This window comes from Paraliomyxa miuraensis, assembly GCF_026337845.1.
Lineage (GTDB): Bacteria > Myxococcota_A > Polyangia > Nannocystales > Nannocystaceae > Paraliomyxa > Paraliomyxa miuraensis.
Map to the genome: position 1 here is coordinate 115020 of NZ_JAOVZF010000162.1, position 113938 is coordinate 228957.

The window sequence follows — 113938 nt, forward strand, 5'->3', positions numbered from 1 at the left end:
GCAGCACGTAGTCCACCCGCAGGTTGCCCGGCCCACCATCGACATCGGGGAAGTCCGCCGTGTCGTGCGACGCGGGCCCCGAGTGCGACGCGTTGGCTCCGCCGTCGCGTCGCGACGCCTCGATGCTCCCCGTCGACGCGGGCACCGGCTCGGCTGCGATCCGCGGATGGCCCAGCAGCCAGCGTCCCACTGGATCTCCGGTGGTGTCTCCGTCGTGGGGATCGGCGTTGAGATCCCCCGCCAGCACGAACCGCGCCCGCGAAGGCAGCAGCACGGGAAGCCCCGGCGCCCCGTCGAGGAGCTGAGCCCACAGCCGGATCTCGTCGTGGTTGCGTAGCCCGTTGCGGTCCTCGGGTCCGTCGAACACGGGCGGCACGGGATGCGAGAGGAGCAGGTGCAGCGGCCCTGGCTGCCCCTCGATCGAGATTGGCACGATGCAGTGGTTCTTCGACGACAGCGGCAGCACGTCGAGCGCCGGCTCGGAGTACCAGTCGGCAGGCGCTGGCGTGACGGGATCATCGGGCAAGCGCGCACCATCCACATCGCGCCAGCGCAGATCGCCGAAGCAGCGGATTCCATCGATGTCGATCGGATGCCGCGACAACACCACCATCCCGTACTGCCCCGGGAAGGCGCCGTAGCCCAGCGCGTCGCCGGGCCCGTCGGTACGTCCGTCGTGGTCGAGGTCGAGCCCGGAAGCCAGCCCGGTGTTGGTGGCCGGCACGAAGCGGTGGGCGAACGTCAGCCCGTCGCCACCGTCGGGCTGGGGCACCGCGAGATAGTCGCGCTCGAGGATCGCCAGCGCCTCGGGATCTCGATCCACCTCCAGCAGCAGGAGCACGTCGGGACGCACGCGCTGCACGATCGCGGCCGCTTGCCGCGCCTGCACGCTCGCTCCACCCGCGAGCTCGCGCCGCAGCCCGCCGGCGTGCGCACGCGTGAGCGAGGCGTTGAACGAGGCCACCCGCACGGGGGCCTGCGCTCGCTCGGCGGTCTCGAGCGCCTGCACACGCTGAGCTCGGGGGTCCCGCTCGCAGCCAACGAGGACGAGCGCCAGCACCCACCGCCGTGCGGTCCCCCGCTTCCACGCTTGCCCACGAACCGCGTGGCTGCCCCGGCTGGTCATCGGCGCGGCAGCCTATCATCACCGGGGTGGCTCTTCGTCGTCACCGCAGGCCCTCGGGCTCGTGGGGCGCTGCCCGCGAGCGGTGATCGAGATGCTACCCTTGCCTCCGATGCGCCTGGTCCCGCCGCCGCTGCGTCTGGTCCTCGTGCTGCTGCCGACCTTGCTCGTGGGCAGCGGCGGCGATCCTCCGCGGCTGCCCAACATGCCGCGCGGGTGGACCTGGCCGCCCTCGGAGACGATGCGGGCCGCCAGCGAGCACTGCAAGGCGACCCTTGAGCAGTTCGGGGTCGCCTACGAGGCCGTGCCCGAGGAGGTGCTCAAGATCTCCACCCCGATCGTGCTGCCCCGGCTCGAGGTGGGGGCGCTGCGGCTGCACCCGCTGCGCGGCCCGGGCCGCTACCCGATGGACTGTGCGCTCGCGCTGGCGTTCCATCAGGTCGAGCCCGCCTTGCGCGAGCAGGGGGTCCGGTCGCTGCGCTTTCGGGCGATGCACGACTACCGCAACGTTCGCAAGCGCGGTCGGACCACCTCGATGCTCAGCCGCCATGCGATCGGCCTGGCCGTCGACGTGTTCGAGGTGGAGTTCGACGACGGCACGATCGCAGTGGTGAAGCGGGACTTCGCTCGCGAGCCGAGGCTGAAGGCCATGGTCGACGTGTTCGCGGCCTCGGCGGCGTTCCGCGACCCGCTGTCTCCGGCCAACGACCCCAAGGACCACGATGATCACGTGCACCTCGAGGCGCGCTTGCCCCTCGAGCGCCCACCTTCGGGCTGAGCCGCCCCTTCGGGCCGAGCCGCCCGGAGGGCTTCCCCATTGGTTGGCTTTGGCGTCATCATTACCGCGATGGAGCGCCGCAAAGCCCCGGCCTCGGCCAAGGATTCGAACCGCCCGCGTCGCCGACCGGTCGGCGCCGATGCCCGTGCGGGCTCGCGCGCCAAGGACGCTGGCTCGCGCTCGCGCCCCGAGGACACGAGCAGGCGCGCTCGTCCCAAGGACGTCCGACGGGCGCCGAGCGTGCCCCCGATGGCCGACCTGCCGCCGAGCGGCGACGACGATCGGTTCGCTCCGCATCCCGGTCAGTCGATCGACACCGTCTACGTGATCGCGCGGGCCGTCGACCTGATCGGCGCCCGCCCGCGCGAGGTGCTGGGCGTGATGCTCCTCGGCCTCGTGGTCTCCACGGTGCTGTTGTTCCCGATGGTGTTGCTCGACGTGTTCGGCTCGGCCGGAATCGAGGGTCCCACGCACCCCGCTCGTCTCACCGCGCTCTCGGTGCTGGCCTGGGTGTGTGGGCTGCTGCTGCAGGCCCCGCTGGTCGGCTCGGCGATCGAGGTCCACACCACCCGGCGCGGGCTGTTCCTCGAGTTCTTCCGCCGCGGCTCGGCCCGGCTGTCCAGCCTGCTGGTGGCCAGCCTGGGGGCGCTGGTGGTGACGATCGTGACCTTCGCGCTGGTCGGGGCCCTGATCGCCGTCGTGGTCATGGTCACCGCTCCGATACCGTGGGACTTCGTGGCGCTGATCCTGCGCGTCATCGGGATCGTGGCGCTCTCGGTCGTGGCGTTTCGCGTCATCACCTCGTTCAGCCTGGTGGTCCCGGTGGTGGTGGTGGAGCGGCTGGGGCCCGGCGAGGCGCTACGCCGGGCCTGGACGCTGGGCTGGCCCAACAGCTTTCCGATGCTGATGGCGCTGATCTTGCCGCTGCTGCTGGCGCAGGCGCTGCTGTTCATCACCGGCTTCATGCCCCCCATCGTGATGACGGTGACGGGGCTCGTGCTCGGCCTCTCGCTGTCGGTCTACCAGAGCGTGCTGGCACCGGTGGCCTATGTGGCGATCCGCGAGTACGTGGACGGTCTCGATCCCGCGAGCCTGCTGGCTCGTCACCGCTGAGGGCGACCGTGCGCATGATGGGCTTGGTCGTGAGTCGTGGGCGCTCGTTGGGGCGCTTGGCCGGGTTGGTCGGGCCTCTGGTGGGGTTGGTCGGATGCGCCGACGATCCCGCGCCGCCCGCCGAGATCCCCGAAGCCGTGCAGCGTGCATTCGAGAACAGCTGCACGGTCGAGGGCTGCCACGATGCGGTCACGCGCGCCGCCGGGCTCTCGCTCGATGCGGCCGACAGCCCGCACGTCGTAGGCGGCGCCTCGACCCAGAGCCCGCTGCCGCTGGTCACGGTGGGACAGCTCGATCGCAGCTACATGGCGGTCAAGCTGCTCCCCGATGATCAGCTTCCGGCCGGGACCGAGCGCTTCGAGGAACGCATGCCCCGCGATGGGATCGAGGCCGAGGACGTCGAGGCCGTCAACACGATCCTGGCGTGGATCGCCGGCTTTGGCCCCTCGGGTCCCGACGATGGCAGCTCGACTGCGGATGGCGAGGGCACCGCGGGCACGGGAACCGGCTCGGGCGACGGGACCTCGACGGGCACCACCGGCGATTCCACCACCGATCCCGGACCCACCACCAACACGGGCGGCGGTCCCACCAGCCCCGCATGCAGCGTGGAGGAGGTGACCGAGGGCGTGGTGGTCGACCCGCTCGACAAGGGCAGTGGCGCCGGCCAGATCCCGCTGTCGGTGGGCGTGGTGCTCGAGGAGCGCTGCGGCTGTCACACGCTGGCCGACCGCACGCTCAACACCAAGTTCCCCGCGCTGCTTGCCCCGGCGGGGACGCTGCTGCTCGACCATGGCGATCTGTCGAGCCCCCTGGGGGGCTCCACCCTCGGCGCGGTGATGGAGTCGGAGATCTTCACCGTGATGAGCATGCCGCCCGGGAGCTGCCCTGCGATCCCCACCGACGATCGAACACTGCTGCAGCAGTGGTTCGACGCCGGCATGCCCGACGGCGCGACGTTCATGCCGTGAGGGCCCGCCGAAGCTCGGCGGTGTGGGTCACGGCAGCGGGTTCGGGACGTCGAAGAAGTCGACCTGGCCCGAGGCCAGATCGTACTCGGCGCCCACGACCGCAACCTGCCCCGACGACACCAGCTGCTCGAGCAGGCGGCTGCCATTGCGCAGGTGAGCGACCGACCCGCGCACGTTGGCACGGACCGCGTGCGCGAGCACCTCGGCTGGATCTCGGTCGCCCGCTGCCTCCACCACCGACTTGGCGCTGGGAACGATGCGCTCGACGATGTCGCGGATGTTGTCGCTGGGGATGCCGCCCCCGCTGCGGATGAACTCGAGCGTGGCCTTGACGGCACCGCACGAGGTGTGGCCCATCACCACCACCAGGCGAGTCCCGAAGGTTGCGGCGGCGAACTCCACGCTGCCCACCAGCGATGGCGCGATGACGTTGCCCGCCACGCGGATCACGAACAGATCGCCGATGCCCTGGTCGAAGATCATCTCGACGGGCACGCGGGAGTCCGAGCAGGTCAGCACGACCGCGAATGGTCGCTGACCCTGTGCCTGCTCGGCCCGTCGCAGCTGGCTCACGAGTGTCTCGATGCTGCGGGTGTCGCTGGTGAAGCGAGCGTTGCCCTGCTGCAGCCGTTGTAGCGCGTCCGAGGGAGGAACACTGGTGGTCATGTGAGCCGAACCCTAGCACTCGGCTCGGTCCGCCAACAACGCGAGCAGGTCGATTTCGATGGTCTCGCAGATCGCATCGAGCGGGAGGTGGCTTGCACGCCGCTGGCTGAAGGGGTTCTCGAGCTCGTGCCCGATCTGGTCGATGGCCAGCAGAGGATATGCCACGAGCATGGTCGCGACGGGCGAGACCCACGGCGAGGAGCTCGCCAGGGCCAGCGGCAACCCCAGGAGGTACAGCAGGATGAAGCGGCGCAGCTTGATCGAGTGCACCCGTGGCGTGGGCGTGCGTAGGATCCGCTCGCAACCGCCGATGTGATCGATGAGCATGGCGAGCTCGCGGTCCACGGCCAGCAGCGTGAAGCCGTCGATGCTGGCATCGGCGCGGGCCTGGCGAAGCAGGCGGGTCAGCCGACGCGCGACGGCGGTGGGCATGTGGCGGGCTCCCACGATGCGCTCGGCCAGCTCCCGGTCGGCGAGCACCCGCTCGAGTGCCTCGATGGCTCGCTCGCCCCGCAGGCTCATGCGCGAGGCGTGGCAGAAGGCCGCGGCCGTCCGCACGAAGGCCTCCGCCCAGCGCGGGTCTTGGGGGCCGTGCTCCAGGCCCTTGACCGCGAGGTTGCGCGACTGGTTGACGATGCCTCCCCACAGCTTGCGCGCCTCCCACCAGCGGTCGTAGGTGGCGTTGGTCCGAAACACGAGCAGCACGGCGAGCAGCCCGCCCGTATAGCCGAGGTGGATCGGGTCCACGCCCTGCCACTCCGCCGCGCCGTGCACATACGCGATGAGCAGCGCGTAGACCCCGAACAGCGCGATGCGTGGCAGGAGCCGCGGGGTGATCGCGCCCCGCCACGCGAGCGCGTCGCGCCAGAACGTTGCTCCCTCGACGGGGTTGGGCTGTGCATGAGTCGACATCGGGCTCACCGCTTCCGGGCGACGGCGGAAGGGTAGCAAGTCCGAGGGCGGCTCGGCCTCACGGTCGGCGGGGGCGGCCGATCAGAACCGCATCGTCATCGCCACGTGACCACCACCATGCGTGGGCAGGGCTGCCAGCGACAGTTCGCGCTTGAGCCGGCGGTGTCGGTTCATCCCCACCAGCGCCATGGTCAAGCCCGCGGCCTGGGTGATCCCGAGCGTCGTGGTCAGCAGGGCCCCGGTCGCGGTGCGGGTGTTGAACGCGGCGGCGAAGGGTCCCGCGACCGGCACCGTCATCCACGAGCCGTAGGACCGCATGCGACGGCTGCCGGCGGTGTCGATCGCGATCGTGCCGACCAGGGCGGTGAAGCCGTAGCTGGTGATCAGGGTGGACAAGCCTCCGATCATCAGGCCCCTGGCGCGCGACAGCTCGCTCATCTTGCGGGCGCGCGCTTGCTCGGCCGGGCTCGGCGGGGCCACCGGATGCGGGTGGACGTCGACCGAGATGTGGCTGGGGATGTTGATGGAGGGCGCGGGGGCGGGCTCCACCGGGACGATCCAGGTCGGGTTGGGCGCGGGCGCCGGGGCGGGGGCGGCCACCGGGGCCGGCGCGGCCGCGGGCACGGTCGTGTTGACCACCACCACCGACGGCGTGGGCGCGGTGACCTCGGTGGTCGTCGTGGCCGGGGCGGGCGCGGGGGCGGCCGGCTCGGCCGCGAGTGCGGTGCTCGCGCAAACGGTGACCACGCAGGCCGCGGCCACGGCGGTGAGGCGGGACGACAGCGGGGCGAGGATCGGGCTGAAACGGCGCATTGGAGCTTCCTGGGTCGAGGTCGAAGTCAAGCGAAGGGTTCGAGCAGGGCCTGCTCGTCCTCGTTTGTGCCCGCCGACCCTCGATCGATCACCCGGCCGCCGGCCGAATCGACACCGCCCCCAAAACCTGCCGCAGCGTGAGCCAGGACCCCGTTTGCGCCCATGCGACCGCCGGGGGGATAGTGCCCGCATGCTCGCCTGCACCCCGGTGCTCGCCCTCCCGGTGCTCGGAATGGCCGACAGGGTCCCCAACGAGGAGGCGCTGGCCCTGGCCCCCTCCGTGGGCTGGCTGATGTTCGCGTGCGCGGTCTTCACCGCGATCATCTTCGTCAGCTATCGCGAGGGGTGGCGTCGCCTTTGGCTGCGCATGGACGACCCCCGCTCCATGGGAGCGTTCCGCATCGTCTTCGCCCTGTGCGCCGTGTGCAACGTCAACGGCCTGTGGGAGCTGTTTCCGTACCTGTTCACCGACGAGGGTCTGTTCGTCACCGACGTGGCGCGGCAGGTCTACGCGGGCGAGCAGTTCGAGGGCTTCGGCAACGGCCTGGGCGACGACCCCTACGGCTTCTTCGGCTGGGATGGTTTTTGGCAGTGGGCCAAGGGCCCCAAGTACTCGCTCTTGTTCTTCGACAGCACGCCCACGTTCTTCTGGGTGCACCTTTGGGCGTTCGAGCTGGCGATGGCCATGCTCATCGTGGGGTGGAAGACCCGCTACACCAAGTGGATCGCGTGGTTTCTGTTCCACAGCATCACCCTGCGCAACACCGTCTACTGGGAGGGCACCGAGAACGTCTACCGCTGCTTCTTCTTCTACGTGTGCGTGTCGCGGTGCGGGCATGCGTACAGCGTGGACAACTGGCTGCGTTGCCGAAGGCTGCGCAAGCAGGGGCGGCTGTCGGAGCCCGGCGGGCCGGGCAATGGGGCCGGGGTGGCCCCCAGCGACGAGCATCCTTCCGGTCTCGAGGCGATCTACCGCTTGATCCCCGCGTGGCCGCGGCTGCTCGTGATCCTCCAGTGCGCGGCGCTCTACTGCTACACCGGCGTGGTCAAGAACGGGCGCGTGTGGTGGAACGGCGACGCGTTCTACTACGCGTTCAACCTCGATCACTTCTACCGCATCCCTCCGCAGTGGCTGTCTTCGGTGCTCGGCACCAACCTGTTCCGCGTCAACACCCACGTGGTGCACGCGTGGGAGAGCTTGTTCCCGGTGGCGGTCTTTGGGCTCATCGTGCGCTGGGTGCTGCACGAGGACCTGCCGCGCCTGTCACGGCGGGCCCGCGCCGTCGCCAACCTGGGCTGGGTGGGGCTGGGCCTGTCGGCCCTGGCGGTGGTCTGGGTCGCCTACCCGGTGCACTTCGTGCAGCCGCGGGGGAGCTGGTGGACGCTCGAGCGCGTGCAGTGGGTGTATGCCGCGGGCTGGATCCTGCTGCTCACCCTGTTCGGCGTGGGCTGGTGGAAGCTGCGCTATCGGCCGTGGCGGCCCACGATCCGCGGCCGCACCCACGTCCTCGATCTCGACTGGTTCTGCCGTTGGTTCTTGGGTCGCCGCGTATGGGTGACGCTCGGCGTCATCTTCCACCTGCACCTGATGCTGCTGATGAACATCGGGTGGTTCCAGCCCGGGGCGCTGTCCGGCTTCATCTGCTTCTTGAACGGGGCCGAGATCGCCATGCTGCTGCTGGTGATCCAGCGTCGCCTCGCGCGGCGCCTGCGTTGGCTTCCGCCGCAGTGGCAGGACGCCGCCGTGCCCGTGCCGGCCGAGGATCCCACGCTGCCCCATCACCATCGCGACGCCGCGCGGCTGCCCACCTCGGCCATCGTGATCGCGACCGCGGTGGCGGCCGTGGGCGTGCCGCTGCAGGCCTACGACGTGCTCGCCTACGGCTGGACCCTGGTGGGCATCGCGGCGTTCCTGGGTGGAGCCATGTGGCGCGAGGCCAGGGCCACGCACGGCGAGCAGCTTGCCGTGGTGCCGCGCTTTGGGCCCATTCGCCGCCACGAGACGGCACGGGAGGGAACGGACGAAGCCTCGGGTGACCCGAGCGACGACCGCTCGGGCGAGGGCGCCTTGCGCATGCCCTGGGCCTACGGGCCGCTCGGTCGCTACCTCGTCGGCTGCCTCACCCTCTACCACGTGGTCGGGGTGGCCTGCTGGCTGTTGCCCGACAAGGACTGCTTCGACTGGCGCACCGCCACCCACGAGCCCTTCCGCAAGTGGCTGGAGATGACCCACACCACCCAGGGCTGGAAGATGTTCGCTCCCAACCCGCCGCGCTCCAACATGTTCTTGCGGGTCGAGGTCAAGCGTGTCGATGGCGAGGTGATCGACATGAACACCGACGTCTATCACCCGTCGCAGCGGCCCAACCCGTGGATCTGGTACACGCGGCAGCGCAAGATCAACCGCCGCATCGCGGGCGGCGAGGGTGGTCATGGCAACTGGTATCAGAAGTGGCACGCGCGCTGGTTCTGCCGCCAGTGGACGCTCGAGCACGGCGGCGAGATCCTCGACTCGGTCGAGCTGTCGAAGATCACCTACAACATCCCCAGCCCCGAGCAGGTCGCCGAGAAGGGGCCCTACGACCCGTGGGATCTGCTCGAGAGGACCGGCAAGGACGAGGTGCTCCTGACGGTGGACTGCACCGAGGAGGTGGAGGCGCAGCCGCCCAACGTGGTGCGGGCGCGCTACGGCCTGCCACCGGCCAACAACGTGCGGCGCTGGAACTCGCTGCGCAACAAGAAGCGCCGCTGGGATGCCCGCTCCGAGCGCGAGGAGGCCGCCAAGCGGGCTGCCGAGGAGGCCGAGGCGGCCGAGCAGCAGGAGGAGCGGGCCGAGGAGGACGACCCGGAGGACTGAGGTCGTGCTCGAGCGGGACGCGCTTGTCGAGACGGACTTGCCTGGATGCTCGTCGTCGATGACCGACCTCACCAAGATCGAGGCCTGGGTTCACGCGCAAATACAGGCGTGCGCTCCCCGGCAGGACCAGGACCTCGGGGCGTTGGAGCAGCTCGTTCGTGCTTGCGTCGTGCTCAAGGGCCGCTCGGGCACGCTGTTTGGATGGTCGGCTCCGGCTGGGTTCACGCGGCACGAGGCGCTGTATCGAGAGGCGTGCACGGTCGTCGCGCAATGGTTGGCCGGGCTCGATGAGGGCGGCATCGCCGAGGTGGTCCGCTTCGTCGAGAAGCATGGGCTCGCGGTGCCCGTTCCGAGGGACACGGATGCGCCGGCGTCACCTCCGGAGGAGGCGCTCGACCCGACGGCCGTTGCAGAGGCGGAGCGACGGCTCGACTATTCGAGCCCCTTGTGGTCCGTGCAGGAGTGGGAACGTCTCACCCACCGCTGGGCCGAATTGACGGATCGCCAGCGCTCGGGGCTGAAGGCCGCGCCCCGCTTCTCGTTGGGCGAACCGGCGACGGCCGAGACCGTGGCGAAGATCGAACGAGCGCTCGGGGAGCGTCTGCCAGAGGAGCTGCTCAGAGCCTTCAAGCACGCCGACTGGGTCGGTTCGGGTGGGAGATCTCGGTCTTTCGCAGTCCTCCGCAGGAGTTCGCGCATCTGAGTCGCGGCGGCTACGCCGAAGGGCTCTGGCAGCTCGACTCCGTGCACCAGCTGACGGAGGAGGCTCGCGGTTGGGCACACGGCGACTCGGATACCCAGTGGCTGGAGGCGATTCCGTTCGCGGGCGCCGATGGCAACTATCTCGCGCTGCACGATGGACGGGTGGTCTTCCTCCACCACGAGGGCGACCGCGAGCTCGGACACGGACGGGTTCTCGCACCCGACCTTCGCACCTTCGTCGAGCGCTGGACCGCGCTCGGATGTCCAGACGCATCGTCGTGGGACTGCTTGTCGTACTTCGTCACCGACGACGGACTCACCGTGGACGACGAACCCGCGCGCCGATGGATCGCATGGTTGCAAGACGTCGCCGCTCGAGACGATGCCGGGCTTCCGGTAGACGATGAGTCATGATGCGGTTGCTCCGTAGGGAGATTCGTGAGGAACCATCGCCGAACCCTCGAATTCGTCATGTTCGGGCCACTATGGCCAACGGGTCGGACGAAGCCCGGCCAACGGGTGGGCCACTCTCGGATCATCGACGCGCCAAGTGATTGAGATCCCTCGACCCACCTGCCGGTATCCAAATCGCAGGGCAAGTCGGCCATGAACGGTCGCCAGCCTCCGCGGAACATCCAGGACGGCTTCGTTCGGCGTGTGTTTGCTCGCGACGACGCAGTGGCCGTGTTGCTGCGACACGTGCTGCCCAAGTCGAGCCTCAAGTTTCTCGATCTTAGGTCGATCGAGCGTGGGGCAACTGGGTTCACCAACCAGGAATTCCGCTCCCGTCATGCGGATCTGATGCTCACGGTTCGCCTACGCCGGGTCCGTCGTCTAACCGGCGTGCCATTGCCCGTTCGACCGTTTCTCTGGCCGGAGGCCGACCAGGCAGTGCCAAGACAAGACCCATGCACAACGTGACACCATTGGGCAACCATCGGATTTGGAAGCCTCGTTGTTTCTTGTTGCCGAGCAAGCCTCAGCGATGCAATATCTCTCAGTAAGTCGAAGACGAGAGGTGTCACGGACCGCGCCGGATTGCTGATTTGCAACGAGACACAGTCGCTTGACGTAATGCTTGGCCCTGATATCGAGCGACATATCGTCGCGCCATGCGCCATACGAAACAAGTAATTCTGGACTCGCTTGTCTTCCCTCTGGGAGATCGGAGGTCGCTGTTTCATGCCAGCAGCCGCACGCATCGATGATATACACGTTTGTCCGGGGCTCACAGGCATCATGCTTCACGTTGGAGGTCTGATCACTAGTGGCTCACCGACGGTCATATTTGGAACCAAGCCAGCAGCAAGAGTATCAGACAGAGCATCATGCATAGGCCCAATGGATGTGATCGCGCAGGGATCAAGCAGTGTGCTCTTCGATGGATTACCTGCCGCACGCGTTGGCGACCGTACGATTCATGGTGGCGTCATCGTTACTGGTCACCCAGCGATAGTAATAGGCGGCAGCACGAGTGGGGTAGGAACCGCGAGTCTTGGCGCAGGTATCCTCCTGGATGGTACAGCCCTGGAGCAGGATCTACTTGCCGCTCTCCTGGATCAAATTCGAAAGGGTGGACCCCTTGGTGCGAGCTTCATCAACGATCTCGAAACGAATGCGGTGCCCACGCACTTCATTATCGCCGATTCTGCGACCAGAAACGATGGTACCGTTGTCTCACTGGCCAATACCGGTGGCGGCCTCACACTTCGTCCTACGGAAAGCATTAGCGGGGACAATGAGGTGTACATGGATCCAACAAATCTGATAGACTACACGGCAACCGACGGAACGACGGTGACTGAAACCCCGAGTGGCCTATTACTGCACGAAGCCGGTCACGCAGCACTTCTCAATGCGGGAGATCCGGCGCAGACTGCTGGAGGCGGCCCAGCGGAAGCGAACGTGCGCTCGCTGACCAATCCCATCCGGTCTGAGATTGGAATGAAACCCGAGCAATGAAGAGACAAGGCGCAATCGCGAGGCCCCTCCTTCGCCGGGCAGTCCTGCTTTGCTTCGTTTTATCATTGGTCGCTTGTCGAAGAGCCGATGAGTCAGTGCATATGGAACAAAAGGAAGAACAAGGTCGAAGCACTCTCGATGTCTCTCTGAAATGTGTCTATTTGATTGGAAGGGGGGGGGCGCCGGGATTCGAGTGTTCATTCGAGAACAATAGCGATGCTACGGTCTGGATCCCTCAGGAAGCACATCCGTCGTACCGGATGGATCCGGAGACCAACGATATTACCGTGAGCTATGGGTATTTTGAGGATGTCTATGGCTCGCATCGTGGACATTATATAGTGCCTCCAATGAAGGCGGTGGCCCCAGGTTCGAAGCATCGCTGGATGATTGCAGGTGAAGCCTTGCTAGAGAAGATACTCGAGACGACCGGGAGGGTCATAGTTCGGGCGCGTGTGGCGTCACGAAGATTTGATATCACCTCAGTTCGTGGAAGCCAGCCAGTGGATGCATACCTCGAGCATTCGTTCGAGGTCATTTCAAGCGCAACGATTCGCCCTGTTCCCGGGTAGATGACCCAGAATGTCGGCTCCCCCGATCTTCCCCAACCGGTCAACGTTCCCAGACCCATTCTCTCTCGGCGCCCGAGTTTCCCAGGACCATTCCCCTATTTCTCACGAGCATTCCCTCTCGGCCCTGAGTTTCTCAGTACCATTCTCCCTCGGGCAACCCTCGCGTGACCACAGCGTGCGCCCCCACGTCCCGGCCTCAACCGGACGACAGAGGTCCCATGGTGTACCGGAGGTCACGATGATCGAGATCAAGGAAGTGCTCCGGTAGTGGCTTGCCGGGATCCCCAAGAAGCGGGTCACCGCCCAACTCGGTATCGATCCCAAGCCGGTGGGCCGCTACGTGGCGCAGGCCGAGGAGTGCGGGCTCCCTCTCGATGCTGGCGTCGAGGCACTGACCGACGAGCGCGTCCGTGCCCTGCGTGCGCCGACGCCGTCGGCATCGATGCACGCGACTTGGTCGGTCAGCTCGGCGCTGCTTCCAGACATCGACCCGCACGTCGTTGATGATGTGCATCAGCTTCTACACGTCGTCTGCGCTGAACCGACGGCAGAAGTCCCCCTCCGTCGTTGGGTCCGGAATCATTCGGGCCCCCACCGCATCGAGGAACACCCGGTCGTTGCGACGCAACTCGATGTCGTCGAGCGTTCGCCCGTTGCACATCACGTTGTACGCGATGTTGAGCACGTGATCGGACTCGTGGTACGGCCGGTAGCGCTTGAGCAACGGGAGCCCCTCGTCGATGCGCTTGGCCAGGCCGATGTCGGCGACCACCTCGAGGATGGCTCCCAGCCCGCCCGCGTCGATGGCCCGCGTGCGCTCCGAGAACTCGAAGCACACGCTCCGCGTCGAGAGCTCGGGCCCGTCCGAGAGCGGCTTCATGCCGCCCTTCGCTCGCGCGAGCCGCCGCTCGATCATTCGTTTCTCTTGCCGTAGCTTTACTTGGAACTCTCGGGATACCATCTCATCTTCACCTGAATGGGTTGGGTGGGGTCGCGTTTTCCTACGCAAAACCCCTCAACAACCGGCCCTTCAGGTGAAATCCCGCCTATTGTGCTTTTCGAGCGCTTCTTTCAGACCTAGGTGCGCACCAGATGCCCTGAACGGGCCGATGCCGAGCCTCGGATCATCTCGGTGGCATGAGAGTGCCATTTGGTTAAAGAGATCTAGTCATGCTTGGTGAAGGAACCTATGCTCGAGCAATGGTGGGAATTTCAAGTGCGAAGAGGATCTCTATTCAGTTCCTGGCCAATGGCGAGGGAACGCTGCGCTGCGGAGAGGCCGTCTATCCCTGCCTGGGGCGCCCGGGGCTGCAGTATCCAACGGACCTGACCGTGACGACCAGCGACAAGTACAGGCTCAAGTTGAGCGGCGAGTACGTGGTCGAGCAGAATGATGGGACTCGAACCCCCGCCAGGATGCCGTACGCCATCTTGATATGGGGGCAGCGTGGGGTCTACATTCACGCTTGGCCTGGTCGTCCAACCATCAGTGGCAATGGTGGGCCGACGGCAGGATGCATCCACGTGAGCGAGAGTGACGCTCCTGCGATCTACGGCTACGTCGACGCGAGGACTCGGATAACGATCAGCTATCCGTGGTGAAGTGCCCCAGGGTTCGCAACGCGCAGTTCGTCGCGGTGCTGGGTGAGAGCAACTACACCTACGCCAACGCATACGCGCGCGAGCATCATGCGTCGCTCGAGCCTGAGCCTCATGGTCGGGGACCGGATTCCACATTTGCTCGGGCGCGGCGGGCGCTGGCCAACGCGACCTGCCAGCACGTACGCTGGCCATTTCCTCGAGTGATCGGGTCCACTCGCCGTAGTTCCGGCCACGACCGCCACCCAACCACGCTCGGCGCCTTGGAGGAAGAGCAGCGCGTCTTGAGCAGGCACGGAGGTCACCATGAGGGATGGACCGGGCGAGCCGAACCCCACGTGGCGCGCGAGCCGGATGCTCTCCTCGGTCAGCCGGAAGTAGAGATCCTCCCGGAACTGCCCGCCGGCCACCATCTGCCGCAGGTCGCGGTTCGTCGCCTCGAAGCACCCGGGCGCGGCGTCGTGTTCCTGGGTATAGGCCCCTTGTCGTGCCCGAAGATTCCTGGCCGGCCTGGCAGGAAGAACCGGGCAAACACCTCCACGAGGCCGTGAACCACAAGACGCTCGTTCCAACGTCACCACGTGCAGCCCCTCCGTCGCCTGGTTTCGGCGCCTGTTCGCTCTCGAGTAGACAGACGATGACTTCTACGAGCACGTCATCTCCGCACGTTGGTAGGGGACCGGCTTCGTGCGATGCTCTTCGGGCATGGTCACCCTCGCGGTCGACGAACACCCGCTGCTCGCTCTCGAGGCCTTCGTGGCTCACTGGACGGATCCGGTGCCCGAGCTGCCCTCGCCAACGTGGCTCGAGACCCTGCGCTCCCCCACGGCCGAGACCCCCTTGGCACCCCCCGATGACACGGTGCAGAAGGAGGTGCGCAACATGCTGCGTCAGGCCGGCTACAAGCCCTCGGGGCGGGGCAAGCCCGCGTCGGAGTACTTGCGGGGCGCCGCGGCCGAGGGCGGCCTTGCGGTGATCAACCTCGCAGTCGACCTCGGCAACGTGGTCTCGCTCCACAGTGGCTTGCCGATCAGCGTGGTGGATCTCGATCGGCTCGTGCCCCCGCTTCGGGTGCGGGTGGCCGACGAGGATGCCGCCTACGTGTTCAACTCGACGGGGCAGGAGATCCGCCTGCGAGGCCTGCTGTGCCTGCACGACGCCAACGGCCCCTGCGCCAATGCGGTCAAGGATGCCATGCGTACCAAGACCAACGAGGCCACCCGGAGGGTCTTGTGCCTGCTCTGGGGCGCCAACCCACTGGCCGAGCGCGGCCGCGCGGCCAGTCACTGGCATCGCGAGCTGTGCGAGCGCAGCGGCGCGAGCATCGAGCCGGTCGACGGCGTCGGGTGACCGCGGCGGGCTCAGCCACCGCTGCTGCCGGTACCGGTACCGGTGCCCGTTCCGGTGCCGGTGCCGGTATCCGAGCCGGTGCCGGTGCCCGAGTCGGTGCCCTCGGTGTCGGTTCCCGCCGTGGTCTCGTCGGGGGGAAACGTGTCGGTCGAGTCGAACGATCCCGGTCCAGCATAGGCCGCCACCTCGGCTTCCTCGGCGCTGTCGAGCGAGGTCAGGCTGGTATCGGTGGTGCTGGTGCTGGTGGCCGATGGATCGTCGGTGGTGACGGTGCTGGTGTCGGCCACCGTGCTCGTGCCCTCGTCGTTGGGCTCCTTGCCGCACGCGGCGAGCGTGAGCCCGAGCAGCACGCTGGCAACTCCGCTCACGGGGGCCGTTGCGAGCCGAATGGTGGTGCCGCAAAACGGGCACGCACGAGACGAACGTTCGATGAAGCGCTCACAGCTCGGGCACGGGATCATGGCAGCGTGGACTCTACCACGCGGCATGCCTCGTGCGCGGCCGGGTGGGGTCGGGTAGGGGCCGGGCTGGGCCCGGGCGGTGAAACGTCGTCAGGCGTCGCGCATGCCCAGCGAGAGCCCGAGGTCGGCCAGGATCTCCTTGATCTCCAGGAGCGAGCGTCGGCCGAAGTGCTTGGTCTCGAGCAGATCGACTTCGGTCCGCTGGCACAGCTGCCCGATGGTCGCGATGCCGGCGTTGGCCAGCCCGTTGCTGGTGCGGACCGAGAGCTCGAGCTCGTCGACCCCGCGGTCGAGCGCCGGATTGCGAGCGCTGGCGCCCCCCTGCTCGGGCTCGGGGCGCAGACGCTCCCAGATCGCGGCCCGCCGTGCGCGTTCTTGCTCGGCCCAGCCCTCGAGTTCCCACACGTCGATGGCCGCGGGCGGGCGTCCGAGCGACAACGCAACGACGGGATCGGACAGCTCGTCGCGCGTGCCCCGAAGCGCGGCTTGGGCCACCTCCATCACGAGCGTGCCGTGTGTACGAGCCCGACACAGCCATCCCTGGCCAGTGGCGGCCTCGGGCGACCCGAGCGCATCGGCTTCGACCAACGACCGCGTGGCCTGGAGCGCGGCCTCGTGCATCAGCGGCACGTGCAGGGTCACGACCGTGCTCGCCAGGCGCCTGGCCGTCGACTCGTCGACCGCGATCGCCGGCTGGTCCCAGCTCCGCACCCGGCGGGTCACCACCGCGCGCTCGGCCATCAGCAGCACCGGGTAGCCCTCGCTGGCCTCCTCGATCGCCGCGAGCCCCTCGGGCCGCCGCTCGGTGATCATTCTCTTGGCCGACTTGATGGTCGTGACGTAGCCGTGCTCCTCGAGGATCCCAAACGCGTGCGGCTTGAACAGCTCGATCAGCATCGAGCGTGGTACGCGGCACTCGTCGGGCGCGAGCGTGGGGTCGACGACCAGGTGGGCCACGCCGCTGTAGTCGACGGCCTTCTCGAAGATCCGTTGCCCGAAGATCTGGTCGACGATCTCGAACGACGACGACCGACGCCCACCGTCGGTGTGGTTGCCCCGATGACCCTCGACCATCAGCTCGTCGATCGCTCCTTGCAGCTTGGCCTGCTCGTCGTCGATGATGATCTTCGGAGCCTGGAGCTCGAGCAGCCGCGCCAGGCGGTCGTTGCGGTTGATGACCCTTCGGTAGAGATCATTGAGGTCGGACGTTGCAAAGCCCGCCCCGTGCACGACCAGCGGGCGCAGGTCGGGCGGCAGCACTGGCAGCACCGTGAGCATCAGCGCGGTCGCGGGTCGCTCGGCTTCGATCATCGCCGAGGCGACCTCGGCCCTGGGCCCGGTCTCGATCGCGTCGATGGCCTCGAGGTCGAGCTGCTCGAGCGTTGGGCACGTTGGCAGTCAGCTCCTCGCGGCCCGTCGGGGTCTCCACCGTTGCGTGCTCGAACGTGCGGTGGTGCTCGGTCCGCAGCTTCGCGGCAAAGCCCGGATCGACGACGACGTAGCGGCGCTCGAGCCGACTGGGACCTACACGGGCTTCGAACGCCTCGGAGAGCGGCGCGGGGTCGTGCATCGCCCGCATTGTTCCCGAAGTTTCTCCGGTGCAGTCGTCGACCCCGCCGCGATGGTGCAGGATGGAGCCCATGCAGACCCTCAATCTCATCGCTGGAGAGTGGGTGGGGGCGCCCACGGGCGCCACGTTCCCCGTGACCGATCCCGCCACCGACGATGTCGTTGCAGAGGTTCCCCGTGGGGGCGCCGAGCATGCACGGGCGGCCATCGATGCCGCCGCCGCCGCCTTGCCGGGCTGGCGAGCCCTGACGGCCGCCGACCGTGCGCGGCCGCTCCGACGGCTCGCCGAGCTGATGGTCGAGCAGCGCGAGCGTCTGGCCCGGCTGATGACGCGCGAGCAGGGCAAGCCGCTCGCCGAGGCTCGCGGCGAGATCGACTACGCAGCCTCGTTCATCGAGCACGCGGCCGAGGAGGGCAAGCGCGTCCTTGGCGAGGTCATTCCGGCATCACGGCCCGGTCAGCGCATCGTGGTGCTGCGGCAGCCGGTCGGGGTGGTGGCCGCGATCACGCCGTGGAACTTCCCGGCCGCCATGATCACCCGCAAGCTCGGCCCGGCGCTCGCGGCCGGCTGCACGATCGTCGTCAAGCCGGCCGAGCAGACCCCGCTGTCGGCGCTCGCGCTCGGCGAGCTCTCGATCGATGCCGGAATCCCGCGCGGCGTGATCAACATCGTCACCGGTGATGCGGCCGCGATCGGCGAGGCGATCTTCGCCGACGCCAGGGTTCGCAAGGTCTCGTTCACGGGCTCGACCGAGGTCGGTCGCAAGCTCATGGTCGCGGCCGCTCCCAACGTGGTGCGACTGTCGCTCGAGCTGGGCGGTCACGCGCCGTTCCTGGTGTTCGACGATGCCGACGTGGACGCCGCGGTGACCGGCGCCATCAAGAGCAAGTTTCGCAACGCGGGCCAGACCTGCATCTGCCCCAATCGTTTCTTCGTGCAGGACGGCGTCTACGACGAGTTCGTGGGCAAGCTCGCCAAGCAGCTCCAGACCATGGTGCTGGGCTCGGGACTCGACGACGCCGTGTCGATCGGTCCCCTCATCGACGACGACGCGGTGGCCAAGGTCCGCGATCACATCGAGGACGCCCGCGCTCGCGGGGCCATCGTTCGCACGGGCGGGGAGATCGTGCGCCCGGGGCCCGGGCTGACGGCACGGTTCTGCCGCCCCACGCTGCTCGAAGGCGTCGACGCCTCGATGAAGCTCAGCGTCGAGGAGACCTTCGGACCGGTGGCGCCGGTGCGCCGCTTCTCGAGCGAAGCCCAGGCCATCGAGCTGGCCAACGCCTCGCCGTTCGGGCTCGCCTCGTACTTCTACACCCGCGACGCGTCGCGCCTTTGGCGGGTGGCCGAGCGGCTCGAGTACGGGATCGTGGGGGCCAACGATGGGGCTCCCTCCACCGCACAGGCACCGTTTGGCGGGGTCAAGACGTCCGGTTTCGGCCGCGAGGGCGGCCACCACGTGATGCACGAGTATCTCGACGTCAAGTATGTTTCGATTGGGATCACAGAGCCGAACGCATGAACGACGAAGCTTCCAACGCCATGTCCCACGCCCTGATTCGTCGACGCCGCGCGGTGGTGTCGGACGGGGTCGGCATGTTTGCCGGAGACACCACCGCCGTCTCGGCCCAGGGGGCGCGCATCGTCGATGCCGATGGACGCGAGCTCATCGACTTCGCCGGCGGCATCGGGGTGATGAACGTGGGGCACTGCCATCCCGAGGTCGTCGCTGCGATCTCGGCGCAGGCGCAGCGGCTGCTCCATGCGTGCATCCACGTGGCGACCTACGAGCCCTACGTGGAGCTGTGCGAGGCGCTGGTGCGGCTGCTTCCTCATGGCGGGCCCACCAAGGCGATGCTGGTCAACAGCGGGGCCGAGGCGGTCGAGAACGCGGTGAAGATCGCCCGCCAGGCCACGGGGCGCTCCGCGATCGTCTGCTTCGAGGGGGCGTTCCATGGTCGCACCCTGCTCGGCATGAGCCTCACCGCCAAGAGCGCCTACAAGCGCGGCTGCGGGCCCTTTGCTCCCGAGATCTATCGGGTGCCGTTTCCCAGCGCCTTTCGCGAGGGTCGATCCGAGGACGCGCTGGTTGCCGAGCACCTGCGTCGCTTCGAGGAGCGCTTCGTGCTCGGTCCGGTACCGGCCGAGCACGTGGCCGCGGTGATCATCGAGCCGGTGCAGGGCGAGGGCGGCTTCGTGGTGGCGCCCCCCGACTACCTCCGCGGGCTGGCAGAGATCTGCACTCGCCACGGGATCCTGCTGGTGCTCGACGAGGTCCAGACCGGCTTTTGTCGCACCGGGCGCTGGGCCGCGTTCGAGCACGCGGGGGTCGTGCCCGACCTGTCGACGTGGGCCAAGTCGATGGGAGGTGGGCTGCCGATCGGCGCCGTGCTCGGTCGCGCCGAGGTCATGGACGCGGCCCGGCCCGGCACGATCGGCGGGACCTACGGCGGCAATCCGGTGGCCTGTGCGGCCGCCCTGGCCACGCTGCGGGTGATGGAGCGCGAGGACCTCAATGCTCGTGCCGCGGAGATCGGCTCGATGGTGCGGGCTCGCTTCGAGCGCCTGCGGCAGGAGCACGACGTGGTCGGTGACGTGCGTGGTCTCGGGGCCATGATGGCGATCGAGCTGTGTCACGATCGCGACCCCGCGCGGCCCGCCACCGAGGTGACGGCTGCCGCCGTGGCGCGCTGCCGGGCGCAGGGGGTGCTGGTCATCACCGCCGGGGCATTCGGCAACATCATCCGCGTGCTGTCTCCGCTGGTCATCTCCAACGCCGAGCTCGAGCGCGGGCTCGAGGTCATCGGCTCGTCGGTCGCCGATGCCGCCAAGGAGCTGGCTACCCCTTGACCCCGCCCGAGGCCAGCCCGGCCACCAGGTGCCGCTGCACCAAGTAGAACAGCGCCATCACGGGCAGCGACACCACCAGCGCCCCGGCAGCGAACACGTCCCACTGCGCGTCGTACTCGCCGATGAACCGCTGGAGCATCACCGGCAGCGTGAACATGGTCTCGTCGTCGAGCAGGGTGGCGGCCAGGATGAACTCGTTGTACGCGCTCATGAACGCGAACAGGGCGGTCACCGCGATCGCGGGCCGAGCCACCGGCAGCACCACCATGCGGAAGGCCTGGAAGCGCGTGGCCCCGTCGACCATTGCCGCTTCCTCGAGGTCGATGGGGATCGCCTCGAACGCGGCCCGCAGCTGGAAGATCGCGAACGGCACCGAGGTGCTCGCATAGCAGAGCACCAGGCCCGTGCGCGAGTTGAGCAGCTCGAGCGCATCGAGGATGAGGTAGAGCGGGATGGCGCTGGCCACCGCGGGGAACATCTGCGTTGCGAGCAGCGCTCGCACCCCGGCCGTCTTGCCCAGGAACGAGAACCGCGCCAGCGCATAGGCGGTGGGGATCGCGATGAGCACGCCCGTGAGCGCGGTGGCGATGGAGACCGTGAGGGAGTTCAGCAACTGGCGTCCGAACAGCCATACGGTGGAGCCGTCGGCCAGCTCGCGACTGCTGCCCACCACCTCGCGCAGGTGCTCGAGCGTGGGCTCTTGCGGGATCGGCAGCGCGCGCGGCTCGGGGGTGACGGTGCCGGAGAACGCGGTGGCCACCACCCACAGCACGGGGTAGAGCGCGAACGCGACGGCGAGCACCAGCACGAGGTGCACGGCGGCTCGCTCCAGCAGGCTCGGGGCGCGATTCATGTCAGTCGTCGCTCCCCCCGCCGCGCCCGCCTCGATCCCAGCGCCCGCGCGAGCGCTCGAGCAGGCGGGTGGTGATCATCAGCATGAGGAAGATGAGCACCGCATAGGCGGCGGCGTAGCCGTACTGGGCCTCGCGGGTGAAGGCCCAGCGGTAGGCCTCGGAGACCAGGATGTCGGTGCTGCCGTCGGGGTCGCCCCCCGACACCAGGAACACCACGTTGAACATGTTGAAGGTCCAGATCGCGCCCAGCGTGATCGAGGGCATCATGGTGGGCTTGATCATCGGCAGCACGACCTTGGTGAGCCGCTGCCAGCGGGTGGCGCCGTCGACCTCGGCCGCCTCGAGCACGTCCTTGGGCACGGCCGTGAGCGCCCCGATGGTCACCACCATCATGAAGGGGAAGCCCAGCCAGATGTTGGTGGCGGCGTTGGCCGTGAACGCGGTGCTGAACGAGGAGAACCAGGCGATCGGCTCCATCGACAGCCCCAGGGCGTCGTTGAGCGCCAAGATGATCCCCGTGATCGCGCCGTACTGCTGGTCGAACATGCCCTTCCAGGCCAGCGCGGTCACGTAGCTGGGCACGGCCCAGGGAATGATGAGCAGCACGCGGTACACGGCTCGCAGGCGCAACAGCGGTCGCGAGAGCAAGAGGCCCAGGGCCAGGCCGATGCCGAGGTGGAAGGCCACGTTGACCAGCGTCCACAGCAGCGTGACCAAGAGCACCGTGTAGAACGAGCCCGTGGCCAGCAGCGGGCCTCCGCGCGCGGTGAGGATCTCGATGAAGTTGGCCAGCCCCACGTACTGCACCTCGCCGGCCGGGCCGGCGAACAGCGAGGTGGCGGCGCCGACGACCAGCGGCAGGATCACCAGCATGCCCACCGCGAGCACGGCGTGGGCCACGTAGCGATAGGCGGGCAGCGACCTGCGCAGGCGCTCGCGCAGCTCGGGCTGGCGCGCACGCTGGACCAGCACGAACGCGCCCCACAGCGACAGCGCGGACAGCAGCACGACGATCGGCCACGGCGAGGCGGGCGGGGGCGGGGGGCGACGGACGTCGTCGAAGCGGTGCTGGGCTTCCTCCAGTGCGTCGGCGGGCTCGGCCTGGCCGCGCAGCACCTTGCCGATGGCCCGGTCGGCGGGCTCCCAGGTGGCACGCATGGCGGGAGAGCTGGGCATGGGGATCGCCACCTTGGCCTGCTCGGCGAACGCAGCGAGCAAGGGGTCGTCGGCGGGCGCGGGCACGTCGGTGCGGGCGGTGACGGTGCGAGCCCTTCGCTGGCGGACCTCGGCCGCGGTGGCGCTGGCGAGGTGACGCGCGAGCGCGCGGACCTCGGGGCGCTGCGCTCCGTGGGGCGAGAGCATCACGGCCTCGACGGTGAGGAACGGGCGCAGCGGCTGACCCGTGGCGTCGAGCACCGGGAGCGACTGCACCCGGTAGGGCACATCGCTGGCCCCATCGCTGGCCAGATCGGCGGCCAGATCGGCGGCGAGCCACGGCCCGCTCGCGGCGAAGGCTGCCTTGCCCGACTTGAACAGGTTGGTGACCAGGCCGCCGTCGGCATTGGCCGGCACCGCGCCCTGCTCCACCAGGCCCACCGCAAAGCGCAGCGAGGCTTCTGCCTCGGACCCCACGAACCCGAACGAGTCGTCGTCGGCCAGCATGCGCCCGCCGAACGCGTGCAGCAGCGGGGCGTGCGAGTAGGCCTTCTTCACCTCGTAGGCGTAGGCGTAGACCCCGGGCGGCAGCGAGGGCTGCAGCGCGGCGATGCCCTCGAGGGTCGCGGGCACCTCGTCGACGAGCGCGGTGTTGACGTAGAGCGCCACCGACTTGCGCGACAGCGGTACACCCCACGCCTCGCCGTCGAGCGCCACCGCCTGCACGGCCACGGGATCGAACACCCCCAGCTCGAGCGCATCCCCGGCGGGTGCGACGATCTTGCGGCGACGGTAGTCGCCCAGGCGCTCGTGCGAGTCGATGTAGAGGTGCGGTCCCTCGCCCAGCGGGATCGCGGCCGCGAGCTTGCTTCCGAACGCGTCGTAGGGGATGGCGAGGGTCTCGACCGGAGCGTCCTCGAACCCGGCGAGCACCTCGGTGAGGGCCTCTTCCTCGGCGCCACGGTAGGCGTGCCAAAGACGGATCGGCTCGGCGGCCCATGCCGCGCTTCCGAGCAGCCACCACACCGGCAGCACGAGCACGTAGGTGAGGCGAGCGAGCGAGACGGGCACGGCGAAAACTGCGGAAGGATACCTACGGCGCGGGCGTCTGTCTGCGCCCCCGGAGCCCGGGTCGGGCCGAAGATCCGACCGCGGGCGCGGCCCTTCGCGGTAGTATGAGCCCATGCTGCGGAACATCGGCATCGTACTGGTCTTGGTCTGTGTCGGGGTTGCGTGTCACGGCGGGGTGGGTCCCGACAGCGCGCTGGTCGGAGGTTCGTGCCGGGACGACTTCGACTGCGAAGAGCGCTGCGTCGAGGGCAAGGACTACCCGGGCGGTACTTGTACCGTCGAGTGTCGGGACGATCGTGACTGCCCCGGTGACTCGTGGTGCGTCGACAAGTCGGGCGGGGTGTGCCTGATGGGCTGCGACTACGACGAGGACTGCCGCGGCGGCTACGATTGCCGCGATGTCGACCGCGAGGGCGCCGGAGGCAAGATCCCGGTCTGTTTCGGCGATTAGCGACGAGCGCCGAGGGGCGCCGCCGCCCTGCGTTCGAATGGTATGCTCGCGCAGGTGACGCAGGCCGATCAGCTCGCGGCCCAGGCCGCGCAGTGGCAAGCAGCGGGTCGCGCCGACATGGCGGCTCAGCTCTATGCGGCCGCGCTCGAGCAAGACCCCGGCAAGTTTGCGCTGCGCATGCAGTTCGCCGAGTGCCTGGCCTATCTGGGGCAGGTCGATCAGGCGGGCGAGCAGTACCTGATGGTCGCCCAGGCCTATGCGGCCCGCGGCCGCCACCAGGAGTGCATGGCGATCTGCGAGCGTCTCATCGCGATCGCACCTCACGCGTTCGTGTACATGTCGGTGGGCCCGATGGTGCGTCGCATCGGGCGACAGGCGCGGACCCTGTGTGCAAGGGCGGCCGAGGCCCACCTCAAGGCGGGACGGCAGACCGACGGGCTGCAGATCCTGCGATTGGGGGCCGAGCTCGATCCGCACAACCCCGACGTGCGCCGCCAGCTCGCGCGCATCTATCAGGCGCGTCACATGATGCGCGAGGCCGTGGAGGCGCTGACCGACGCGGGCAACCTGCTGCTGCAGGCCAAGCGCTACGAGGAGTACGTGCAGGTGGCCGAGCAGGTCCTGGGCCTCGAGCCGCGGGACATCGACACCCTTCGCGACCTGCCGCGGGTCTACCTCGAGCTTCGCAAGCCCCACGAGGCGGTCCGTTGCCTCGGCCGGCTCACCAAGGTGAGCCCGGGCGACATCATCGGCTACGAGATCCTGGCTCAGGCCTTCGCGCTCATCGGGCGTACCGACAAGGCGCTGTCGGTGCTCGAGCGCCTGGTGGACGAGCTCGGTGCCACCGGCCAGGCCGACAAGGCCGATGCCATCTTGAACCACGCCAGGTACTGGCGACCCACCGACATCGGGTTCCTGCGCTCGATCAAGCGCATCGAGGTGCCGCGCCCCGAGCCCAAGGCGGTCAGCATGCCGCAGGAGGCAGCGCCCGAGGGCACGGTGGTGCTGAACATCGCCGATCTACTGGTGGACGAGGGGGCCAGCACTCGTGCTCCGGGCGGCGGCGTGAAGCTCACCGAGGCCGAGGGCATGACCATGCTGAATCTCGACGATCTCATGATCGACGACATGCAGCAGGCCGCGGGCCTCGGGGTATCGCCCGCCACCACGCCGCCGGCGGGTCGGTCTCCACCTCCGCCCCCGGGTGGACGCCGGCCGCCGCCTGGCCGGTCCAAGCAGCCGCTTCCTCCCGTGCCCAAGAAGCCCGCCGCCGACATCAACGCCACCATGTCGCTCGACGCCAGCGATCTCATCGAGGCACTGGGCGAGTTCTCTTCGCCGGGCGAGCCCAACCCCTGGTCCGATGCACCCACGCGACCCGAGCGCGAGGAGGAGGAGCATGCATTCGAGGCGCCGGACCCTGGCCTGGCGACGGTGGCCTTGCACGTGCCCGAGGAGCATCGCTTCGCGCCCGCGCCGGTCGAGCCGGCGATGACGCCCGCGATTCCGCATGCGGTGCGCCCTTCGATCTCCGAGCTGATCTACGACGACGACGAGGGCGATGTCGACTCGACGACGAGCGTGGACCTGCGCGAGCGCGAAGAGGACGAGCCGGCCACGCTGCTGCACATGAAGCCGCTGACGGCCGAGGACATCGCGCGGGCGATGGCGCAGCAGTCGTCGTCGCAGCCGCAGCCCGTGCAGCCGCAGGCATGGTCGCCACCTCCTCACGTCGTACCGGAACCGATTCCGCGAGAGCCCACGCCGGTCTCTTCGTGGTCGCCGCCGTCCGAACCCGTGCCCGCGGCCTGGTCACCGCCCCCGATGGCTCCACCGGCCTCGGAGAGTGAGCCCGAGCCTCCCTCACCGAGAAGGGGGGGCATGGGCGACGAGGCCCCCACCATGGCCCGGCTCACGCCGCTGTCGGCGGCCGACATCGCGCGTGCACTCTCGAGCGGGTCGTCGACGCGACCCCCTCCCGGGGCCGTCGACGAGGACGCAGCCACGAGGCCGCCCCCGGCTTCGTACTCGCGTGCGGCCCCATACTCGCCGCCCGGCCAGGAGCCGCCGCCGGTCGCCAACGCCTCCGCCGAGCCGGAGCCGCCTCCGCTGCTCCAGCCCGCTGCGCCTCGTGTCGTGGCCGGGGACGAGGCCGAAGAGGAGGCGACCATGACCCTCGAAGCGCTGCGGCCCGAGGACCTGCTTCGCTACGCCAACCGTGGGTCCAACCGAGGACCCGGACATGGCGGCGATGCATCGGGCCAGTGAATGCGCGCTCCAGCAACGCTCGCCCACCGCCGTCACGGCCGCTGATGTGCTGGTTGCCCAATCGCATTCGTGCCGCTCGCCCAGCGGCTGGGCAACTTGCCCAATTCGCCCATCGTTGCGGTTCCTCGCCGGAATTTCGCGACTCGAGGGATGTCGAAACCCTGCAACTCCACGCTCGCCAACCGCCTTCGAACCGGCTAGGCTGAGGTAGGTGGAAATGCGGCGAGGCCTTACTCCTCGGTACATGATGCCGTGGACGAGGGTTCACCCATGGTGGAAGGGGCGAGCGATGTCGATGACGACGAGGACGGCTTGGGTGAGTGGATTGGCGTTGCTCGCAGTGGCCTGTGATCCGGGCGGCCGAGAGTCCGACGGCACGAGTCTCACCGGGATCAACGTGACCGCGACCGCAAGCGCGGGCACCACCGACGAAGGCGACGGCATGACCGACACCGGCGATGGTACCGGTGGTGGCACGGGCGACTCGGCGGACTCGGGTGACTCGGCGGACTCGGCCGACGGCCCCAAGTTCGACCTCGGGGGCACGCCCGACGGCGGTGGGCCCCCACCGAGCTGCGAGGAGCTCGGCAACTGCGAGTGCACCATCCCCGAGCACGTGCCCTGCGATGCGGGCACCAACGATCTCTTCCGGGCGATGGGCCTGAACTGCCCCGGCGAGCTCCAGGTCAACGCCTCCACCTCCGGGCCCGCGACCGCGCGTGGCATTCGCTCGAGCTTCGGTGCCACCAATGCGTTCGACCCGCGCGAGGGCTCGGTCTACGCGGTCATCGGCAGCGGTCTGGTCGCGGATCTGAACCTCCAGACCCCGGCGGGTGACAGCAACCAGTTCCCCACCCACTGCAACGACGACCTCGGTGCCTTCGACCCCGGCGGTAGCCTGCCGGCGCCGCTCGAGACCAACGACGTGGCGGGTGATTGCATCGCCAACCCGGCGCTCATCGGGAGCGGCGACTGCTCCAACACGATCCACGACCAGTTCTCGCAGGGCGTGTCGGCCAACGACTACGTGGAGATGCGCTTCACCGTGCAGGTGCCGCCCGACGTGGTCTCGGTCAGCTACGACTTCGCGTTCTCGTCGACCGAGTATCCCTACTACTATGGCTCGCAGTTCAACGACATGTACGTGGGCTGGCTCGAGTCCGAGAAGTGGACGGGCAACATCTCGTTCGACGCGGCGGGCAACCCGATCTCGCTCAACGCCGGCTTCCTCGAGTACACCGGCAACGCGCCCGAGCTGAACGGCACCTGCATGAAGCAGCACGCCGCCACCGGCTGGCTCACCACCACCGCCGGGGTGACCGGTGGCGAGATGATCACGGTAGTGTTCGCGATCTTCGACCTGAGCGATTCGATCCTCGACAGCTACGTGTTCCTCGACGACTGGCAGTGGGGCTGCGAGCCCACCGGAGGCCCGACCACGCAGCCCGAGGGGTGATGCGGTCGCGGATCGTGGGCTCACTTGCCCAGGCGCACGTGCACCACCGCGCCCGCCGACCATAGCTGCGGCAGGTCGCCGGGGAGGTTCACGCCGGCCTCGGCCGCTGCATCCTCGATGAGGGGAATGGGGGCTCCGAGATCGCCCGGTGCCCCGCGAACGGTGACTCCGCCGTACCACGTCACGAGGTAGTCGAACTGGGCCCCGAACGCGAGGCGCTTGGTGGCGAACACCACGAAGCCCGCTTGCAGGGGGAACGCCAGGCCGTGGAAGCCCATGCGGGTCTCGCCGGCCGGCGTGTCGTAGATCCCCCGGAACAGGTTGTACTGGGCGCCGATGCCCACGTAGGGATCGAAGCGTCCGCGCGGGATGATGTGCACGCGCGCATCGAGACCGGCCTGGATCGTCTCGAGGTGGGCGTCGTCGACGGTGAACTCGTCGAACATCAGCGCGGCCGCCTCGGGGGGCAGGCCTTCCTGCGTGAGCCCGTAGAGCGCCAGACCATCGGTGCCCGGAGCCACATTGGCGCGCATGCGTCCCCATGCGCCCGCGAGCCCGAGATCGAGGAAGCCGAAGAAGTTGCGGCCCATCAGGCCGTCGAGGCGAAGCCCCGGCTTGGCGCCGTGTCGCTGGCACAACAGGCGCGTGCAGCCGACCACGCCCACGCGGAAGTCGAGGATGAAGCCCTTGTGCTTGATCGGCTCCTTGTCTTCTTCGTCCTCGGCCTTGGCGTCGCGCTTGGTGTCGTCGTCACTGCGCTCGGCGTCGTCCTTGGGGTCGGTGCGAGAGGGGTTGGAGTCGGTCGAGGTCTTGCTCGCGGCAGGAGGCGGGGATGGAGGCGGCCGGGGAGGAGGGCTGGTGGTGGCGGCCGGTGGCGACGGGGCGGTGGATGGTGCGGGCGGCTTGGCGGGCTCGGCCGATGGGTCGGCGAGCGCATCCGTTGGATCCGCTGCGGGCTCCTGTGGGTCTGCTCCCGGTGCTTCGGGCTCGATGGTCTCGGTGGTCGGCGCTTCGGGTTCGGTGGTCTCGGTGGTCGGCGCTTCGGGCTCGGTGGTCTCGGTGGCTGGCGCCTCGGGCTCGGTGGTCGGCGCTTCGTGTTCGGTGGTTGGGGTCTCGGGCTCGGCCGGGTCACCCGACTCGGTCGGCTCGTCGACCAAGCCCGGCAGCGCCGCGCCATCGTCGGGTGGCGCCGCATGCACCGTGGCGGCTGCGGACCAGACGAGCACTCCCAACGCGCAGAGCCGTTGCATGCTTCATCTTCGGACATTTCGGCCGAGACGGAAAATCGGCCTCTCCGCGGCCACACACGTCCTCTCAGCCCGGGTGGCGCATGGGCGCTGCAGCACCGACCTCGGCCGGCTTGCCCCGCGCAAGGCGCCACAGCAGGTGCGGCCGAAACAACGACTCGGGGCCCGCGTGGAGCTGGAGCACGTCGAGGAACGCGCGGTACACCACGGGATCGCTGGTGCTGCATGCGAATACTCGATCGAGGAAGCGGTGCAGCAGTGGCAGGGCGGGGATGCTGGTCTCGGCGGTTGCGTAGCGCGCGGCCTCTCCGAGCGCGAGCGTCCAGGGGTTCTTGGCGATGCGGGCGCACGCTCGGGCAAAGCTCGTGGAGTCGAACCCTCGGCCCGACGCGAGCATGCGCTCGAGCTGCTCGGCCTCCATCGCACCGGCCGTCATGCCTTGCCCGAAGACGGGATCGAAGCTGCACATGGCGTCACCCACGACGCCGTAGCCCATTGGCAGTCGTAGCTCCTCGTAGTGACGCCAGCGCATGAAGGGAAACGCGTGGAGCCGGGGCTTGGTCAGCGGCTCGGCCTCACGGATGAAGTCGCGGAGATCGGGGCGATCGAGCGAGCCGGCCCATGCCTCGAAGCCCTCGGGATCATCGGGCGGATGGTCGCCCCCGTAGCCGGAGAGCGCGAGCAGCCAGCCATCGTCCTCGACCGCGAACAGCAGGCCGTGGCGGCGCTGGGCCGGGCGCGTCGCATAGACGATGTAGGCGGACCACTCCGAAGGGGCGCTGGGCGGTCGCCGGTAGAGTCGGCTCGCGTAGGCCAGGCCCAGCGGGATCCGCTCCTCGCGCGGCGAGCCGAAGCCCAGCGGCTCGAGCCACTGGGGCGACCGAGATCCGCGACCGGTTGCGTCGAGGATCACATCGCAAGGCAGCTCGAGCGGAGCGCTGGGCTGGCGGGAGCGCAGGCGTACCCCTCGCACGTGGCCATCGACGATCACGGGCTCGAGCACCTCGGTCTGCGAGCGGAGCTCCACGTTGCTCGAGGCCCGCAGCCGGCGTCGCACGTGGTGCTCGAGCAAGGGGCGGGTCTGCACGTAGAGGCGGTAGGGCGTGTCGCAGCGGATCTTCCAGCGCCCATAGTGGTACCACCACAGCTCCTGGCCGAAGTCGATGCGACGTGATCCGTGCTCGAGCAGCTCGTCGAAGAGGCCGGGCATCAGGTGCTCGATGGCGAGTCGCCCGCGGTCGAGCAGGATGTGGGCCTGGTGGTCCTGCGGCGTGCCCTTGCGGTGGTGTGGCGCGTCGTCGAGCTCGTCGCGGTCGATCACGGTCACCCGCCGCGCGTGGCGGGCCAGGGCAGCGGCGGCGAGCATTCCCGTCATGCTGCCGCCGAGGACGACGGCGTGGTCGATCGTGGAGATGGTGGGCATGGTGCACGGACCCGGATGCGCGGCTCACAGGGCCTGCAGCCCGTAGGGCGGCGAGGCGTTGACCAGCACGCCGGACTCGCACTGCATGGTGACCGATTCGAACGTCACGCCGTCCTTGTGAGCGGAGAGCACGTAGGTGCCGGGCGGAACGTTGGTGAGCAGCACGCCGCCGTCCTCCGAGGTCTCGGTGAGCATGGGGTCGGGGATGACCGATGCATTGAAGTAGATCGGCCCGTGCTCGGACGGCAGCGGCGGATCCACCGTGACCGTGGCGCCGGCCTCTCCGTGCGCACCTTCGTCGTAGATCGACTTGCCCACGCGAGTGACGGTGCTGACCATCTGGCAGGCGGTGGGATCGACCTCGAGCATGAGCAGGCCCGCGAGCAGATCGAACAGCGCGTCGTCGGGCACCTGGAACGTCACTTGATCGAGCACACCCTCCTGCGGGAGCGTGAAGGTCTTGGTGTGGGCGGTGGGGAAGCCGTTGCGCTCCAGCACGAAGGTGGCGGTGCCGCCGGGGGGCAGCGACCCGAGCTCGAAGTGTCCCAATGGGTCGGTCGTCACCGTTTGCGCGGGGTTCTCGAGGATGGAGATCGTTGCGCCGTCGATGAGGCCGTAGGGCTCGCCGGGGAGGGTGAAGGCAAAGGCATCGCCGCTGACGTCGACCGTGGGAGCCGGAGGCTCCCCGGTATCGTCGCTGCACTCCGTCTCGCACTCGTCGAGCGTGGTGGACGAGTCGGTGGTCAGGGCTCCCTCGGTGTCGCTCGGCGTGGGATCGCTGGGCGCCGAGTCGCCGCATGCGAGCAGCACCACGGGGAGCAGGAGGGACGTGAGAGGGAGCCTGGTCACTCGGCGTACCGTACCGCGAGCTGGGGTGTCATCGGAGCCCCGGATGGGAAGCGGGCCTCCGACGATGCTCGGCCGCGGGGGTGCCAGCCGCCCGTCACCCCTGGTTCAGCCCGTGCGCCTTGGCGATCTCCGCGTTGCGCTCTTCGGCTCGCCGAAGGGCCGGGCGCGCGTTCAGTCGCTCCACATAGGCGGCGAACACCGGTCGCGACTCGATCATCTTGAACGCGAGCATGAAGCGCAGCGTGCCGCCGAAGATCACGTCGGCCATCGAGAACGAGTCGCCGAGGATGAAGCTGCGATCGGCCACGGCGCTCTCCATCGCGGTGAGCATCGCCTCGTGCGAGCCCCAGCCGACGGTGCCCTCCTTGTACTCCCACCCGGCCCCCTTGGCGGCGGCGCCCGGCTCGATGACCGAGGGGGCGAACAGCGACCAGCGCAGGTAGGTGCCGCGGGCGGGGTCGTCGAGCGCAGGCGCGAGCCGCCCCGGGGCGTAGCGGTCGGCCAGGTAGAGGCCGATCGCGGCCGACTCGGTCACGACCACGTCACCGTCCACGAGGCCATCCACGAGGATGGGCAGCTTGCCCATCGGGTTGATGGCGAGGATCTCGGGAGCCTTCTGCTCCCCGGCCATGACGTTCACGAAGCGCAGCTCGTACTCGACTCCGACCTCCTCGAGCATCCAAACGGTCGCGGCGGCACGGGTGAACGGGTGGTGATGGACGACGATCGACATGGGAGCCTCCCTCGTTCGTGGTGATGCGAACGCCCGGCCATTTGGGCCCAAGCCGTCCGGTGGTGTCAACCACGGGCTCGTGGGTGTACGCTCGCGCGGCGCGGGTCCATTCACGGCCCCTCGTGCAACCCCGAGCCCGCGGTCTCGTCCCTTCGGTACCCGTTCCATGTCCGCCGTCATTCGCCTCCCCGCCGAGCAGAAGTACGAAGCCGAGCTGGCCGCCCTGGCCCGCAAGGACGAAGGGTCCCGCCCCCCGGGCTGGCGGCTGTCGCCCAGGGCCGTGGCGACGTACATCCTGGGGGCCGGCAAGCCGGTCGACGGGGTGGCCATCACCCCCAAGTTCATCGGTGATGCATCGCTGGTCGAGGTGGCAATCGCAACGCTGGTGTCCGACCGCGCGCTGATGCTGGTGGGCGAGCCGGGCACCGCCAAGAGCTGGCTCTCCGAGCACCTGTGTGCGGCCATCTCCGGCGACTCGTCGCTGATCGTGCAAGGCACCGCGGGCACCTCCGAAGACCACATCAAGTACAGCTGGAACTACGCGCTGCTGCTGGCCGAGGGGCCCACCGAGAAGGCGCTGGTGCCCTCGCCGATCCTGCGGGCGATGGAGGCCGGCAAGTTCGCGCGCTTCGAAGAGATCACCCGTACCCCGGCGGAGATCCAGGACGCGCTGATCTCCCTGCTGTCCGAGAAGCAGGTGGCGGTGCCCGAGCTCGCCCGCATCGCGGCGGCCCAGCGGGGCTTCAACCTCATCGCCACCGCCAACACCCGCGATCGCGGGGTCAACGAGATGAGCGCCGCGCTCAAGCGCCGCTTCAACTTCGTGACGATCCCGGTGGTCAGCGACCTGCGGCAGGAGATCGAGATCGTCACCAAGCGCGAGGCCGAGCTGCGCTCGGACTATCAGGTCGAGCCCACGCCGCCGGCCGAGCTGGTGGCCATGCTGGTCACCATGTTCCAGGAACTCCGCGCGGGGGTCACCAAGGATCGCAAGACCAAGGTCAACCCGCCCAGCTCCGTGATGTCCACGGCCGAGGCGATCAGCGTGCTGTTCAACAGCGCCATCCTGGCCCAGCACTTCGGTGACGGCGCGGTGGGACCCAAGGAGCTCGCACGCTCGCTGGTGGGGGCGGTGGCCAAGGAGAGCGCCGAGGACCTCAAGTCGCTGCGCGAGTACAACGAGACGGTGGCCAAGGGGCGCGACGGGCTGTGGAAGACGTTCCACGCCGAGGCGCGCCGGATCCTCAAGGCCAGCTGAGAGGCGCATGAGCGGATCGTCCCTGGCGCGCGTGCACCTGTTCCCGGTGCGCCACCACTCGCCGCGGAGCACCGCGATGCTGCGGGCGTTCCTCGAGCGAGTCCGACCGAAGGTGGTGCTGGTGGAAGGTCCCTGCGACGCCGACCCGCTGGTCGACGTGCTGGTCGACGCCAAGACCGAGCCGCCGATCGCAATCCTCGGCTATGCCACCGAGGGCGAGCCGCGCTCGGCGCTGTGGCCGTTTGCCGCCTACTCGCCCGAGTGGCAGGCGCTGCGCTGGGCGGCCGAGCACGAGGTCACGGCACGGTTCATCGACGTTCCGGTGGGCGTGTCGCTGGCCCACGATCGTGCGAGCGAGGAGCACGAGGGCGAACCCTACGAGGACGAAGGGGAGGAGCGTGGCGAGCACGAGGCGAGGGCCGAGCCGCGCTTCGATCCGCACCAGGCCGCGGCCGAGGCCCGGGGCCTGCGCGGGTTCGAGGAGCTGTGGGAGGCCTGCTTCGAAGCGCCCGCCTACGAGCCGCAGCAGTTTCGCGAGGCGCTGCTGGCCCACGCCGCGCTCGTTCGCGAGGCCCACCCGGTCAGGTGGCATCGCGCGCGCGATGCCTTCATGGCCGCCCGGATCGAGGCGATCGTGGCAGGGGGCGAAGGGGTGGATGGAGTGGACCCCGAGCGCATCGTGGCCGTGGTCGGAGCGGCCCACGCGGCGGCGTTCGTGGCGGGCGACGTGGACCCGGCGCTCTTGTCCACGCTGCCCGAGGCGAGGCCGGCCGCGACCACCGTGATCCCCTACAGCTTCCCGCGGCTGGCCGCGCAGCTCGGCTACGGCGCGGGCAATCGCGCGCCGCAGTACTACCAGCTCGCGCACGAGGCCGGCTGCGACTTTCGCCAGGCCACGCTGCGGGCGCTGCTGGGCTTCGGCGCCGAGCTGCGCAGTCGTGGGTTCGCGGCCTCGATGGCCGACACCATCGAGGCCTATCGCCTGGCGCGAGCGCTGGCCGATCTGCGCGACAAGCCCGAGCCCGGGCTCGACGAGGTGCGCGAGGCCTGCATCGCCACGCTGTGCCACGGCGATGCCGGGCCGGTCGATGCGTTCCTGTGGCGCGGGATGCTGGGGCATCGCGTGGGGCGGGTGGCCGAGCGGATCGGCAAGAACTCGCTGCAAGAGGAATTCTGGCGCGAGGTCGACGAGCGTGCCTTGCCCCGCGACGACGAGCCCACCGAGGTCGCGCTGCTGCTGCGCGAGCCCAGGGCGGTGGAGACCTCGGTGTTCTTGCATCGGCTGCGCGTGGCCGGAGTGCCCTATGCGAGCTATCAGGGCACCTACAAGGATCGGGCCGTGCGCCGCGGCGAGGTCGACGAGGCCGGCGGCGTGGATGCGCTCGGTCGCATGCGCGAGTCGTGGATGGCCCAGTGGACCCCGAGCACCGACATCGCGCTGGTGGAGCGGATCGCCCTGGGCAGCACGCTGCAGCAGGTCACCGATCAGGTCCTGGGCCAGCGCCTCGAGGAGGCCACCGGCACGGCCGACGCGGCGAGCGTGCTGCTGGAAGCGGTGGTCACCGTGTGCCCGCGCCCCGCCGCCGATGCCATGCGGGCGTGCGACCGGCTCGCCGCCACCGACGACGACCTGCCCTCGCTGGCGCGCGCCTGCATGTCGCTGTCCGGTCTGGTCTCCTACGGCTCGTCGCGCGACGTCCTCATGGGAGGCGGCAGCAAGGCGACCCTCGATGCGCTGTGCCGCAAGACCTTCGATCGCGCGGTGCTGCGGCTGCGTCCGGCCTGCACGGGCGACGACGACGCCGTTGCCGAGATCCCGCGCGCCCTGCAGACGCTGCACGACGTGGCGCTGTCCCAGCCGGGGGTCGATCGGGACGTGTGGCTTCGTGCGGCCGCCGAGCTCGTCGAGGACTACTCGATCCACCCGCGTGCCGCCGGGGTTGCCACCGCGCTGCTCTACCTCGCGCGTCACGTGTCCGAGGACGACGTGGCCATCTACGTCGGCCAGCGTCTGTCCGACACGCTGCACCCGCAGGCGGGCGCGGCCTACCTCGAGGGCTTCTTGCAGATCAACGCGATGGTGCTGGTCAAGAACCGCGCGATCGTGGAGACCCTCGATGCCTGGGTGTGTGAGGTGGAGCCCGAGACCTTCCGCAACATCCTGCCGCTGCTTCGCCGGGTGTTCGGCGCGCTCGGACCGACCGAGCGCCGGACCTTCCTCGAGAACTTGATCAACGCCCGCGGGCTCGGTGACCGAGCCGCCGCGGCCGCGACCGTGATCACCACCACCGACGAGGCCGTCCTGGCCGAGGTCAGCGACGATCTCGACCTGGCGCTCGACGATCTGGACGATCTGCTCTAACGCGGGGGCGGATGGAGGACTGGGAAGGCCGATGGACTTCGACCCCAAGGACCTGAGCCCCGAGGATCGCCTGTCGCTCTTGCGCTGGCGGCTGGCGCTGGGCGAGCAGGCCGAGCAGGTCGCCTCCGGCTGCTCGCTGGCGGGCCTGGCCGGAGCGGCGGGCGATGCGATCGGCGTGGGGGCCGAGCGCCTGTCGGACTTCGATCGGGCCATGGGCGTCGTCTACGGCGACGACCGCCGCGGCGGCAGCGGGCCCTCGCGCCCCCACATCCCCACCTGGCTCGCCAACCTGCGCGAGTTCTTCAGCCAGGAGGTGGTGGCGCTGGTCCAGAAGGACGCGATCGAGCGCAAGGACATGAAGGCGCTGCTGTTCGAGCCCGAGACCCTCGCGCTGCTCGATCGCAACGTGGAGCTGGTGGCCACCCTGGTCAGCGCGCGGGGCATGGTGCCCAGCAAGGCCAAGGACATCGCCCGGCAGATCGTCCGCGAGGTGGTCGAGGAGCTGCGGCGCAAGCTCGAGTCGGAGATCCGCACGGCGGTGTTCGGGGCGCTGCGCCGCGGTACCCAGAGCCCCTTGCCGATCATGCGCAACCTCGACTGGAAGCGCACCATCACCCGCAACCTCAAGGGCTGGGACCGCGAGCGCAAGCGCCTGCTGCCCGAGCGCTTCTACTTCTGGGCCAACCAGCGCCGCCGCCACGAGTGGGACGTGGCGCTGCTCGTCGACCAGAGCGGCTCGATGGGCGAGAGCGTGGTCTATAGCTCGGTGATGGCGGCGATCTTCGCCTCGCTCGACGTGCTGCGCACGCGGCTGCTCTTGTTCGACACCCAGGTGGTCGACATGACCCCCGCGCTCGACGATCCGGTCGAGGTGCTGTTCTCGGCCCAGCTCGGCGGCGGCACCGACATCAATCGCGCGGTCGCCTACGCGCAGGGCAACTTCATCGAGCGCCCCGACAAGACCCTGCTCATCCTCATCACCGATCTCTACGAGGGCGGCAACGCCAAGGAGCTGGTGGCACGCATGCGCCAGCTGGTCGAGAGCCGGGTGAAGGTGGTGGTGCTCTTGGCGCTGTCCGATCGCGGGCACCCCAGCTACGACCACGACATGGCCAAGAGGCTCACCGCGCTGGGGATCCCGTGCTTTGGCTGCACCCCCAAGAAGCTGGTGGCGGTGATGGAGCAGGTGCTCAAGGGCGGGGACCTACGGGCGTTCCTCGACCGTTCCGAGCCCTCGAGGCGCTAGGTCGACGACGCAAGCGAGCAAGGGAGGATCGACGTGGCCGTTCGCAATCTGTCGATGTCGGATCTGCGGTCGATGATCGACCGGGGGGAGCTCTCCAAGGGGCAGACGATCCTCGATCAGCGCGGGCTCATGCACCTCGCGCGCACCGAGGACAAGCTCTACGCCGAGGCCAAGGGCTCGGGCAGCTCGCCCTATCGCACGTCGATCGCGTTCGGGGAGCGCGACCAGATCAAGGCCAAGTGCAGCTGTCGGGCCGCCTGGAATCGGCCGTTCTGCAAGCACTCGGCCGCGCTCGCGCTGGCGTGGGCCAAGACCCCCGAGGCGTTCGTGGTCACCGAGACGGCCGCCGAGGACGAGGCCCGCGGGGCCAAGGGCAAGGGCGACGGAGAGGGCGGTCCTCGCAAGCGCTCGCGCGCCGCCGCGGCGCCCAGGGTCGACGGCAACGAGCTGATGAAGACCGGCGCCGAGCGGGTCGACACGCTGGTGCGCGAGCTCGCCGTGACCGGAGTGGGCAACCTGGCCGGCGAGCGCGTGGCCCAGCTCGAGGACCTCGCGGCCAACCTGCGTCAGCTTCGGCTGCGGCGGCTGTCGGGGCAGACCCTGCTGCTGGCCCAGCACCTCCAGGAAGGCGCGGGCCAGGGCATCGATCCCGTGCGCCACGCCACGTTGCTCTCGGACATGCTGCTCACCGCGGCCAAGGTCACCGCCCACTGCGACGGCAAGACGCTCGAGGATCGCTACGTGGAGGAGCTGATCGGCCGGACCTGGCTGAAGAAGGATCGCAAGCCGGTCCAGGGCCTGCGCCTTTGCGAGTACGCCTACGCCAAGCAGACCACCGCCGACGACTATCGCGTGTGCGAGAGCCGCTTCCTCGAGCTGGAATCGGGCGAGCACTACACCGAGCGCCAGATCCTCCCGCCGCACATCGCCAAGACCACGGTCCCCAAGGCGAGCTACGCGGGCAAGGTGCTCGAGGGCGCGCACGGCGGGATCTTCCCCGGGTTCGCGCCGTGGCGGCTCTACATGGAAGGCGACCAGGGCCGACGCGAGCTGACCTCGGCCGACGTCGAGCGCATGCTCGCGCACGCGCTGCCGATCGCCACCGCGGTGAGCCGCTTCCAGGAGCACCGCAGCGACCTGTTCGCGCCCGACCGCATGCCGGTGTTCGTCCACGCTCACGGGCTGGTGGCGCAGGGCGGGCGCCTGCGGATCTTCGACGAGGCCTTCGCCACCTTGCACCTGCGACACTCCGCCGGCATCGAGGAGCGCATGGGCGATGCGCTCGAGGGGCGGCAGCTGCGGGCGATGCTCGGAGAGCTCGATCTCCACCATGCGATCCCCACCCTGTGGCCCACCACCTTGATCGTTCGCGATCACGCAGGCCTCGCGCTGCGTCCAGTAGGGGCCCCCCGCAAGGCCTCGGACGCCGCGAGCGTCCCGCAATCCCGGCTGCCCAAGCCCAAGCGGTGGACCCAGGTGGCGCGCGATGCCGGCCTCTCCTACGCCGCGGTGAGCCTGGGCGAGCTGCGCGAGGAACTCGGCGATCTGCTGGTGGCGGGCCTGGTCGGCCTCGACGCGCGCGCGGCCGAGCCCTTGGGGGAGCGCCTGCGCCAGCTCAAGCTCGTCAAGCCCGCCGAGCTGCTCACCGCGATCGTGGCCGAGCCCGACCCCGCCAAGCGCGTCAGTGGGTTCGTCAAGCTGTTCCAGGTGCTGGGGGTCGCGCTGGTCAAGCTCACCTCCGCGGCCGCCATCGAGCGCGAGGGTCTGGTCCCCGTGCCCACCCACGGCAGCATTCACATCCCCACCCCACAGGGAGAGCCCAGCCCGGGCGAGGTGATGACGGCCCGCATGCGCGGGGAGATGACGCAGTACGAGGCGGCGGTCCACTACCACCGGCACTACCGCGCGCTCGACGTGACGCGCATGGAAGAGGACCTCGTGGTGCTCGCCGACGGCGGGGCCATGCCCTACGTGGTGGATGCGCTCGCCCAGGATCCCGCGCGGGCGCTGAGGGTGGCCGAGATGATCCTCGCGCTGCCCATGGGCACGGTTGCGCTGCGAACCGCGTTCGCGTTGCTCGCTCGTGGCGCATCGCCGGAGGCCGAGCTGCTGCTCAAGGCGTTCTCGGGGCGCCGGCGGCAGGCGGGGCGCCAGTATGGTCAGCGGGTGGTGCACATGGCCGACGACGCGCTGCTCGAGCTGCAGCGCGCCCGCCCGCGCCCGAGCCCCCTGGCGGAGTCCCGTCGCGATCACCTGGCCAACAAGCTGCCGCCGCTGCTCTCACAGGCGCGCTCCGACAAGGATGCGCACGCCCGCGAGCTGGGCTGCGAGGCGCTCGCCAACCTCGGCGCCCAGCAGGCCATCCCCGATCTTCGCGTCATCTTCCGTACCGATCGCAGTCATGGTGTGCGCGAGCACGCAGCGATCGCCCTGGGACAGCTCGGCGACGTGCGGGTGCTCGAGGAACTGGTGCTCGCGGTGGGTGGTCTCAAGGGGGGAGCGGCCCGCCGCAACAAGCAAGGCGAGAGCATGGCGCGTGCCGCTTGTCGCGCACTGGGCTATCTCGGCGACAGCCGGGCCCTCCCCGTGATGATGCAGCTCTACCGCGACGGCTTCACCCCCAGCGTGGTGGCCGAGGCCTGGCTGGGCTTTGGGGTGCTCGCGCTCGGTCCCATCCTCGACATGGTCGATGCCGATCCCGCGTTCGCCAAGCGATCTGCCCTCGCGGCTCCGCTGGCCCACATGCCCCTGGAATTCCTGGTGCCGCGCCTGTTGGCGCGCCTCGCCGGCCAACCGATGGCCCCTGCGGGAAGCGACCCATTGGGGGACGCCACCCTCGACCTCGACGACGAGGGGGTGGCCGTCCGGGCCAATGCCTACCTCAAGCTGTGCACCGACCACCCCAAGGCGCGCATCGAGCTGGCACGGCGGCTGCTCGAGCAGCCCACGGGCGGCAAGGGCACGGCTGGCAAGCGCTTGCTCACGGCCGCTCGCAAGCTCGTCCCATCGGGCTAGAATCCCCCCGACATGTCGAACCTAAGTCGCTCCTTCGTTGCTGCGATCGTTCTTGGCCTACCCACCGCATGCGCCGACCCGTGCATCGACGACGGGCTCGGCCAAGTCAACCAGGGCACCTGTCCCTCGCTCGCGACCGCGACCGAGACCGAGAGCGCGACCGACTCGAGCGCGACGGAGTCGAACTCGAACTCGAACACGAACACGATGTCCGACTCGCTCGACTCGACCGAGAGCATGTCGGGCTCGCAGTCGAGCACCGCGACCGAGTCCGAGAGCGGCGGCAACCTGTGGTGCGTGGACGCCGATGGGGATGGCTACGGCGATCCCGACATGTGCACGCAGTCCGACGACATGCCGCCCGGCACCGTGCCCAACGACGACGACTGCGACGACACCAACCCCAACACGTTCCCGGGGGCGGCGCCCAACGACGATCCCGATGCCTGCATGAAGGACGAGGACGACGACGACTGGGGCGACGACGATCCTCCGCCCGGGGTGGACCCGGGGACCGACTGCGACGACGAGAATCCCGATGCGCATCCGGGGGCGGCGGAGAACGAGCCCGAGCTGTGCACGGTGGACGCCGACGACGACGGGTGGGGCGATGCCAACCCGCCCGGTGGCGGTGGAGGGGGCGGCGGCGGGCCGCAGAGCGGTAGCGACTGCTATGACTCCAACCCGCAGCTCAATCCGGACACGCTGCAGCTGACGGTGTTCCTGCCGTACAACGGCGGGGCCTTCTCGCCCAAGACCATCAACTTCGTCAACGTCATGGACGCCAGCTTCGATGACTTCGTCCTGCTGCAGACGCCGGGCGGCGGGATCCCCAACACGAACGTCGTGACCTCCACCTTCAACGAGCAGATGGAGATCTACGCCAACGATCTCAACGCCGTGCGCCTGCAGACGGTGGACTATGCCGACGCTTGCGGAATGGGCATGGGGGTGATCACCCCCGTAGGCATGATGCCCTACGGTCCCATGGGCGACATCGTGTGCGGGCTCGAGTTCGGCCGCGACGGCACCCTCTACGGCTTCGGTCACACCGGCGACGACTTGCGCACGTTCGACCCCGCGACCGGCCAGGTCATCGACACCATGCCGCTCACGGTGGATGGCGCGCTGCTCGACGTGGTCTCGTGCGGTACGGCGCGCGATTGTTCGCAGGAACGCCTGCTGCTCGCCAATGGCCTGGATCAAACCATCTACTCCGTCGATCCCACGAACGGTGAGGCCGAGGTGCTCCGCGATCTGTCGATGACGGTTCCGGGCCCGTGGAGCCCCACCGGTCTCGAGTACGAGCCGACCACCCACTCCGTGCTGCTGTCCACCGGCAACGAGCTGTGGCGCGTCGATATCACCGACGACACCGTCGATCCCGAGCTCATCGGGATGTTCCCCAGCCCGGTCTCCAACCTGCAGAACTTGCCGATCTGCATGCCGTAGCGCCGGCCGCCGACCACGAACCAGCGACGAACGCCAACAAAGCAGAAAGGGCCGGCGGTCTTCCGTCGGCCCTTTCTGCTTTGGTTGGCTTCATGCGCCAGGGCTCCCGTGGAGCTCCCGCACCGTGCCCGCGCGCTGCTACTTCAGCTTGAACTCGATCCGCCGGTTCTTCGCGCGCCCCGCCTTGGTGTCGTTGGTGTCCACCGGCTCGTCGGGTCCGGACCCGCGCGTGGTGATGCGCGACTCCTCCACCCCGCGGTCGACCAGCCACTGCTTGACCGCATCGGCGCGGCGCTGCGACAGCTCGAGGTTGTGCTCGCGGTTGCCGGTGCTGTCGGTGTGACCCGAGATCTCCACCTTCACGTCCGGGTACTTCTTGAACACGTCGAGCGCCCGCTGCAGCTTGGGCGCGGACTTCTTCTTGATGCTGTCCTTGTCGACGTCGAAGTAGATGCCCTCGATGACGCCGGTGAACTTGCCGAGATCCTGGGGCACCTCGTCGGGGCAGCCGTCCTTGTCCTGGTAGCCGTTCTTGGTCTCCGGCTCCTCGATGCACTTGTCGCTGGGATCGAGGATGCCGTCGCCGTCGGTGTCGGGGATCGGGCAACCCTTGTACTCGGGCACGCCGGGCACGTCGACGCACTCGTCGTCGGGATCGAGGATGCCGTCGCCGTCGGTATCGGGGATCGGGCAGCCGTCGTACTCGGGCACACCGGGCACGTCGACGCACTTGTCGTCGGGATCGAGGATGCCGTCGCCGTCGGTGTCGGGAATGGGGCAGCCCTGGTACTCGGGCACGCCCGGGACGTCGATGCACTGGTCGTCGGGATCGAGGATGCCGTCGCCGTCGCGGTCGCCGGGCTTGGGCGCCAGCTTCTTGCGGCCCAGCGTCAGCGAGAAGCCCAGCAGCACCTCGGGGCTGTGGATCACGCCGTCGTCCACGCCCTGGCCGGCGGTGACGTGGTCGCGCACGTCGAGCCGCAGCATGGTGTAGCGGTTGATGAAGACCTTCACGCCGCCGCCGAAGTGGATCGATGCATCCACGTCGCTGCCCACCGCCGCACGGTCGCTGGCCACGTTGAGCATGCCGCCGCCCACCAGCACGAACGGGGTCACGCTCCACAGCGGAACCTGACCCACGAATTGGAGCCGCATGCCCCACAGCGTGGCCCGCATGTCGTCGGCGTTGGTGCGCGTGGGCATCACCCCGGCCTCGCCCTCCACCCCGAACACGCGCAGCGGGTAGTAGCCGAGGCGCAGGCCGATCGAGGGCGCCACGCGCTTGAATTCCTTGAAGCCCTGGTCGGGCAGCGTCTGGTCGGGCTCGAACAGCTCGAGCCGCCGCGCCGGGAACAGCACGCCGCCGTAGAGCCCGAGCTCGGCCATGTTGCGCTCGGGAGCCCAGCGCTTGATCCACTTGACGTCGCCGCGATCCTTCTCGCCCTTGGCCTTGTCGTCCTTGGGCTTCTTGGCCTTCTTGCCCTTTGCGTCGCTCTTGCCGCTCGCGTCGCCGTCGGCCTTGGCTCCGTCCTTGGTGCCCAGTGAAACGCCGCCGGAGGCCTTGCCCTCCGTGCCGCCCTCGGCGGTTGGCTCGGCGGCTCGGGCCTGGCTCGACATCGCGCCGAGCAGCAAGACCGAGCAGGTGGTGACGATACCCTTCCTCATCGTGCTCATGGGGGTCCGCCGGCATGGTGCGCGACGTTCGTACCTTCTTGCAAGTCACCCACATCACCCCCGGTTCATGGGGTGAATTACGTCCCGGATGCGGACATGGCCGACCGCGGGGGCCCACTTCCGCGCCCGCGACCCGCCCATGCGATGCGCGGATTCCGGTTTTCGTCCGCTCGGCGGCCCCCAGAACGTGGTGTCTGCCCATCCGAGTGCCGCTGTATCCTGGCTCGGTATGCGTGACCTACGTTGCTCCCTGGCCGGCCTGCTCTGCCTTGGTGTCCCCGTCGCCTGTGCCGACCCTTGCATCGACGACGGGCTCGGCCAGGTCGACGAGAGCCAGTGCCCCTCCGCCAACTCCGAGGGCGAGACCGACTCGGGCACCACCGACGGATCGGTCTCCGACACCATGAGCACCGCGACCATGGGCACGGTCACCATGGGCATGACCAGCTCGCAGTCGGGAACCACCACCCAGGGGACCGACACCATGGGCACGCTCGACGACACGGCCACCATGGGCCAGACCGAGACCTCCGGCCCCTCGCTGTGGTGCGTCGACGCCGACGGCGATGGCTTCGGCGACCCCGACATGTGCCAGATGGCCGACGAGCAGCCGCCGGGCACCGTCGACAACGACGACGACTGCGACGACACCAACGACGCCACGTTCCCGGGGGCCGCACCCAACGACGATCCCAACGCGTGCATGCAGGACGAGGACGACGACGACTGGGGAGACGACGCCCCGCCGCCGGGCGTGGACCCCGGGACCGATTGCCTCGACGACGACGCCACCACGTTCCCGGGGGCGGCGCCCAACGACGACCCGACGGCGTGCATGCAGGACGAGGACGACGACGACTGGGGCGACGACGCGCCGCCGCCGGGAGTCGACGTGGGGACCGATTGCCTCGATGACGACGCCAACGTGTACCCGGGCGCGGCCGAGCTCGAGATGCCGCCGGGCCAGTGCATGGCCGACGCCGACGACGACGGGTGGGGCGACGCCAACCCCGGCGGTGGAGGAGGCGGGGGCGGAGGACCGGTGGGCGGTGCCGATTGCTACGACACCAACCCCGACCTCAACCCCGACACCATGGACCTGATGGCGTTCACCCCGTTCCAGGGTGGGGCCATGACCCCCAAGACCATCGAGACGGTCGGCCCCATGGGAATGCTCGGCCCGTTCGTCACGCTGGAGACCCCGATGGGGGGCGTGCCTCCGGTCAACATCGTGACCGGCTCCGTCAACGCGCTCGGCGAGATCTTCGTCAACGACCTCAACACGGTGCAGCTCTACACGGTCGACTACGCGGCGACCTGCATGATGGGGACCGGCGAGCTGGCCCCCGTGGGCATCCCCTACGCCATGGCGGGCAGCGTCGTGTGCGGGCTCGAGTTCGGAGCCGACGGCAGCCTGTACGGCATCGACCACGCCGACCAGCTGCTCACCTTCGACCCGGCCACCGGCCAGATCACCGGCATGATCCCGATCGTGACGGCAGGCGGGGCAACGCTGAACATCAACTCCTGCGGCACGGCCTTCGATTGCTCCTTGGGGCGGCTGCTCGTGGCCAACGGCATCGACCACTCGATCTACGCGATCGATACCAGCACCGGCGAGGCGACCCTGCTGCGCGATCTGGACCCGTTCTTCGGTGCAGCGTGGTCCCCGGTCGGACTCGAGTGGAATCCGCTCACCCGCCTGGCCTACCTCTCCACCGGCCCCAACCTCTACGAGGTCGACCTCGACGACGTGATGGCGCCGCCGGTGAACCTCGGGGCCTACGGCGAGAGCGTTTCCAACCTCTCGTACCTTCCGCTGTGCCAGTAGGCCTGCGCCCGGCCCGGCCCGACCTGATCGGGCCGGACGCCGGGGGCGGGTCCTACGCCGGACGTTGGCCCTCGCCGATCGCGTCCGAGAATTCACATCGGATGCAAGAGTCGCCTGGCTCACCTCGGGGTCGCTGCTAGCTTGATCCAAGAGGTAGTTCGTCTTGTCACTGCGAGCCAGGGGGCTCGCCGCGTGTCTTCCGGGGTTGCTCGCCTGCCAGCCGCTCCTACCCGAGCTCGAGGCCGAAGGTCGACGAGTCTCGGTCGGGGTACAGGCCGACGTGGAGCTGTGCGCGGGCACGTTGCGGGCCTGGGACCGACACGTGGACTTCGTGGAGTCCGAGCTGGGCATTGCTCGTGACCCGACCGATCGCATGGAGGTCTACATCGTCGAGGACACCGCCCGCTGGTGCGACGACGTCATGGCTTGCTACATCGGCGGCTGGGTCGATGCCTCGTTCGTGCCCAGCTACGCGCCGCGGGCGATCTGGCACGAGCTGGTGCACCACGTGGTCTCGGGCTCCGATCTGGGCATGACCGATCGCTTCCTCAGCGAGGGCGTCGCGGGCACCCTGGGCGACAGCTGGTGCCCCACGCCGGGGACCGACTGGCCGCATCCCCCGCTGGCCACCGTGTTGGCCCGCGAAGAGGTGCTCTACGAGCACTACCCGCTCGCGGCGCAGTTCGTGGACTTCGTGCGGCAGGAGCACGGCACGCCGGCGCTGGTGGACCTCGTCGATTGCATCGATCGTGGCGATCCGCTGAGCACCGTCGACGAGTGTGCCCAGCGGGTGCTGCATGCCGACATCGGCGCGGTCGATCGTCGCTTCCAGGTCGCCACCCCCGCGCTGCACGGCAACCCGGCGCTGTGCAGCGGCCCATCGGCTCCGTGGGATGGGCGGAAGTGGCGCTTCGACGCCGAGCTCGCCTGCAGCGATCCCGATGTGGTCAACACCTTCGGGTCGCGGTACGGGCGCGAGACGGCGGTCATCGTCGACCTCCCGCGCGCCGGAGCCTACGCGGTGGAGCTCGCCGCCGATGGTGATGCCTCCGTCGAGATCGAGCCCTGCTTCTGTCCCACCGAGGGCTCGCTGAGCTCGTCGGCCAACCAGGGCTCGGTATGGGTCGGCGAGCCCGGTCGCTATCGCTTCGTGTTTCGCACCGCCGATCCCTCGGCCTCGCGCCTGCGCGTGGAGCTGTGGCCGATCGACGACGACGAAGGTGCGCAGGCGCCCACCTGACGTCGATCACGATCGTGCCGAGGATCCAGCACCGGCCACCCGGGACCCGGCTGCCGGGCGAAGCTCGACGCCGAGTTTCCACGGCGTTGACCGGGTGATCGAATCGTGACGTTCACGTGCCGCTCGTGTCGAAGACCCGATCCGGCTTACGACAAGAGCGCAGCAACGGCCCTTGCGACGGAGCGCACTGAGAGTAGTCTCTTTGCTCGTGAAGAACTGCAGCGCGTGGCTTTTCGCGCTCGGGCTGGTGACGGTCGGGTGTGGTGATTCCGACCGCGATCCTCCCCAGAGCACCGAGGGCTTCGATACCGACCCCTTTGGCCTCACCACTGGCGACGTCAAGCTCGACATCGCCGGTGGCAACAGCTCGCCCACCGAGATGCCCCCCGAATTCACCTCGGGAGGGTGCGCCGACGTGCAGGTCCAGGTCGAACCCATCATCCCCACCCTCGTGTTGTTGGTGGACCAATCCGGCAGCATGACCGACGACTTCTCCGGTCAGCCGCGGTGGGAAGCCATCTACGAGACCTTGATGGATCCGGCCGATGGCGTGGTCTCCACGCTGCAATCGTCGGTGCGCTTCGGTCTCACCCTCTACACCAGCGAGGACGGCTTCGACGGCGGCGAGTGTCCGCTGCTCACCACGGTCGAGCCGGCGCTCGACAACCACGGGCCCATCGATGCCGAGTTCGCCCCGGCCGATCCGGTCGACGAGACTCCCACCGGTGAGTCGCTGGCCGCGGTGGCGCAGCAGCTCGCCGCGTTCCAGGCCGACGGTCCCAAGGGCATCGTGCTCGCCACCGACGGCGAGCCCGACACCTGCGAGCAGCCCAATCCCCAAGAGGGTCAGCAGGTCTCGCTCGATGCGGCCGCCCAGGCCTTCGAGCTGGGCATCACCACCTACATCATCAGCGTGGGCGACGACGTGGGGGCCGACCACCTCCAGCAGATGGCCAACGTGGGCGTGGGCAAGGACCCCGACGATCCCATGCCCGCTCCCTACTACCAGGCCCTCGATGCCCAGCAGCTCGTCGATGCGTTCGAGGAGATCATCGGCACCTTCGTGAGCTGCGAGCTGCTCATCGACGGCGAGGTCGACCTCTCGAAGGCATGCGAGGGCTCCGTGTTCCTCGACGGCATGGAGCTCCAGTGCGACGTCGACTACCACCTGCCCGACGCCAACACGCTGGAGCTGCTCGGTGACGCCTGCGCGACGCTGCAAGACGGCGGCGAGCATCAGGTCGACGCGGTCTTTCCCTGCGACGCCGTGCACATTCCGTAGTCACGCCCACGCTGGAGACCGGGGCTTCGCCCGCCAGGGCCGTGCTCGTCGTGGCAAGATTGCGCCGCGGAGGACGGCCATGGCGCTTTGGGGGCGAGGGTTGCAGGAGGGAACGCGGGGGGCATCGATCGTGGGCGCGGGGCTCGTGCTCTCGGTGGCGGGATCGAGCCCCACCGAGGCGGCACCGCTGGCCGATCGGCCCCACGGCAACGTGATGGGCGACGGGCTCCGCGGGTTGGTCTCGCCCCCCGATCCCACCGCCGGCCAGGTGTGTGCGGGCCCCGAGACCCTGCAGGGCATCGACGTCTCCTACTACCAGGGCAACATCGACTGGAACGCAGTGGCGGCCGACGGGATCACGTTTGCGTGGGTCCGCGTCTCGCACAGCACCCAGTTCTTCGACCCGCAGTTCGATGCCAACCTCGCCGGAGCACGCGCGGCGGGGATCCACACCGGCGTCTATCAGTACTTCGAGCCCCAGGAGGATCCCATCGCGCAGGCCCAGTTCCTGCTCGACCACATGGGTCCGCTGCAGCCCGGCGACATGCCGCCGATGATCGACGTCGAGAGCTCCGACACCGTCGCCCCCGGTCCCTACGCCGATGCGATCCGGGCATGGCTCGACCACGTGGAGGCAGCCACCGGCGTTCCCCCCATCATCTATACCGGCTACTACTACTGGAACGACAACGTCGGGACCGACGAGTTCATCGATCACCCGCTGTGGATCGCCAACTACAACCCCGGCTGCCCGCTGATCCCCGACTACTGGGACACGTGGACCTTCCACCAGTACTGCGCCTGTGAGTCGATCGCAGGGATCGCGGGGGCGGTGGACGGCGACACCTTCAACGGCAACCTCGACGACCTCATGGGCCTGTCGGTCGGCAGCGGAGTCTGCGGCGATGGATCGTGCACGTTCGGCGAGGATCCCTACGAGTGCCCAGCCGACTGCCCGCCGTGCGGGGTGATCGGCCCCGATGGTGGCACCATCGACGACGGCGACGCGTGCATGGAGCTCCATGGCCCGCTCGAGTACTGGCGCGAAGAGGCGGCCGGGCAGGGCGGGTCGCTGCGGTGGACGCATGCCACCGACTTCGATGCTCCGTCCAACTATGCGATCTGGCGGCTGTACTTCGAGGAGTCTGGGCTCTACTCGGTCGAGGTCCACATCCAGCAGCCCTATGGCGAGACGCAGAACGCGGCCTATCGGATCGACCACGCCGGGGGGCAGACGGTGGAGATGGTCGACCAGAGCGCCGAGGCCGGCTGGGTGTCGCTGGGGGACCTGATGTTCGAGGCCGGCACCGATCACTCCGTGCGGATCGACGACGACACCGGAGAGTCGGTCGACCTCGAGGTGATGATCGTGGCCGATGCGCTGCGGGTGACCCGGCTCGACGGGGGCAGCGTGGACGACACCGCCGGGGAGACCGGGCTCGACCCGGATGGTGGCACCAGCAGCGGCGTCGGGGACGAGGACGGCCTTCCGGGGGGCACCGGGAGCACGGGTGGCGGCGGCAGCGACACGTTCGCGTCGCCCGGCCAGAACGACGATGGTGGCGGCTGCGGCTGCCGCAGCCACGGGGGCACGTCCGGGTGGGCGTGGTCGCTGCTCTTGGGGATCGCCGCAGTGCGTCGGCGTCGAACTCGAAGGTTCGGGTAGGGCCGATGTCGATGCAGCCGCGATTCGTTCCCATGTCCAGCCGTCGTCTCGTCGTCATTGCAATCGGAGTCGGGTCTTGCCTGGCCCTGGCCTCGACGATGGCCTGCAGCCGAGACGAGGCCGCGCTCGTGACCCCGCGTGACGGCACGTGGACGGCCTCCTCGGAGTCGACGTCGAACACCTGCTCTGCGCAGACCACGGTCGAGGCCACGCTGTCGATGTTCTTCATCGATTACGACTCCGGCGATTCGTTCCAGATCGAGCGCGGCAACACGCCCGACATCGTGTGCGAGATCGACGGGTACGACTTCGTGTGCCCCGACTACGAGCTCACCACCTTCGACATCGCGGGCTTTGCGGCCACCCTGGTGTGGGACCTTCGCATCGAGGGCACGTTCGACTCGGAGACGAGGGCCTCGGGCGAGGAACGCGTCGAGGTGAGCTGCGTGGGCGAGGACTGCAACCTGCTCGACGACGTTCCCTGTGCGCAGGTGCGGAGCTTCGAGATCACGTTCGCCGGCTGACGGGGCTCGAGCGCTCGGAGCGCTCCCATGTCGTCCCGCCGTGCGGACGTCCAAGACGCCAACGCTGCGCGCGGCACGTCACCGCGAACGAGCCAAGCTAGGGGATCGTGGATCCCGATCGCTCCGTTCCCGCCGAGCTCTCCCTCATGACCCTGGCCGTCGATGGACGCGTGGAGCTGCGCACGCGCGATCATCGAGGGGAGCCCGAGCCGCGGCTGCGCTCGCCGCAGCGCTTCGTGTACGCGCGTGGCGAGCAGCGGGTGTACGTGTTCGCGTTGGGGGCGGTGGTGGTGCTGGGGACCGACGCGCTCGACCCCGAGCTTCGTGCGTTCGTGGAGCACTGCACGAGGTGCACCGTGCTCCCGGAGACGGTCGATCACTATCGCCTGGCCATCGATGCTCGGGCCGAGCGCGGGCGGGTCGAGTGGGAGCGGATCGTGATCCCGCGGCTCGACGACGAGGTGGTCGACGCGGTGGCGCTGGCGTTGGCGCGCTCGGCGGGCCTCGAGCGCTACGAGCGGGGGGCCGAGCCGCTGCTCGAGCAGGGCCTCGGCCTCGCGCGGGCGCTCGCCGGGCATGGGCGCACGCCCTTCGGCGTGCGTCCCATGATCCAGCGCATCGCCGGCCTGACCGTCTCGCGGCTCGAGCTCGCGCGCTGGTTCGTGCACCTCGACCGCCCCGAGCGCGCGTGGGAGGACCCGGTGGTCGACCACCTCTACGACCTGCTGGTGACCCACCTCGAGCTGGCCGAGCGCCACGAGGCGCTGATGCATCGCATCGGGAGCCTCGAGCACGGCCTGTCGGCGATCGTGGGGATCTGGGAGGGCCGCCGCTCTCGCTTCCTCGAGTGGGCGATCGTGTGGCTCATCGTGGTGGAGATCGTGATGGCACTGGTCGAGACCTTGGTCGAGGCCGGCTAGCGCGCTCGAGGCCGGTGGCCTGCGCGATTCCCGCCGCGCCCGGGCGGCCGCGCATCCCCCTGGCAATCGTCCTGCCGTGCGAATTTCTCGTGCAAGGCTTTGGCGGGCCCGCGACATGGGAAGGTCGACCGGGCCCAGCGGGCATGCCCACGCGAGACTCGAGCCACGCCGCGGTGCTGACCCCGGCGCAATTCGCTGAACGCTTCCGAGAGTCCTCGCGGGTGCTGTGGTGCATTGCGGCCGGGGTGCTGGGCGAGCGCGCCCAGGCCGAGGACGTGCTGCAGGAGGCCGCGTTGACGGCACTGAGCAAGCTCCACACCTTTCGACCGGAGTCGAACTTCGTCGCGTGGATCGGCCAGTTCGTGCGGTACGTGGCGCTCAATCACCGCCGCAAGCGCGAGCGGCGGAGCCGCGCGCTGCGGAAGGAGGCCTCCAGCGAGCCCGCCCGAGACGACCAGCCCCCTGCGGCCATGTTCGACGCCAACGTGCGCTTGGCCCTCGAGGCGCTCGGGGAGACCGCGCGGACGTGCCTGCTGCTCAAGACCGTGGTCGAGCTCGACTATGCCGAGATCTCCGAGCTGCTGGACATCCCCGTGGGCACGGCGATGAGCCATGTCTCGCGTGCGCGTGCCAAGATGCAGAAGCTGCTGGGTGAGCCGCAGTGGGCGACCCAAGGAGGGGGAAGTCGATGATCGACCGCGAGCACGAAGCGATCGACGACTCGTTGCGTCGGCAGTTCGCCCCGCCGTCCCTGGACGGGCTCAACGATCGGATCGCCGCAATCGCGGCCTCCATGGGCGAGGCCGAGCCGCGTGATGCAGCCCAGGGCGTCGATCCGTTGCCGCTCTCGAGTCGCGCGACCAGCCGGGAACCCCCTGGCGAAGACCGCTCACGTGCCCTCGTGCTGGTGGCGTTCGCGGTCGCGGCCGCCCTCGTGCTCGTGTTCTCGTGGCCGCGTGGCGGCGGCCCAGCGACGCAGGGCACGCACGACTCGGCGCTCGCGGTGGCGACACCGAGCCAGGTCGCCGGCAAGCAGCTCCACGACTTCCTGCGCGCCGCACGGTACCCATCGCCCCCCGGCGACATGGACTGCGCGCTGGAGCAGCCGCCATCGCCGAGCTGCAGTGCAGCCGAAGGCACGCCCACGCTGGTGGCGAACCTCGGGATGCAGCTCGTGTGGGAGTGTGGCGGCCTCACGGGGGTGAGCTGCCAGGCGCACGAGCTTCCCGCGCAGCGGCTGATGGTCGTGCAGCTGCTGCCCGCGGGTCCCGACGTGCTCGTCTGCATCGAGCCGCCGTGGGCCGATCCGCAGCCCGAGCTGCCCGACGACACCGACTACCGGATCTTCCGACGCACCCTGGGAAGCTACGTGCTCTACGAAGTCACGCCGCTCGACGAGCCGCGCGTGCTGAGCCACGTGAAGATCTGATCGGGAGCGCCGCAAGGTCGACGCCCGCCCGCGACATGGGTGGATCGTGATCCATGCATCTGGACTCCTGGGGACCCGCTACGACGGGCTCGCCCGCAACACCATCGACTACTGGATGCAGCCCGATGATCCGACGATGTCGATGCCGCGAGTCCTTCACGCAATCGAGAGCGCACCGGTGCTGCCGGAGTCCTCGTTGCGGCTCTACCTGCACGTACCGTTCTGCGCGCAGCGCTGCCGATTCTGTGCGTTCTCCGGCGGCAACAGCCTCGACTGGCGCCAGGCCGAGCGCTACGCGCGGCTGCTGGTCCGTCAGCTGCGGCGCATGTGGGCGCGCACGGCGATGCAGGGTCGATCGATTCGATCGGTGAACATCGGTGGCGGCAGCCCGGATCTGCTGGGCCCCGCGATGGCATCGGTGCTGCAGGCCGTGCACGAGCTCCCCGGCTTTGGCGACGAGACCGAGCTGTCGGTCGAGCTGACCCTGAGCACCGTGCATCGCGACTTCATCGACACGCTCGCGGCGTTCGGCGTCACCAAGGTGTCCTTCGGCCTGCAATCCCTGGACCCCGAGGTGCGCGGCCACATGCGACAGCCCCGATCGCTGCAGCACCTCGAGCGGGTCCTGGAGTGGATCGACGGGCGGATCCCGGTCGTCAATGCCGATCTGATCACGGGGCTGCCCGGCCAGACCCGCCAGGGCGTGGCCGCCGATCTCGACGAGCTCATGGCGGAACGACGGATCCATGCCATCAGCTCGTACCTGCTGACTCCGGGAGCGGCTCCATCGCTGCTCGCGGCCATCGGCGCGGGGACGATCCCGACCGCGCCATGCGCCCTCGATCAGGCGCTGATGCGCCTGGAGACCTACGGTGCGTTTCGACGAGCCGGCTGGGTCCGCCACGGGACCAACACGTACGTCGATCCGCGGCGCGTCGACGGTCCCACGCTCGCGCGTCTGGCCGGCGACGAGTGCATCGGCGCGGCGGGGTACGAGACGTTCTTGCTCGGCGTGGGGCCGCAGGCGATCGCCACGATGCCGGGCGTGCGCGTCGAGAACCTGGTCGACATCGAGGCGTGGTGCGCGGCCGTCGAGCGCGGCGAGCCCCCGTATTGCGTGTCCAAGTGCTCCACGATCCACCAGCGCGACATGGCCTTGTGGACGTTCCCGCTGCGCTGGGAAGGGCTGTCGCGGGCCCACCTGAGTGCGCTGCGGGCCTCGAGCGTGATCTCGCCTCGGCAGGAAGCGACGCTCGCGGCGCTCCAGCAGGAGGGGCTCGTCGTCGAGGGGCCGAATGGCCTTGCGCTGTCGCTGCTCGGAGAGGTCTTCATGGGCCACCTCGTCCGCGATCTCAAGCAGGACTCGTCGCGGGCCGCGGTCGACGCCTACATCGACGAGGGCGAGGCGCTCGGTCGCGCGGCGGCGACGGGACGAGCCCCCGACACCAATGCCCTCAACAATCGGCAGCTCGCCGAGATCTGGCTGGATGGGCGCCGTGCTTGAAGGCGTGCGCCGGCTTCCGCGGCCGCTCGCGTTCCTGTACGCGGGGACGATTGCGACGCGCCTGGGGACCTTCGTCGTCCCCTACCTGACGATCTACTTGTCGGTGGAGCGAGGACTGAGCCTGGCGGCGACGGGGCGCATCCTCGCGGCCGGGGGCGTGGGCTTGCTCCTCGGCAACCTCGCCGGGGGACAGCTCGCCGATCGGGTGGGCCGCAAGGCCGCGCTGCTGGCCGCGCTGCTGGTCAACGTGATCGGCGTCGGTACGCTCGCGGTGGCGCTGCCCTGGGGCGGAGCGTACGCGGTGGCGCTGGCCGTCGCGCTGGCCGGGGCGGGGATGTGGATGCCGGCCGCCAATGCGCTCATCGCCGATGCGACCAACGAGGCGGAGCGCGGGCTGGCCTACACGGTGCACTACGTGTGCATCAACATCGGCATGGGGCTGGGTCCGCTGCTCGGGGGGCTGCTCGCCGCATCGTCGTTCCACGCCGTGTTCGTGGGCGACATCGCGACGTCACTGGTGTGCGCTGGGCTGATCGCGGTCGGCATCTCGTCCGTACACCCGCCTGCGGCGCGGTCCGATCGCGATCGAGCCTCGACCCTGCGCGTGTGGACGAGGCACCCGAGGATCGTCGCCTTCTGCGGGGTCAGCGTGCTGCTCGTGGCGCCGTTGATGGGGCTGGAGTACGCGGTGCCCATCCTCGTCGCGACCACGTTCGACGAGGCGCTGGTGTTCGTCGGGGTCGTGTACTCGATCAACGCCGCGTGCATCCTCGGCTTGTCGTTCCCCATCGAGCGTGCGCTCCGTGGTCGCAACGAGGCCGCCATGATGGCGATCGCCGGGGCGCTGTGGGCGGGGGGGCTCGCCATCCTCGCCGTGGGCGCGTCGATCGGGGCGCTCTTGTCGTGCACCGTGGTGTGGACGCTCGGGGAGATCGTCGCGTCGATCGTCGTCCCCACCTACGTGTCGCGTCGCGTCGCCGCCCATCACGAGGGTCGCATGCTCGCGCTGCAGGATGCCGTGCGCAGCGGCTCGGCGATCGTGTGCCCCATCGCGCTGGGGGCGATCTGGGACGGGGTGGGCGTGGCGGCGGTGCTCGGCGTCCTGGTGGCTCTGCCGGCCGCTGGCTCGCTCGTGTACCTGGTATGGTGGCGGGCCACGGCGCGTGCCCCCGATGCGACGGTCCCCGTCGTCCCCGCGGGGGTGTCGTGAGGCCGCGAGTCGAGGCGCTCGATGCCCTGCGGGGGTTTGCGCTGTGCGGGATCATCCTCGTCAACGTGACGTGGTTCTCGGGGTATGCGGTGGCGACTCCCGCGGAGCGTGCCGTGCTGTCGGCACCCGCGGTCGATGAGGCGCTGGCGCTCGCCCTGCACGTGCTCGTCGAGGGCAAGTTCTACGGCCTGTTCTCGCTGATGTTCGGCACCGGCTTTGCCTTGATGATCGATGGCGCTCGAGCCCGGGGCGCTCCGGTCGTGCCGCTCGCGGCGCGTCGGTTGCTCATGCTGCTGGCGATCGGAGCCGCGCACGCGTGGCTGCTGTGGTTCGGCGACATCATCGCGCTCTATGCCGTCGCCGCCGTGCCGCTGCTGTGGTGGCATCGCTGGTCGGCTCGAAGGCTCGTCATCGCCGCGACCGCGTGTCTCATGGCGCCCGTGGTCATCAGCGCCATGCTGCTGCTCGCGCGAGTCGTCTGGGGTGATCCTTCGGGCGAGGAACTGGGCCACGGCCCGGCCGAGCTCCTGCCGGTGTTCTCGAGCGGTACCTACGTGGATCTGCTGCATGCGAACGCACAGTTCGTGCGCGAGCGCTGGATCCTGGCGTTGTACTCGAGTCGCCTGGTCCGGATCCTCGGCCTGTTCGTGCTCGGCATGCTCGCCGTCCGCGAGCGCCCGCGCCCGACGCCGCGTACCATCGGAGCGCTCGTGGTGTCCGCACTGGTGGCCAACGTGGCGCTCGCGTTCCTCGGCGACGTCCCCGTGCGGCCGGTGTCCGCGCTGGGGGTGATGCGCGACGCCGTGTATGCGATCGCGATTCCGCTCGGGAGCATCGCCTATGCCGCGGTGCTGTGGCCATGGCTCGTCCGACGCGGGGTGATCGCGCGCGCGCTCGCTCGCGCCGGCCGGCTGACGCTCACCCACTACATCACCCACTCGGTGGCCCTGAGCGTGATCTTCTACGGCTGGGGGCTGGGGGCGTGGGGCCGCGTCGGCTTGACTGGAGCGGTCGTGATCGCGGTGGCGATCGTCGTGGTACAGGTGGCGATCAGTGGAGCGTGGTTGCGCCGCTTCACCCATGGGCCGGCCGAGTGGTTGCTGCGACGGGCCAGATAGGTGCTCGTCTCTCCACGGGCAGGCTCGGCTCGGATCGCCCCCTATTCATCCTTGTCGAGTCGGATCGACTGCTGGCGCCAATCCTGCGGCAGCTCCAGCTCGCCATCGCGAGCCTGCTCGCTCGTCGCGAGCGCTCGTGCGGCCTCCATCACACGCGCCACCGACAGCCGCACCTCGCCGCCATCCACCGTGACGAAGAAGAAGCGCTCGAAGCCAGGCGCATCGTCGAGCTCGTAGCTCTCCGACAGCGGGATCGGCCCGCCGTGCGCGAGCCGGGGATCGTCGCCCTCGCTGGCCGGGAAGTGCAGGGTGGCCACGCCCGCGCCGTCGATCGACACGATCACCCCTTGCTGGGCGCCCTTGGCGTTGTAGGTGACCTGCAACAGCTCGCCCTGCGCCACCCTGGCGCCCTCGCTCATGCGCTCGGGGCGGCCCTCGTGCACGCGATCGATCGACAGCACCGGATCGCCCTTGAGGAAGATCTGCTCGGGCGCCGTGCCTCCATCGGCCGCGGGGTGCTCGGGATCGGCCTTCGCGATCAGCGTGGGCTCGCCCTCGATCGCGCCACCCTCGTCGACTCCGCCGCCTCCGTCGCCGTCGCGACCGAGCGTCCAGACCAGCAGCACGCCGGCCGCAGCCGCGACCGGTGCCCACATCATCCACCCCGCTCGCGGCCGGCCACGCTGCTCCGCGTCTCGGTCATGGTCGAGCCGGGCCAGCCGGCGGTGCACCGCGGCCGCGACCTCGTCGGGTGGGTGCTCGCGCAGGATCTCCGCGTTCGAGCGCTCGATCGCCGCGAGCCGCTCGTCGCCCTCCGCCTCGAGCCGCTGCCGCAGCGCGCTCGCGCGGGCCTCGGGCAGCTCGCCCAGCGCGAGCTTCTCGAGCATCAGATCGGGCACCCGCGGCTCGCCCTCGTGGCTGGCGTTGGTGCTCATGGCCGAGCCTCCGAGGTCGTGCCCATGCCGTCGGCGGTCGCGTGGGCCAGGTCGCCGAGCGTGGCCTTGAGCTTGCGAAGGCGCTTGCGAACCCCGCTCACGCTCATGCCCACCTCGGCCGCGGTCTCCTCGAGGGTGAGCCCATCGTGGAGGTGCAGCATGGCGATGGTGGCGGTCGACTCGGGCTCGCCGCCGAACAGCCGCCGCAGCACGGCCCGGGCCTCGCCGCGATCGACCTCCTCGCCTGCGGCGGCGAGACGGGCGATGGTCTCGCTGGCGGGCTCGGACGGCTTGCGTCGCTGCGAGCGCAGCCGGTTGAGGCAGATGTTGGTGGCGGTGCGATAGAGCAGGCTCGAGCTGGCCCGGTCGTCGAGCTGCTCCTTGCGTCGCACGATCTGCACGAATACGTCCTGCATGGCGTCACTCGCCTGCTGCGGATCCCCCAGAATCTGCCGGCAGCGTCGCAGGACCATGGGTCCATAGCGGCGGTACATCGCTTCGACGTCGACGGCCAAGGAGAGCAGCTCCAGCGTCCCGGTGAGCGAAACACCGGCGGTGCGAGGGAGCGTCACCCCTGCCCGCCGAATTCTCAACCGGGTGACACCCGGGGCTCGCGGCGGTGTTGGACCCGGTGACGATGCTTCGGTTTCGCCTCGCGCTCCGCCGTCGGCCCCGGATCGGGCCTCCGCGCGGGGTTGCGTTGATTGCGTTGGTTGCGCGAATTGCGCTGACGCTGGGCGTGGGGGTGGGCGTGGGCGGAGGGTGCACGCCGACCGAGCGGGCTCCCGAAGCGAGCGGCGAGGTCGATCCCGGGTCCGCGACGGACCCCGAGCCCGGGTCCAGCGACGAGCCGGTCCGCATCAAGGGTCTGGCCCCCCACCTGTTGCTCCATCGGCAGCGCGGCGGTGCAGTGGAGCAGCTCTCCGACGGAGCGATGGCGCGGGCCGGCGATCTGATCCAGATAAGCTACGTGGCGGCGGGCAACCGCAACGGCGTGGTGGTCTCCCTCGATGGTGCGGGCCTGGTCACGCTGCATCACCCGACTCGGGCCGATGTTCCTTCGATCCTGGTGTCGCGCGGCCAGCATGCGCTCGATCACGCCTACGAGCTCGACGATGCCCGATCGTACGAGCGCTTCGTGTTCGTGACCTCCGGTGACGAGCCGCTCGCGGCCATCACGGTGATGAATGCGGCGGCCAGCCTCGCAAAGAGGGGCACGGCTGCGCGAGACTCCCCGCTGCCGCTGCCCGAGCGCTGGCGGCAGAGCTCGATCCTCTTGCACAAGGAACCATGAACGGGACCCCATGAACCGCCTCGGCTCCGTCGTCTGCCTGCTGCTGTTGGCCCTGGTGCTCGCCGGGGCTCGTGGCGGCGTGGCGATGGCCGCGGGCCGAGCCGCGGCCGCCATGCCGGGCCCCGTGCTCACCGTGCGTCGCTTCGCGGTGGTGGTGGGGGCCAACGATGGCGGCAGCGATCGCGTGGTGCTGCGCTATGCTGCCAGCGATGCCGCGGCCGTCGGCTCGGTGCTCGAGCGCTTTGGCGGGGTGGCGGCCAGCGACATGGTGAGCCTGGTGGATCCCAGCCCCGCGCAGCTGTTCGAGGCCATCGAGCAGGTGTCGCAGCGGATCCGGGCCGCCCGTCGCGGCGGGCAGCACGTGCAGCTGGTGTTCTACTACTCGGGCCACTCCGACGAAGAAGGCCTGCTGCTGGCGGGCGAGCGCCTGCGCTACCGCGAGCTGCGCGAGCGCGTGCAGGCGGTGCCGGCCGACGTGCGCATCGCCGTGCTCGACTCGTGCGCCTCGGGTGCGTTCACCCGCCAAAAGGGCGGCACCAAGCGCGCGCCGTTCCTGGTCAGCCCCGCCGCCGAGGTCAAGGGGCACGCCTTCCTCACCTCGAGCTCGGTCGACGAGGCGGCACAGGAGAGCGATCGCGTGGGGGGCTCGTTCTTCACCCACTACTTCACCACCGGCCTGCGCGGGGCGGCCGACGTGGACGGCGATCGTCTGATCACGCTGTCGGAGGCCTACCAGTTCGCGTTCGAGGAGACCCTCGCGCGCACCGAGGCCACCCGCGGCGGGGCCCAGCACGCGGCCTACGACATCCAGCTCGCGGGCTCGGGTGACCTGGTCATGACCGATCTGCGCGAGACCTCGGCCCGGCTCGAGCTGGCCCAGGACGTGGGGGGGCGGATCTCGGTGCGCAGCGTGTCCTCGCGAGGGCCGGGGCAGCTCGCGGCCGAGCTCTACAAGCCCGTGGGCGGCGCGCCCGTGATCCTCGCGCTCGAGCCGGGTCGCTATCAGATCACCGTCGACGATGGCACGGCGCTGTGGCGCGCCGAGCTGACCGTGGCCGACGGGGGTCGTGCCGTGCTCGAGCCCGCGGCGCTGGCCCGGGTCCAGCCCGAGTCGACCGTGCGACGCGGCGACGAGCCCGGTGCCGCCCCGACCGGGGCGGACGACGAGTATCAGGAGATCCCGTTCGACATCGGGCTTTGGCCCTCGCTGTCGATCAACGGCCAGGATCGCAGCGGCAAGAAGATCCGCAACCGCATCGGCGTGTCCGGGGTATGGGGCCGGGCCGCTCGCGTCGATGGGGTCTCGGGCTCGTTCGGGGTGAGCGTGGTCGACGAGCACCTCGAAGGCGCGCAGCTGTCACTGGTCGGCAACGTGGCCGGCGAGGCCGAGGGGCTCCAGCTCGCGGGTGTGTTCGACCACGCCACGCAGATCCGTGGCGTGCAGGCAGCGATGGTCAACCATGCCAAGGAGGTCGTGCCCGGGGCGCAGCTGGGCGTGGTGAACACGGCGGGCTTCGTGCGGGGAGCCCAGCTCGGCATCGTCAACGTGGGCCGCGAGGTCCGCGGGGCGCAGGTCGGCTTCTTCAACTTCTCGCGCTCGGCCGATGCGGCGGTGGGGCTGCTGTCGATCACGCGGGAGGGTGGGGTGCACCCCGAGATCTCCTCCGGTGACACCGCCGACATCCAGGTGGGGCTGCGGTTTCCGGCCCGGCGTACCTACTCGATGCTGGCCGTCGAGGTGGAGCCCTCGCGGACCAACGGGGGCTGGGCGGCGGGCCTGGGCTTCGGTGGTCGCTTCTGGCTGCCCAAGAAGCTGTTCTTCGACCTCGACCTCGTCGTCCTGGCCTCCTTCCGCGGCTTCGACGGCGTGCGTTCCCCGGCCGCCCTGGGCAAGCTGCGCCTGACCTTTGGATGGCAGGCGTTCGAACGCCTCGCGCTGTTCGGCGGCCCCACCCTCGATGCGCTGGTCGAGCTCGACACGGTGGATGTGCTGCCCCGGCCGGGGTTCTACCAGGCGTCCATGCTGGACTACACCAGCCTGACCGACCGATTCCGCGTGCGCGTGTGGCCCGGGTTCGTGGCGGGTCTGCGGTTCTGAGTTCGGGCACCCATCCTCATCCGAGCACGCGCACCGCAGTGGCCACGCCGTCCTCGGCGGCCAGGGCTCGGGCCAGGCTGGTGACCCGCGCCGCGACCGGCTCGCATCGAGCGTCTCGGATCGCGCGTCGCACCCACGCGCGCGTTGCCGGCCGGCCACGCGCCCGCGCCACCCCGATCCCGAGCCGCTCGACGCGCTCGCCCCAGAAGAACTGATCGTAGTCATGGGGCATCACCACCGATGGTGTGCCGGCGCGCACCACTGCGCCCAGCGTGCCGATGCCACCGTGGTGGATTGCGAGCGCGACCCGGGGCAGCACCCACGCGTGCGAGAGCTCGTCGACCCGCAAGAAGCTCCGCGAGCCAAGACCGGCCCGCCTGGCGATGCCCTCGATGTCCACGGGCCCCTGCGGTGCGATGACGAGCACGCGCTCACCGAGATCCGCCGCCGCGCCCAGCACGGCCCGGAAGCGGGCCGCCGTGGTGCCGGGGCTCATGCTGCCGAAGCCGACGAGGATCGGCGCGGGGCCACGACCGAGGAATTGCTCGACGTCGGGGTGCGCGTCGTTCCGGTGCCGTGCGTCCTGGTGCCAGAAGCCGGTGACGACGACCTTCTTCGGCCAGTCCGCGGGGCGTGGAAGGAGCAGCTCGCTGTAGGCCAGCAGCTCGTGGGTGACCATGCGCTCGCGGTGGGCGAGCCAGCCGCCGCGCGGGACCGGGGGCAGGCCCAGCGAGCTGCGCCAGCGTGCCACGGGTCCGGCACACAGCCCCAGCATCAATGCACGCTCGGCCTGGCCGGTCAGGCGGCGAAACGCCGGCACGCGGGCGAGCGGATGACCGGCGAAGAAGGGATCGACGAACGCACGCGTGGGCACGTGGGGCACGAGCGCGACGGAGACGGTGGGAACGTCGAGCCGCTCGGCCAGGTGATGGACCACGAACGCGAGGCCCGAGTACATCAGCGCGTCTGCTCCGTCGGCGACCTCGGCGAAGCGCGGGAGGTAGCGTGCGAGCACGCGCCGGACCAGGCCCCAGAACAGCGCTCGACCGCCAAGGCCGATGAATGGCGGCGAGCGACGTGGGCCGGCGAATTCATCCGGCAGCGGGCCGAGCGTGGTGAGCTCGAGCCCATGGGCCTGCACGAGCGCGCGATGGGGTTCGAACGCGGCGATCCGGACGGTATGGCCCTGGTCGACCAGAGCACGCCCCAGGGCCACGAACGGCTGGACGTCGCCGCGGGAGCCCACGCAGAACATCTGCCAGCGCATCGGCTACCTCGTCACCTGCGCGCGCAGCTTCCTGGCCATGCGCCGGGCTGGTTCGAAGAGCAGCTCGGTCACCACGTTGGTGCAGTAGGTCAGCGTGATCGACAGCGGGGTGAAGGCATAGACGCTCACGTGCTGCTGGAGCTGCGGCTTGTCGGCCCGCGGTCCGGCGTAGATCCGTACCGGCCTGGCGATGCCGTAGATCTCGTTCATGCGATTGTCGTAGCCGAGCCCGAGGATGTGGCTGCGGCCCATCCGCACGCAATCGTGCACGATTCGCGGCCACAGCACCATGGCGGAGACGGCCTGGCTGATCGCGGGTGCCTTCCAGATCGCCACGAGCTCGCACTGCGTGGGCTCGGGGTGCCGCGCCAGCCAGTCCTCGCGCACGGCCGGGGGCAGCGGTCCGAGCAGCAGCAGCGGCGACGTGGCATTGATGACGAACCCTCCGACCAGCTCGCCGCGAGCGTCGAACAGCCCGGTCACGCGGGCGCGCTCGAGGTAGGCTTCCTCGACGGTGGTCTCGATCCTGCCCTTCGAGCGCTCGCGCACGCAGGTCTCGTAGCGGTGCTTGAACGAGCGTCGAGCGCTCGAGGACTCGATTGGTTCGAAGTGATGGCGGCCCCGAATCATGACTCGTGATCGTAGAGGGCCAGGGGGACCGGTGCAGGCCCGCGTCGCGGTCGCTGGCGTTGGCTCGTATACTCCCGCGCACGTCCATGGCCATTCGACTGACGAAGACCGCCAAGCGGGCCGGCTGCGCCGCCAAGCAGCCTCCCGGCTACCTGTTTCCGCTGCTGCAGCGCCTCCCCCCCGTCACCGATCCGCAGGTGCTGGTGGGCAGCGCCACCGCCGACGATGCCGCGGTGTATCGGCTCGACGACGAGCGGGCGCTGGTGCTGACCACCGACTTCTTCACCCCGATCGTCGACGACCCCTACGACTTCGGGGCGGTCGCGGCCGCCAACGCGCTCAGCGACGTGTATGCCATGGGCGGTCGGCCGCTGACGGCGCTGAACCTGGTGGGCTTTCCGGCCGAGCTCGAGGTCGAGATCCTGGGCGAGATCCTCCGCGGCGGCGCCGAGAAGGCCCGGGAGGCGGGCATCGATCTCGTGGGTGGTCACACCATCAAGAGCGAGGAGCCGATCTACGGGCTGGCGGTGACGGGCCTGGTGCACCCGCAGCGCGTGGTGAGCAACGCGGGTGGTCGGCCCGGCGACCGCTTGATCCTCACCAAGCCCATCGGCACCGGAATCGTGACCACCGCGGCCAAGAACGACGAGGACTCGCTCGGGGCGATCGGGGATGCGATCGCGGTGATGGCCACCCTCAACCGAGCCGCGGCCGAGGCGATGATCGCGGTCGGGGTGGGAGAGGCCGGAGTCCATGCGGCGACCGACATCACGGGCTTCGGCCTGCTGGGGCACCTACGCAACATCGTGCGGGCCTCCGGCTGCGGGGCGGTGATCGAGCGGGCGCGGGTTCCGGTGCTCGAGGCGGCACTGACCTACGTGGGTCAGGGGATCGCCCCGGGGGGCACTCACGCCAACCGACGCTTCCTGGCCGAGTCGGTCGCGTGGGGCGAGGGCCTGCAGGAAGCCGACGAGCTGCTGCTGTGCGATGCCCAGACCTCGGGGGGCCTGCTCATCGCCGTGGCGTCCGAGCGCAGCGAGGCGCTCATGAGCGCGCTGCACGAGCGCGGGGTGCAGCACGCCACCTGCGTGGGCGAGCTGTGCGAGGCGCCGTTGGGACCCAAGCCGATTGCGGTGCGCTAGCCCGCCCGCGCCCGGCCTTCAGCGTGGAGCCCAGCCTTCGGGCAGCTCGAGCCCGGCGTTCGACACCGAGCGCAGCAGCCGAGGGCGCGTGCGCGCCACGGAGCGCATGCGCTCCTCGACCAGCAGGCTGCCGATGGCGGCGCCGACGAGCAGATCGGAGGGGCGCCCGAACACGTGCGCCCGCACCAGGCCCTCGCGATCGATGAGCACCAGCGACGGCGTGCCCGCAAAGCCGTAGGCATCGGTGAGGCGGAGCTGGCCGTCGAAGTCGGGGTCGTCGAACCCCACCGGGATCTCCACCCCGTACTCGGTGAGGAACTGGTCGAGCACTCGCGGCTTGACGGGATCGTCGTGATCGAACGCGACGTGGAGCCCGAGGACCTCGACGTGCTCGGACTCGAACGAGGCCCGGATGCGCGCGGCCTGGGGCAGGGCATGGAGCACGCAGCCGGGGCAGACCATCTGGAAGGCCACCAGGACCACGACCTTGCCGCGGAGCTCGTCGAGCGAGGGTGCCCGCTCGGTGTTGAACCACAGGCTCCCGGCCAGCGCCGGGGCGGGGTGGGCCTCGAGGGTGTCGTGCAGCCAGATGCGCTCCATGGGGTCTCCTAAGGGTCAGGGAAGCGAAGGCTCGGCTCGTGCGCGACGTGGCCGAGGGCCGCCAATGCCACCGGGTTGGACTGCCAATGGATCGTCGCCACGGTGCGCCCGATTACGTGTCGCGAGCGACCCAATCATCAAGCTATCCGGGGCTCCCAACCCCGTCAAGGTAGGGTTTCCGCTCAAATTCGAGGGGTGTCCCCGATGAGGCCGTAACGGCCGTAGCGGAGACCTAGCGATCGGCGATCTTCAGCTCGAGGATGTACTGGTACGGCAGCGTGTCGTGATCCAAGCGGGTCACCGCGAGGCCAGCCTGGCGGAGCTCGGTGGCCAGTGCATCCGCATCGATGCGCATCGCGGGGGGAGGTCCCGGCACGTCGTCGGGGGCGTCCTTCTCGAAGTCCACGATCACCACGCGGCCTCCCTCGAGCAGCTGGCTCGCCACCTTGCGGAAGAAGGCGGGGCGATCCGCGATGTGGTGGGCCACGTCGCACATGAACGCGATGTCGACCGCCTCCGGCAGCGCAGGGTCGTCGGGTTTGCCCTGAACGGGTACGAGATTGCCAAGGCCTTCCTTGGTCGCACGTTCGCCCATGTATCGCACCATGTCGGGCTCGATGTCGTTGGCGAGCACCTTGCCTCGGGGTACGCGTCGAGCGAAGTGCACCGCGAAGTAGCCCGTGCCCGCGCCGAGGTCGGCCACCACGGCGTCCGGGGCGGGAGCGATGAAGTCGAGCACGGCTTGCGGTCGCTGCCACTGGTCGCGCGAGGGATCGTCGAAGTGCTTGGCCCACTCCTCGGCGTCTTCGAAGCGATGGTCGTGTGCATGTCCGTGTCCATCGTGCGCTGCATTGGGGCCGCCTGCGTGATGGCCGTGGTGCGCGTGGCCGCCGTGCGCGTGGCCGTGGTGCGCGTGGCCGCCGTGCGCGTGCTCGCTCGGGCTCGCGCCCTGGTTCGGGTCGGGGGCGGTGGTCGGACCGGGACCCTTGGCACAGCCGGAGGGGAGCGGCGAGACGCCGAGGAGGCAGCAGAGCGAGGGAAGGGCGAGGCCTTTGCGGCTCATGGCCCGGGAGGGTAGCAGGGTGATAGGATCGCCCGTGGCCTGGACAGGAGCAGGGGGATGAGCACGCGAAGGAGCATGCTTTTGGGGGCGCTGGTTTGCACCGTGGTCGCATGTGGCACCCAAGCGGGTGAGGACGACACTTCGTCGGAGGCCAGCACCAACGGCCCGATGCTGACGACGGCCATGCCCACGACCACGGGCGAGGATCCCTCGACCTCGGGCATGCCGATGACCACCGCGATGACGACGATGGCCGATGCAACCACGGCCGGCAGCAGCGAGGGCGAGGTCGACACCGGGCCCACGGTCTACTTCGACCTCGGGATCATTCCCGAGGCGCCGATGTCCGAAGGGCCGTGCGGCAAGGTCGACTTCTTGTTCGTGATCGACAACTCGGGCTCGATGTACGAGGAGCAGGTCAACCTGGTCAACAGCTTCCCCGGGTTCATCGCGGCGATCCAGGGCACGCTCGACACGGTCGAGGAGTACAACCTCGGCGTGGTCACGACCGACGCCTACTCCTACAACAACGCGGTGCCGGGCTGCAGCGTGTTGGGTGGCCTGGTGACCAAGACCGGCGGCGGCCAGTCGAGCAACATGGTGTGTGGGCCCTACGACGCGGGCAACAACTACATGACGGAGATCGATGATCTCGCGGTCAGCTTTGCCTGTGCGGCGCAGGTGGGCACCAGCGGCAACGGCTACGAGCTCACCATGCAGGCCATGCTGGACGCGGTCGATCCGTCGTTGCCCCTGGCCATGGCCGGCGGGTGCAACGAAGGCTTCATTCGCGAGGATGCGCTGCTCGTGCTCGTGATCATCACCGATGAGTACGACGGGGTGGGCGACCCGGAGGGCATGACGTCGGCGGGCACCCCGGGGGACTGGTACGACGCGGTGGTCGCCGCCAAGGGGGGCATCCCCGAGAACGTGGTGGTGGTCTCGCTGGTCAACGCGGTGGGCGGCCCATGCCCGCCCGGATCGACCGTCTACGACGGGGTCAACATCGTCGACTTCACCAACATGTTCGGCGCCAACGGCCTGGTGGGCGGGGTATGCGAGCTGGACTACAGCCCCGTGTTCACCCAAGCCGTCTCGGTCATCGACGTGGCCTGCGACAACTTCATGCCGCCGAATTAGCCGGTGACCTTGGGGAGGTTGGCTTCGTTCCAGGCCAGCATGCCGCCGCGCATGCTGGCGACCTCGCGAAAGCCCAGCTCGCGCAGGGCGTGGGCGGCGTGGAGGCTGCGGCCGCCCGAGCGGCAGATGGTGACGACGGGCTGACCGGGCTCCCAGCTCTTGGCGGTCTCGGGCACCGCGGCCAGCGGGGCCAGCACGGCGCCCGCGACTCGGCCGAGCTCGCCGTGGAATTCGTCGCGCTCGCGCACGTCGACCAGGAACACGCTCTGCGCGTTGGCGGCCACCCACGCGGGCTCGACCTCGACCACCTCGCCGGGAACGAACGGCGATCCGCCGGGCGACGCCTCGGCGGTGGCGAGCGCGCGCACGCCACAGTTGAGGTTGGCGGGGACCGCCACGTCGATCTTCTTGGGCTGGGCGAGCCGCAGGTTGCTCATGATCTCCACGAACTCCTCCTCGGTCTTGCCGCCGCCCAGGCGAGGGTTGTGCGTGCGTTCCTCGCCCACCGAGCTGGCGGTGCACCCCCGGTAGTCGTGGCCGGGGTAGACGAGCGTGCGGTCGGGCAGCGAGAACAGCTTGTCGTGCACGGAGCGGTAGAGCGCGTGCGAGTCGCCCTGCTGGAAGTCGGTGCGCCCGCAGCCGCGGATGAGCAAGGCATCGCCGGTGAACACCATCGACTCGTCGTCGAGCACGAAGCTCAGGCAGCCGCTGGTGTGGCCCGGGGTGGTGCGCACGAGGAGGGCGTGTCGGCCGAACGACACCCGATCGCCATCGACGACGTGCACGTCGCCGCAGCCGGCCCCGCCCTCGGCCGCGACCACCGAGCGCGTGCCCAGGCGCTGGCGGATCTCCGAGGCCCCGGTGATGTGATCGGCGTGGACGTGGGTCTCGAGCGTGTGGACGAGCTCGAGCCCGAGCTCGGCCACGAGCTGGAGATCGCGATCGACCTGCTCCTTGACCGGGTCGATGAGCACGGCCTCGCGCGTGTCCTCGTCCGCGAGCAAGTAGGTGTAGGTGGAGGTTTCGGCGTCGTAGAGCTGGCGGAACAACATGGCGAGGGTCCTCTCCATCGGGGTGGTGCGGGGCTCGAGCGGCGTGGGGCTGGGACGAGACGGTGAAGTGGACGGGGTCGACGCCGATGCGCGCCCACGAGCGGGTACGGTTCATCATGTAGCGCACGGGACCCTCGAGGCCAGCAACGCGCACGCCAGGGCGCGAGAACGCCCCGGCGCGGGCTCGCACGCTCCCTACGAGTCCTTCCATGAGTCCCCCCTTGCGAGCGCTCAGGAGCCCCCTCATGAGCGCGTACGCCCGCTCACGGCGGTTGACAGTGGGTCCGAATCGACGCTATCCGACCCAGGGCGGAAAATGGACGTAGTGCGATGGCAGCAGCCATCTCCGCGCGTGGTGAGGTCCTCATGAGCGACGGCGAGATGCAACCGGTGCGCATCAATCTCTGGCCCTCGGTCGACACCGCCGAGTGGTTGGTCTCGGGGATGGTGTTCTCCGAGCGCTTCAACGAACCCTACATGATTCGTCTGCAGCTGGTCACGCACGACCTCACGGCCGAGCCGGCCGTGCTGCTGGGGACCTCGGTGACCATCACCGTGGAGCGCGGGGCGCAGTGCCGCGACCTGTGCGGGATCGTCTACTCCGTCGAGGACGGGTCGATCGACCACGACGACATGATCACCACCATCGTGGTGGTCCCCGCCCTGCTGGCCCTGGGGCAGCGCAAGACCAGCCGCATCTTCCAGGACATGACGGTGCCGCAGATCCTCCAGGAGGTGCTCGACGAGGGGCTCTCGCCCTACGAGCGCACCGCCGATCAGAGCTTCTTGTCGGGTGAGTACCCGCCGCAGGAGTACACGGTGCAGTACCGTGAGACCGATCTGGCGTTCGTGGAGCGGCTGATGGAGGAGAACGGCATCGGCTACTACTTCGAGCACGAGGGAGAGGCGGAGATCCTCGAGCTGTTCGACAGCGATGCGGCCTACTCCCCGCTGCAGAGCTTCGGCAACAACGAAGGCGTGCTGCCGATGGTCACGCGCGACGGCAGCCCGGCCATGCACGAGAACATCTACGACTTCTCCCGGGGCTCCAAGCTGCAGCCCACCGTCGCCCGCACCATGGTGTTCGACTGGCTCGCGCCCGGCTCGCTGCAGAAGGCCGAGAACGCCGAGGTCGCCGGGCTGACCTCGCCCAACGGCGGGGCGCTCGCGCCCGAGCGCGAGATCTACGAGCACGAGGAGCCGACCACCCTCTACGGCTATCGCAGCGAGGGGCTCGACTTCGCGGCCGTGGAGCGCCAGACCCTGCTGCGCCGCCAGCTCCACCAGCGCGACGCGGTGCGCTGCCGCGGGACGAGCACCGCCACCCTGCTCACGCCGGCCACCAAGGTCGAGCTGGTCGACCATCCCCAGGAGGATCTCGACGGCCAGTACCTGGTGGTGTCCGTGGAGCACCGAGCCGGGAGCCTGGGCCAGGGCGACGTTCCCGGCGAGCACTACGTCAACCGCTTCGAGGTGCTCCCCATCGCCACCTCGTGGCGGCCGGCTCGCCATCGCCCGCGGCCGCGGATCAGCGGCATGCAGACGGCCACCGTGGTCGGGCCGGCGGGGGAGGAGATCTACACGGACGAGCACGGCCGCATCAAGGTGCAGTTCCACTGGGATCGGGGCGGGGCGAGCGACGAGAACAGCTCGTGCTTCATCCGGGTGGTGCAGCCGTGGTCGGGCAACGGCTGGGGCTTCGTGTTCCTGCCGCGCATCGGCATGGAGGTGGCGGTGACCTTCATCGACGGTGATCCCGACCGTCCGGTGGTCACGGGGTGCCTCTACAACGGCTCTCACTCCACGCCCTACCCGCTGCCCGACGAGAAGACCAAGAGCACCATCAAGTCCAACAGCACCCCGGGAGGGGGCGGCTTCAACGAGCTGCGCTTCGAGGACGCGGCCGGGGCCGAGGAGATCTTCCTGCACGCGCAAAAGGACTTCAACGAGAAGGTCCTCAACGATCACGACACCGAGGTCGACCACGATCAGACCAACACGGTGCACAACAACCAAACCGAGATCGTCGACGTGGATCAGCAGATGACGGTGGGGGGCAACCGCACCGTGCACGTCAAGGGCAACTTCGAGGAGACGGTCGACGGCACGGAGACGCGCACGGTGACCGGCGACGTGACCGAGACGTTCTCGGCCAACGAGACGCGCGACATCTCGTCCAACCAGACCGAGACCATCGGCGGCAGCGTGTCCCACACGATCTCGGGCAGCCAGACCGACTCGATCACCGGCTCGCTGAGCCAGACGATCACCGGCGGGGTCTCGGTGACCACGCCTGCCACCTACGAGGTCACCGCGGTCGGGGGCATCACCATGACCGCGGCCGCGGGCATGAAGATGATCGCCCCCGGAGGCTTCACCGTGCTCGCGCCGGGCGGCACCAAGACCGTGGACCAGGACTTCTGGAAGTTCGGCGGCGGGCAGGGCGATGCGTTCAGCTGGCAGATCGGCATCGCCGCCATCAAGCTCGACCTGGTGGGGATGGCCATGGCCCACACCAACATCAAGATGGAGCACACCGGGATGGCGCTCACCTTCACCACGGCCGAGGCCAGCAACATCCCCGCCGAGATCAAGACCGTGGGTCAGGCGCTGCAGCAGGGCTACGTCGGCTTGCATACCTTCGGCCTGTTGTCGATCCTTTGAGCGAAGGCCGAGCATGACGGACGCTTCCGAATCCTCCGACTCCAACGCCGACGCCAAGGCCGAAGGCTCCACGCCGTCCAACGCCAGCAACCCGGCGCGCTTCGTGCCGTTCGTGGTGCTCGGGGTGATCCTCACCGTGGCGAGCCTCGTGTTCGGCAGCCAGATGTGCGCCACGCAGCACCAGAACCAGCTGCTGCGCAGCGGTGAGCCGGCGGTCGCCGAGATCCTCGAGGTGGTCGACACGGGCAATCGCTACAACCGCAACCCCGAGGTCGAATTCACGCTGAAGGTGACGCCCCAGACCGGCGAGCCCTACGACGCCAAGATCACCCTGGTGCTCGATGCCCGGGAGCTGCAGGAGTACGAGCGCGGGGCCAAGCTCGACGTTCGCTACGACGCCGCCGACCCGTACGACATCGCCATCGCGGGGCTGTGGGAAGAGGGGGCGGACGCGAAGGCGGACACCAAGGCGGACGCGAAGGTCGAGGCCGCGCCGGCACCTACTCCCTGATCCCTGATCCCTTCGTGAGGCCACGTGAAGGTCATCAAGCCAGGCAAGCTCGGGGTGCTCAGTCGCTGCTTCGAGCACGAGCGCAAGTTCCACCTGGGGGTCTCGGTGCTGGCCTTCGTGCCGCTCGGGCTGCCGGGCACCACCCTGCTCTCCGAGGTGGAGATGTGGAAGGTGGTGGCGCCGCGGCTGGGGGCCGAGGGGGCGCTCGACATGGCGATCCCCAAGCTGCGCAGCGAGTTCCTGATCAACGGCATCGTGTACGCCCCCCGCGGCGTGCCCCAGCCCAAGGTGCCGGTGCGGGCCGAGGTGGGCACCATCCAGACCATCAAGAAGGATGCGCTGGTCCATGGCGATCGCTACTGGATCGGCAGCAACCCCAGCAATCCGCTGCCGTTCACCGAGATGCCGCTGTCGTGGGAGAAGGCCTACGGCGGCCCGGACTTCGCCAAGAATCCGCTGGGCAAGGGCGCGGTCGAGGTCGAGGTCAACGGCGTCAAGATGCGCCCCTTGCCCAACGTGGAGTCGCCTCGGGAGCTCTGCGATCACCCGCGCCGGCGGCCCGAGCCGGTGGGCTTCGGGGCGGTCGACATCAGCTGGCCGCAGCGCCGCTCGATGGCCGGCACCCATGATCAGCGCTGGCTCGAGAACGAGTTCCCCGGGTTCGCGCGCGACATCGACTGGGGCATCCACAACCTGGCCTCGCGCGACCAGCAGCGCGAGGAGCCCTGGGAGGGCGGCGAGGCCTATCGGTTCGACAACCTGCACCCGACTTTGCCCCACATCACCGGTACGCTGCCTCGTGTGCGGGCCCGGGTGTTCCTGAGCCGCTCGCATGCGATGGGGCAGGAGCGGCCGAGCTTCGGTGCCCACAAGGCGGCAGCGAGGCGTGTTCCCACCCGGCTCGAGGAGGTGGAGCTGAAGCTGCGGACCCTGTGGTTCCTTCCCGATCTCGAGCGTGCGGTGCTGGTGTGGACGGGCTCGACGCGCGTGGCCGAGGAAGACGGCGCCGACGTGGTGCAGCTGGTGGCGGCGGCCGAGCACGGCGAGCGGCCCAAGCCGGTCGAGCACTACGTGCGTGCGGTGGTCGATCGCCTCGACCCCGAGTATGGCCTCATCGCCGCGCTGCGCGAGCACGAGCTGCTGCCCGAGGATCTCGATCCGCTGCCCGACGAGCCGCCCGACGAGGACCAGGAGCTGGCGGCGCTCGAGGGGCTGACCCAGCAGAACCTCCATCGCCGCATGGTGGCCGAGACCGAGAAGGCGCGGGAGATCGTCGCCAGCCACGGGCTCGATCCCGACGTGCACGGGCCCACGATGCCGCAGCCGCCGCCCAAGCAGCCCAAGCTGGACGAGCTGCCCGACATCATCGCGAAGATCAAGGAGGACGCGGCCAAGGAGCAGGCGAAGATCGAGGCACGGCGGGACCAGGCGATGGCCGACATCGCGGTCGAGGTGGACGAGGCCGGCATCGAGGGCTTCACCAGCGAGACGCTCGAGAAGGAGATGAAGGCCGACAAGATCGGTCCGCCCACCTGGACCGCGGCCGGGCAGCTCGCCGACCTCGAGCGCATCGCGGTGGAGTGCCGGATGCAGGGGCACATCGCCGACGAGCTCGAGGAGATCGTGCGCGACGAGGCGATGTTCGAGCAGTGGCTCGCGGCCGAGCGCGACATGATGGCGGCCTACCGCAAGACCGCCCACTACCAGACCGCGGCGCCGCCGATGCCCGCGTCGCTGCACGAGTCCACGCGCGAGCGCGTGCTGCAGGCGGTGGCGGCGGGCGAGGACTTCGGCACCTTGAACTTCACCGGAGCCACCCTGCAGGGCATGGACCTGCGGGGGGCCGATCTGCGCCGGGCCTTGTTCGAGAGTGCCGATCTGCGGGGGGCCGATCTGCGCGGGGCTCGGCTCGACGAGGCCGTGCTCGCCCACGCGTGCCTGGCCGATGCGCGCTTCGACGGGGCGTGCCTGCGCGAGGCCAACCTGGGCAAGGCGCAGCTCGAGGGCACGGTGCTCGACGATGCCGATCTGCGGGACGCGATCCTGGCCGAGGCCGAGCTGCAGGGGGCCAAGCTGCGCCGCGCGACCCTGACCGGCGCGATGCTCTACAAGGTGCGGCTTTGCGAGGTCGACGCGGCCGGGCTCGTGGGCGAGCAGCTCGCGCTGCTCGAGGCCGTGCTCGAGCGGGTCGACTTTCGCGGGGCGAAGCTGCCGCGGACCACGTTCTCCAAGGCCGACCTGCGCGGCTCGAGCTTCGGTGGTGCCGAGCTCCAGTCGTGCACGTTCCTGGCCTGCGATCTGCGAGAGGTGAGCCTGTTCGGGGCCAAGCTCGGCAATGCGCGGTTCGTGGAGGAGTGCCAGCTCGACGGCGCCATGCTCGGTGAGGCCGATCTGACCGGGGCGAACCTGCGCGGGACCTCGCTGGTGGGGGCCGATCTGCGCAAGGCCACGCTCGACGATGCCGATCTGTGCGAGTGCAACCTGGCCGGAGCCAAGCTCTACCAGGCGGTGGCGCGCCGGACTCGCTTCGAGGTGTCCGACCTGCGCAACGCCGAGCTGATGTCGGCCAACCTCATGCACGCGAGCCTTGCCCGGGCCACGATCCAGGGAGCGGATCTGCGGGGGGCCAATCTCTACGGCGCCGACATGGCGCGAGTCCGGGGCGATGCCGAGGTCAAGCTCGACATGGCCACGCTGGTCAAGGTTCGCATCCACCCGCGCCACGTCGCGCAGAAGGCCGAGACATGACCCTGCGCATGGACGATCCCACCCAGTGGTCGCCGCCGCAGAGCGGCGAGGAGCTCGGCCGTCGGATCCACGCCGGTCGCGAGCTCCGCCAGCTCGACCTCTCGGGTCGTGACTTTCGCGGCCTCGCGGGTGGCGGCGCGGTGTTCCACGAGGTGGATTTCACCGGCACCAACCTCGACGGAGCCGATCTGCGCGAGGCCGCCTTCGTTGGGTGCAAGCTCGACGGCGCCAGCCTGGTCGAGGCCAACCTCCACCAGGCCACGCTGATGAAGTGCAGCCTCGAGCGCGCCGATCTGCAGCGAGCACGGCTGACGGGGACCAAGATCTACGAGGCCCAGGCGGGAGGCCTCGACCTGCGGGCGGCCGATCTGCGGACCACGGTGTTCAGCAAGTGCGCGCTGGGAGGCGCGCGCATGGTGGCGGCCAAGCTCGTGCGCTGCGCCTTCCTCGAGTGCACGCTCGAGGGCGCCGACGTGCGCAACACCCCGCTCGACTCGGTCACGCTCCTGGGCGTCGATCTGCGCGAGGTGCTGGTGGAGGGGGCGAGCTTCGAGCGCGTGACCCTCATCAAGGCCAACCTCGCGGGCATGCACCTCGCGGGCATGTGCCTGGTGCAGTCGCAATTGACGGAGGCCGATCTCAGCGGCTGCGACCTGCGCGGGGCCGATCTCACCGGGGCGGGCTTGACGGGCGCCAACCTCGGTGAGGCCGTGCTGGCCGAGGCCACCGCACCCAATGCCCTGTTCGTGGGCGCCAACCTGAGCAAGGCCGACCTGCGCAAGACCAAGCTGCGGCAGGCGCTGTTCGTGGACGCGGTGCTCGAGCAGGCCCGCTGCGTGGCCGCGGACATGGTCCAGTGCATCCTGCACCGGGCCAAGTGTGGCGAGGCGGTGTTCTCGGGCGCCGATCTGACCTATGCCGACTTCTCCGAGGCCGACATCCACGCCTGCGACTTCACCGGTGCGAAGATGTTTCGCGCCAACCTCCACGCGGTCGACGACCGCGACGCCGTGATCCCCAACCGTTCCGTGACCCTCGGTACCGACCCCGAGCTCGCCGCCGCGCAGCGCTGGCGACCCAAGCTGTGAGGACCCCATGACCGTGAACGCCCGCGAGCTGCAGCTCGTCCCTCCCTCTTCCGAGCCCACGCCTGACTCGCCGCGACCGCCGCGCTCGGGCCAGGCCACGGTGACCGGCCGCGACGAGCGTGGCCTGGTGCTCGACGGCGACGAGCCGCGGATCGCCGAGCGAGCGGCGAGCTGCTTGCTCGAGCCGATGGTGGGCGACCGCGTGTGGTTCGTGGAAGAAGGCGAGGAGTGCTTCGTGACCGCGGTGCTGCGTCGCGCCGAGGGGGCCGGCCCGGCCCGCCTGCGGGTGGACGGCGACGCCGAGCTGTGCGCCGACGGCAAGCTCTCGGTGACCGGCGACGCGCTCGAGCTGCACGGGCGCCAGCGGGTCGATCTACACGCCGACGAGCTGCTGCTGCGTGCCCGGCAGGGGCGTGCGCTGGTCGACGAGTGCTCGATGGTCCTGCGCGAGCTGTTCGCCCACGCGGGGCAGGCCACGGTGGTGGGCACGATGGTCGAGCTCCTGGCCGAGCACGTGCGCTCGCACAGCAAGACCAGCCGCAAGGTGGTCGAGCAGCTCGATCACCTGCAGGCCGGCCACATCGAGCACCGTGCCACCGAGGTCGCGCAGCTCTCGGGCAAGCAGACCCTCATCAACGGCGCCGAGCTGATCAAGGCCGACGGCGGACAGATCCACCTGGGCTGAAGGAGACGATCCGATGTTTGCGAACACGCAGATGATGGGCATGGACATGGGCTTCCCCGACGTGTGCCTCACGCCCACGCCGGCCGGCCCGGTACCGATTCCCTACCCGAACATCACGGCGGGGCCGATGGGCGTGCCCGCGGCCTACAACGTCTTGTTCATGTGCGCGCCGGCCCACAACATGTCGACCACGATTCCCCTGACCAACGGCGACAACGCCGGCGTGGCCACGGGCGTGGCGTCGGGCATGGTCATGGGTCCCTCGCGGCACCTCACGGGCGCCTTCACCACGCTCGTGGGGGGAATGCCCGCGACGCGGATGACCAGCGCTTCGCTGCAGAACTCCACCAACTGCTCGGGCATGCGGTTGGTGCCGAGCCAGGTGAAGGTGTTGATCTTGTCGCCTTGAGCGTACGGGCCCCGCGGGACCAGAGCGGTCGCTCTCGGTTCCTAGGGTGCCGGAAGCGCCCCTACACGGGGGCTTTTCCCAGCGTTGCCAACGGGCTACGCTTGGAAGCGGAGGCGATCGGACCATGGACGAGCGTCGAGGCAGCGACCAGAGATTTCGCGAGATCACGCGTGAGGAATTCATGCGCGACGCATCCACCGCCTTCCGATGCGCGGATCGGGAGGGTCAGGTGGTCATCACGAAAGCCGACGGTAGTCCCTATGCGGTGCTCGCGGTCCCGCGAGAGCCCATCGACTTCGAGCTGGACTGACCGGGTCCTCTTCCTTCTCGAATTTCCCTACTGCACATGGATCAGGGGCATCCTGCCGTCGAGCAGTTCCGAAGGTGGTTGGCGGCGGGCCTCGCGGGGTGTTGGTTTGCGGCTCGCCTTGCCCATGGTGAGGGGCGGCTTCGTTTCTACAACTTGCTCGATGACGCAGCCGACGACCTCGCCGAGGAACTCGACGGATTCTTCGACCAAGCGGCGGAGTACGGCAGTGTTCCCGTGGCCTTGTTCCCGCGCATACGAAGCGCGACGGGGACGGCGCGTTTGGTGAGGCTCTTGCGTCAAGGAAAGCGGTGGTCCGCCAAGGCCGTTTCGTGGCGCCATCACCCGCGAGAGCACGACGCGTGCTTGGTGGGGCTCGAATGGCGCACGAAGGCGGGCCTCAGGTCGCAGGTGATGGGCTTTGCCCCGCTGGGATCGATGCCGGTCAGTCGCCGGAGCCCCTACGTGGCGTTGTCCGCTTGGCCGGGTGGTCACGACAACGAATTCTTCGATCGGGGGCACGCCCAGAGCGTGAGCTTCGCCGACGCGCCAACCGGGCTGCGGAGTCGCGAGCAACATGATGACCTGTGGCGGAAGTCCGAGGCGGCGACCTGCCGGCTGGCCAGCGATCCCGCCGACGATGTCGAGCGGATGCGACGGGTCGCCTTTTGCATTCCTCGTGTCGAGCTGCTTGCCGAGAATCCCGACTTCCTGACGCATTGAATTCGGTCGTTCGAACCCGCAGCGTGCAGCCGCTGGCATGTCGAACGGCCGCCCTGCTATCGTGGCAGACGCATGCGCGCATCGGTGCCGATCCTCTCGTGCTTCGTCTCGCTCGCCGCGTGCACGCAGACCGACACGACCCCTGCGGGCCCGCTGGGCCAGTTCGACCTGCGTTCGAAGCTGCCCGAGGGCGTGACGGTCCCCGAGACCCTCGAGGAGCACGAGGCCACGCTGGCGGTGTGCGACGTGAAGGACGATCCCTTCGAGCCGGCCGGCGTGCACATCGTCTGGCACGCCTTCTCGCTCGCCAACGGCGACGCCCACGTCGTCGACGTCTCGCTCTCACTGGTCACGCCCTCGGAGAGGGCCCAGATCTCGACCAAGGGCGAGCCGACCGTCGGCAGCATCAACCTCGAGCCCGGCGCGCCCTGGGTGGCGGTGGCGCTCTTGACCATCGCGTGCCAGCGCAAGGCGTTCTCGTTCCCCAGGAAGTACTCGCAATCGCTGCTCGACTCGATCCAGATCGTGGCCGATGGACGCGTGCTCGATGGGGTCGTGATCGACTGAAGCCGGGAGCATGCGCCCGCGATGATCGGGCCCAGGAGTGCACCGAGGGCCGTGGGCCGAAGCCACCGCATGCGCGCGGAGGATGACGCGAGAGCGAGCCCACGGGGCCGTGCGCGAGGTCCCCTTGCCAACGAGGCCGGGTCGGGCGAGGTTTTGGACCATGGCCGATCGCACTGGATGGGTGGGGCGCGTGAGGGTGCCCGGAGAGCCGAGGGAACGCGTGGTGCGGCTTTGGACCGACGGAGCGGCTCCCGGTCCTCGCACCGAGGTGGAGGAGATCGAGGATCCCTTTGCCGCCGCGATCCCGTGGAAGGGAGGAGATTCCCGGGCCAACGCGCAGACCCTGGCGCTCACGGCCCCCGCCATCGCCGGAGGTCTGCGGGGTCCGCTCGAGCAGTACACGCTCGCGCCTCCCGTGCGCCCGGGCAAGATCATCTGCGTGGGCCGCAACTATCGCGCTCACGCCGAGGAAATGGGCAACGATGTGCCCGAGGAGCCGATCCTGTTCTTCAAGCCGAGCACGGCGCTGCTGGGCTCGGGCCAGCCGCTGTCGCTGCCGCGGGGCTACCAGCGCATCGACATGGAATCCGAGCTGGTGGCGGTGATCGGTCGGCAGGCGTGCCAGGTGGCGCGCGACGAGGCGCTGCAGTACGTGGCCGGCTACACGCTCGGCAACGACGTGTCCAACCGCGATCTGCAGCGGGGCGACAAGCTGTGGACCCGGGGCAAGGGCTTCGACGGCTTCGCCCCCTGCGGGCCGTTCGTGCGGCTGTGGCCGCTCTCCACCCCGCTGCCCGACGACGCCCGCATTCGCGGCTTCCTCGACGACGAGCCCCGCCAGGACTCGGCCCTGGGGCTGATGATCTTCGACCTCGCGTTCGTGCTGAGCTACGTCAGCCGGGTGATGACCCTCGAGCCCGGTGACCTCGTGTACACGGGCACCCCCGAGGGGGTCTCGGCGCTCGAGCCCGGGCAGGTGGTGCGGATCGAGCTCCAGGGCGTCGATCTGGGGAGCCTGGTCACGCCGTTGGTGTGAGCGCCCAGGGCCGATGGACCAGCGTTGACAGGTCGGGGCCAGCCACCGACGATGATCCCAGATGAGCACGCTCGCCAACCGCTGGATCGTCGGCCTGGACCTCCGTCCCACCGGGCAAGGTGCCCTCCGCTTCGCGCGGTGGCTGGCCGGGGCCAACAGGGAGGGCCAGCCCACGTTCGTGGGGGTGCACGTACTCGAAGAGGAGCACCTGCGAGCCGCGCTGCGCTACCACCACCTCGAGGAGCTCGTCACGGGAGCGCGCGAGCAGGCCGAGATGGTGGTCGAGAATGCGCTCGCGACCGACGTGGTGAAGGAGCTCCACGTGGTGCAGGGGCTGCACGCCGAGCAGAGCCTCGAGGCCGCCCGCGTCTATCATCACGCCGAGGGGCTCGTGGTGGGGCGGCAAGCGCCGCGCGAGGGCCATCACCTGCTGCGGCTGGGCAAGGTGGCGCGCCGGCTGCTGCGGCGCCTCGACGGGCCGGTGGTGGTGGTCCCCCCCGACTGGGAGCCCGAAGCGGTGCTCGACGAGGCACCGATCGTGTGCGCCACCAACCTCGGCGACGCTGCGGTGCCGGCGGCTCGCTATGGGGCGGAGCTGGCGATGCGTCTGGGTCGTACGTTCGTGTTGGTTCACGCCGTGCCGGTGCCCGAGGACTACGGGGCGCACTACATTCCTGCGGCCACTCGACAGAAGATCGCCGGCGAGCGACAGGCCGATGGCGAGCGCGAGCTGGCGAGCTGGGTCGGTGAGCTCGGCATCACGGGCGCCCAGCAGCAGGTACGCCAGGGGCACGTGACGGAGCAGGTGCTCGCGGTGGCGCGCGAGACCAAGGCCGCGATGATCATCACGGGCTCGCGACGCCTGTCGTCGATGGAGCGCTTGCTCCTGACCAGCGTGGGCAGCGAGCTGGCCGCGACCTCACCCTGTCCGGTCGCGGTGGTGCCCCCGCCGCGCTGAGGCTACACCTGCCCCAGTACCTCGCCCTGCTCGTCGGGGGTGAGCTTGGCCTCGGGAAGGCTGCGGTAGAGGCTGCCCATGTCTCGGCGCGGCCCGTCGGCGTCGTGGGGATCGTGCGGGATGTCGAGCGTGTGCGCGGGCGGCTTGATGAACTCGGCGTCGATGGCAATGACCAGGCGACCGGTGCAGGTGCAGGGGTTTTGCGGGTCGACGTGGGCGCAGCGCGGGGTGAGATAGTCCTCGATGCGCTTGCGGGCCCGGGTCAGGCGCACTCGATAGGCGCTCTCCTTGATGCCCAATAGCTCCGAGGCGTCGGCGGGCGAGTAGCCCAGCAGATCGGTCAGCACGAAGGACACCCGAACCCCGGGCGGCAGGCAGCACAGGGTGGCCGTGAGGCAGGTGCGCTTGAGCTCCCACAGCATCAGGTGCACGCGCTGGGGTGAGTTCTGCAGCGCGCCTCCGCTCAGATCGATGGGCCGCGTGATGTCGCTGCGCAGCATGTTGTCGAGGCCATCGAAGGAGAAGTCGGACTTGCGCCCGAGGTTCTCCTCCATGGTGCGAGCCATGAGGCCCAGCAGGGTGTCGGCGGGGTTGGAGGTGGCCAACACGGCCTCACCCTGCGCCTTGGCGTCGCGCACGAGCTGGTCGAGGTGGGCCCGCGCTTCCGGGCGCGAGCCGGACATGTGGAATGCGAACGCGTAGAGGCGCGGCAGCTCGTTGGAGATCAGCTCGCGAAGGGTGGATGGCTTGTCCGACATCGAGTCTCCGGGCGACGGGGAGGGGACGCGGGCCAGCTTGTCACGAACCGGGGGCCTGCGCCAAGGCTCGCGCCGGGCAGCATCGCCATCCATCGCCATCCATCGACTCCTATGCCGCGCCGGCAAGCAGCCGGGCCTCGAGGGCATCCCAGAACCTCGCCTGCATGGTGTCGCCGCCCGAGAGTCCCTGCAGGCGGTTGATCTCCTGCATCCCCGTCGGGCTCGTCACGTTGATTTCGGTTAGGTGTCCCCCGATCACGTCGATGCCCACGAAGAATTGGCCCGCTTCACGCAACATCGGGCCGACGGCGGAGCAAATCGCGCGATCTCGGTCGGTCAGCGGACTCGCCTCGGGGCGCCCGCCTGCATGGAAATTGTTGCGAAGCTCGCCCCTGGCGGGCACGCGGAGCACGGCTCCGATGGGCTCGCCCTCGACCAGGAGGATCCGCTTGTCGCCCTCGGCGGCGGCGGGCAGGTACTCCTGCGCGACCGTCCAGCGCGTGCCCTCGGCGGTGGCCAGCTCGAGCAGGCTGCCCAGGTTGGGATCGTCGGACCGCGCCAGCAGGATCTCGCGGCCGCCGAAGCCATAGACGGGCTTGACGATCATGCGCCCGCCGAGCCGCTCGAGGATCTCTCGCAGCTCGCTCGTATCGCGCGAGATGAAGGTCTTGGGCACCAGCTCGCCGAAGCGAAGGATGGAGAGCTTCTCGTTGAGCGTGCGCAGGCCCTGTGGGGCGTTGAGTACGAGCGTGCCGGCGTGGTCGAGGATCCACGTGGCGGTGACGTAGGCCTGGTCGACCGGAGGATCCTTGCGCATGAGCACGGCAGCGAACTCCGCGAGCGCTCGCGGGCGCGGCGGCTCGGCGTAGACCAGGCGCGGCGGATCTCCATCGACCAACGCCACCGGGGCCACGCGAGCGAGTGCCTCCTGCCCATGCATCCCGAGGCCCGAGAGGTTGGTGCCGAATGGGCGACGACCCCGGCGCAGCGCCTCGGTGATCATCACGAACGTGCTGTCGGCTCGGGGATTGAAGGTCTCCGGCGGGTCCATGATGAACAGGACGTCGTGCGGGTCGGTCATCGAACGGAAGGATAGCGAGACCTCGGGGCGCCCGAGGCATCCGACTCCAGGGCCGGCGGCAGCGGCCGAGGCCCGCGAGGATGGAAAACTTGGAGCCGTGCCGGGGGTCGCTCGATAATGTAGGTCGAGTGACTACACCATCGAGACCACCGGGCTCGAGAGAAGCGCAAATGACGCATAACGCTGTTCTCCAGCATTCGAACGGACTCGGGGGCCTCATGGCGCCGCCGTGGGCAAGGGTTCGCGAGGTCCAGCTCATTCGCCGAGAGATCCGCGAGACGCTCTCGCCGGGGGCGGTCCAGGTGCTGTTCGATCACGCCGAGCTCGTGGTCGAAGGCGGCGAGGAGCTGGGCGGGCGAGGGGCCAGCGACCGTCGAGTGTTCGCCACCGTCATGATCACGATCGACCTGGCCTGCTGCTCGGCCCGCTTCCGCGAGCCGGCCGACGAGGCGACCGCACGTCGGGTGGCGGAGCTGATGGAAGAGGATCTCCAGGTGCGGCACGAGCTACACTCGCTGGCCGCGCGCGAGCTGGCGCGGCTGTCCGGGTGCGAGCCGCACACCCTGGTCGTCTCGCTCGAGACCAGCGTGCGCGTCGAGGAAACGGCGGTGCTCGTCGACGTGGACGCCATGGCCACGCTGACCGGGAGACGGGAGTAGGATCCGATGGACGTGGCGGCCAAGGTTCCCCCTCCCCTTCGGTCGGTGACCGAGGACGACGGTGCCTACTCGGTGCGAGAGGTCTCGCGCCTGTTCGAGGTGCCCGAGCATCGCCTGCGCTACTGGTCGCAGACGGGCTTCTTGGTGCCGTCGGTTCGTCGCGGCGAGCGGAGGCTCTACAGCTTTCGCGATCTCATCGCGGTGAAGGTGGCCAAGGGCCTGCTCGACGGCGGCTTGCCGCTGCGTCGCGTGCGACGGCAGCTGGAGGCGCTGCGGACCACGCTGCCCAAGGTGGCGGCACCGCTGCACGACCTGCGGATCCGCTGCGAGCACGATCGCGTGGTGGTGGACGACGTGGCCCACCGCTTCGAGGCGAGCTCGGGTCAGCTCGTGCTCGACTTCGAGGTCTCGGCCCTGCGCGACGAGGCCGCGCAGGTGCTCGCGCTTCCGTGGGTCGACGGGGATGCTGCCGAGGAGGATGGGCCCCGCACCGCCTATGAATGGTTTCTGTACGGTCAGGAGCTCGAGGACGAGTGGGGCGGCGCTCCGGCCGACACCGAGGGGCTCACGCGTGCACGGGCGGCCTATGAAGCGGCGCTGGAGCTCGATCCGCGATTCGCGGCGGCGTGGACCAACCTGGGAGGGCTGCTGGCCGAGGCGGGCCTGCTCGAAGACGCCCAGGAGTGCTTCGAGGAGGCGCTGCGCAACGATCCCGAGCAGGGACCCGCGCGGCTCAACGTCGCCGCGCTCGCGCTGTGCCAGGGGCAGGCCGATCGTGCGATCGAGGAGTACCGCGAGCTGCTGCGTCGCGATCCGGACTGCTTCGAGGCACACTACGGGCTGGCCCGTGCGCTGCTCGAGCAGGGAGGCAAGGGCGAAGCGCTCGCGCACCTCGAGCGCTTTGGCCGGGCCGTGGACCGCCTGCCGGCCGACGAACGCGATCCCGAGCTCGAGGCGCGGCGCGATCAAGCCCTGGCGGTGATCGGCCGGCTGCGCCGCGAGCTTCGACGTTGACACCACCTGGGTGGCGAGCGCCTACTACGGGCCATGCATCGGTCGGTTGGACCCGCTCGTGGACCCGTCGTCGCGCTACGCTCGGGGGTCACGCTGCGCTCGGGGCTCGTGCTCGTGCTGCTCACCAGCGGCTGTGCTCTGTTCGGCTCGTTGTTCGGGGGCAATCAGGCCCAGCCGCAGCAGGGTAGCTCGGGGGGGAGCGGGAGCCAGGACGCCTCGGCCCAGCGGGAGGCCGAGCTCGCCAGGCAAGACGAGGCGCTCCAGGCCGAGATCCAGGCGCTGTGGAAGGAGATCGACACCGAGGGCGTCACGTCGGCCCGAGCGCTGGCGCTGACCGAGCTCACGGGCAAGGCGTTCGACTCGGGGGCGGTGCAGCGCGGGCGCGTCAACGGGGAAGGCTTGGCCAGCTCGACCATCTCCCACCTCGGAGATGCGATTGCGGCCGAGCCCGACGCGACGGCCTCGCTCGAGCTGGCGCGGGGGCACGTGCACACGTGGATCGGGCAGTACGACGAGGCGGTGGCCTGCTACGTCGCGTCGCTGCGAGCCGACCAGCAGCTGAGCACGTTCCTCGAGATGCTGCTGCTGCCGCACAGCCCCGCCGTGAATGCGGCGGTGCTGGAGGCGTGCCCCGAGCTGCGAGCGCAGGTCGATCCGTCGCAGGTGCCCGACTTCGTGGAGGCGTGCCTGGCCGCGGCCGGAGGCGACTCCAAGCGCCTCGAGTGGAAGGGCGTGAAGAAGGATCTCGTGGCTCACCGCACCGAGATGGATCGACGAGCCGAGGAGGAGCGCATCCGACAGGAGGAGGAGCGCATCCGGCAGGAAGAGGAGCGTCGCCGCGCCGAGGAGGAAGCCGCGGCGGCGGCGGCCCTGGCCGCCAAGCAGGCCCAGTACACCGTGGCCGCCGTGTTCGCGGCGGGCGACTGCAGCTTCGGCGATTGCATGCACAAGGGCTGGGAGATCCGCACCGACGAGGGCACGATCCGCGTGACCTGCAATTTCGGCGAGTGCCTGACCAAGGGCTGGGAGGCGCGCTTTCCCGACGGCGGCACGGCGCGGACGTCGTGCAACTTCGGTGAGTGCATGACCAAGGGCTGGGAGACGCGCTTTCCCGACGGAGAGACCGCGCGCACGTCGTGCAACTTCGGCGAGTGTGCGACCAAGGGCTGGGAGACGCGGCTGCCCGACGGCGGCACGGCGCGGACGTCGTGCAACTTCGGTGAGTGCTACACCAAGGGCTGGGAGACGCGGCTGCCCGACGGGGGCGGCGTGCGCTGCAGCTGCAACTTCGGCGACTGCCTGGGCAAGGGCACCTCGTGCGGCTGAGTCGCTGATGTCGTCGGAGGCCTCGGCTCGGCAGCACTGCCTGGCGCAGATGATCGAGCACCTCGGCCTCACTCGCCTGGGGCGCGAGCTGGGGCTGGCTCGTCTGCGCAGTCTCGACGACCTACGGGCCTCGCTGCCGATCCTCGATCGCGAGCGGCACGAGCGCGAGGTCGAGCAGCACCTCGGGTTCGGGCTGGTGGACTCGGGGGATGCCCAGGCGCGCGAGCTCTCCGGGGGTGGGCTCGAGCGCGACGCGGTGATCTCCACGTGGCAGGCGTTCTTGCGGCGTGGAGCCGTGCGCCGGGTGGCCCTGCTGCGTGGGCACAACGTCGACCCCATGGTCGACCGCATCGCGCGGGACGACGTGCGAGCGCTCGACGCCGAGGTGCTGCCGCTCGATCACGTGGACGACCCGGCGGCGGCGCTCGAGCGGCTGGGGGACTTCGATCCCGAGCTGATGCTGGTGCCCAGCGTGCTCACGCTGCGCTGGCTGGAGGCGGCGCACCGCGGCGCGCTCGAGCGGAGGCTGCGTTCGCTGCGGATGGTGCTGGCCGAGCACGACATGGGCCAGGAGGTGCGCAGCCGCGTTCGTGTGGCGGCGGCGGGTTGGATCCACCGCAGCGGTCGCCTGGGCCTGCCCACGCTTCGCCCTCCGCTCCATGCCCTCACCCTCGCCGTTGGCAGCCAGATCATCGAGCTGCTGCCCTATGGCAATCCCGAGGAGGACGCGCGCCGGGTCTATGCCAGCGAGACGGTGCTGCCCGAGCATGCGGTGATGGGTCAACGCTACGAGCTGGTGGTGTCCTCGCCGCTCGGCTTCCTCCGGCTGCGGACCGACGAGCACGTCCGCGTGGTGGGCTTCGATCCGCCCACCGACGCGGCTCCGTTCCCGCGCCCGCGCGTGGTCCGGCTGGCTCCCGCGCCGCCGGACGTGGCGCTCGAGGGGTGCACGGTGGCTGGCGCCTGGCTCACGGCGAGCATTCGCCAGGCGTTCCTGCGAGAGGACCCCGCGGTGGTCGCAGCCGAGATCGGCCCCGATCCTCGCAGCGTGCCGCGGGGGGTGACCGCGATGCAGACGGCCGCCAACATGCGCCTACCCGATGCGTTCAAGGACACCGAGCTGGGCTGGATGGCCCGAACGGGCTCGCAGCGCGTGGAGCGACACAAGCCACGCGCGTTGCTGGTGCGGGTCGAGGTGCAGGGCTACGTGGCCCCCGAGCTGACGGGCTTCTTGTCCAAGCGCATCGACTCGAGCCTGCGTCGGCACTCGCCGGCCTACGACTACCTGCGGCAGCGAGACGAGCTCCAGCCGCCGCGCGTGATGGTGCTGCCGGCCGGCACGCGGCGGTCGGAGGAAGACCGACGCATTCGTGAGTTGGTGGGGGGCGTGTGGGTCCCCGATGTACGCGTCGTGGGCATGTAGGACTTCTGCCGAAAGATCGCAGGTCTGACGATACCGCGATCTCCGCAGCCGCGGGTCGGGGGGCTCGGGCGATGCGTAGGCGTTGCTCGACGTGCGCGAATGTTGGCGAATTCGCACGAGCCGATGCACGATGCGCCCAGGCGGCCTAAACCAGGACTTGCCAGCACGAGATTGGCTCGCGTGGCCCGCCCCCTTCGCCATGACCCGCCCGTTTGGAGAGTATCGATTGCTGCGCCTGATGGGCGAGGGCGGCATGGCGCAGGTCTGGGCGGCGGAGCGTGACTCGGACGCCAAGGCCTGCGCGGTGAAGGTCGTCCATCCGTGCCACGCCGATGACCCGAGCTATCGCGAGATGTTCGAGCGCGAGGCTCGGCTGTCGCTGTCGCTGTCGGGACACGACAACGTGGTCTCTGCATTCGACGTGGGCGTGCACGAGGGGCGCGCCTACCTGGCGATGGAGCGGGTCGAGGGCATGACCCTGGCCGAGCTGGCTGGCCGGCTCGGTCGTCCGTGGGCGGTGGTCACCGCCGTGTCCGTGGTGGCCGGGGTGCTCCGGGCGTTGTGTCACATCCACGGGCACACCATCGAGGGCAAGTCGCACGCAATCGTGCATCGCGACGTCACGCCACAGAACGTGATGATCAGCGCGCGAGGCGAGGTCAAGCTGATGGACTTCGGCATCGCGCAGCGGGCCGATGCCGAGCCATGCCTCGGCGGTGCGCTGGGCAAGCTCGCCTATGTTCCGCGCGAGCAGGTCGAAGGCGATCCCGATCAGCGGGCCGATCTCTTCGCGGCGGGTGCCATCTTGTTCGAACTGCTCGACGGTCGGCGCTTTCGCTGGCACTGCGCCGACGAGGACGCGTTCTTCCTCGAGATCTACCGCAATCGCGTGCCCAACCTGCGGCGCAAGGACGTCCCGGCCGAGGTCGTCGAGGTGCTGCGGGGGCTCTTGCAGCCCGACCGCGTGCATCGCATCGCCGGTGCGGCCGAGGCCCTGCGCATGCTCGAGTCGTGGTCTGGATTTCGCGGGGCGGTCTCGGAGCTCGAGGGGCTCTACGCAGAGGCCGTCGCGAGGGCCGAGGTCGCGGAGAGCGTCGAGGTCGCGGCGAGGGCCGAGGTCGCGGCGAGGGCCGAGGCCCGACCACGGCGCCAGAGCGGCCCGCGTCCGGGGCGGCGGCCGTGGGACGACAGCCACCCATCGGCCGATGCCGACGGACCGAGTCCCCGCCATCGTCGACCGAGCAATCGATCTCCCTGGGAGGCCACTGCACCAGCGTCTGGGGCACCCGACGGAGATCAGGAGGGCTTGGCTCATCGTCGCCGTCGCACCGTGTCCGTGCCCGTTTGGGCCGACCATACGCGCGACGAGGGTGACGGCCGCGATGGAATCTGCGAAGACGTGCCGATCGTGCCGGTCACCGACGAGATCCCCGCGCCCCACGAGCTGGCCACGCGGCTCCTGCCCATGGCAGAGCGCAACCTTCGAATCGCCGACGAGCCGATGGAGCGGCTGGTCACGCGTCGTCATCCCGCCGCGCTCGCCGAGCGCGACGTACCGTCATCGCGGAATTCCTCGGAGATCGCGGTCACCAAGCCCACGCCCTCGCGGCGCGCACCGTGGGCGTCGGGGACCGATCCGATCGCCAAGCGCATGATGCAGCCCGAGCCGGGCGCTCCCGTCCCGCGGCGTCGGGTGGGCAGCGATGGCATCCCGATCGATCGTACCGGTTCGGTCTCGCCGCGTGCACGGGAGAGCGCCTCGATGCATCGGGCGGCGGCCCGCCCCGCGGCGCCCGGGGTCGTGACGGGGGAGATCGTCGCCGATGATGGGCTCGACATCGTCGGCAAGCCGGTGTGGCGCGTAGGCTCGCAGTGAGGCCAGCGAGCCGCGAGGGATCGAGGTCACTGGGTCGAGGCGGGGTCGGGTACGGGGGCCGCGGGTGGCTGCGGATCGCGGGGCGGTAGCACCAGCTCGTCTCGCAGCCCGCTCGACACGCGCAGCTCGTCGTCCTGGGTGACGATCACGACCTCGAGACCTTCGTGGGCTTCCACGTAGGCGAGGCCATCCTCGACGCCCATCACCGCCACGGCCGTGCAGTAGGCGTCGGCGTCGGTGGCCGTGCTCGCCACCAGGGTCACGCTCTTGGGGCTGCGATCGGCCGGTACCGGCCAGCCCGTGCGCGGGTCGAGGATGTGCGCGTAGCGCTTGCCTTCGAACTCGAGGTAGCGCTGATAGTCGCCCGACGTCACCACGGCGCGATCGCGGCTGGGAAGGATGCCCACCACTCCGGGTGCATCGGGGCGCTGGATGCCGACCATCCAGGGCTTGCCCTCCTTGGCGCCGGCGGCGTAGGTGTCTCCGCCGACCTCCACCACGTGGTTTGGAAAGCCCATCGTGGTGAGCAGGGCCGAGGCCTCGTCGGCCGCGAAGCCCTTGCCGATCGCGCCGAGACCCAGACGCATGCCGGGCTTGGCCAGCCGCCCCGTGCCGCTCTTCTCGTCGAGCTCGAGCTGCTGCCAGCCCACGAGCGGGAGCTTGGCGGCGATGGCCTCGGGGGAGGGCGGCTGCGCCCCCGGCTGGAAGTGCCAGAGCTGGCCCACGCCGTGGAAGGTGGGATCGAACGCACCGTTGGTGTCCTCGGCGATCCGGCGGCTGTGTAGCAGCACCCGCATCAGCTCGGGGCTGAGCTTGCGCGGGTCGTTGCCCGCGGCGTCGCTCAGGCGCGACAGCTCGCTGTCGGGCTGCCACTCGCTCATGATCTGCTCGAGCCGCGCCATCTCGCCGAAGGCCTCGCGGATGGCGTTGCCGGCGGCGACGGGATCGGCCTGGTCGGGGGGACCCGCCCAGACGTTGATGGACACGCGCGTGCCCATCAGCTCCGCTTCGGCAAAGACGGTGCCGTCCTTGCGCAGCGGAGGACCATCGTCGCGAGGGTCGACGGTCTCGGTCGGCTTGGACTGGGTCGGCTTGGACTGGGTCGGCTTGGACTCGGTCCTGGGGGCAGACGAGGATGGCACGGCGTCGTGGCTCGGCTCGCCGCAGGCGAGCAGCAGCGCCATGCCGATCCCCAGGGGGATCGTCGCTGTGATCGCGCGGTGGAGCCGACGGGCGGTGGTCATCGCTTGCCACCCCGTCGCCCCCGAGGCGGTGGTGGCGGCGGGATCGAGGGCGGGGGCGGAAGCAGCGACTTGATCCGCTTGAGCGTCTCTCCCGGGCGGCGGATGTCCTCCTCGGGCACGACTTCCTCGAGCTCGAGATCGTCGAGCACGGTGGCTTCGTTGCGTGGCCCGGCGTACTCGAGCACCTGATCGAGCAAGGCATCGAGCGAGGCCTCTTCGTCGGCGGTGCTCGGGGGTTGCTCGAGCAGGGCGAAGATCGCTTCGTCCTCGGCGCTCATCACCGCCGACGACGAGGCCGAGGGCGCGGGGGCAGCCGGGGCATCGGCGTCCATGGCGGCGTCGTCGTCGTCATCGTCGTCGTCGTCGTCGTCGTCGATGTCGATGTCGATGTCGATGTCGGCCTCGCCGCGCTCGGACTGTCCGAACAATGCCTCGAGGTGCGGGTAGCGCTTCCAGTGCTCGCGTGCGATCGCGGGGACGCGAGTGGTGGTCGACCCGGTCGGCGGCACCTGGATGTGCAAGAGGCCCAGCACCACGGTCACCGAGAACACCCCGTCGGCGTGGTAGGCATCGATCGCCTCCTTGAGCTTCCAAAACAGCTCTTGCGGCTTCTCGTGCGCCCCGAGGATCGCCTTCCACAGGCGCAGCGGGCCGTGCTCGATGACCGGAGAGAACAGGAACTCGCGGCCGCTGGCGAACAGCAGCGAGGCACGCTCTTGCTCGATGACGAAGTTCGCGGGTGCCACCCCCAGGTTGGTGACGGCTCGTGCGAGCTCGGGGCCGGTGGGGCGCAGGCGGGACAGGTGGCGCAGGCGCCGGTCGGCGTCGCGGAGCGAGGCGTCGAGCAGCACGAGGCGGAAGAGATCCTCGACCTCGGCCCAGGTGCCGGCCAGGGGCAGGGTGGCCAGCACCTGGCCGCCGGGCTTGGTGACCCGCACCAGCTCGCGCAGCGATTCCTCGAAGCCCTGCACGTCGCCGAGCACGAGGTTGGCGGTCACGAGATCGTAGGTGCCCGTGCCCATGCCGGTGACGTCGGCCAGGGCGCCGTCCTTGAGATACACGCGGCCCTTCCACTCGGGTCGCATGCGGGCCTTGGCGAGATTGCGCAGGGCGCCGTCGGGCTCGAGGGCCAGCACGCGGGCGCCGCTGCCGAGGCGCTCGAGCAGTTCGAAGGTGGTGCGGCCCGGGCCGCAGTGCACGTCGAGCGCGAAGGCGTCGGCGCCCCGGGGCAGCCGGCGGTAGATCATGCGGGCGAAGCGGTCGTGCCACATGGGCGCGACCTCGCGATCGACGGCGCGAGCAAAGCGATGCTCACGCTGCGACTTTGCGGCCGACGGTCCCGACGGTGGAGGAGTGGTGGCCACGCGGTGGTCGGTCGGAAAGAGGAGCCGGGGGCGAGGGCCGACTAGCCGCGGTCGGGCACCATGATGACGCCGAGCTCGAACTCGACGTTGCCGTCGGCGGTGACGTCGGTGCAGTCGGCTTCGTCGTCGGAGAAGCAGTAGCCCACGTTGACGCTCAGGACCCACGGGCGGTCGCGGAACTGCTCGGTCTGAGGCCCGCCCGCGAGGCGCAGCTCGTGGAAGAAGCCGATCGGCTGCATCATGGCGTCGCGCACCAGGCCGTCGGGCGACAGCGAGAAGGTGTCGAGGCCGACGTCGGGCTCGCCCGCGGCGTAGGTTCGGGAGAACTTGTAGTTGAAGTTGCAGACGGCGCCGCAGACCCCGGGCGAGGTGATCTCGTAGCGGGGGTCGCCGTCGACGCCCACGGAGTAGTCGGCGGCGGGGTCGTAGAGCACGCTGATGGGATCGAGCGTGGCGTCGGCGATGCCGCTGTGGGTGCCCAGGATGTCGTAGTCCTGGGAGACCTCGTTGGTCACGCAGTAGGGCACGAAGACCTCGACGCCGGACTGCATGCCGCGCATGGTGAACACGAAGGTGCCGTGCCGGTCCTCGTGGGTCGCTGGGTTGGGGTCGTCGGCGGTGGGGGTGCGGTTGGTGATGGAGCCGGTGAGCGTGCAGGCCTCGGGATCGACCTCGATGCCGTCGGGCTTGCGCCCGTTGCCGCTGCCGCCTCGGTGATCGCAGGTGATGGGGGTGCCGTCGCCCGTGCCGTCGACCACCAGGTCGAGCAGGCTCTCGCCGGTGCGCAGGCAGAACGGCGGGCTGAGCTCCAGGGGGGCGGTGAGGCGGGGCCGTACCTGCAAGGTGCAGGTGCCGGTGGCGTTGTAGCCGGCGGGATCGTCGACGTCCTCGATGGTGACGTCGAAGGTGTAGGCGCCCGGCTCGACGCCCACCACGCCCGAGATCTCGCCGGTGCTCTCGTCGATGGCGAGCCCGGCGGGGAGCTCGGTGGAGCCGTAGCGGTAGGTGACGTCCTCGAGCTGGCCGGTGATGGTGGGGGTCTGCGCGTACTGGGCCCCCTCGGCGGTGATGGGGAGGTTGGCGCAGTCGACCGCGAGCTCGTTGTCGGGGGGCGGCGGCTCGAGGACCTCGTAGTTGTAGGGTGCGGGCAGGTCGCTGGTGCATCCCACGGTGAGGGCCATCATCGCGGACGGCAGCACGAGCAACACGGGGGTCGAAGCGAGCAGGTCGGGCAGACGCATGACGAAGCTCCGGTCACGGCCAGGAGGGCCGGGGGCGGGGTCCTGGGCCAATCCTATCCCAATCCCGGGCCAATCCCAGGCCAATCCCATTTTCTTGGGTAGGTGCGCTCATCCCACCACCGCGATCTCCACCGCCTGGGGCTCCTTGGGGATGGCCGCGGTGAGGACCTCGGGGTTGGTGGTCGTGCAGAGCACATCGTCCTCGATGCGGATGCCCCGAACGTCGGAGAAGCGCTCGAGGCGGGCTGGATCGAAGGTTCCGTCGGCCACGAAGGGCCCGACCAGGGCCTGCCGCTGCAGGATGGCCGGGACGAGGTAGATCCCCGGCTCGATGGTCACCACCATGCCCGGGGCCAGATCGCGGTCGAGCCGCAGGTAGCCCAGGCCGAACTGCTCGCTGCGGGCGCGGCCGGGGGCGTAGCCGGCCCGGTCGCCCAGATCCTCCATGTCGTGGACGTCGAGGCCGAGCAGGTGGCCGACGCCATGGGGGAAGAAGAGCGCATGGGCGCCGCGCTCGACGAGGGCGTGTGGATCGCCGCGCAGCAGGCCCTCGTCGACCAGGCCGCGGGCGAGGGTGAGGGCGGCGGCGAGGTGGACGTCGCGGTAGCGGACGCCGGGGCGCACCATCGCGATGGCGTCGAGCTGGGACTGCAGCACGATGTCGTAGAGGGCGCGCTGGGTGGGGGAGAACTTGCCGCTCACGGGCCAGGTGCGGGTCACGTCGTTGGCCCAGCCCTCGAGCTCGCCGCCGAGATCGGCGAGCAGCAGGTCGTGCTCGCGCAGCTCGTTGCCGTAGGTGGTGGCGTGGAGGATCTCGCCGTGCACGGTCACGATGCTGCCGTAGGCGGTGGTCATGTCGCGGGCCAGCAGCTCGCGCTCCATGGCCGCGCGCACCTCGTGCTCGAAGCGACCGGGTCGGCTGGCGGCCATGCCGGCGAGGTGAGCGGCGGTGGTGCCGTGCACGGCGCGGCGGATGAGCTCGAGCGCGCCCTCGTCGTGTCGAAGGCGCAGCGCGATCATGGCGTCGGCCAGGCCGAGGTCGACCGGATCGAGACCGTCCACGCCGGGGGTGCGGTCGCCGGGCCAGGCACGACCGAGCAGGCGGCACTGATCGAAGCGGGTGATGGGATCGGCCGAGGGGAGGGTGGCCATGCTCGCGCCACCGCCCGCGGCAGCGATGGCCGCGGGCAGCTCCTGCCGCGAGCGCACGGCGTCGACGCCCGTGGCCCGGGTCACGTGCTCGGGGCCGGGGGTGGGGCCGTGCCACAGGGGATCGTCGTCGTCCTTGGGGGGGACGAACAGCTCGGTCCGGCCGCCGTGGATCAGCAGCGCGGCTTCTGGAATGGCGGCGCCGGCCAGGTAGAGGAAGTGGCTGTCGGCGCGAAAGGGAAACACGTTGGCCGGGTAGTTGCGCGCGCGCTGGCTCCCGGAGAACAGCAGGGCAGGGGTGTCGCCGAGGGCCGCCGCGAGGGCGGTGCGGCGGCGGCCGAACACGGAGGCGGGCTGGCTGGGGAGCTGCGCGGACATCGTGGTTCTTTAACCACAGTCGAGCGGCGGTGGCGAGCGGCGGCCGGGCGTCGCCGGCATCCGCGTTCTTGGCGGGGGCCGTGGGGTTGATACCCTCGCGCCAATGAGCGACCCCGACGGCGCTCGGCCGCGCTCGGCCCCGGCGATCGCATCGCCGATCATCGCCCCCGATCGACGGTTCTTGCTGGTGCTCGTGGTGCTGGCGCTGCTCACCCGCTTGATCTGGGTGCTGTGGGTGCATCCGCCCGGCGACTACGTGTTCAGCGACATGAAGAAGTACGTGGAGCGGGCGCAGGACCTGGCGGTGCACGGGTGGCACCCCGAGCGCACGCTGGCGTGGCAGGCCTGGGGCACGCACTACCTGCTGGCGATCCCCTTGCGGCTGTTCGGGCCCGATGCGCTGGTCGCCGGCGCGGTGACGTGGGGCCTGATGGGGGCGGCGGCGGTGCCGGCCGGATACCTCTTGTCGTGTCGGGTGAGCACGTGGGCGTGGATGCCCAAGGTGGTGGGCGTGGCGCTGTTGCTGTGGTGGCCGAGCCTGTCCAACGGCGGCTACTTCCTGTCGGAGGCGCCGTTCCTGTGCTTTCAGCTGTGGTCGACGCTGGGCCTGGTGGTGGTGCTGCAGGAGGGCCGTCGACCGCTGCTGGCCGGGCTGGCCTCGGCGGTGGCGTTCGCGGTGCGGCCGCAGTCGGCGATGTTCTTCGTGCTGGTGCTGGTGACGTGGGCGGTGAATCGCAAGCGGCTGCCGCGGGTGGGCTGGCGCCAGCTGGTCCTGGTGGCGCTGCCGTTGCTGCTGATGCTGGGCTACAGCACGTGGCGATTCCACTATCACACGGGTCGGTGGGCGGGCGTGGCCGAGAACGCCAACATGAACCTCACCGCGGGACGCTGCCACAACATCGTGACGCAGGCGTTTCCCACCGAGCACGCGATGCGTCGCAGCGAGCGCGATCGCAACACCCGCAACGGCCGGCGCGTGAGCCTGCCTGCGTTTCGGGTGCTGGCGGCCAGCGTGCCGCCGTCGCACCCGCTGGCGCTGCGGCCCGCGATGGGCGGGGAGACGATCCGCATGGTGGGCTACATCGGGGATGCGGAGCCGCATCGCGAGCTGCGGGCGGAGTGCTACCGGCGGACGGGCGTGCTCGAGCAGCTGCGCTACAGCGTGGTCAATGCGAGCCTGCTGTGGTTCGTGGGCCATCAGTGGCCCGAGCAGAGCAAGAACGGGCGCTGGCTGCAGCCGCCGGCCGAGGGGTTCAAGTACCTGTTCCAGGTGGTGGTGTGGTTTCCGTCGCTCCTGGGGCTGGGCGCGGGGCTGTGGTGGATCCGTCGGCGACCGGGGCTCACGTTCTGCGCGTGGCAGCTGATGACGTCGATCACGGTGGCGGCGATCTTCTTCGGGACGATCCGGCTGCGCACGCCCTACGATCCGTATGCGATCATCCTGGCCCTGGAGGGGTGGGTGCTGCTCGGGATCGCATGGGCGCGCTGGCGCGCGCGCAAGCGGCCGCACCACACGAGTGCGAGTGCGAGCGAGAACGCGAGCGCGAGCGGCTGAGATATACTGCGGGGCCGTGTCGGAGGAGCGCTTGGGGGTGGGGTTGGGCTGGCGGCGCGAGCTGGCGGCCGACCTGCTCGCGAGCCCCGAGGTCGTCGACTTCGTGGAGGTGGTGGCCGAGTCGTGCTACGTGCAGGCGAAGCTGCGGCGCGAGGCGGTGGCGCTGTCGCGGCTGTGGCCGGTGGCGCTGCACGGGGTCAAGCTGTCGCTGGGCAGCGCCGAGGGGCTCGATGACGAGCGTGCGCGGCAGCTCGGCGCGTTGGCCCGCGAGCTGCGGCCGCCGGTGATCTCGGAGCACGTGGCGTTCACCCGCGGGCGCTCGCGCGAGATCGGTCACCTGACCCCGCTGCCCCGCACGCGCGAGGCGGTGGCGGTGGTGGCTCGCAACGTGGCACGGGCCCGGCGGTTCCTCCCCGACGTACCGCTGCTGCTGGAGAACGTGGCGGCCACGTTCGGGTGGCCCGACGACGAGATGGACGAGGCCTCGTTCTACCAGGAGGTGGTGGCCGCGACCGACTGCGCGCTGCTGCTCGATCTCGGCAACCTCTGGGCCAACGCGATCAACGAGGGACTCGATCCCCACGAGGTGCTGCGGCGGATGCCGCTCGAGCGGGTGGCGATGGTGCACCTGGCAGGGGGAGAGTGGGACCACGGGTTCTATCTCGATACTCACGCGGCGCCCGTGGGTGAGCCGGTGCTGGGGCTCCTGGGCGCGCTGACCCGCTGGCGGGGGCCGGTGCCGGTGCTGCTCGAGCGCGACGCGGGGTTCGGGCCGTTCGAGGCGCTGCGCGGGGAGCTCGAGCGGATCCGCGAGGTCGTGGCCACCGACGAGCGCGAGACCTGGGATCGGGCTCCGTGGTCGCCGAGCCCGGAGGTGGCGCGCGGTGGACGAGCCCCCGCATGGGAGCGGCTCGCCGACGAGCAGCACGCGCTGGCGCAGGCCCTGACCGCGCTCGACGAGCCGTCGCCGGAGATGGTGGGGCGCTTTGGCGCCGAGCCGCTGCGGCGCACCCGGGCCGTGCTGGCGCGCAAGCGCGTGGACGACTCGCTGCCGCTGCTCCCCCGCACTGCGGCGAAAGGCGAGCCGGCGCGCTCGCTGGCGATGGCGGCGGTCGAGCGCGAGCCACGGGCTCCGCAGCGGGCGGCCATCGCCGATGCACTGCGGATCGCGGCCGCGGCTGCGGTCGATCCGGTGCTGTCTGCGGCGGGGCGCGTGGACCAGCTGATCTTGCGGGCGCGGTTCGTGGGTCCCGATCGCAACGGTGTGGTGCGGCCGCGCCGGGGGCCGTTCGTGGGACGGGCGCGCGTGGACGAGCGTCGTGCCTGCTGGGTGGTCAAGGGTCCTGGATCGGCCGCCGCGGTGCGCCTGTTCGAGCGGGGCGGGCCGTGAGCCGGCCCCGGGCCGTGTTCGCATCCGCAGCGGACGCGGTACCATGCGGCGACACGACGATGGAATCCAAGCAACTCCCTTCGGTGATGGGCAAGCTCCCCTCCGTGGTCGCGGCCAAGCTCGAGGCCCTGCGGGACTCGCTGGTGCAGGCGCTCGGCGAGGATCTGCAGGCGCTGGTGGTCTACGGAAGCGCCGTGCGTGGGGGCTACGTGGACGGGCGCAGCGACGTGGACCTGCTGGTGGTGGTGCGCGACGACGGCCGCGCCAAGCTCGAGGCGATCGGCAATGCGTTGCTGCTGGCGCGGACCTCGGCGCGCATCGAGTCGATGATCCTGCGGGGCGACGAGCTGCAGAAGGCGGCCGACGTGTTTCCGCTGCTGTACGACGACGTTCGCAGCCGGCACGTGCTGCTGCACGGCGAGGATCCGTTCGCGGCGCTCGAGATCTCCGATGCCCACCGGCGGCTGCGGGTCGAGCAGGAGCTGCGCGAGGCCCGGATCCGGCTGCGGCTGCTGCTGTCGGAGGCGCCGATGCTGCCCCGGCAGCTTCCCGGGGCGGTGGCTCGCAAGATCAAGCAGCTCCGCAGCCCGCTGCATGCGCTCTTGCGCCTGCGAGGGCGCGAGGTCGACGACGGCATCGAGCCGGTGATGCGCGAGGCGTGCTCGCTATACGAGGCCGACGCCGGTGCCCTGCTGCGCTTCGAGGAGGCGCCACAGGCGGCCTACGATGTGCTCACCGGCTTGCTCGACGCGGCGATCGCCGATGTCGATGTGCTCGAGGTCTGAGGACGGGTCATCGCGGGCAAGGAGGCATTCATCATGGTCCGGCTGTTCGATTTCTTCCCGTTCGACATGGCGCCTGGCTTCGGCTTCGTGGTGGTGTTCCTGTTGATCTCGTTCGTGATCCTCTTGCTCGGTCGCGTGCTGCGAGACGCGGTCGCGCGTGCGATGGACGAGGCGGCGCGGCCCAAGTACGGCGCTCCGCCTGCGGCGATGGGGGGCTATCGCGTGGCGGCGCAGGCTCAGCTGCCGCCGGCGCTGGTGGAGGGGCTGGTGCCGCGGGGCGAGCAGCTGTGGACGGTGGCCTGGCTGCGAGGGGGAAGCCAGGCGGTGGTGCAGACGCTCATGGCCCACGCGGCGGCGGAAGGATGGCTCTCGTGCCAGGGGCAGACGTTCGAGTTCGTCGAGCAGAGCCAGCCGCCGAGCGATCGCGTGGTCGCGGACTTCTACGGTCGGCTGAGGACGATGAGCAAGGAGATCCCGGCCAGCACCGTGTACGATGCGGCCAAGGCGACGGCGTCGGGCATGGAGGTCGAGCTGCGTCACCGCGCCCAGGCGGCGGGCATGGTGCGCAGCGATGCCGCCAACGCGCGCTTGGTCCTGGTGATGCTCGCGGTGGGGTTGCTGGCGGAGTCGGTGGCGGTGATCCGCATCATGGTGCGCTCGGCCCAGAGCCCCGACGCGCCGTTCCCCGCCTACTTGCTCATCGCGATGATCGGGGTGGGCATCGCCGCGGTGGTGATGGCCAAGCGCGTTCCTGGCTCGTACCTGGCCAAGAGCTACATCGAGTGGCTCGATGACACCACGACCTCGCTGGTGGCCGACGTGGGCTCGGGTCGGCGGCATCAGCCGGCCGACATCACCCTTGCCACCGCCGTCTCGGGCATGACCGCGCTGACCATGGCGCCGGCCTTTGCTGCGGTGGCGGCGGCCTATGCCGCGGCGAGCTACGTGCCGCCGCCTGTGTCCACGAGCTCGTCGGGCAGCAGCTGCGGCGCGAGCAGCTGCGGCGGCGGTGGCGGCTGTGGCGGGGGTGGAGGCTGCGGCGGCGGCGGTGGCTGCGGTGGCGGTGGTGGCTGCGGGTGATGCCCCGGGCTACGAGGTGCTCGATGCCTTCGGGGGCCTGGCGCGACTGAGCCGGCGCTCGCCCACCCTCGACGGCTCGGTCTCGCTGCGCGCCACGCAGGGCTGCGTGCCGTTGCTCGAGGGCAACGAGCTCGGCCACCAGGTGGTGCTCACCCGGCCGCTTCGCGTCGATCGGAGCCTGGGCCGCTGGCGCGTGCGCGAGGACGAGACCTGGGCGGCGGTGGAGCGGGCGCGTCGGGCAGCGTTGCCGATGCTGCGGGCGCGGGGCCTGCTGCCGCACGACGGGTGGTCGCAGCTCGATCGCGGGGTGCTGACCAGCGCGCGTGGCGAGCTGCGGCTGTGGACGGGGCTGTGCGTGCGGCCGCGCGCTGGCGCGTGGATCCTGATCACCTCGGCCACCAACCGGAGGAACCGCGGCTTCGAGGTTCGCGAGCGCGTGGTGCCCGTGGACGACGGCTGGGTGCCCCTGTGGCTCGAGCTGCGCCCCGCTGCGGATGTGCGCACGCTGGAGCTGCACGGCGAGGTCGCATGCCTGGTGGTGGTGGAGCCGGGGCTCTCGCTGGTGCGGCGCTCGCTGGCGCAGCGGCCCGAGGCCGCGCGCGGGCACCTGCGGTTCTATGCGCAGGACTACTTCGAGGCCAAGAAGCGCGGGGAGATCACTCGGAGGTATCGCAAGACGATCGACGGCACGTGCCCGTCGACGGAGGGCGACGCGGCCGAGGGTGAGGGTGGAGGTGAGGGCGGTCGCGAGGGCGAGGTGGTGGAAGTGGGACCGTGCCCGGGTGACATCGAGGTGCTCGACCCGTGCCTGCTGCCCACCGGGCCTGCCGCATGCGTGCCTTTCGGGCGGGGTGCGCTGTCGCGGATGCGCTTCGACAACCCGATCGACTTCACCGTGCGCTGGGACGGGCACACGGTGGCCCTGGGCTACGATCGCGCCCGGCTGCGGGCCCTCACCGCGGGCATCGAGCCCGCGTTCGCGGCCGCGCTGGGAGCAGGGGCCGTGGCGGAGCATCCGGGGGCGCTGCTCTACCTCACCAAGCTCTTCACCTCGCATCCGCCCGGCGAGCCGCACTTCTTCCTCAAGCCGTGGGCGCTCACGATGCTGCCGCCGGGGTGGTCGGCGTTGATCGACGGCGTGCACGACGAGGGTTACGACGTGATGCGGGGGGTGGTGCACGCCGATCAGTTCTTCGCGACGCCGGCGGTGTTCCAGCTGTTCATGCAGCATCGGGCGCTCGAGGTGCCAGTGGGGCGGCCGTTGCTGCGCGTGACGCCGGTGCCTCGTCGGCGACTGCGGGCTCCCGTGGAGGTCTCGGTGCTCGAAGGGATCGGTGGACTGTGAGCGACGACGTGCGGTGGTCGTGGGACGACGAGGACGGTCCGGCCCGGCTGCGTCGGGCCATCGACGAGCGCGGCCATGCACTGGTGACCGCACCGGGGCTGTGGGCCGAGGCCGAGCGCGACCCCTGGGGCGTGGCGCGTCGGCTGTGGGGGCGGGGGGTGGTGCTGGTGGAGGCGCACCCCATCGTCCCGGTTGCCCATGGGCGGTCGTTTGCCTCCACGCAGGGACCCACGCCGCTGCACTCCGACAGCCAGAGCCATCGCGGGGTGCCGCCGCGGGTGCAGGTGATGCTGTGCGCACGTCCGGCGGCCACGGGGGGGCAGACGCTGCTGCTCGATACCTGGACGTTGCTGCAGCGCATGGCCGAGCAAGAGCCCGCACTCTGGCACGCGCTGACGACCCGGGTGCGTCGGATCCCGTTCGTGTTCGGCGACGTGGTCGGCCCCACGGTCGCCCTGCGTGGCGGCAGCGTGGTGTTCACGCACTCGCCGATGGCCGTGGACGACGAGGTCGGGCGCAGGCTCGCGTGGTGGATCGAGCGCGCGCCGAGGATCGAGCTGCGTGCGGAGGCCGGTGACGTGCTGGTGGTCGACAACCATCGCATGCTGCACGGCCGGCGGGCGTTCGAGGATTCCCGGCGCCGGTTCCTCCGGTTGCTGGTCTGGACCCGTGAGCCGGCCGTGCCGCCCTCGTGGGTCGTGGACGCGGTGACGGCGGTTCGAGAGCGACTGGCTCGCATGCAGCGAAGGGCCTCGCCGGAGCAGCAAGAGGCCCTGGTCGGGGCGGCGGGGACGTCGAGCGAGATCGAGGAGAGGTTGCAGGTGGTGCTGGAGCTGCTCCGCGGTGGATCGCCGGGAGTGCTGGCCCAGCGCCATGGGGTGCCCGAGCCGGAGCTCCACCGGTGGCGCAGCGCGGTCGTGCGTGGTGCCGTCGAGGCGCTCGAGGGGCTGCCCAGCGAGGGCGAGCATCGGTCCATGCTCGAGCGCCTGCGCCGTGCGCTCGAGCGGAAGCTCGGGTGAGAGTCCCGTGGCGAGCGTGTGGGTCATTCGCCGAACAGGTCGTCGCAGTCATCGGTCGTCGCAGCACGTCGAAGCCAGTCCTCGAGCTGCCCGGTGTCGGAGCACCTCTCGATCCGCTCGCATTGCTCCGAAGAGAGCACCAAGCCGCGCGCTCCCAGCACGAGCAACAGCGCCTGTCGCCGACCTCGTTCGAGACCTTGCTCGAGACCTTGCTCGAGACCCTGCTCGAGACCTCGTTCGACTCCCATCGAGTAGTTCCGCTGTGCGAGATCGCTGAACCTCGTGACTTCCATTCCCAGCTCCTCCTTCAGATCCTCGAGGGTATTGGCGTCGAGGAACGCCGTGATGAGATCCAACAATAGGGTACCGCGACCGTCACCCGCGTCGAGTCGGTCGATTGCCGCACGAATCGCGACTCGACCGAGATCTTCTGACTCAGGTGATTGACCGTGCACGATGACGGACAGGGCTGCAAGGGCCGGGTGCCGCCGTGCATCGGCGAGCTCGAGCATGCGAGGGATTCGGGCCGGCCCGATGACCAGCGGCCGCAGCACCATTTGACCACGGCCCAAGTCGATGGGCTTGGCCGCCCATCGGGCCACCGCGTCGTCGTCCGTGATCACCACGAGCGTCACCGGGCATCGTAGGCGAGCCCGTAGCCCCGCAATGTGGACCGGCCAGGACCATTTCTTGTCCTCGTCCTTGTTGGTCTGGATCTCGTTGACGAAGGCTTCTTCATTGTCGCCACTGGCGTTCTTGCGTAGCACGACGGCCGAGTCGACCGCATGTTCGGGGTACTGGATGTCACGGATCGTCTCGGGCGCGGACATGGTCTCGAGCGATACAGAGAGGTCCAGCCCGAGCAAGCGGCGGACCAACTCGGGCACGAGTTCGGGGTGATCATCGATCAGCCTGATGATTGCCTGGTGAGCCAGCTTCGCCTGCATGCGCGCGACCGAGTGCAGGTTCTGTTCCGGAGGGTGGGTCTCATGATCCCGCGAAGTTGCGAGACCGTTGCCGTGAACGTGGCCAACCGTTGGACCACCCTTTGTCCGACCGGTTGGCCACCGTGGCCCGAACGGGACGTCTTCGAACCACGGTTGGCCACCGTGTTTCAGGACGATCCAAGGGGCGGCACACAGAGCAGACCGTTGGGCGATCGATCCCGGTGCCCGTGGTCGTCCGACGACTGACACCCCGGTGGCCGCGCGCGGCTCGTTCAGTCCGAGGGGTCGATGAGCTGTAGCTCCAGGCCTTCGCAGCGCGACAGCACCTGGCGTGTCGCGTCGTCGGCCGACCACAGCATCGCGCGTCGCAGTGTGCAGGGCACCGCGTCGGTCACGGGCGTGGGGGCCGGGCCCCACTCGGGATCACCATCGAGCAGGCGCCAGGCCTCGTAGGTCTCGAGGCCCAGCGCACAGTCCACGGGCAGTCGCGGGTTGCTGCCGGGCTGGCTGGCGTCGAGCAGGTCCACGTAGGCGAGGTCGGGTAGGGCACACAGGGCGTGCTGCACCTCGGGGGGCAGCGGGCTGCGCACGATGGGTCCGCGCACGGTGAGCATGGACAGGCGCGGGAAGGTGGCGAGCGTGGCCCAGTGGCGCGGCTCGCTCGGGCCCACGGCGAGGCCGCGGATGCGCGGAAGCAGGGCGGGGCGGGAGGCGAGCGCGTCGAGCTGGGCGTCGGCATCGCAGCGCCACATCGAGTTCGAGTCGTCGGGGCACAGCGTGAGGTAGAGGTTGGGCGGGGCGAGTCGCCCGAGGCAATCCCACTCGGCGTCGGTGGGGTCGCCCTCGAGGCGAAGCAGCAGCTGCGAGGGCGCCGCGCGGGCCAGGGCATTGCGCAGCGACGCCTCGCAGATGCGCTCGTGGGGCAGCACGAGCGCCACCCAGCCGAGCTCGGGGTGCGAGCCGAGCATCTGCTGCACCAGCGCGGGGTCGTCCCAGGGCAGGTACTGCAGAGCGACGTAGTCGACCCACTCGCGACGCTGCACGCTCGTCACACCGGGAGGAAACTCGATGCGGCGCTCCCAGCCGACCGCGGAATCCCAGCCGAGATCGGGAGCCCGCCGAGGTCTCGCGGCGTCGGGGGAGGTGGTCGCTCGGTCACCCGGAGGCGAGGGCGAAGCAGCCGGGCTCGCCTCGCCCGACGTCGGTGTTGGTGTCGACGAAGGCATCGGTCCACAGCTTCCAGCGAAGACCACACCCAGGACGACCGCGAAGCGAAGGGGCACGCCCGGGCATGATACTCCAGGCTTCAAGACGATCCCGTGGGCGGAGCGCAGAGCAGACCATCCGCGATCAGCTCGTCGATCAGCTCACCGGCCTCCGCGGGCTCGGCCCCTCGTCGTATCGCTTCGGCCTCGACCTCGGCGCGCCGGCGGCCGCCTTCGGCGAATCGCATCAGTCGAACCAGCGGCTCGGAGGCCGTGCCCAGATCGATCGATCCATCCTCGCGACGCTCGACCAACAAGGGCTCGGTGCCCTTGCGTGGCGCTCGCTCGCCCCATGGCTCGCGGCGCTGCGCGAGGAGCTCGACGGGGTCGTGGCCCAGCCGCGCGCGCACGCTCGAGGTGAAGGCCAACGTCCCTGCGGGTACGAGGAGCCCGCGGAACCGCGGCGGGCAGTCGAGCTCCCCCTTCGGTGCAGGCAGGGGCCGGCGAAGCAGGGCCATGGCGTGCTCCAGGCACCCGACGCCTCGCGCCCGGTCGCCGAGCCACTGCCCGAACGTCAGTGCCATCGCCTTGCGCTCGCGGATCCCCGCACGAAACGCCTCCGACGCGAAGAACGTCTCGACCTTCGCCACCCCGAGCACGGCCGCGCTCACCGGATACTCGTCGATCAACGCATGAACCGCTCGCGCGAGCCGGTGCGGATCGCTGCGCAGCGCCCGGGGATCGACCTCGCGCAAGAGGGCCCGCTCCCTGACAGACAGCTCGGGCAGCTTCGCAGACCCCCGCACCATCGCCGCATACGCGGGATCGAACAGCATGCACACCAGCGCGTGCTGAACCCGGCGAGGCTCGAGCCGGGCCTCACTCCGCTCGGCGTTCCGATCCTCGCTCCGGGCCTCGCTCCGCTCGGCACTCCGATCCGCGCTCATCGAGCGTCGACCCCCCACGCCGATGCCACGCGACGAAACAAGGGCAGCACGTCGGGCAGCGGGTTGCGCTCGCACTCCACCACCACCGCGCGCAGGTTCCCGGCGCGGGCCAGCGCGCCCTCGAAGATCGCCCAGGTGTCGGGGAGCACCTCGATCCCGTGGTCGTCGTCGACGACCGGCAGTCCCTCGATCGCACGCTCGCTGCCCCCCGCAACGTGGAGCTCGATGACCCGCTCCCACGGAAGCGCATCGAACCCGGCATCGAAGGCCAGCCCGCGCGAGCGCTGGAACATGGCGAGGTGGGCACAGTCGAGCAGGAGCCCGGTGTCCGCGGCCTCGGCCACGGCGGCGAACAGCTCGAGCACGTGCATCGGGCCCACGAAGAACGCTCCGGGTGGATTCTCGGGCAGCACCTCGTGGCCGGTGGCCTGCCGCAGGGCGACGAGGCCGGCGGCCATCGGCGCGACCGACTCGGGGACCAGCACGGGGGGCAAGAGCAGCATCTGCCCGCGGTCGCGCGTGCCAAAGTGCCAAAGGCCCGCGTCGCCACACAGCCACGCGGGCCGCAGCTCGTCGACGGTGCCGCGTACGGCGGCGAGCCACCCGGGGTCGAGGTCCTCGGGCTCGTCGAGGTTGACGTCGAGGAAGTGGTAGGTCGTGGGTCCGCCGTCGGCCACCCAGGCCCGGGCGTCGGCGTCGAGGCCCCGCTCGATCTCGACCCCCACCTCGAGGAAGCCGCCGAGGCCGGGATGCTCGCGGCGCAGGGCCCGGGGATCGAGGGCGCCCGGGCTCCGCCGTGCGCCGTACTCGGTGCTGATGCCCAGGCCCAGGTGCGGAAGCGCGGCCGAGCGCTCGAGGAAGGTGGGCACGATCGCGACCGTTTGTAGCCCGGACGGGCCGGTGCGGTCACGTCGGCCCCTGCGATCCCCGGAGGGGGGGACTGCGTGGGCGGGCCGTGGCCCGCAGCTGGCCCCTCGGGCGGCAAGAGGGGCTCGTTGCCGGGGTGTGTTGCTCGCGTGGGGAGCCGTTCGATAGAGTCGACTCCGTGCAAGCGGCGATGATCGCGGGGGTGCTCGGAACGCTCACGGCGTGGTCCTCTCCTCTCACCACGGCTCCAGGGATGCATGCGGCGATGGCGTGTCCAGCCGCACAGTCCGATGCGCACCGGTCCCTGCTCAAGCAGGCCGACGCGCAGGTGGAAGCGGGTGAGGACCAGCAAGCGGCGCGGACCTTCGTCTCGGCGTTCGACGCGATGGATCTCATCGATCGCGTCGGAAACACGGGCAGGTTCGCGGCCGATCGAGCGGTGACCTCGTACCTCAAGGGCTGGCGCATCGATCGCGACGTGCAGCTGCTCGAGGACGCCGAGACGTTCCTGCTGCGCTATCTCGAGGAACTGAACCGCGGCAAGCTCGAGGGCTGCGGGGTGGTCGATCGCGCCTGGGCCGACGACAAGCTCGCCGAGGTGCGAGCCGAGATGCCCAAGGAGGGCGAGCCGACCCCGGAGGAGCCGGTGGTTGGGCCCACGCCCCCGCCCAAGAATTGTCCCGCGGCCCCGGCCATCATCGGGGTGGATCGAGCCGGGGTGGCGCTGGTGACGGTGGGCGCCTCGCTGTTCGTGACCGGGACTGCGCTGTTGGTGGTGGGGCTGGTACAGCCCAACGCCGACGACGGCACGCCGGCCCTCGAGATCACCGGCGGCATCCTCATGGGGGGCGGGGTCGCGTTCACCATTCCGGGGGCCGTGCGGCTGGCCACCTGGAAGCGCAAGCAAGGGCGAGCCCAGCTCGGTCGGATCGACCTCGACACGGTATCGCCGTGGACCGGACGCGGCCTGGCCGGAGTCTCGGTGCGCGGCCGCTTCGGGACCTTGCGATGACCGAGGAACGCGCGTCACTCAACCCGCAACCGATTTCGTCCCAGCTGCCCGGCGGGGGCGGGGCATCGGCACCTGCGCCGGCGATGCCCGAGGCGGTGGCGCTGCCCGAGCCCAACCTGGTGGGGCAGATGCTCGATGGGCGCTATCAGGTCATGCAGCGCCTGGGCGAGGGCGAGCTGACCTGCGTGTACGAGGCGCGGCACACGGGCAGCGGTCGCCACTTTGCGATCAAGGTGCTGCGGGCCCCGCTTGCGGCCAAGCCGAACGTGCTCGACCGATTCCTGCAGCAGGCTCGCGCCGCGGCTCAGATCCGCCACGACAACGTGGTGACGATCGAGGAGTTCGGCTACACGCCGACGCAGTCGGTCTACGCCTCGGTCGAGCTGGTCGTGGCCGACACGCTGCAGAAGATCCTCGACCGCGACGGGCGCTGGCCATGGGCGCAGGCACGGGCCGTGGCGGCTCAGATCGCCGCCGGGCTGTCGGCCGCCCATGCCAACGGCATGGTCCACGGGTCGCTGCGACCGGCCAACTGCTTCGTGGTGCTCGATCCTCGGGGCAAGCGCGACCCGTTCGTGAAGGTGGCCGACTTCGGGATGGCACAGGTGGGCGTGGCGGCGCAGCAGGCCTCCCCCGATTCCACCACGGCGGGGATGTTCGGCGATCCCCTCTACATGTCGCCCGAGCAGGGCTTTGGCGGGCAGGTCACGCCACAGTCCGACATCTACGCCTTCGGCGTGGTGCTCTACCACTTCTTGCTGGGGCAGGTGCCGTTCGCGAGCGGCAATCCGTTTCAGATCATCTCCCAGCACGCACAAAAGCCCGTGCCACCGCTGAGGGACGTGGACCCCTCGATCCCCGAGGCGGTCGAGCAGCTGGTGATGCGCTGTCTGGGCAAGACCCCCGACCAGCGCTTTGGCAGCGCCGCCCAGCTCGAGCAGGCGATTGCGGCGATTCCTGCCCACGCGCAAGGCACCGGTCCCGCGCCCAGCCCGTCTGCGAGCAACCCTCGATTCGCGCGCATGAGCTCGGGCAACTCGTCGGGCCCCGCCGCGCCCCCGCCCAAGCAGCCGTCGGTGATCGTGGCCGGCTCGATCGGCGATGGTGGCGGTGGGATCAGCGGAACGATCGGAGAGTCCGAGCCCGCACCCTATGATCCCTATGGCGGCTCCATCGGAGGAGCCGCCCCTGCGGCGCCTGCCTATGCTGGAAGCAGCGCCACCTCGTCGTTCCTCGCCTCGCGACCTGGGCTGCGCATGGGCCTGGGCGCGGCCGTGTCCAATGACGGACCGGCGCCGCCACCGACGATCGCTCCGGGCATGGCGGTGCCCTCACCCACGATCGCACCAGGAAGCATGAGCTCGCCCTTTACGGGAATGGGGCCCGACTCCCATTCGCCCTATTCTCCTCCGCCCGAGGCCGGGCCGGGCATGCCTCCTCTGGGCATGGGGCCGGGCATGCCACCCGCGGGTGCAGGACCGGGCTATCCACCCGCGGGAGGGGCCGGGATGCCGCCGGGGTATCCGCCGGCTGGCGCCGGGCCGGGGTATCCGCCGGTTGGTGCAGGGCCGGGGTATCCGCCGGTTGGTGCAGGGCCGGGGTATCCGCCGGTTGGTGCAGGGCCGGGGTATCCGCCGGCTGGCGCCGGCCCGGGTTATCCACCCGCCGGTGGTGGGCTGCCCCCGCTGAGTGCGGGTCCCGGGATTCCACCGGCGGGGTCGAGCGCGAGCCTGCCGTCGTCGAATGGGTTGCCGCCGCTGGGGGCCGGGCCCGGAATGCCGCCGGCGGGGCCGGGCTATCCGCCGGTGGGCGGGGGCATGCCGCCGCTGGGTTCGGGTCCTGGCTTGCCGCCCCTGAGCGCCGGACCTGGGATGCCGCCGCCCGATGACTCCGATCTGGGCTCGGGCGATGGCATCCGTCGCGGTGTGGGCCCCGGCATTCCGCCCCGCGTGGGGATGGCCGGCTCTGCGGGGGCTGGCGTGGGCGCCGGGATGCCGCTTCGAGGAGTGGGGCCCGGCATTCCACCGTTGGGCGATCGCCCGATGCCCGGCGCCAATGCGCCGCCCTTGACCTCGGCGCTGCCTCCTTCGCCCGAGTCGCTGGGCGCGGTGGAGTACGACCAGGACGAGGAGCCCAAGCGGCGGACGCTGCTGCTGGTGGGCATCGGCGTGGGGGTGATCCTGCTCGGGATCGGTCTGGCGTTGCTCATTGCGCGGGGTCTCGAGGATCCCGAAGGCGATCTGGCCAAGGTCACCCGCACGCAGAAGGCTCAAGACGTGCAGCTCGATCCCGAGGAGCCCGAGCAGCCCAAGCCCGAAGAGCCCGACGATCCGGATCCCGAGCCCACGGTGGTCAAGAAGGTCGCGCCCAAGAAGACGCTGACCTTCGAGCAATCGCTCACGTCGATGAAGGACAGGATTCGCTCCCGCTGCAAGAAGCTGGGAGAGGGCCCGGTGAAGATCGACACCTTCGTGGATCGCAACGGCGGCCGGGCCAATACCCCCAAGGTCGAGCCCAAGGGGCAGCCGGTGGGGACCTGTGCGCTTCGGATCGTCGAGCAGTGGAACTTCCCGGCGAGCGAAGAGGATCACCCGATCAACGAGCGGGTGAGCTGGTAGCCCGTCAGCGGCGGCGCCGGAACAAGCCGCGCAGCATGGGCAGCAGCCCCGACGAGCTGTTGTCGTCGGCGAGGAGCGCCTCGGCGAATTCCTGTGCGGTCTCGAAGCGGTCGTCGCGATCCTTGGCCAGGGCCTTGCGCACCAGCGCCTCCACCCCGCGGTTTACCGGGATGCTGGGGGCCACCTCGCGCATGTCGGGCACGCGCGTATACACCTGGTTGTAGAGCAGCACCGAGGTCTCGTCGCCCTCGAACGGCGGGCGCCCCGTGAGCATCTGGAACGCGATGACGCCCACCGCGTAGAGATCGGTGCGGGCGTCCACCGCGTCGCCCAGGCACTGCTCCGGGGCCATGTAGGCGGGCGTGCCGAGGATCTGCCCCTCGATGGTCAGCGGCTTGGCCGGATTGCCGTCGTCGCCCAGCAGCACCTTGGCGATGCCGAAGTCGAACACCTTGAGGAAGTCGTCGCTGCCCATGCGCGAGATCCGAAACACGTTCTCGGGCTTCATGTCGCGGTGGATCACGCCGTGCTCGTGCGCCGCCTGCAGGGCCGCGAGCAGCTGCAGCAGCATCGGTCGGGTGCGGTCCCACGGCAGCGGCCCCTCGCGGCGCAGGGTGACCGCGAGGTTCTCGCCCTCGAGGTACTCCATCACCATGAACGGTCGACCGTCTTCGGTCTCGCCGAAGTCGGTCACCTCGACCACGTTCTCGTGGCGCACCTTCGACGAGGCGCGTGCCTCCTGGAGGAAGCGCACCACCACCGCGGGCTTGAGGCACAGGGAGCGGGAGAGCACCTTGATCGCGACCGGTCGCCCGATGGTGGTGTGCTCGCCCCGGTACACCGATGCCATGCCGCCACCCCCAAGCCGCTCGTGGATCACGTAGTGCTTGGCCAGCCGCGTGCCCGCGGGCAGCAGGTCGGGGAGAGGACCACGTTGGGTCGGGGGCATCCGGGGCAAGAGTAGCCGGGGATGGCGGAAGGCGCACGCAGGCCCGGTGGCCCGTGGTCGGTTCATGAACGCGCAGTGCGGAGGCGATCGGCCAGACGCAGGGCCAGCGCGACTATCGTGAGCGTTGGATTGGCCGCGCCTCCCGTGGGGAACACCGAGGAGCCCGCCACGTGGAGGTTGTCCACGCCGTGCACCTGGCAGTGTCGATCCACCACGCCGCGCGCAGGGTCGTCGGACATGCGGGTGGTGCCCATGTGGTGGCCCCACACGAGGATCGTGGGACGTTGCTCGAGGTTGATGCGCTCGCGCTGCTCGTCGGTCAGCGAGGGCCCGTAGATGGTGTCCACGTGGCGGAGATCGGTGTGGGTGAGGAACGAGCGCAGGCGGCCCAGGCCCTCGCGGAGGAGTGCGTCGCCGAACGCCTGGACCGTGTGCTGGAGCGAGACGCAGTCGAGCTCGTTCATCCGCCACTGCAGCCGGGGCAGCGGGGTGTCGAAGGCGTCGCGTTCCTCTGCGAGCGTCACGCGGTTGTCCGGGGCGGGGGCTTGCTCGCTGCGGACGAACAGCGAGGTCTTCTGCGCCGAGGGCACGCAGGCCCCCTCGCGAGCGCCACCGCGGGCGCAGTCGAGCCAGAAGGCCGCGGCTGCCACGGCGTGATCGGTGGCGTGGGTCTGGGGGTTGCCCCAGCGCGAGCCGGCGCGTCCGAGCTGGATGCCGGCCTGGAGGAGCCCGCGCGCTCGCTGGTGTGCGGTGGTCGTGAACATGGCGCCCATCTGCACGAGCCGGTCCTCGAGGCGGTGGCCTGCGTAGAGGTCGAGGTCCCAGCCCGGCCATAGCAGCGCCTCGCCGACCAGGAGCTCGGGGTGATCCATGTAGTAGCGACCGACGAGATCGCGATCGTTGCCGAGGCCCTTGGGGCGGCCCTGGGTCGACGCGAGCAGCAGGCGGGCGTTCTCGATGCCGCCGGTGGCCAGCACGAAGGCGTTGGCCTGCACCTCGATGCGCTTGCCGGTCAGCGTGCGGAGCAGCGCGTGGTCGACCGCGCGCTCGCTGGCTCGAAGCTCGGTGCACGTGGCGTGGGTCAGCAGCGTCACGTCGTCGGCCTCGGTCAGCATGTCGCGGAACTGGTCGCCGAAGTGGGTGCGGCGGCGGATCTGGTAGACGCGGGTCTCGAACTCGTCGCTCGGGCTGGCCAGCGACAGGCGCGGCAGCTCGGGGGAGGGGATCGGATCGCAGGCGTCGGGGTCCCACGGGTCGATGCCGATCTGGATGCAGGCACGCTCGTAGAACGGGTGCAGCTCGGTGCCGTCGATCGGCCAGCCGCTGTCGGGGACCCAGGGGCGCTCGGCGAAGGTCGCGGCGGAGAGCGGCAGGCAGAAGCCGGTCCAGTGCGAGGTGGTGCCGCCGAAGATCCGGACGCGCGAGCCGGAGAGATAGCCGCCGCCGATCGTCGGAGTCTCGGCCGCGTTGAGGAGATCGTGCTCGGTGGTGCGCTCGAAGCCGCCGCTCTCGACCAGCAGCGTGCGCCGGCCCGAGTTCATCAGGGCGACGGCGAGGGTGATTCCGGCCGCGCCCGCACCGATGATGCATACGTCGGTCCGGATCGAGGCCTGGTCGTGCTCACGGGCGTCGACGTGCATCGGGCGAGTGGACTCGGGCAGGGGTGGTGAGGGTGAGGGTCGCGAGCGCGTAGAGGCGGCACTCGGTGCGGGAGAGCTGCCAGCCTTCGAGCTCGACGACGTCGCGGGTCTGGAGATCGTGGCGGATGGCACCGTCGAAGTCGTCGATCGTACCCGGGTCGGGCTCGGGGACGTCGAGGCCCAGCGCCGCTCGGAGCGTGCCAAGGTCGTTCTCTTCGGGGTGCGCGGCGAGGTACTGCCGTCCGAGCACGAAGACGGCCGTGGGAACGGGGGCGGTGGGGATCGGCCACAGCTCGAGCGGGGGGAGGGACGTACGGGCGCACGCCATCGTCGGCAGCAGGCAGGCCAGCGCCCGGAGTACGAAGCGGCGGTCGGCGTCGAGCGAGTCGGTCACGACGGGTCGAGCATAACGTGACGGCTTCGATGACCGACCTCCATCACGTCCGTCTCCTCATCGTAGAAGTCCAGGCTCTCGCAGACCTCGCGCATGCGCACGGGGGGAGGGCTTGGATTCTCGACGATCTCGCGCCAGTTGCGCGTAGACGCAGAATCTGCGTCGCGTCCCGCTCGCATTCGAATCATGCTTCCCCTCGTGACGCGCTGGCTCGTCGGCATGGATCTCCGAGCAACGAGCGCCGGGGCGCTGCGATACGCGGCCTGGCTGCACGAACATGGCGGCCCCTCGGTGGAGCTGCAGGCGGTGCACGTGGTCGAGCAGCTCGATCAGCACTACGCCGTCAAGCTCGGCCTGCACTCGCGGGGGCACCTGATGTCGCTGACCCGCGAGGCCACTCGCGTGGCCCTGCGGCAGGCGGGGGTGGAGGGCTGCTTCCAGGAGGTCGACGCGGTGCCGGGCGGTGCCGCCGACGAGGTCCTCGATGCGCAGCTCACCGATCGCGGCGCCACCGGGCTCATCGTCGGTCGCCAGGGCCCGCTGCGCGAGGGCTTTCCGCCGCGCCTGGGTCGTGTGGCGCGGCACCTCTTGCGCCACGCGGCGGGACCGGTGGTGGTGGTGCCGCCCGACCTCGAGTCCGCGCGGCTCGTCGGGCCGATCGTATTGGCCACCGATCTCGGCCCCTCGTCGGCCGCCGCGGCGCGCTTTGCCGGCGAGCGCGCCCGCGAGTGGGGCCGACCGCTGCTGGTCGTGCACGTGCTGCCGCCCTCCGACGTGGGCCTGACGTTCCTGCCCCGCGAGGCCCAAGAAGGCGCCCGCAGCACCCGCTACCACACCGCCCGCGAGCAGGCTCGCCGCTACATCGACGAGCAGGGCTGGGACGGGGTGGAGGTGGAGCTCGAGCTGCCGGCCGGTGCCGCCATCGACGAGCTGCTGGCGATCGCTCGCCGCGGTGCTCCGCTGGTGGTGTGCGGGGCCCGGCGCCTGTCCTGGGTGGCGCGCCAGCTTCGGGCGAGCCACGCCACCTCGCTGTCTTCCCATGCACCGGTGCCGGTGGCCGTGGTGCCGCCCGACCCCACTCCCGAGGACTCGATTCCATGACCCTCCACGACCGAACCATCTCCGAGATCATGAGCGATGCGACCCACTCGATCGGCGACGAGCAGCCGATGTCCGAGGCCGCCTACCGCATGCACAAGCACGGCATCCGGCACCTCCCGGTGCTCCGCGGCGGTCGGCTGGTCGGCATCGTGAGCGACCGCGACCTGGCCATGGTCGAGAGCCTGCCGGGCATCGATCCCAACGAGGTCTCCGTGGGCGAGGCGATGACCTCCGAGCCCTACGCCGTTCCACCGGGCGCATCGCTGCCCGCGGTGCTGCGCGAGATGGCCGAGCACAAGTACGGCACGGCCGTGGTGGTGGAAGACGATCGGGTCGTGGGCATCGTGACCACCACCGACGCCTTGCGCCTTTGCGTGGACCTCCTCGTCGGCGGTGGTCGATAGCGCGTGCCCGCCGACTCGCCGCCGGTTCCCACTGGCCTGAGCATCGCCGAGGCCAGGGCCCGTCTCGAGCGAGACGGCCCCAACGCGCTGCCGAGCAAGCCCCCCACCGGCTGGGCCAAGGTGATCGGCGCCCAGCTCGCCAATCCGCTGATGGCGGTGCTGGGGGCCAGCTGCGTGCTCTCGGGCGTGATGGGGCACGTGATCGATGCGGTCGCCATCGGGGTGATCGTGTCGATCAACGTGGTGGTGGGGGCGGTGCAGGAGCACCGCGCCGAGCGGGCCGTGATCGCCTTGCGCTCGCTCACTGCCCGGCGGGCGCGGGTGCTGCGGGGTGGCCATCGCGTCACCGTGCCCGCGGCCGAGGTCGTGGTGGGCGACGTGCTCGATCTCGAGGCCGGCGACGTGGTGGCGGCCGATGCCCGGCTGCTGCAAGCCCACGAGCTGTCGACGGTGGAGGCCAACCTCACCGGGGAGAGCGTGCCGGTCGAGAAGGACCCCGCGCCGGTTCCCGACGACGCGCCGCTGGCCGAGCGCTTCGACCACGTGTTCATGGGGACCTCGGTGGCCACCGGCACCGGCTACGCCGAGGTCGTGGCCACCGGACGCGCGACGCAGATGGGCCGCATCGCGGGCATGCTCGCCGAGGCCGAGGACGACGGCTCGCCCCTGCAGCGACGGCTGGCGCAGCTGGGGCGCACGCTCGTGTACGCCTGCGTGGCGCTGGTGGGCGTGGTGGCGCTGGTGGGCCTCTGGCGCGGCATGGGCGGCCTCGAGGTGCTGATGGGCGCGGTGAGCCTGGCCGTGGCCGCGGTTCCCGAGGGATTGCCGGCGGTGGTCACCGTGGCGCTGGCCGGCGGCGTGCATCGCATGTCGGAGCGCGGCGTGCTGGTGCGGCGCCTCGCCTCGGTCGAGACGCTGGGGTGCGCCACCGTGATCTGCACCGACAAGACCGGGACCCTCACCACCGGTGTGATGACCCTGCGCGAGACGTGGGCCAGGGGACGGAGCGAGCGCGCGAGCGAGGCCGACGCGAGCTCGGACGAGGCCCGGAGCGCCTTGCTGCAGGCCGCCGTGGCGTGCAGCGATGCCGAGCTGCACGACGGCGAGGGCGTGGGCGATCCCACCGAGGTCGCGATCTTGCGGGCCGCCGCCGAGGTGGGCATCCACCGCGCCGAGCTCGAGCAGCAGGCTCCGCGGGTGCGCGTGCGTCCGTTCGAGACCGCTCGGCGTCGCATGTCGATCCTGCGAGCCGACGGGGTGCTCTACCTCAAGGGGGCGCCCGAGGTGGTGCTCCCGCTGTGCGGGGAGCCGGCCGCAGGGGCGCACGAGGCCCAGCTCGAGCTGGCCGGTCGCGGGCTGCGGGTGCTGGCGGTCGCGACCGGCCAGGGCGAAGAGGAGCGCGACCTCGAGCTGCTCGGGTTGCTCGGGCTCGCCGATGCGCCGCGACCCGAGGCGATGGCCGCGGTCGAGGCGGCGCGGCGGGCTGGCATTCGGGTGGTGATGATCACGGGCGACCACGCGGTCACGGCCGAGGCCATCGCTCGCGAGATGGGCCTGCTGCGCGACGGGGTCGATCCCGCGGCCGTGGTCCATGCTCGCGCCACCGCCGAGGACAAGACCCGCATCGTCCACGAGCTGCGGGCCCGCGGCGAGGTGGTGGCCATGACCGGCGACGGCGTCAACGATGCGCCCTCGATCCGCGAGGCCGACATCGGCGTGGCCATGGGAGGCGCCGCCACCGAGCTCACCCGCGAGGTCTCCGAGATGGTGCTCACCCACGACGACCTCTCGGGCATGGTCGATGCGATCTCCGAGGGCCGGAGGATCTACGACAACATCCGTCGCGCGGTGATCTACCTGCTGGGCGGCAACGCGGCCGAGATCCTCGTGATGCTGGGGGCGGTGATCGCTGGCATGCCGCTGCCGCTGCTTCCCTTGCACCTGCTGTGGATCAACCTCGTGACCGAGCCGCTGCCCGGGCTGGCCCTGGCCACCGATCCCGCGACCGGCGATCTCCTGCATCGGCCGCCCCGCCCGCCGAGCGAGCCGCTGCTGGGCCGTCGGCAGTGGCGGCGCATCGGCGTGGCGGCGGTGCTCCAGTCGGCGGCCACGCTGGCGGCGTTCTGGTGGGCGCTGCAGCAGTACGACGTGGCGGTCGCCCGGACGGTGGCCTTCACCACGCTGGTGTTCGCGATCCTGCTGCGCGCGCCCGCGGTGCGACGGGCGGGGCGTCCGGGGGTTCGCATGTATCCCCGGCTGGTGGGGCTGGTGCTGGTGTCCGCGGCGCTCCAGGGCTTGCTGGTCGGGGTGCCCGTGCTGCGCGGCGTGTTCCAGCTCGGGGTGCCCGACGCATGGCACTGGGGGGTGGCGCTGGGTCTCGGGTTCTTGCCGGCGCTGGCCGAGGCGCTCCTGATCCGCGGCGAGCGGTCTTGGGACGGCACGCAAGAGCAAGATCTGCGCAATGGCGACCCGAGCCCCGCAATCGGTTCGAGCTCGCGGTCGCGCGATGGCGAGTAGAACAGCATGGTGGCTGCGAAGCACGACGGCGAGGAGGCGAGGCGATGACTTGGGTGGTTGGAATGGACCTGAGCGACCGGGGCCAGGGGGCGCTCGGCTATGCGCGGTGGCTTCGCGGGGTGATGCCGTCGGAGCGCGCTCGCTTCGTGGGCGTGCACGTGCTCGAGGAGGCCGAGCTGCGCCAGCTGCTTCGCTA

101 protein-coding genes (2 of these 101 only partly in view) are annotated in these 113938 nt (G+C 70.0%); 63 read left to right on the forward strand and 38 right to left on the reverse strand.

Features of this window, described 5'->3' with window-relative positions:
- Positions 1-1126 carry the 5' portion of an endonuclease/exonuclease/phosphatase family protein gene (locus OEB96_RS38155; RefSeq protein WP_266221822.1) on the reverse strand. Its footprint begins 116 nt before the window's first position, so the window shows 1126 of its 1242 coding nt (coding positions 1-1126); it begins with the start codon at positions 1124-1126; its stop codon lies off the left edge, out of view.
- A 109-nt stretch (positions 1127-1235) separates the two neighbouring features.
- On the opposite strand from OEB96_RS38155, the gene OEB96_RS38160 reads away from it, so the two are divergent.
- The 3 genes from OEB96_RS38160 to OEB96_RS38170 all read left to right on the forward strand — a co-directional run bounded on the left by OEB96_RS38160 (position 1236) and on the right by OEB96_RS38170 (position 3985).
- On the forward strand, positions 1236-1901 hold the full coding sequence (locus OEB96_RS38160) for an extensin family protein (protein ID WP_266221823.1): 666 nt from the start codon (positions 1236-1238) through the stop codon (positions 1899-1901).
- Between the two features lie 249 nt (positions 1902-2150).
- Positions 2151-3014 (forward strand): hypothetical protein, encoded by an 864-nt coding sequence (locus OEB96_RS38165; RefSeq protein ID WP_266221824.1) that lies wholly within the window; start codon positions 2151-2153, stop codon positions 3012-3014.
- Positions 3015-3043: 29 nt separating this feature from the next.
- On the forward strand, positions 3044-3985 hold the full coding sequence (locus OEB96_RS38170; RefSeq protein ID WP_266221825.1) for a hypothetical protein: 942 nt from the start codon (positions 3044-3046) through the stop codon (positions 3983-3985).
- A 27-nt stretch (positions 3986-4012) separates the two neighbouring features.
- On the opposite strand, the gene OEB96_RS38175 is transcribed toward OEB96_RS38170, so the two are convergent.
- From OEB96_RS38175 to OEB96_RS38185, 3 genes are all read right to left on the reverse strand, one after another.
- A complete protein-coding gene (locus OEB96_RS38175; protein ID WP_266221826.1) occupies positions 4013-4651 on the reverse strand; it encodes a carbonic anhydrase in 639 nt (212 codons plus the stop codon).
- 12 nt (positions 4652-4663) lie between these two features.
- Entirely contained in the window at positions 4664-5563 is a 900-nt protein-coding gene (locus OEB96_RS38180) for a bestrophin family protein (protein ID WP_266221827.1), read from the reverse strand.
- An 81-nt stretch (positions 5564-5644) separates the two neighbouring features.
- A complete protein-coding gene (locus OEB96_RS38185; protein WP_266221828.1) occupies positions 5645-6376 on the reverse strand; it encodes a hypothetical protein in 732 nt (243 codons plus the stop codon).
- Positions 6377-6566: 190 nt separating this feature from the next.
- On the opposite strand from OEB96_RS38185, the gene OEB96_RS38190 reads away from it, so the two are divergent.
- The 5 genes from OEB96_RS38190 (at position 6567) to OEB96_RS38205 (ending at position 11897) form a co-directional block, all read left to right on the forward strand.
- Entirely contained in the window at positions 6567-9233 is a 2667-nt protein-coding gene (locus OEB96_RS38190) for a hypothetical protein (protein ID WP_266221829.1), read from the forward strand.
- Between the two features lie 58 nt (positions 9234-9291).
- Positions 9292-9936 (forward strand): hypothetical protein, encoded by a 645-nt coding sequence (locus OEB96_RS38195; protein ID WP_266221830.1) that lies wholly within the window; start codon positions 9292-9294, stop codon positions 9934-9936.
- Between the two features lie 41 nt (positions 9937-9977).
- A complete protein-coding gene (locus OEB96_RS38200; protein WP_266221831.1) occupies positions 9978-10349 on the forward strand; it encodes a hypothetical protein in 372 nt (123 codons plus the stop codon).
- 192 nt (positions 10350-10541) lie between these two features.
- Positions 10542-10856: an Rpn family recombination-promoting nuclease/putative transposase gene (locus tag OEB96_RS46750; protein WP_407674734.1), complete on the forward strand. Its 315-nt coding sequence runs from the start codon at positions 10542-10544 to the stop codon at positions 10854-10856.
- 318 nt (positions 10857-11174) lie between these two features.
- On the forward strand, positions 11175-11897 hold the full coding sequence (locus OEB96_RS38205; RefSeq protein WP_266222238.1) for a PAAR domain-containing protein: 723 nt from the start codon (positions 11175-11177) through the stop codon (positions 11895-11897).
- Positions 11898-12665: 768 nt separating this feature from the next.
- Here OEB96_RS38205 and OEB96_RS38210 read toward each other — a convergent pair.
- Both OEB96_RS38210 and OEB96_RS38215 read right to left on the reverse strand, forming a co-directional pair.
- Entirely contained in the window at positions 12666-12983 is a 318-nt protein-coding gene (locus OEB96_RS38210) for a hypothetical protein (RefSeq protein ID WP_266221832.1), read from the reverse strand.
- 6 nt (positions 12984-12989) lie between these two features.
- Positions 12990-13349: a hypothetical protein gene (locus tag OEB96_RS38215; protein WP_266221833.1), complete on the reverse strand. Its 360-nt coding sequence runs from the start codon at positions 13347-13349 to the stop codon at positions 12990-12992.
- Between the two features lie 536 nt (positions 13350-13885).
- On the opposite strand from OEB96_RS38215, the gene OEB96_RS46755 reads away from it, so the two are divergent.
- The gene (locus OEB96_RS46755) at positions 13886-14071 is read left to right on the forward strand and encodes a L,D-transpeptidase (protein WP_407674736.1); all 186 of its coding nucleotides are present in this window, start codon (positions 13886-13888) and stop codon (positions 14069-14071) included.
- On the opposite strand, the gene OEB96_RS46760 is transcribed toward OEB96_RS46755, so the two are convergent.
- A complete protein-coding gene (locus OEB96_RS46760) occupies positions 14059-14649 on the reverse strand; it encodes a sigma 54-interacting transcriptional regulator (protein ID WP_407674735.1) in 591 nt (196 codons plus the stop codon). The two genes, OEB96_RS46755 and OEB96_RS46760, sit on opposite strands and share 13 nt — an antisense overlap.
- Positions 14650-14773: 124 nt before the next feature.
- Between OEB96_RS46760 and OEB96_RS38220 the strand changes: the two genes are divergently transcribed.
- The gene (locus tag OEB96_RS38220; protein WP_266221834.1) at positions 14774-15418 is read left to right on the forward strand and encodes a phenylalanine--tRNA ligase beta subunit-related protein; all 645 of its coding nucleotides are present in this window, start codon (positions 14774-14776) and stop codon (positions 15416-15418) included.
- An 11-nt stretch (positions 15419-15429) separates the two neighbouring features.
- On the opposite strand, the gene OEB96_RS38225 is transcribed toward OEB96_RS38220, so the two are convergent.
- Both OEB96_RS38225 and OEB96_RS38230 read right to left on the reverse strand, forming a co-directional pair.
- Positions 15430-15879, reverse strand: a complete 450-nt coding sequence (locus tag OEB96_RS38225) for a hypothetical protein (protein WP_266221835.1) — start codon at positions 15877-15879, stop codon at positions 15430-15432.
- 90 nt (positions 15880-15969) lie between these two features.
- Positions 15970-17190: a DNA-directed RNA polymerase subunit alpha C-terminal domain-containing protein gene (locus tag OEB96_RS38230; RefSeq protein WP_266221836.1), complete on the reverse strand. Its 1221-nt coding sequence runs from the start codon at positions 17188-17190 to the stop codon at positions 15970-15972.
- A 329-nt stretch (positions 17191-17519) separates the two neighbouring features.
- Here OEB96_RS38230 and OEB96_RS38235 point away from each other — a divergent pair, with 329 nt between their 5' ends.
- Both OEB96_RS38235 and gabT read left to right on the forward strand, forming a co-directional pair.
- On the forward strand, positions 17520-18971 hold the full coding sequence (locus OEB96_RS38235) for an NAD-dependent succinate-semialdehyde dehydrogenase (protein ID WP_266221837.1): 1452 nt from the start codon (positions 17520-17522) through the stop codon (positions 18969-18971).
- A 20-nt stretch (positions 18972-18991) separates the two neighbouring features.
- Positions 18992-20299, forward strand: coding sequence for a 4-aminobutyrate--2-oxoglutarate transaminase (gabT, locus tag OEB96_RS38240; RefSeq protein ID WP_266221838.1), 1308 nt, complete (start codon positions 18992-18994; stop codon positions 20297-20299).
- Here gabT and OEB96_RS38245 read toward each other — a convergent pair.
- Entirely contained in the window at positions 20289-21152 is an 864-nt protein-coding gene (locus OEB96_RS38245; RefSeq protein ID WP_266221839.1) for a sugar ABC transporter permease, read from the reverse strand. The genes gabT and OEB96_RS38245 overlap by 11 nt on opposite strands.
- 1 nt (position 21153) lies before the next feature.
- Entirely contained in the window at positions 21154-23379 is a 2226-nt protein-coding gene (locus OEB96_RS38250; RefSeq protein WP_266221840.1) for an extracellular solute-binding protein, read from the reverse strand.
- Positions 23380-23491: 112 nt separating this feature from the next.
- Between OEB96_RS38250 and OEB96_RS38255 the strand changes: the two genes are divergently transcribed.
- The 3 genes from OEB96_RS38255 (at position 23492) to OEB96_RS38265 (ending at position 27554) form a co-directional block, all read left to right on the forward strand.
- Complete coding sequence (locus OEB96_RS38255) at positions 23492-23830, forward strand: hypothetical protein (RefSeq protein WP_266221841.1); 339 nt, start codon at positions 23492-23494, stop codon at positions 23828-23830.
- Positions 23831-23884: 54 nt separating this feature from the next.
- On the forward strand, positions 23885-26098 hold the full coding sequence (locus OEB96_RS38260) for a tetratricopeptide repeat protein (RefSeq protein ID WP_266221842.1): 2214 nt from the start codon (positions 23885-23887) through the stop codon (positions 26096-26098).
- Between the two features lie 316 nt (positions 26099-26414).
- A complete protein-coding gene (locus OEB96_RS38265) occupies positions 26415-27554 on the forward strand; it encodes a choice-of-anchor L domain-containing protein (RefSeq protein ID WP_266221843.1) in 1140 nt (379 codons plus the stop codon).
- Between the two features lie 20 nt (positions 27555-27574).
- On the opposite strand, the gene OEB96_RS38270 is transcribed toward OEB96_RS38265, so the two are convergent.
- The 4 genes from OEB96_RS38270 to OEB96_RS38285 form a co-directional block, all read right to left on the reverse strand.
- Positions 27575-28804: a ribonuclease E domain-containing protein gene (locus OEB96_RS38270; RefSeq protein ID WP_266221844.1), complete on the reverse strand. Its 1230-nt coding sequence runs from the start codon at positions 28802-28804 to the stop codon at positions 27575-27577.
- A gap of 64 nt (positions 28805-28868) precedes the next feature.
- Entirely contained in the window at positions 28869-30224 is a 1356-nt protein-coding gene (locus OEB96_RS38275) for an NAD(P)/FAD-dependent oxidoreductase (protein WP_266221845.1), read from the reverse strand.
- A 24-nt stretch (positions 30225-30248) separates the two neighbouring features.
- The gene (locus OEB96_RS38280) at positions 30249-31073 is read right to left on the reverse strand and encodes a carboxypeptidase regulatory-like domain-containing protein (RefSeq protein ID WP_266221846.1); all 825 of its coding nucleotides are present in this window, start codon (positions 31071-31073) and stop codon (positions 30249-30251) included.
- Between the two features lie 94 nt (positions 31074-31167).
- Positions 31168-31806: a glutathione S-transferase family protein gene (locus tag OEB96_RS38285; protein ID WP_266221847.1), complete on the reverse strand. Its 639-nt coding sequence runs from the start codon at positions 31804-31806 to the stop codon at positions 31168-31170.
- Positions 31807-31972: 166 nt separating this feature from the next.
- Here OEB96_RS38285 and OEB96_RS38290 point away from each other — a divergent pair, with 166 nt between their 5' ends.
- Genes OEB96_RS38290 through OEB96_RS38310 form a run of 5 tightly spaced genes read left to right on the forward strand, consistent with a single transcriptional unit; the run spans position 31973 to position 41139 of the window.
- Positions 31973-33064, forward strand: coding sequence for an ATP-binding protein (locus tag OEB96_RS38290; RefSeq protein WP_266221848.1), 1092 nt, complete (start codon positions 31973-31975; stop codon positions 33062-33064).
- A gap of 7 nt (positions 33065-33071) precedes the next feature.
- A complete protein-coding gene (locus OEB96_RS38295) occupies positions 33072-35426 on the forward strand; it encodes a DUF5682 family protein (RefSeq protein WP_266221849.1) in 2355 nt (784 codons plus the stop codon).
- A gap of 31 nt (positions 35427-35457) precedes the next feature.
- Entirely contained in the window at positions 35458-36672 is a 1215-nt protein-coding gene (locus tag OEB96_RS38300; protein WP_266221850.1) for a VWA domain-containing protein, read from the forward strand.
- Between the two features lie 33 nt (positions 36673-36705).
- Positions 36706-39687, forward strand: a complete 2982-nt coding sequence (locus OEB96_RS38305; RefSeq protein WP_266221851.1) for a HEAT repeat domain-containing protein — start codon at positions 36706-36708, stop codon at positions 39685-39687.
- Positions 39688-39699: 12 nt separating this feature from the next.
- A complete protein-coding gene (locus OEB96_RS38310) occupies positions 39700-41139 on the forward strand; it encodes a hypothetical protein (RefSeq protein WP_266221852.1) in 1440 nt (479 codons plus the stop codon).
- Between the two features lie 138 nt (positions 41140-41277).
- On the opposite strand, the gene OEB96_RS38315 is transcribed toward OEB96_RS38310, so the two are convergent.
- Complete coding sequence (locus tag OEB96_RS38315) at positions 41278-42804, reverse strand: OmpA family protein (protein ID WP_266221853.1); 1527 nt, start codon at positions 42802-42804, stop codon at positions 41278-41280.
- 238 nt (positions 42805-43042) lie between these two features.
- Between OEB96_RS38315 and OEB96_RS38320 the strand changes: the two genes are divergently transcribed.
- From OEB96_RS38320 to OEB96_RS38370, 11 genes are all read left to right on the forward strand, one after another.
- Positions 43043-44644 carry an NHL repeat-containing protein gene (locus OEB96_RS38320; protein ID WP_266221854.1) on the forward strand — a complete coding sequence of 534 codons (1602 nt, stop codon included), beginning with the start codon at positions 43043-43045 and terminating at the stop codon, positions 44642-44644.
- A gap of 163 nt (positions 44645-44807) precedes the next feature.
- A complete protein-coding gene (locus OEB96_RS38325) occupies positions 44808-45884 on the forward strand; it encodes a hypothetical protein (protein ID WP_266221855.1) in 1077 nt (358 codons plus the stop codon).
- A gap of 208 nt (positions 45885-46092) precedes the next feature.
- Positions 46093-47166 carry a vWA domain-containing protein gene (locus tag OEB96_RS38330; RefSeq protein ID WP_266221856.1) on the forward strand — a complete coding sequence of 358 codons (1074 nt, stop codon included), beginning with the start codon at positions 46093-46095 and terminating at the stop codon, positions 47164-47166.
- A 79-nt stretch (positions 47167-47245) separates the two neighbouring features.
- Positions 47246-48832, forward strand: coding sequence for a GH25 family lysozyme (locus tag OEB96_RS38335; RefSeq protein ID WP_266221857.1), 1587 nt, complete (start codon positions 47246-47248; stop codon positions 48830-48832).
- A gap of 32 nt (positions 48833-48864) precedes the next feature.
- On the forward strand, positions 48865-49356 hold the full coding sequence (locus OEB96_RS38340; protein ID WP_266221858.1) for a hypothetical protein: 492 nt from the start codon (positions 48865-48867) through the stop codon (positions 49354-49356).
- A gap of 107 nt (positions 49357-49463) precedes the next feature.
- Positions 49464-50276, forward strand: a complete 813-nt coding sequence (locus OEB96_RS38345) for an RMD1 family protein (protein WP_266221859.1) — start codon at positions 49464-49466, stop codon at positions 50274-50276.
- Between the two features lie 143 nt (positions 50277-50419).
- The gene (locus OEB96_RS38350; RefSeq protein WP_266221860.1) at positions 50420-50968 is read left to right on the forward strand and encodes an RNA polymerase sigma factor; all 549 of its coding nucleotides are present in this window, start codon (positions 50420-50422) and stop codon (positions 50966-50968) included.
- A complete protein-coding gene (locus tag OEB96_RS38355; protein WP_266221861.1) occupies positions 50965-51705 on the forward strand; it encodes a hypothetical protein in 741 nt (246 codons plus the stop codon). Before OEB96_RS38350 ends, OEB96_RS38355 begins: the two co-directional genes overlap by 4 nt.
- Before the next feature lie 46 nt (positions 51706-51751).
- Complete coding sequence (locus OEB96_RS38360; RefSeq protein WP_266221862.1) at positions 51752-53209, forward strand: radical SAM protein; 1458 nt, start codon at positions 51752-51754, stop codon at positions 53207-53209.
- Positions 53202-54419, forward strand: coding sequence for an MFS transporter (locus tag OEB96_RS38365; protein ID WP_266221863.1), 1218 nt, complete (start codon positions 53202-53204; stop codon positions 54417-54419). The genes OEB96_RS38360 and OEB96_RS38365 overlap by 8 nt, the downstream gene beginning before the upstream one ends.
- Positions 54416-55537 (forward strand): DUF418 domain-containing protein, encoded by a 1122-nt coding sequence (locus tag OEB96_RS38370; RefSeq protein WP_266221864.1) that lies wholly within the window; start codon positions 54416-54418, stop codon positions 55535-55537. The genes OEB96_RS38365 and OEB96_RS38370 overlap by 4 nt, the downstream gene beginning before the upstream one ends.
- Before the next feature lie 41 nt (positions 55538-55578).
- Here the strand turns inward: OEB96_RS38370 and OEB96_RS38375 are convergent, their stop codons facing one another.
- Both OEB96_RS38375 and OEB96_RS38380 read right to left on the reverse strand, forming a co-directional pair.
- The gene (locus tag OEB96_RS38375; RefSeq protein WP_266221865.1) at positions 55579-56472 is read right to left on the reverse strand and encodes a hypothetical protein; all 894 of its coding nucleotides are present in this window, start codon (positions 56470-56472) and stop codon (positions 55579-55581) included.
- Positions 56469-57044, reverse strand: coding sequence for an RNA polymerase sigma factor (locus OEB96_RS38380; protein ID WP_323137475.1), 576 nt, complete (start codon positions 57042-57044; stop codon positions 56469-56471). The genes OEB96_RS38375 and OEB96_RS38380 overlap by 4 nt, the downstream gene beginning before the upstream one ends.
- A gap of 65 nt (positions 57045-57109) precedes the next feature.
- Between OEB96_RS38380 and OEB96_RS38385 the strand changes: the two genes are divergently transcribed.
- Positions 57110-57766: a hypothetical protein gene (locus OEB96_RS38385; RefSeq protein ID WP_266221866.1), complete on the forward strand. Its 657-nt coding sequence runs from the start codon at positions 57110-57112 to the stop codon at positions 57764-57766.
- Between the two features lie 10 nt (positions 57767-57776).
- Positions 57777-59864, forward strand: coding sequence for a caspase family protein (locus tag OEB96_RS38390; RefSeq protein ID WP_266221867.1), 2088 nt, complete (start codon positions 57777-57779; stop codon positions 59862-59864).
- A 16-nt stretch (positions 59865-59880) separates the two neighbouring features.
- On the opposite strand, the gene OEB96_RS38395 is transcribed toward OEB96_RS38390, so the two are convergent.
- Both OEB96_RS38395 and OEB96_RS38400 read right to left on the reverse strand, forming a co-directional pair.
- Positions 59881-61131 carry a glycosyltransferase gene (locus OEB96_RS38395; RefSeq protein WP_266221868.1) on the reverse strand — a complete coding sequence of 417 codons (1251 nt, stop codon included), beginning with the start codon at positions 61129-61131 and terminating at the stop codon, positions 59881-59883.
- Positions 61132-61134: 3 nt separating this feature from the next.
- Positions 61135-61761, reverse strand: a complete 627-nt coding sequence (locus OEB96_RS38400) for a hypothetical protein (RefSeq protein WP_266221869.1) — start codon at positions 61759-61761, stop codon at positions 61135-61137.
- Between the two features lie 86 nt (positions 61762-61847).
- On the opposite strand from OEB96_RS38400, the gene selD reads away from it, so the two are divergent.
- Positions 61848-62903, forward strand: a complete 1056-nt coding sequence (selD, locus tag OEB96_RS38405) for a selenide, water dikinase SelD (RefSeq protein WP_266221870.1) — start codon at positions 61848-61850, stop codon at positions 62901-62903.
- A gap of 18 nt (positions 62904-62921) precedes the next feature.
- Here the strand turns inward: selD and OEB96_RS38410 are convergent, their stop codons facing one another.
- Complete coding sequence (locus OEB96_RS38410; RefSeq protein WP_266221871.1) at positions 62922-63503, reverse strand: peroxiredoxin family protein; 582 nt, start codon at positions 63501-63503, stop codon at positions 62922-62924.
- A 232-nt stretch (positions 63504-63735) separates the two neighbouring features.
- Positions 63736-64566 carry a class I SAM-dependent methyltransferase gene (locus OEB96_RS38415; RefSeq protein ID WP_266221872.1) on the reverse strand — a complete coding sequence of 277 codons (831 nt, stop codon included), beginning with the start codon at positions 64564-64566 and terminating at the stop codon, positions 63736-63738.
- Positions 64567-64749: 183 nt separating this feature from the next.
- Here OEB96_RS38415 and OEB96_RS38420 point away from each other — a divergent pair, with 183 nt between their 5' ends.
- Positions 64750-65706, forward strand: coding sequence for a hypothetical protein (locus OEB96_RS38420; protein WP_266221873.1), 957 nt, complete (start codon positions 64750-64752; stop codon positions 65704-65706).
- On the opposite strand, the gene OEB96_RS38430 is transcribed toward OEB96_RS38420, so the two are convergent.
- The gene (locus OEB96_RS38430) at positions 65703-66758 is read right to left on the reverse strand and encodes an MBL fold metallo-hydrolase (RefSeq protein ID WP_323137476.1); all 1056 of its coding nucleotides are present in this window, start codon (positions 66756-66758) and stop codon (positions 65703-65705) included. The genes OEB96_RS38420 and OEB96_RS38430 overlap by 4 nt on opposite strands.
- Positions 66759-67088: 330 nt before the next feature.
- On the opposite strand from OEB96_RS38430, the gene OEB96_RS38435 reads away from it, so the two are divergent.
- From OEB96_RS38435 to OEB96_RS38465, 7 genes are all read left to right on the forward strand, one after another.
- Positions 67089-69422: a type VI secretion system Vgr family protein gene (locus OEB96_RS38435; RefSeq protein ID WP_266221874.1), complete on the forward strand. Its 2334-nt coding sequence runs from the start codon at positions 67089-67091 to the stop codon at positions 69420-69422.
- A 13-nt stretch (positions 69423-69435) separates the two neighbouring features.
- Positions 69436-69933 (forward strand): DUF3592 domain-containing protein, encoded by a 498-nt coding sequence (locus OEB96_RS38440; protein WP_266221875.1) that lies wholly within the window; start codon positions 69436-69438, stop codon positions 69931-69933.
- A gap of 24 nt (positions 69934-69957) precedes the next feature.
- Positions 69958-72681, forward strand: coding sequence for a DUF2169 family type VI secretion system accessory protein (locus OEB96_RS38445; RefSeq protein ID WP_266221876.1), 2724 nt, complete (start codon positions 69958-69960; stop codon positions 72679-72681).
- Positions 72678-73769, forward strand: coding sequence for a pentapeptide repeat-containing protein (locus OEB96_RS38450; RefSeq protein WP_266221877.1), 1092 nt, complete (start codon positions 72678-72680; stop codon positions 73767-73769). Before OEB96_RS38445 ends, OEB96_RS38450 begins: the two co-directional genes overlap by 4 nt.
- A 7-nt stretch (positions 73770-73776) precedes the next feature.
- Positions 73777-74454: a DUF3540 domain-containing protein gene (locus tag OEB96_RS38455; RefSeq protein ID WP_266221878.1), complete on the forward strand. Its 678-nt coding sequence runs from the start codon at positions 73777-73779 to the stop codon at positions 74452-74454.
- A 13-nt stretch (positions 74455-74467) separates the two neighbouring features.
- Positions 74468-74863: a DUF4150 domain-containing protein gene (locus OEB96_RS38460; RefSeq protein ID WP_266221879.1), complete on the forward strand. Its 396-nt coding sequence runs from the start codon at positions 74468-74470 to the stop codon at positions 74861-74863.
- A gap of 124 nt (positions 74864-74987) precedes the next feature.
- The gene (locus OEB96_RS38465; protein WP_266221880.1) at positions 74988-75173 is read left to right on the forward strand and encodes a hypothetical protein; all 186 of its coding nucleotides are present in this window, start codon (positions 74988-74990) and stop codon (positions 75171-75173) included.
- Positions 75174-75200: 27 nt separating this feature from the next.
- Here the strand turns inward: OEB96_RS38465 and OEB96_RS38470 are convergent, their stop codons facing one another.
- Positions 75201-75383 (reverse strand): hypothetical protein, encoded by a 183-nt coding sequence (locus OEB96_RS38470; RefSeq protein WP_266221881.1) that lies wholly within the window; start codon positions 75381-75383, stop codon positions 75201-75203.
- 153 nt (positions 75384-75536) lie between these two features.
- Between OEB96_RS38470 and OEB96_RS38475 the strand changes: the two genes are divergently transcribed.
- From OEB96_RS38475 to OEB96_RS38490, 4 genes are all read left to right on the forward strand, one after another.
- Entirely contained in the window at positions 75537-75893 is a 357-nt protein-coding gene (locus tag OEB96_RS38475) for a hypothetical protein (protein ID WP_266221882.1), read from the forward strand.
- A gap of 72 nt (positions 75894-75965) precedes the next feature.
- Complete coding sequence (locus tag OEB96_RS38480) at positions 75966-76460, forward strand: hypothetical protein (RefSeq protein WP_266221883.1); 495 nt, start codon at positions 75966-75968, stop codon at positions 76458-76460.
- 160 nt (positions 76461-76620) lie between these two features.
- Positions 76621-77496, forward strand: a complete 876-nt coding sequence (locus OEB96_RS38485) for a fumarylacetoacetate hydrolase family protein (protein ID WP_266221884.1) — start codon at positions 76621-76623, stop codon at positions 77494-77496.
- 61 nt (positions 77497-77557) lie between these two features.
- On the forward strand, positions 77558-78454 hold the full coding sequence (locus tag OEB96_RS38490; RefSeq protein ID WP_266221885.1) for a universal stress protein: 897 nt from the start codon (positions 77558-77560) through the stop codon (positions 78452-78454).
- 2 nt (positions 78455-78456) lie between these two features.
- Here the strand turns inward: OEB96_RS38490 and OEB96_RS38495 are convergent, their stop codons facing one another.
- Together OEB96_RS38495 and gshB are read right to left on the reverse strand one after the other, a co-directional pair.
- Complete coding sequence (locus OEB96_RS38495; protein ID WP_266221886.1) at positions 78457-79212, reverse strand: RNA polymerase sigma factor; 756 nt, start codon at positions 79210-79212, stop codon at positions 78457-78459.
- Positions 79213-79321: 109 nt separating this feature from the next.
- On the reverse strand, positions 79322-80293 hold the full coding sequence (gene gshB, locus OEB96_RS38500) for a glutathione synthase (RefSeq protein WP_266221887.1): 972 nt from the start codon (positions 80291-80293) through the stop codon (positions 79322-79324).
- A gap of 218 nt (positions 80294-80511) precedes the next feature.
- Between gshB and OEB96_RS38505 the strand changes: the two genes are divergently transcribed.
- The 5 genes from OEB96_RS38505 to OEB96_RS38525 all read left to right on the forward strand — a co-directional run bounded on the left by OEB96_RS38505 (position 80512) and on the right by OEB96_RS38525 (position 86591).
- Complete coding sequence (locus OEB96_RS38505; protein ID WP_266221888.1) at positions 80512-80952, forward strand: hypothetical protein; 441 nt, start codon at positions 80512-80514, stop codon at positions 80950-80952.
- Between the two features lie 6 nt (positions 80953-80958).
- Entirely contained in the window at positions 80959-81966 is a 1008-nt protein-coding gene (locus tag OEB96_RS38510; RefSeq protein ID WP_266221889.1) for a tetratricopeptide repeat protein, read from the forward strand.
- 33 nt (positions 81967-81999) lie between these two features.
- A complete protein-coding gene (locus OEB96_RS38515) occupies positions 82000-83292 on the forward strand; it encodes a hypothetical protein (protein WP_266221890.1) in 1293 nt (430 codons plus the stop codon).
- A 7-nt stretch (positions 83293-83299) separates the two neighbouring features.
- A complete protein-coding gene (locus OEB96_RS38520; protein WP_266221891.1) occupies positions 83300-84715 on the forward strand; it encodes a GH3 domain-containing protein in 1416 nt (471 codons plus the stop codon).
- 199 nt (positions 84716-84914) lie between these two features.
- Positions 84915-86591, forward strand: coding sequence for a serine/threonine-protein kinase (locus OEB96_RS38525; RefSeq protein ID WP_266221892.1), 1677 nt, complete (start codon positions 84915-84917; stop codon positions 86589-86591).
- A 26-nt stretch (positions 86592-86617) separates the two neighbouring features.
- Here OEB96_RS38525 and OEB96_RS38530 read toward each other — a convergent pair whose 3' ends face one another.
- The 4 genes from OEB96_RS38530 to OEB96_RS38545 form a co-directional block, all read right to left on the reverse strand.
- The gene (locus tag OEB96_RS38530; protein ID WP_266221893.1) at positions 86618-87835 is read right to left on the reverse strand and encodes an FAD:protein FMN transferase; all 1218 of its coding nucleotides are present in this window, start codon (positions 87833-87835) and stop codon (positions 86618-86620) included.
- Positions 87832-89106 carry a class I SAM-dependent methyltransferase gene (locus OEB96_RS38535; RefSeq protein ID WP_266221894.1) on the reverse strand — a complete coding sequence of 425 codons (1275 nt, stop codon included), beginning with the start codon at positions 89104-89106 and terminating at the stop codon, positions 87832-87834. The genes OEB96_RS38530 and OEB96_RS38535 overlap by 4 nt, the downstream gene beginning before the upstream one ends.
- Positions 89107-89240: 134 nt before the next feature.
- The gene (locus OEB96_RS38540; RefSeq protein WP_266221895.1) at positions 89241-90440 is read right to left on the reverse strand and encodes an Ig domain-containing protein; all 1200 of its coding nucleotides are present in this window, start codon (positions 90438-90440) and stop codon (positions 89241-89243) included.
- Between the two features lie 108 nt (positions 90441-90548).
- A complete protein-coding gene (locus tag OEB96_RS38545; RefSeq protein ID WP_266221896.1) occupies positions 90549-91967 on the reverse strand; it encodes an aminopeptidase P family protein in 1419 nt (472 codons plus the stop codon).
- 103 nt (positions 91968-92070) lie between these two features.
- Here OEB96_RS38545 and OEB96_RS38550 point away from each other — a divergent pair, with 103 nt between their 5' ends.
- From OEB96_RS38550 to OEB96_RS38575, 6 genes are read left to right on the forward strand one after another with little or no spacing between them, the layout of a single operon-like run.
- Positions 92071-93522, forward strand: a complete 1452-nt coding sequence (locus OEB96_RS38550) for a hypothetical protein (protein WP_266221897.1) — start codon at positions 92071-92073, stop codon at positions 93520-93522.
- Between the two features lie 16 nt (positions 93523-93538).
- Positions 93539-94912 carry a DUF692 domain-containing protein gene (locus OEB96_RS38555; protein WP_266221898.1) on the forward strand — a complete coding sequence of 458 codons (1374 nt, stop codon included), beginning with the start codon at positions 93539-93541 and terminating at the stop codon, positions 94910-94912.
- Positions 94913-94971: 59 nt separating this feature from the next.
- Complete coding sequence (locus OEB96_RS38560; RefSeq protein ID WP_266221899.1) at positions 94972-95697, forward strand: nucleotidyltransferase domain-containing protein; 726 nt, start codon at positions 94972-94974, stop codon at positions 95695-95697.
- A gap of 33 nt (positions 95698-95730) precedes the next feature.
- Positions 95731-96777 (forward strand): hypothetical protein, encoded by a 1047-nt coding sequence (locus OEB96_RS38565; protein WP_266221900.1) that lies wholly within the window; start codon positions 95731-95733, stop codon positions 96775-96777.
- Entirely contained in the window at positions 96707-98122 is a 1416-nt protein-coding gene (locus tag OEB96_RS38570; RefSeq protein ID WP_266221901.1) for a hypothetical protein, read from the forward strand. Before OEB96_RS38565 ends, OEB96_RS38570 begins: the two co-directional genes overlap by 71 nt.
- On the forward strand, positions 98119-99141 hold the full coding sequence (locus OEB96_RS38575; protein ID WP_266221902.1) for a TauD/TfdA family dioxygenase: 1023 nt from the start codon (positions 98119-98121) through the stop codon (positions 99139-99141). The genes OEB96_RS38570 and OEB96_RS38575 overlap by 4 nt, the downstream gene beginning before the upstream one ends.
- Before the next feature lie 23 nt (positions 99142-99164).
- Here the strand turns inward: OEB96_RS38575 and OEB96_RS38580 are convergent, their stop codons facing one another.
- The 5 genes from OEB96_RS38580 to OEB96_RS38600 form a co-directional block, all read right to left on the reverse strand.
- Positions 99165-99971, reverse strand: a complete 807-nt coding sequence (locus tag OEB96_RS38580) for a hypothetical protein (protein ID WP_266221903.1) — start codon at positions 99969-99971, stop codon at positions 99165-99167.
- 389 nt (positions 99972-100360) lie between these two features.
- Positions 100361-101131 (reverse strand): hypothetical protein, encoded by a 771-nt coding sequence (locus tag OEB96_RS38585; RefSeq protein ID WP_266221904.1) that lies wholly within the window; start codon positions 101129-101131, stop codon positions 100361-100363.
- A 112-nt stretch (positions 101132-101243) separates the two neighbouring features.
- Positions 101244-101381 (reverse strand): hypothetical protein, encoded by a 138-nt coding sequence (locus OEB96_RS38590; RefSeq protein ID WP_266221905.1) that lies wholly within the window; start codon positions 101379-101381, stop codon positions 101244-101246.
- 13 nt (positions 101382-101394) lie between these two features.
- Positions 101395-102240 carry a hypothetical protein gene (locus OEB96_RS38595; RefSeq protein ID WP_266221906.1) on the reverse strand — a complete coding sequence of 282 codons (846 nt, stop codon included), beginning with the start codon at positions 102238-102240 and terminating at the stop codon, positions 101395-101397.
- Positions 102237-103109: a multinuclear nonheme iron-dependent oxidase gene (locus OEB96_RS38600; protein ID WP_266221907.1), complete on the reverse strand. Its 873-nt coding sequence runs from the start codon at positions 103107-103109 to the stop codon at positions 102237-102239. Before OEB96_RS38600 ends, OEB96_RS38595 begins: the two co-directional genes overlap by 4 nt.
- Before the next feature lie 263 nt (positions 103110-103372).
- Between OEB96_RS38600 and OEB96_RS38605 the strand changes: the two genes are divergently transcribed.
- Positions 103373-104119 carry a hypothetical protein gene (locus tag OEB96_RS38605; RefSeq protein WP_266221908.1) on the forward strand — a complete coding sequence of 249 codons (747 nt, stop codon included), beginning with the start codon at positions 103373-103375 and terminating at the stop codon, positions 104117-104119.
- An 83-nt stretch (positions 104120-104202) separates the two neighbouring features.
- On the forward strand, positions 104203-106737 hold the full coding sequence (locus OEB96_RS38610; RefSeq protein ID WP_266221909.1) for a serine/threonine protein kinase: 2535 nt from the start codon (positions 104203-104205) through the stop codon (positions 106735-106737).
- 4 nt (positions 106738-106741) lie between these two features.
- Here the strand turns inward: OEB96_RS38610 and OEB96_RS38615 are convergent, their stop codons facing one another.
- From OEB96_RS38615 to OEB96_RS38625, 3 genes are all read right to left on the reverse strand, one after another.
- Positions 106742-107686, reverse strand: coding sequence for a serine/threonine-protein kinase (locus OEB96_RS38615; RefSeq protein ID WP_266221910.1), 945 nt, complete (start codon positions 107684-107686; stop codon positions 106742-106744).
- 62 nt (positions 107687-107748) lie between these two features.
- A complete protein-coding gene (locus OEB96_RS38620) occupies positions 107749-109326 on the reverse strand; it encodes a GMC oxidoreductase (protein WP_266221911.1) in 1578 nt (525 codons plus the stop codon).
- Entirely contained in the window at positions 109307-109720 is a 414-nt protein-coding gene (locus OEB96_RS38625) for a hypothetical protein (protein ID WP_266221912.1), read from the reverse strand. The genes OEB96_RS38620 and OEB96_RS38625 overlap by 20 nt, the downstream gene beginning before the upstream one ends.
- Positions 109721-109918: 198 nt before the next feature.
- On the opposite strand from OEB96_RS38625, the gene OEB96_RS38630 reads away from it, so the two are divergent.
- The 4 genes in view from OEB96_RS38630 to OEB96_RS38645 are tightly spaced (at most 44 nt apart) and all read left to right on the forward strand, a layout consistent with a single transcriptional unit that may run on beyond the window.
- Positions 109919-110821, forward strand: coding sequence for a universal stress protein (locus OEB96_RS38630; protein WP_266221913.1), 903 nt, complete (start codon positions 109919-109921; stop codon positions 110819-110821).
- A complete protein-coding gene (locus OEB96_RS38635; protein WP_266221914.1) occupies positions 110818-111225 on the forward strand; it encodes a CBS domain-containing protein in 408 nt (135 codons plus the stop codon). Before OEB96_RS38630 ends, OEB96_RS38635 begins: the two co-directional genes overlap by 4 nt.
- A 3-nt stretch (positions 111226-111228) precedes the next feature.
- Entirely contained in the window at positions 111229-113742 is a 2514-nt protein-coding gene (locus OEB96_RS38640) for a cation-translocating P-type ATPase (RefSeq protein ID WP_266221915.1), read from the forward strand.
- A gap of 44 nt (positions 113743-113786) precedes the next feature.
- Positions 113787-113938, forward strand: partial view of a universal stress protein gene (locus tag OEB96_RS38645; RefSeq protein WP_266221916.1) — the 5' portion only. The gene runs 727 nt beyond the window's last position; the window shows 152 of its 879 coding nt (coding positions 1-152); it begins with the start codon at positions 113787-113789; its stop codon lies off the right edge, out of view.

Excerpts from the sequence above, each read along its gene's own strand:
- OEB96_RS38410 (WP_266221871.1), bottom strand. The coding sequence starts at position 63,503 with ATGGAGCGCATCTGGCTGCACGACACCCTCGAGGCCCACCCCGCCCCG.
- OEB96_RS38420 (WP_266221873.1), top strand. The coding sequence starts at position 64,750 with ATGCCCACGACCACGGGCGAGGATCCCTCGACCTCGGGCATGCCGATG.
- OEB96_RS38615 (WP_266221910.1), bottom strand. The coding sequence starts at position 107,686 with ATGCCCCCGACCCAACGTGGTCCTCTCCCCGACCTGCTGCCCGCGGGC.
- OEB96_RS38510 (WP_266221889.1), top strand. The coding sequence starts at position 80,959 with ATGGACGTGGCGGCCAAGGTTCCCCCTCCCCTTCGGTCGGTGACCGAG.
- OEB96_RS38355 (WP_266221861.1), top strand. The coding sequence starts at position 50,965 with ATGATCGACCGCGAGCACGAAGCGATCGACGACTCGTTGCGTCGGCAG.
- OEB96_RS38270 (WP_266221844.1), bottom strand. The coding sequence starts at position 28,804 with ATGCAACGGCTCTGCGCGTTGGGAGTGCTCGTCTGGTCCGCAGCCGCC.
- OEB96_RS38550 (WP_266221897.1), top strand. The coding sequence starts at position 92,071 with ATGAGCGACCCCGACGGCGCTCGGCCGCGCTCGGCCCCGGCGATCGCA.
- OEB96_RS38230 (WP_266221836.1), bottom strand. The coding sequence starts at position 17,190 with ATGATCGAAGCCGAGCGACCCGCGACCGCGCTGATGCTCACGGTGCTG.
- OEB96_RS38525 (WP_266221892.1), top strand. The coding sequence starts at position 84,915 with ATGACCCGCCCGTTTGGAGAGTATCGATTGCTGCGCCTGATGGGCGAG.
- OEB96_RS38195 (WP_266221830.1), top strand. The coding sequence starts at position 9,292 with ATGACCGACCTCACCAAGATCGAGGCCTGGGTTCACGCGCAAATACAG.
- selD (WP_266221870.1), top strand. The coding sequence starts at position 61,848 with ATGGCCATTCGACTGACGAAGACCGCCAAGCGGGCCGGCTGCGCCGCC.
- OEB96_RS38560 (WP_266221899.1), top strand. The coding sequence starts at position 94,972 with ATGGAATCCAAGCAACTCCCTTCGGTGATGGGCAAGCTCCCCTCCGTG.
- OEB96_RS38545 (WP_266221896.1), bottom strand. The coding sequence starts at position 91,967 with ATGTCCGCGCAGCTCCCCAGCCAGCCCGCCTCCGTGTTCGGCCGCCGC.
- OEB96_RS38300 (WP_266221850.1), top strand. The coding sequence starts at position 35,458 with ATGGACTTCGACCCCAAGGACCTGAGCCCCGAGGATCGCCTGTCGCTC.
- OEB96_RS38495 (WP_266221886.1), bottom strand. The coding sequence starts at position 79,212 with ATGTCGGACAAGCCATCCACCCTTCGCGAGCTGATCTCCAACGAGCTG.
- OEB96_RS38235 (WP_266221837.1), top strand. The coding sequence starts at position 17,520 with ATGCAGACCCTCAATCTCATCGCTGGAGAGTGGGTGGGGGCGCCCACG.
- OEB96_RS38375 (WP_266221865.1), bottom strand. The coding sequence starts at position 56,472 with ATGAGCACCAACGCCAGCCACGAGGGCGAGCCGCGGGTGCCCGATCTG.
- OEB96_RS38595 (WP_266221906.1), bottom strand. The coding sequence starts at position 102,240 with ATGAGCGCGGATCGGAGTGCCGAGCGGAGCGAGGCCCGGAGCGAGGAT.
- OEB96_RS38530 (WP_266221893.1), bottom strand. The coding sequence starts at position 87,835 with ATGACCACCGCCCGTCGGCTCCACCGCGCGATCACAGCGACGATCCCC.
- OEB96_RS38160 (WP_266221823.1), top strand. The coding sequence starts at position 1,236 with ATGCGCCTGGTCCCGCCGCCGCTGCGTCTGGTCCTCGTGCTGCTGCCG.
- OEB96_RS38350 (WP_266221860.1), top strand. The coding sequence starts at position 50,420 with ATGCCCACGCGAGACTCGAGCCACGCCGCGGTGCTGACCCCGGCGCAA.
- OEB96_RS38450 (WP_266221877.1), top strand. The coding sequence starts at position 72,678 with ATGACCCTGCGCATGGACGATCCCACCCAGTGGTCGCCGCCGCAGAGC.
- OEB96_RS38490 (WP_266221885.1), top strand. The coding sequence starts at position 77,558 with ATGAGCACGCTCGCCAACCGCTGGATCGTCGGCCTGGACCTCCGTCCC.
- OEB96_RS46750 (WP_407674734.1), top strand. The coding sequence starts at position 10,542 with ATGAACGGTCGCCAGCCTCCGCGGAACATCCAGGACGGCTTCGTTCGG.
- OEB96_RS38340 (WP_266221858.1), top strand. The coding sequence starts at position 48,865 with ATGTCCAGCCGTCGTCTCGTCGTCATTGCAATCGGAGTCGGGTCTTGC.
- gabT (WP_266221838.1), top strand. The coding sequence starts at position 18,992 with ATGTCCCACGCCCTGATTCGTCGACGCCGCGCGGTGGTGTCGGACGGG.
- OEB96_RS38620 (WP_266221911.1), bottom strand. The coding sequence starts at position 109,326 with ATGCACGTCGACGCCCGTGAGCACGACCAGGCCTCGATCCGGACCGAC.
- OEB96_RS38400 (WP_266221869.1), bottom strand. The coding sequence starts at position 61,761 with ATGATTCGGGGCCGCCATCACTTCGAACCAATCGAGTCCTCGAGCGCT.
- OEB96_RS38385 (WP_266221866.1), top strand. The coding sequence starts at position 57,110 with ATGCTTCGGTTTCGCCTCGCGCTCCGCCGTCGGCCCCGGATCGGGCCT.
- OEB96_RS38435 (WP_266221874.1), top strand. The coding sequence starts at position 67,089 with ATGGCAGCAGCCATCTCCGCGCGTGGTGAGGTCCTCATGAGCGACGGC.
- OEB96_RS38430 (WP_323137476.1), bottom strand. The coding sequence starts at position 66,758 with ATGTTGTTCCGCCAGCTCTACGACGCCGAAACCTCCACCTACACCTAC.
- OEB96_RS38220 (WP_266221834.1), top strand. The coding sequence starts at position 14,774 with ATGGTCACCCTCGCGGTCGACGAACACCCGCTGCTCGCTCTCGAGGCC.
- OEB96_RS38210 (WP_266221832.1), bottom strand. The coding sequence starts at position 12,983 with ATGCACATCATCAACGACGTGCGGGTCGATGTCTGGAAGCAGCGCCGA.
- gshB (WP_266221887.1), bottom strand. The coding sequence starts at position 80,293 with ATGACCGACCCGCACGACGTCCTGTTCATCATGGACCCGCCGGAGACC.
- OEB96_RS38190 (WP_266221829.1), top strand. The coding sequence starts at position 6,567 with ATGCTCGCCTGCACCCCGGTGCTCGCCCTCCCGGTGCTCGGAATGGCC.
- OEB96_RS46755 (WP_407674736.1), top strand. The coding sequence starts at position 13,886 with ATGCCGTACGCCATCTTGATATGGGGGCAGCGTGGGGTCTACATTCAC.
- OEB96_RS38205 (WP_266222238.1), top strand. The coding sequence starts at position 11,175 with ATGCTTCACGTTGGAGGTCTGATCACTAGTGGCTCACCGACGGTCATA.
- OEB96_RS38565 (WP_266221900.1), top strand. The coding sequence starts at position 95,731 with ATGGTCCGGCTGTTCGATTTCTTCCCGTTCGACATGGCGCCTGGCTTC.
- OEB96_RS38460 (WP_266221879.1), top strand. The coding sequence starts at position 74,468 with ATGTTTGCGAACACGCAGATGATGGGCATGGACATGGGCTTCCCCGAC.
- OEB96_RS38465 (WP_266221880.1), top strand. The coding sequence starts at position 74,988 with ATGGACGAGCGTCGAGGCAGCGACCAGAGATTTCGCGAGATCACGCGT.
- OEB96_RS38285 (WP_266221847.1), bottom strand. The coding sequence starts at position 31,806 with ATGTCGATCGTCGTCCATCACCACCCGTTCACCCGTGCCGCCGCGACC.
- OEB96_RS38415 (WP_266221872.1), bottom strand. The coding sequence starts at position 64,566 with ATGAGCCGCAAAGGCCTCGCCCTTCCCTCGCTCTGCTGCCTCCTCGGC.
- OEB96_RS38185 (WP_266221828.1), bottom strand. The coding sequence starts at position 6,376 with ATGCGCCGTTTCAGCCCGATCCTCGCCCCGCTGTCGTCCCGCCTCACC.
- OEB96_RS38310 (WP_266221852.1), top strand. The coding sequence starts at position 39,700 with ATGTCGAACCTAAGTCGCTCCTTCGTTGCTGCGATCGTTCTTGGCCTA.
- OEB96_RS38535 (WP_266221894.1), bottom strand. The coding sequence starts at position 89,106 with ATGTGGCACGACCGCTTCGCCCGCATGATCTACCGCCGGCTGCCCCGG.
- OEB96_RS38505 (WP_266221888.1), top strand. The coding sequence starts at position 80,512 with ATGGCGCCGCCGTGGGCAAGGGTTCGCGAGGTCCAGCTCATTCGCCGA.
- OEB96_RS38245 (WP_266221839.1), bottom strand. The coding sequence starts at position 21,152 with ATGAATCGCGCCCCGAGCCTGCTGGAGCGAGCCGCCGTGCACCTCGTG.
- OEB96_RS38275 (WP_266221845.1), bottom strand. The coding sequence starts at position 30,224 with ATGCCCACCATCTCCACGATCGACCACGCCGTCGTCCTCGGCGGCAGC.
- OEB96_RS38290 (WP_266221848.1), top strand. The coding sequence starts at position 31,973 with ATGTCCGCCGTCATTCGCCTCCCCGCCGAGCAGAAGTACGAAGCCGAG.
- OEB96_RS38225 (WP_266221835.1), bottom strand. The coding sequence starts at position 15,879 with ATGATCCCGTGCCCGAGCTGTGAGCGCTTCATCGAACGTTCGTCTCGT.
- OEB96_RS38335 (WP_266221857.1), top strand. The coding sequence starts at position 47,246 with ATGGCGCTTTGGGGGCGAGGGTTGCAGGAGGGAACGCGGGGGGCATCG.
- OEB96_RS38580 (WP_266221903.1), bottom strand. The coding sequence starts at position 99,971 with ATGTCCGCGCCCGAGACGATCCGTGACATCCAGTACCCCGAACATGCG.
- OEB96_RS38455 (WP_266221878.1), top strand. The coding sequence starts at position 73,777 with ATGACCGTGAACGCCCGCGAGCTGCAGCTCGTCCCTCCCTCTTCCGAG.
- OEB96_RS38480 (WP_266221883.1), top strand. The coding sequence starts at position 75,966 with ATGCGCGCATCGGTGCCGATCCTCTCGTGCTTCGTCTCGCTCGCCGCG.
- OEB96_RS38485 (WP_266221884.1), top strand. The coding sequence starts at position 76,621 with ATGGCCGATCGCACTGGATGGGTGGGGCGCGTGAGGGTGCCCGGAGAG.
- OEB96_RS38295 (WP_266221849.1), top strand. The coding sequence starts at position 33,072 with ATGAGCGGATCGTCCCTGGCGCGCGTGCACCTGTTCCCGGTGCGCCAC.
- OEB96_RS38395 (WP_266221868.1), bottom strand. The coding sequence starts at position 61,131 with ATGCGCTGGCAGATGTTCTGCGTGGGCTCCCGCGGCGACGTCCAGCCG.
- OEB96_RS38215 (WP_266221833.1), bottom strand. The coding sequence starts at position 13,349 with ATGAAGCCGCTCTCGGACGGGCCCGAGCTCTCGACGCGGAGCGTGTGC.
- OEB96_RS38315 (WP_266221853.1), bottom strand. The coding sequence starts at position 42,804 with ATGAGGAAGGGTATCGTCACCACCTGCTCGGTCTTGCTGCTCGGCGCG.
- OEB96_RS38635 (WP_266221914.1), top strand. The coding sequence starts at position 110,818 with ATGACCCTCCACGACCGAACCATCTCCGAGATCATGAGCGATGCGACC.
- OEB96_RS38255 (WP_266221841.1), top strand. The coding sequence starts at position 23,492 with ATGCTGCGGAACATCGGCATCGTACTGGTCTTGGTCTGTGTCGGGGTT.
- OEB96_RS38610 (WP_266221909.1), top strand. The coding sequence starts at position 104,203 with ATGCCCGAGGCGGTGGCGCTGCCCGAGCCCAACCTGGTGGGGCAGATG.
- OEB96_RS38175 (WP_266221826.1), bottom strand. The coding sequence starts at position 4,651 with ATGACCACCAGTGTTCCTCCCTCGGACGCGCTACAACGGCTGCAGCAG.
- OEB96_RS38590 (WP_266221905.1), bottom strand. The coding sequence starts at position 101,381 with ATGCCCGGGCGTGCCCCTTCGCTTCGCGGTCGTCCTGGGTGTGGTCTT.
- OEB96_RS38540 (WP_266221895.1), bottom strand. The coding sequence starts at position 90,440 with ATGCGTCTGCCCGACCTGCTCGCTTCGACCCCCGTGTTGCTCGTGCTG.
- OEB96_RS38520 (WP_266221891.1), top strand. The coding sequence starts at position 83,300 with ATGTCGTCGGAGGCCTCGGCTCGGCAGCACTGCCTGGCGCAGATGATC.
- OEB96_RS38180 (WP_266221827.1), bottom strand. The coding sequence starts at position 5,563 with ATGTCGACTCATGCACAGCCCAACCCCGTCGAGGGAGCAACGTTCTGG.
- OEB96_RS38440 (WP_266221875.1), top strand. The coding sequence starts at position 69,436 with ATGACGGACGCTTCCGAATCCTCCGACTCCAACGCCGACGCCAAGGCC.
- OEB96_RS38605 (WP_266221908.1), top strand. The coding sequence starts at position 103,373 with ATGGCGTGTCCAGCCGCACAGTCCGATGCGCACCGGTCCCTGCTCAAG.
- OEB96_RS38515 (WP_266221890.1), top strand. The coding sequence starts at position 82,000 with ATGCATCGGTCGGTTGGACCCGCTCGTGGACCCGTCGTCGCGCTACGC.
- OEB96_RS38390 (WP_266221867.1), top strand. The coding sequence starts at position 57,777 with ATGAACCGCCTCGGCTCCGTCGTCTGCCTGCTGCTGTTGGCCCTGGTG.
- OEB96_RS38320 (WP_266221854.1), top strand. The coding sequence starts at position 43,043 with ATGCGTGACCTACGTTGCTCCCTGGCCGGCCTGCTCTGCCTTGGTGTC.
- OEB96_RS38165 (WP_266221824.1), top strand. The coding sequence starts at position 2,151 with ATGGCCGACCTGCCGCCGAGCGGCGACGACGATCGGTTCGCTCCGCAT.